The 114,486-nt window shown below is 65.2% G+C and carries 112 protein-coding genes, 1 tRNA gene and 3 pseudogenes (1 of these 116 only partly in view); 57 read left to right on the plus strand and 59 right to left on the minus strand.

Going from position 1 to position 114,486, the window contains the following annotated elements:
• Positions 1–55: 55 nt before the first annotated feature.
• Positions 56–955, minus strand: coding sequence for a succinate--CoA ligase subunit alpha (sucD, locus tag ABQF30_RS22220; protein ID WP_448467826.1), 900 nt, complete (start codon positions 953–955; stop codon positions 56–58).
• A gap of 12 nt (positions 956–967) precedes the next feature.
• Positions 968–2,134: pseudogene (sucC, locus tag ABQF30_RS22225) on the minus strand (ADP-forming succinate--CoA ligase subunit beta); the annotation flags it as partial.
• 278 nt (positions 2,135–2,412) lie between these two features.
• Here sucC and ABQF30_RS22230 point away from each other — a divergent pair.
• The gene (locus tag ABQF30_RS22230; RefSeq protein WP_448467828.1) at positions 2,413–3,486 is read left to right on the plus strand and encodes a M23 family metallopeptidase; all 1,074 of its coding nucleotides are present in this window, start codon (positions 2,413–2,415) and stop codon (positions 3,484–3,486) included.
• A 10-nt stretch (positions 3,487–3,496) separates the two neighbouring features.
• The gene (locus tag ABQF30_RS22235; RefSeq protein ID WP_448467830.1) at positions 3,497–4,204 is read left to right on the plus strand and encodes a hypothetical protein; all 708 of its coding nucleotides are present in this window, start codon (positions 3,497–3,499) and stop codon (positions 4,202–4,204) included.
• A gap of 10 nt (positions 4,205–4,214) precedes the next feature.
• On the opposite strand, the gene ABQF30_RS22240 is transcribed toward ABQF30_RS22235, so the two are convergent.
• Positions 4,215–4,886 (minus strand): DNA alkylation repair protein, encoded by a 672-nt coding sequence (locus tag ABQF30_RS22240; RefSeq protein ID WP_448468335.1) that lies wholly within the window; start codon positions 4,884–4,886, stop codon positions 4,215–4,217.
• Positions 4,887–4,970: 84 nt separating this feature from the next.
• Here ABQF30_RS22240 and ABQF30_RS22245 point away from each other — a divergent pair, with 84 nt between their 5' ends.
• From ABQF30_RS22245 to ABQF30_RS22265, 5 genes are read left to right on the plus strand one after another with little or no spacing between them, the layout of a single operon-like run.
• Positions 4,971–5,930 (plus strand): ABC transporter substrate-binding protein, encoded by a 960-nt coding sequence (locus tag ABQF30_RS22245; protein WP_448467832.1) that lies wholly within the window; start codon positions 4,971–4,973, stop codon positions 5,928–5,930.
• A complete protein-coding gene (locus tag ABQF30_RS22250; RefSeq protein WP_448467833.1) occupies positions 5,927–6,793 on the plus strand; it encodes an ABC transporter permease in 867 nt (288 codons plus the stop codon). Before ABQF30_RS22245 ends, ABQF30_RS22250 begins: the two co-directional genes overlap by 4 nt.
• Positions 6,790–7,527, plus strand: coding sequence for an ABC transporter ATP-binding protein (locus tag ABQF30_RS22255; protein ID WP_448467834.1), 738 nt, complete (start codon positions 6,790–6,792; stop codon positions 7,525–7,527). Before ABQF30_RS22250 ends, ABQF30_RS22255 begins: the two co-directional genes overlap by 4 nt.
• Complete coding sequence (locus ABQF30_RS22260) at positions 7,511–9,088, plus strand: FAD-binding protein (RefSeq protein WP_448467835.1); 1,578 nt, start codon at positions 7,511–7,513, stop codon at positions 9,086–9,088. The genes ABQF30_RS22255 and ABQF30_RS22260 overlap by 17 nt, the downstream gene beginning before the upstream one ends.
• Positions 9,085–9,486 carry a 4Fe-4S binding protein gene (locus tag ABQF30_RS22265; protein ID WP_448467836.1) on the plus strand — a complete coding sequence of 134 codons (402 nt, stop codon included), beginning with the start codon at positions 9,085–9,087 and terminating at the stop codon, positions 9,484–9,486. The genes ABQF30_RS22260 and ABQF30_RS22265 overlap by 4 nt, the downstream gene beginning before the upstream one ends.
• Positions 9,487–9,561: 75 nt before the next feature.
• Here ABQF30_RS22265 and pcrA read toward each other — a convergent pair whose 3' ends face one another.
• Positions 9,562–11,889 carry a DNA helicase PcrA gene (gene pcrA / locus ABQF30_RS22270; protein WP_448467837.1) on the minus strand — a complete coding sequence of 776 codons (2,328 nt, stop codon included), beginning with the start codon at positions 11,887–11,889 and terminating at the stop codon, positions 9,562–9,564.
• Positions 11,890–12,076: 187 nt separating this feature from the next.
• Here pcrA and ABQF30_RS22275 point away from each other — a divergent pair, with 187 nt between their 5' ends.
• Complete coding sequence (locus ABQF30_RS22275) at positions 12,077–12,388, plus strand: chorismate mutase (protein WP_448467839.1); 312 nt, start codon at positions 12,077–12,079, stop codon at positions 12,386–12,388.
• Here ABQF30_RS22275 and ABQF30_RS22280 read toward each other — a convergent pair.
• Together ABQF30_RS22280 and ABQF30_RS22285 are read right to left on the minus strand one after the other, a co-directional pair.
• The gene (locus ABQF30_RS22280) at positions 12,385–14,418 is read right to left on the minus strand and encodes an acyltransferase family protein (RefSeq protein ID WP_448467841.1); all 2,034 of its coding nucleotides are present in this window, start codon (positions 14,416–14,418) and stop codon (positions 12,385–12,387) included. The two genes, ABQF30_RS22275 and ABQF30_RS22280, sit on opposite strands and share 4 nt — an antisense overlap.
• Before the next feature lie 113 nt (positions 14,419–14,531).
• Positions 14,532–15,980 (minus strand): NAD-dependent succinate-semialdehyde dehydrogenase, encoded by a 1,449-nt coding sequence (locus tag ABQF30_RS22285; protein WP_448467843.1) that lies wholly within the window; start codon positions 15,978–15,980, stop codon positions 14,532–14,534.
• 50 nt (positions 15,981–16,030) lie between these two features.
• Here ABQF30_RS22285 and pgi point away from each other — a divergent pair, with 50 nt between their 5' ends.
• The gene (gene pgi / locus ABQF30_RS22290; protein ID WP_448467845.1) at positions 16,031–17,680 is read left to right on the plus strand and encodes a glucose-6-phosphate isomerase; all 1,650 of its coding nucleotides are present in this window, start codon (positions 16,031–16,033) and stop codon (positions 17,678–17,680) included.
• Positions 17,681–17,699: 19 nt separating this feature from the next.
• On the opposite strand, the gene ABQF30_RS22295 is transcribed toward pgi, so the two are convergent.
• The 5 genes from ABQF30_RS22295 to ABQF30_RS22315 form a co-directional block, all read right to left on the minus strand.
• Entirely contained in the window at positions 17,700–18,116 is a 417-nt protein-coding gene (locus ABQF30_RS22295) for a hypothetical protein (protein WP_448467847.1), read from the minus strand.
• Positions 18,117–18,199: 83 nt separating this feature from the next.
• Entirely contained in the window at positions 18,200–18,754 is a 555-nt protein-coding gene (locus ABQF30_RS22300) for a hypothetical protein (protein WP_448467849.1), read from the minus strand.
• A complete protein-coding gene (locus ABQF30_RS22305) occupies positions 18,729–19,040 on the minus strand; it encodes a helix-turn-helix transcriptional regulator (protein ID WP_448467851.1) in 312 nt (103 codons plus the stop codon). Before ABQF30_RS22305 ends, ABQF30_RS22300 begins: the two co-directional genes overlap by 26 nt.
• 764 nt (positions 19,041–19,804) lie before the next feature.
• Positions 19,805–20,554, minus strand: a complete 750-nt coding sequence (locus tag ABQF30_RS22310) for an SDR family oxidoreductase (RefSeq protein WP_448467853.1) — start codon at positions 20,552–20,554, stop codon at positions 19,805–19,807.
• Between the two features lie 40 nt (positions 20,555–20,594).
• Positions 20,595–21,449 (minus strand): Fpg/Nei family DNA glycosylase, encoded by an 855-nt coding sequence (locus tag ABQF30_RS22315; RefSeq protein WP_448467855.1) that lies wholly within the window; start codon positions 21,447–21,449, stop codon positions 20,595–20,597.
• 41 nt (positions 21,450–21,490) lie between these two features.
• Here ABQF30_RS22315 and ABQF30_RS22320 point away from each other — a divergent pair, with 41 nt between their 5' ends.
• On the plus strand, positions 21,491–23,233 hold the full coding sequence (locus ABQF30_RS22320) for an FUSC family protein (RefSeq protein ID WP_448467857.1): 1,743 nt from the start codon (positions 21,491–21,493) through the stop codon (positions 23,231–23,233).
• Here the strand turns inward: ABQF30_RS22320 and ABQF30_RS22325 are convergent.
• Both ABQF30_RS22325 and cobF read right to left on the minus strand, forming a co-directional pair.
• A complete protein-coding gene (locus tag ABQF30_RS22325; RefSeq protein ID WP_448467859.1) occupies positions 23,198–23,587 on the minus strand; it encodes a phage holin family protein in 390 nt (129 codons plus the stop codon). The genes ABQF30_RS22320 and ABQF30_RS22325 overlap by 36 nt on opposite strands.
• A 6-nt stretch (positions 23,588–23,593) precedes the next feature.
• Entirely contained in the window at positions 23,594–24,334 is a 741-nt protein-coding gene (gene cobF / locus ABQF30_RS22330) for a precorrin-6A synthase (deacetylating) (protein WP_448467860.1), read from the minus strand.
• A 129-nt stretch (positions 24,335–24,463) separates the two neighbouring features.
• Between cobF and ABQF30_RS22335 the strand changes: the two genes are divergently transcribed.
• On the plus strand, positions 24,464–25,735 hold the full coding sequence (locus ABQF30_RS22335; RefSeq protein ID WP_448467862.1) for a diiron oxygenase: 1,272 nt from the start codon (positions 24,464–24,466) through the stop codon (positions 25,733–25,735).
• Here ABQF30_RS22335 and ABQF30_RS22340 read toward each other — a convergent pair.
• Positions 25,719–26,900: an MFS transporter gene (locus ABQF30_RS22340; protein WP_448467864.1), complete on the minus strand. Its 1,182-nt coding sequence runs from the start codon at positions 26,898–26,900 to the stop codon at positions 25,719–25,721. The genes ABQF30_RS22335 and ABQF30_RS22340 overlap by 17 nt on opposite strands.
• 118 nt (positions 26,901–27,018) lie before the next feature.
• On the opposite strand from ABQF30_RS22340, the gene ABQF30_RS22345 reads away from it, so the two are divergent.
• The gene (locus ABQF30_RS22345) at positions 27,019–27,753 is read left to right on the plus strand and encodes an STAS domain-containing protein (RefSeq protein WP_448468337.1); all 735 of its coding nucleotides are present in this window, start codon (positions 27,019–27,021) and stop codon (positions 27,751–27,753) included.
• A gap of 4 nt (positions 27,754–27,757) precedes the next feature.
• Here ABQF30_RS22345 and ABQF30_RS22350 read toward each other — a convergent pair whose 3' ends face one another.
• Positions 27,758–28,462, minus strand: coding sequence for a GAF and ANTAR domain-containing protein (locus ABQF30_RS22350; RefSeq protein WP_448467866.1), 705 nt, complete (start codon positions 28,460–28,462; stop codon positions 27,758–27,760).
• A gap of 119 nt (positions 28,463–28,581) precedes the next feature.
• On the opposite strand from ABQF30_RS22350, the gene ABQF30_RS22355 reads away from it, so the two are divergent.
• The gene (locus ABQF30_RS22355; protein WP_448467868.1) at positions 28,582–29,445 is read left to right on the plus strand and encodes an LLM class flavin-dependent oxidoreductase; all 864 of its coding nucleotides are present in this window, start codon (positions 28,582–28,584) and stop codon (positions 29,443–29,445) included.
• A 14-nt stretch (positions 29,446–29,459) separates the two neighbouring features.
• On the opposite strand, the gene ABQF30_RS22360 is transcribed toward ABQF30_RS22355, so the two are convergent.
• The gene (locus ABQF30_RS22360) at positions 29,460–30,587 is read right to left on the minus strand and encodes an ROK family protein (RefSeq protein WP_448467870.1); all 1,128 of its coding nucleotides are present in this window, start codon (positions 30,585–30,587) and stop codon (positions 29,460–29,462) included.
• A 146-nt stretch (positions 30,588–30,733) separates the two neighbouring features.
• Between ABQF30_RS22360 and ABQF30_RS22365 the strand changes: the two genes are divergently transcribed.
• Positions 30,734–31,948: an MFS transporter gene (locus ABQF30_RS22365; protein WP_448467872.1), complete on the plus strand. Its 1,215-nt coding sequence runs from the start codon at positions 30,734–30,736 to the stop codon at positions 31,946–31,948.
• Positions 31,949–31,953: 5 nt separating this feature from the next.
• Here the strand turns inward: ABQF30_RS22365 and ABQF30_RS22370 are convergent, their stop codons facing one another.
• From ABQF30_RS22370 to ABQF30_RS22390, 5 genes are all read right to left on the minus strand, one after another.
• Positions 31,954–32,334, minus strand: coding sequence for a DUF5709 domain-containing protein (locus ABQF30_RS22370; protein ID WP_448467874.1), 381 nt, complete (start codon positions 32,332–32,334; stop codon positions 31,954–31,956).
• Positions 32,335–32,504: 170 nt separating this feature from the next.
• Entirely contained in the window at positions 32,505–32,801 is a 297-nt protein-coding gene (locus tag ABQF30_RS22375) for a hypothetical protein (RefSeq protein ID WP_448467876.1), read from the minus strand.
• A 193-nt stretch (positions 32,802–32,994) separates the two neighbouring features.
• Positions 32,995–33,939: a VWA domain-containing protein gene (locus ABQF30_RS22380; protein ID WP_448467878.1), complete on the minus strand. Its 945-nt coding sequence runs from the start codon at positions 33,937–33,939 to the stop codon at positions 32,995–32,997.
• Positions 33,936–34,841 carry a DUF58 domain-containing protein gene (locus ABQF30_RS22385; RefSeq protein ID WP_448467880.1) on the minus strand — a complete coding sequence of 302 codons (906 nt, stop codon included), beginning with the start codon at positions 34,839–34,841 and terminating at the stop codon, positions 33,936–33,938. Before ABQF30_RS22385 ends, ABQF30_RS22380 begins: the two co-directional genes overlap by 4 nt.
• Positions 34,838–35,854 (minus strand): AAA family ATPase, encoded by a 1,017-nt coding sequence (locus ABQF30_RS22390; protein ID WP_448467882.1) that lies wholly within the window; start codon positions 35,852–35,854, stop codon positions 34,838–34,840. The genes ABQF30_RS22385 and ABQF30_RS22390 overlap by 4 nt, the downstream gene beginning before the upstream one ends.
• A 106-nt stretch (positions 35,855–35,960) precedes the next feature.
• Here ABQF30_RS22390 and ABQF30_RS22395 point away from each other — a divergent pair, with 106 nt between their 5' ends.
• Both ABQF30_RS22395 and ABQF30_RS22400 read left to right on the plus strand, forming a co-directional pair.
• Positions 35,961–36,677, plus strand: coding sequence for a response regulator transcription factor (locus ABQF30_RS22395; protein ID WP_448467884.1), 717 nt, complete (start codon positions 35,961–35,963; stop codon positions 36,675–36,677).
• A complete protein-coding gene (locus ABQF30_RS22400) occupies positions 36,674–37,906 on the plus strand; it encodes a sensor histidine kinase (RefSeq protein ID WP_448467886.1) in 1,233 nt (410 codons plus the stop codon). Before ABQF30_RS22395 ends, ABQF30_RS22400 begins: the two co-directional genes overlap by 4 nt.
• A gap of 12 nt (positions 37,907–37,918) precedes the next feature.
• On the opposite strand, the gene ABQF30_RS22405 is transcribed toward ABQF30_RS22400, so the two are convergent.
• Positions 37,919–38,314, minus strand: coding sequence for a hemophore-related protein (locus tag ABQF30_RS22405; RefSeq protein ID WP_448467888.1), 396 nt, complete (start codon positions 38,312–38,314; stop codon positions 37,919–37,921).
• Positions 38,315–38,473: 159 nt separating this feature from the next.
• Here ABQF30_RS22405 and ABQF30_RS22410 point away from each other — a divergent pair, with 159 nt between their 5' ends.
• Genes ABQF30_RS22410 through rnhA form a run of 4 tightly spaced genes read left to right on the plus strand, consistent with a single transcriptional unit; the run spans position 38,474 to position 40,937 of the window.
• On the plus strand, positions 38,474–38,788 hold the full coding sequence (locus ABQF30_RS22410) for a hypothetical protein (RefSeq protein ID WP_448467890.1): 315 nt from the start codon (positions 38,474–38,476) through the stop codon (positions 38,786–38,788).
• Between the two features lie 49 nt (positions 38,789–38,837).
• Positions 38,838–40,232, plus strand: a complete 1,395-nt coding sequence (locus tag ABQF30_RS22415) for an acyl-CoA dehydrogenase family protein (RefSeq protein WP_448467892.1) — start codon at positions 38,838–38,840, stop codon at positions 40,230–40,232.
• Positions 40,233–40,281: 49 nt separating this feature from the next.
• Positions 40,282–40,470: a helix-hairpin-helix domain-containing protein gene (locus ABQF30_RS22420; RefSeq protein WP_448467894.1), complete on the plus strand. Its 189-nt coding sequence runs from the start codon at positions 40,282–40,284 to the stop codon at positions 40,468–40,470.
• Entirely contained in the window at positions 40,470–40,937 is a 468-nt protein-coding gene (rnhA, locus tag ABQF30_RS22425; protein ID WP_448467896.1) for a ribonuclease HI, read from the plus strand. The genes ABQF30_RS22420 and rnhA overlap by 1 nt, the downstream gene beginning before the upstream one ends.
• Before the next feature lie 51 nt (positions 40,938–40,988).
• Here the strand turns inward: rnhA and ABQF30_RS22430 are convergent, their stop codons facing one another.
• A complete protein-coding gene (locus tag ABQF30_RS22430; RefSeq protein ID WP_448467898.1) occupies positions 40,989–42,260 on the minus strand; it encodes an ATP-binding protein in 1,272 nt (423 codons plus the stop codon).
• Positions 42,261–42,358: 98 nt separating this feature from the next.
• On the opposite strand from ABQF30_RS22430, the pseudogene ABQF30_RS22435 reads away from it, so the two are divergent.
• Positions 42,359–42,517 (plus strand): annotated as a pseudogene (locus tag ABQF30_RS22435) (RNase H family protein); the annotation flags it as partial.
• A gap of 3 nt (positions 42,518–42,520) precedes the next feature.
• Here the strand turns inward: ABQF30_RS22435 and ABQF30_RS22440 are convergent.
• The gene (locus ABQF30_RS22440; protein ID WP_448467900.1) at positions 42,521–43,390 is read right to left on the minus strand and encodes a LysR family transcriptional regulator; all 870 of its coding nucleotides are present in this window, start codon (positions 43,388–43,390) and stop codon (positions 42,521–42,523) included.
• A gap of 117 nt (positions 43,391–43,507) precedes the next feature.
• On the opposite strand from ABQF30_RS22440, the gene ABQF30_RS22445 reads away from it, so the two are divergent.
• Positions 43,508–44,554 (plus strand): aldo/keto reductase, encoded by a 1,047-nt coding sequence (locus tag ABQF30_RS22445; protein ID WP_448467902.1) that lies wholly within the window; start codon positions 43,508–43,510, stop codon positions 44,552–44,554.
• 152 nt (positions 44,555–44,706) lie between these two features.
• Here ABQF30_RS22445 and ABQF30_RS22450 read toward each other — a convergent pair.
• Positions 44,707–45,548 (minus strand): annotated as a pseudogene (locus tag ABQF30_RS22450) (alpha/beta fold hydrolase).
• A gap of 28 nt (positions 45,549–45,576) precedes the next feature.
• The gene (locus ABQF30_RS22455; RefSeq protein ID WP_448467904.1) at positions 45,577–46,410 is read right to left on the minus strand and encodes an alpha/beta fold hydrolase; all 834 of its coding nucleotides are present in this window, start codon (positions 46,408–46,410) and stop codon (positions 45,577–45,579) included.
• 109 nt (positions 46,411–46,519) lie between these two features.
• On the opposite strand from ABQF30_RS22455, the gene ABQF30_RS22460 reads away from it, so the two are divergent.
• The gene (locus ABQF30_RS22460) at positions 46,520–47,107 is read left to right on the plus strand and encodes a TetR/AcrR family transcriptional regulator (RefSeq protein WP_448467906.1); all 588 of its coding nucleotides are present in this window, start codon (positions 46,520–46,522) and stop codon (positions 47,105–47,107) included.
• Positions 47,104–48,114: an NADP-dependent oxidoreductase gene (locus ABQF30_RS22465; RefSeq protein ID WP_448467908.1), complete on the plus strand. Its 1,011-nt coding sequence runs from the start codon at positions 47,104–47,106 to the stop codon at positions 48,112–48,114. Before ABQF30_RS22460 ends, ABQF30_RS22465 begins: the two co-directional genes overlap by 4 nt.
• A 38-nt stretch (positions 48,115–48,152) precedes the next feature.
• Here the strand turns inward: ABQF30_RS22465 and ABQF30_RS22470 are convergent, their stop codons facing one another.
• The 9 genes from ABQF30_RS22470 to ABQF30_RS22510 all read right to left on the minus strand — a co-directional run bounded on the left by ABQF30_RS22470 (position 48,153) and on the right by ABQF30_RS22510 (position 58,002).
• Positions 48,153–48,734, minus strand: a complete 582-nt coding sequence (locus tag ABQF30_RS22470) for a TetR/AcrR family transcriptional regulator (RefSeq protein ID WP_448467910.1) — start codon at positions 48,732–48,734, stop codon at positions 48,153–48,155.
• A gap of 8 nt (positions 48,735–48,742) precedes the next feature.
• Positions 48,743–49,240, minus strand: coding sequence for a nuclear transport factor 2 family protein (locus ABQF30_RS22475; protein WP_448467912.1), 498 nt, complete (start codon positions 49,238–49,240; stop codon positions 48,743–48,745).
• A gap of 79 nt (positions 49,241–49,319) precedes the next feature.
• The gene (locus tag ABQF30_RS22480; RefSeq protein WP_448467914.1) at positions 49,320–51,584 is read right to left on the minus strand and encodes an ATP-dependent DNA ligase; all 2,265 of its coding nucleotides are present in this window, start codon (positions 51,582–51,584) and stop codon (positions 49,320–49,322) included.
• A gap of 129 nt (positions 51,585–51,713) precedes the next feature.
• Complete coding sequence (locus ABQF30_RS22485; protein WP_448467916.1) at positions 51,714–52,652, minus strand: type IV toxin-antitoxin system AbiEi family antitoxin domain-containing protein; 939 nt, start codon at positions 52,650–52,652, stop codon at positions 51,714–51,716.
• 136 nt (positions 52,653–52,788) lie between these two features.
• Positions 52,789–53,868: an ABC transporter ATP-binding protein gene (locus tag ABQF30_RS22490; RefSeq protein WP_448467918.1), complete on the minus strand. Its 1,080-nt coding sequence runs from the start codon at positions 53,866–53,868 to the stop codon at positions 52,789–52,791.
• A 10-nt stretch (positions 53,869–53,878) separates the two neighbouring features.
• Positions 53,879–54,736: a carbohydrate ABC transporter permease gene (locus ABQF30_RS22495; protein WP_448467920.1), complete on the minus strand. Its 858-nt coding sequence runs from the start codon at positions 54,734–54,736 to the stop codon at positions 53,879–53,881.
• Positions 54,736–55,698 (minus strand): carbohydrate ABC transporter permease, encoded by a 963-nt coding sequence (locus tag ABQF30_RS22500; RefSeq protein ID WP_448467922.1) that lies wholly within the window; start codon positions 55,696–55,698, stop codon positions 54,736–54,738. The genes ABQF30_RS22495 and ABQF30_RS22500 overlap by 1 nt, the downstream gene beginning before the upstream one ends.
• Complete coding sequence (locus tag ABQF30_RS22505) at positions 55,695–57,041, minus strand: ABC transporter substrate-binding protein (protein WP_448467924.1); 1,347 nt, start codon at positions 57,039–57,041, stop codon at positions 55,695–55,697. The genes ABQF30_RS22500 and ABQF30_RS22505 overlap by 4 nt, the downstream gene beginning before the upstream one ends.
• A 13-nt stretch (positions 57,042–57,054) precedes the next feature.
• The gene (locus tag ABQF30_RS22510) at positions 57,055–58,002 is read right to left on the minus strand and encodes a sugar-binding transcriptional regulator (RefSeq protein ID WP_448467926.1); all 948 of its coding nucleotides are present in this window, start codon (positions 58,000–58,002) and stop codon (positions 57,055–57,057) included.
• A 43-nt stretch (positions 58,003–58,045) separates the two neighbouring features.
• On the opposite strand from ABQF30_RS22510, the gene ABQF30_RS22515 reads away from it, so the two are divergent.
• The 4 genes from ABQF30_RS22515 (at position 58,046) to ku (ending at position 63,612) form a co-directional block, all read left to right on the plus strand.
• Positions 58,046–59,482 (plus strand): mannitol dehydrogenase family protein, encoded by a 1,437-nt coding sequence (locus ABQF30_RS22515; protein WP_448467928.1) that lies wholly within the window; start codon positions 58,046–58,048, stop codon positions 59,480–59,482.
• Positions 59,479–60,429, plus strand: a complete 951-nt coding sequence (locus ABQF30_RS22520) for a carbohydrate kinase family protein (RefSeq protein WP_448467929.1) — start codon at positions 59,479–59,481, stop codon at positions 60,427–60,429. The genes ABQF30_RS22515 and ABQF30_RS22520 overlap by 4 nt, the downstream gene beginning before the upstream one ends.
• A 730-nt stretch (positions 60,430–61,159) precedes the next feature.
• Positions 61,160–62,611, plus strand: a complete 1,452-nt coding sequence (gene gjpA / locus ABQF30_RS22525; RefSeq protein ID WP_448467931.1) for an outer membrane porin GjpA — start codon at positions 61,160–61,162, stop codon at positions 62,609–62,611.
• Between the two features lie 89 nt (positions 62,612–62,700).
• Positions 62,701–63,612: a non-homologous end joining protein Ku gene (gene ku / locus ABQF30_RS22530; protein ID WP_448467933.1), complete on the plus strand. Its 912-nt coding sequence runs from the start codon at positions 62,701–62,703 to the stop codon at positions 63,610–63,612.
• 7 nt (positions 63,613–63,619) lie between these two features.
• Here ku and ABQF30_RS22535 read toward each other — a convergent pair whose 3' ends face one another.
• Positions 63,620–64,087, minus strand: coding sequence for a glucose-6-phosphate dehydrogenase (locus ABQF30_RS22535; protein ID WP_448467935.1), 468 nt, complete (start codon positions 64,085–64,087; stop codon positions 63,620–63,622).
• A 243-nt stretch (positions 64,088–64,330) separates the two neighbouring features.
• Between ABQF30_RS22535 and ABQF30_RS22540 the strand changes: the two genes are divergently transcribed.
• From ABQF30_RS22540 to ABQF30_RS22565, 6 genes are all read left to right on the plus strand, one after another.
• Entirely contained in the window at positions 64,331–65,122 is a 792-nt protein-coding gene (locus tag ABQF30_RS22540) for an SDR family oxidoreductase (RefSeq protein ID WP_448467937.1), read from the plus strand.
• A gap of 7 nt (positions 65,123–65,129) precedes the next feature.
• A complete protein-coding gene (locus ABQF30_RS22545; RefSeq protein WP_448467939.1) occupies positions 65,130–66,206 on the plus strand; it encodes an NAD(P)H-dependent amine dehydrogenase family protein in 1,077 nt (358 codons plus the stop codon).
• A gap of 24 nt (positions 66,207–66,230) precedes the next feature.
• On the plus strand, positions 66,231–66,497 hold the full coding sequence (locus tag ABQF30_RS22550; protein ID WP_448467941.1) for a hypothetical protein: 267 nt from the start codon (positions 66,231–66,233) through the stop codon (positions 66,495–66,497).
• Between the two features lie 262 nt (positions 66,498–66,759).
• Complete coding sequence (locus tag ABQF30_RS22555) at positions 66,760–67,062, plus strand: hypothetical protein (protein ID WP_448467943.1); 303 nt, start codon at positions 66,760–66,762, stop codon at positions 67,060–67,062.
• 76 nt (positions 67,063–67,138) lie between these two features.
• On the plus strand, positions 67,139–68,365 hold the full coding sequence (locus ABQF30_RS22560) for an Nramp family divalent metal transporter (protein WP_448467945.1): 1,227 nt from the start codon (positions 67,139–67,141) through the stop codon (positions 68,363–68,365).
• The gene (locus ABQF30_RS22565) at positions 68,366–69,412 is read left to right on the plus strand and encodes a poly-gamma-glutamate hydrolase family protein (protein WP_448467947.1); all 1,047 of its coding nucleotides are present in this window, start codon (positions 68,366–68,368) and stop codon (positions 69,410–69,412) included.
• On the opposite strand, the gene ABQF30_RS22570 is transcribed toward ABQF30_RS22565, so the two are convergent.
• A complete protein-coding gene (locus tag ABQF30_RS22570) occupies positions 69,409–70,506 on the minus strand; it encodes a glutamate--cysteine ligase 2 (protein ID WP_448467949.1) in 1,098 nt (365 codons plus the stop codon). The two genes, ABQF30_RS22565 and ABQF30_RS22570, sit on opposite strands and share 4 nt — an antisense overlap.
• 61 nt (positions 70,507–70,567) lie before the next feature.
• Here ABQF30_RS22570 and ABQF30_RS22575 point away from each other — a divergent pair, with 61 nt between their 5' ends.
• Positions 70,568–71,383 carry an LLM class F420-dependent oxidoreductase gene (locus ABQF30_RS22575; protein WP_448467951.1) on the plus strand — a complete coding sequence of 272 codons (816 nt, stop codon included), beginning with the start codon at positions 70,568–70,570 and terminating at the stop codon, positions 71,381–71,383.
• Between the two features lie 71 nt (positions 71,384–71,454).
• Here the strand turns inward: ABQF30_RS22575 and ABQF30_RS22580 are convergent, their stop codons facing one another.
• The 5 genes from ABQF30_RS22580 to ABQF30_RS22600 are packed head-to-tail and all read right to left on the minus strand — an operon-like array spanning position 71,455 to position 77,151.
• Positions 71,455–72,372: a hypothetical protein gene (locus ABQF30_RS22580; RefSeq protein ID WP_448467953.1), complete on the minus strand. Its 918-nt coding sequence runs from the start codon at positions 72,370–72,372 to the stop codon at positions 71,455–71,457.
• A complete protein-coding gene (locus ABQF30_RS22585) occupies positions 72,369–73,424 on the minus strand; it encodes an NlpC/P60 family protein (protein ID WP_448467955.1) in 1,056 nt (351 codons plus the stop codon). Before ABQF30_RS22585 ends, ABQF30_RS22580 begins: the two co-directional genes overlap by 4 nt.
• A gap of 23 nt (positions 73,425–73,447) precedes the next feature.
• Complete coding sequence (locus ABQF30_RS22590) at positions 73,448–73,930, minus strand: poly-gamma-glutamate biosynthesis protein PgsC/CapC (RefSeq protein WP_448467957.1); 483 nt, start codon at positions 73,928–73,930, stop codon at positions 73,448–73,450.
• Positions 73,924–75,111 carry a poly-gamma-glutamate synthase PgsB gene (pgsB, locus tag ABQF30_RS22595; protein ID WP_448467959.1) on the minus strand — a complete coding sequence of 396 codons (1,188 nt, stop codon included), beginning with the start codon at positions 75,109–75,111 and terminating at the stop codon, positions 73,924–73,926. Before pgsB ends, ABQF30_RS22590 begins: the two co-directional genes overlap by 7 nt.
• 6 nt (positions 75,112–75,117) lie before the next feature.
• On the minus strand, positions 75,118–77,151 hold the full coding sequence (locus ABQF30_RS22600; protein WP_448467961.1) for a hypothetical protein: 2,034 nt from the start codon (positions 77,149–77,151) through the stop codon (positions 75,118–75,120).
• A gap of 731 nt (positions 77,152–77,882) precedes the next feature.
• Between ABQF30_RS22600 and ABQF30_RS22605 the strand changes: the two genes are divergently transcribed.
• A tRNA-Arg gene (locus ABQF30_RS22605) sits at positions 77,883–77,955 on the plus strand.
• Positions 77,956–78,058: 103 nt separating this feature from the next.
• Here ABQF30_RS22605 and ABQF30_RS22610 read toward each other — a convergent pair.
• Positions 78,059–78,250 carry a hypothetical protein gene (locus ABQF30_RS22610; protein ID WP_448467963.1) on the minus strand — a complete coding sequence of 64 codons (192 nt, stop codon included), beginning with the start codon at positions 78,248–78,250 and terminating at the stop codon, positions 78,059–78,061.
• Between the two features lie 424 nt (positions 78,251–78,674).
• Here ABQF30_RS22610 and ABQF30_RS22615 point away from each other — a divergent pair, with 424 nt between their 5' ends.
• Both ABQF30_RS22615 and ABQF30_RS22620 read left to right on the plus strand, forming a co-directional pair.
• Complete coding sequence (locus ABQF30_RS22615; protein ID WP_448467965.1) at positions 78,675–78,914, plus strand: hypothetical protein; 240 nt, start codon at positions 78,675–78,677, stop codon at positions 78,912–78,914.
• A 394-nt stretch (positions 78,915–79,308) separates the two neighbouring features.
• On the plus strand, positions 79,309–79,758 hold the full coding sequence (locus ABQF30_RS22620) for an Hsp20/alpha crystallin family protein (RefSeq protein ID WP_448467967.1): 450 nt from the start codon (positions 79,309–79,311) through the stop codon (positions 79,756–79,758).
• On the opposite strand, the gene ABQF30_RS22625 is transcribed toward ABQF30_RS22620, so the two are convergent.
• Both ABQF30_RS22625 and ABQF30_RS22630 read right to left on the minus strand, forming a co-directional pair.
• The gene (locus tag ABQF30_RS22625) at positions 79,755–80,360 is read right to left on the minus strand and encodes a GNAT family N-acetyltransferase (protein WP_448467969.1); all 606 of its coding nucleotides are present in this window, start codon (positions 80,358–80,360) and stop codon (positions 79,755–79,757) included. The genes ABQF30_RS22620 and ABQF30_RS22625 overlap by 4 nt on opposite strands.
• Positions 80,357–80,779 carry a hypothetical protein gene (locus ABQF30_RS22630; RefSeq protein WP_448467971.1) on the minus strand — a complete coding sequence of 141 codons (423 nt, stop codon included), beginning with the start codon at positions 80,777–80,779 and terminating at the stop codon, positions 80,357–80,359. Before ABQF30_RS22630 ends, ABQF30_RS22625 begins: the two co-directional genes overlap by 4 nt.
• 19 nt (positions 80,780–80,798) lie before the next feature.
• Here ABQF30_RS22630 and ABQF30_RS22635 point away from each other — a divergent pair, with 19 nt between their 5' ends.
• Positions 80,799–81,245 carry a cupin domain-containing protein gene (locus tag ABQF30_RS22635; RefSeq protein ID WP_448467973.1) on the plus strand — a complete coding sequence of 149 codons (447 nt, stop codon included), beginning with the start codon at positions 80,799–80,801 and terminating at the stop codon, positions 81,243–81,245.
• On the opposite strand, the gene ABQF30_RS22640 is transcribed toward ABQF30_RS22635, so the two are convergent.
• The 13 genes from ABQF30_RS22640 to ABQF30_RS22700 form a co-directional block, all read right to left on the minus strand.
• Positions 81,235–81,960, minus strand: coding sequence for a 3-keto-5-aminohexanoate cleavage protein (locus ABQF30_RS22640; protein ID WP_448467975.1), 726 nt, complete (start codon positions 81,958–81,960; stop codon positions 81,235–81,237). The genes ABQF30_RS22635 and ABQF30_RS22640 overlap by 11 nt on opposite strands.
• 29 nt (positions 81,961–81,989) lie before the next feature.
• Complete coding sequence (locus ABQF30_RS22645; RefSeq protein ID WP_448467977.1) at positions 81,990–82,763, minus strand: VOC family protein; 774 nt, start codon at positions 82,761–82,763, stop codon at positions 81,990–81,992.
• A gap of 63 nt (positions 82,764–82,826) precedes the next feature.
• Complete coding sequence (locus tag ABQF30_RS22650) at positions 82,827–83,858, minus strand: acyl-CoA dehydrogenase family protein (RefSeq protein ID WP_448467980.1); 1,032 nt, start codon at positions 83,856–83,858, stop codon at positions 82,827–82,829.
• A complete protein-coding gene (locus ABQF30_RS22655; RefSeq protein ID WP_448467982.1) occupies positions 83,855–85,003 on the minus strand; it encodes an acyl-CoA dehydrogenase family protein in 1,149 nt (382 codons plus the stop codon). Before ABQF30_RS22655 ends, ABQF30_RS22650 begins: the two co-directional genes overlap by 4 nt.
• Positions 85,000–85,911 (minus strand): acyl-CoA dehydrogenase family protein, encoded by a 912-nt coding sequence (locus ABQF30_RS22660; protein WP_448467984.1) that lies wholly within the window; start codon positions 85,909–85,911, stop codon positions 85,000–85,002. The genes ABQF30_RS22655 and ABQF30_RS22660 overlap by 4 nt, the downstream gene beginning before the upstream one ends.
• Positions 85,908–87,065, minus strand: coding sequence for an acyl-CoA dehydrogenase family protein (locus ABQF30_RS22665; protein WP_448467986.1), 1,158 nt, complete (start codon positions 87,063–87,065; stop codon positions 85,908–85,910). Before ABQF30_RS22665 ends, ABQF30_RS22660 begins: the two co-directional genes overlap by 4 nt.
• An 11-nt stretch (positions 87,066–87,076) precedes the next feature.
• On the minus strand, positions 87,077–88,228 hold the full coding sequence (locus ABQF30_RS22670; protein ID WP_448467988.1) for a CaiB/BaiF CoA transferase family protein: 1,152 nt from the start codon (positions 88,226–88,228) through the stop codon (positions 87,077–87,079).
• On the minus strand, positions 88,221–89,132 hold the full coding sequence (locus tag ABQF30_RS22675; protein ID WP_448468339.1) for an SDR family NAD(P)-dependent oxidoreductase: 912 nt from the start codon (positions 89,130–89,132) through the stop codon (positions 88,221–88,223). Before ABQF30_RS22675 ends, ABQF30_RS22670 begins: the two co-directional genes overlap by 8 nt.
• A 2-nt stretch (positions 89,133–89,134) precedes the next feature.
• Positions 89,135–89,968, minus strand: a complete 834-nt coding sequence (locus ABQF30_RS22680; protein WP_448467990.1) for a TauD/TfdA dioxygenase family protein — start codon at positions 89,966–89,968, stop codon at positions 89,135–89,137.
• Positions 89,965–91,806 carry a flavin-containing monooxygenase gene (locus tag ABQF30_RS22685; protein WP_448467992.1) on the minus strand — a complete coding sequence of 614 codons (1,842 nt, stop codon included), beginning with the start codon at positions 91,804–91,806 and terminating at the stop codon, positions 89,965–89,967. Before ABQF30_RS22685 ends, ABQF30_RS22680 begins: the two co-directional genes overlap by 4 nt.
• Entirely contained in the window at positions 91,803–92,975 is a 1,173-nt protein-coding gene (locus tag ABQF30_RS22690; protein ID WP_448467994.1) for an LLM class flavin-dependent oxidoreductase, read from the minus strand. Before ABQF30_RS22690 ends, ABQF30_RS22685 begins: the two co-directional genes overlap by 4 nt.
• A gap of 65 nt (positions 92,976–93,040) precedes the next feature.
• Entirely contained in the window at positions 93,041–94,387 is a 1,347-nt protein-coding gene (locus ABQF30_RS22695) for an aromatic ring-hydroxylating oxygenase subunit alpha (RefSeq protein ID WP_448467996.1), read from the minus strand.
• Positions 94,388–94,400: 13 nt separating this feature from the next.
• Positions 94,401–95,246, minus strand: a complete 846-nt coding sequence (locus tag ABQF30_RS22700; RefSeq protein WP_448467998.1) for an SDR family NAD(P)-dependent oxidoreductase — start codon at positions 95,244–95,246, stop codon at positions 94,401–94,403.
• Positions 95,247–95,390: 144 nt separating this feature from the next.
• On the opposite strand from ABQF30_RS22700, the gene ABQF30_RS22705 reads away from it, so the two are divergent.
• From ABQF30_RS22705 to ABQF30_RS22725, 5 genes are read left to right on the plus strand one after another with little or no spacing between them, the layout of a single operon-like run.
• Positions 95,391–96,977, plus strand: coding sequence for an SMP-30/gluconolactonase/LRE family protein (locus tag ABQF30_RS22705; RefSeq protein ID WP_448468001.1), 1,587 nt, complete (start codon positions 95,391–95,393; stop codon positions 96,975–96,977).
• On the plus strand, positions 96,974–97,711 hold the full coding sequence (locus ABQF30_RS22710) for a GntR family transcriptional regulator (protein ID WP_448468003.1): 738 nt from the start codon (positions 96,974–96,976) through the stop codon (positions 97,709–97,711). Before ABQF30_RS22705 ends, ABQF30_RS22710 begins: the two co-directional genes overlap by 4 nt.
• Before the next feature lie 4 nt (positions 97,712–97,715).
• Positions 97,716–99,209 (plus strand): AMP-binding protein, encoded by a 1,494-nt coding sequence (locus ABQF30_RS22715; RefSeq protein ID WP_448468005.1) that lies wholly within the window; start codon positions 97,716–97,718, stop codon positions 99,207–99,209.
• Between the two features lies 1 nt (position 99,210).
• Positions 99,211–99,984, plus strand: coding sequence for an SDR family NAD(P)-dependent oxidoreductase (locus tag ABQF30_RS22720; RefSeq protein ID WP_448468007.1), 774 nt, complete (start codon positions 99,211–99,213; stop codon positions 99,982–99,984).
• Complete coding sequence (locus tag ABQF30_RS22725; RefSeq protein WP_448468009.1) at positions 99,981–101,447, plus strand: acyl-CoA synthetase; 1,467 nt, start codon at positions 99,981–99,983, stop codon at positions 101,445–101,447. Before ABQF30_RS22720 ends, ABQF30_RS22725 begins: the two co-directional genes overlap by 4 nt.
• Positions 101,448–101,520: 73 nt before the next feature.
• On the opposite strand, the gene ABQF30_RS22730 is transcribed toward ABQF30_RS22725, so the two are convergent.
• Positions 101,521–102,819 carry a hypothetical protein gene (locus ABQF30_RS22730; RefSeq protein WP_448468011.1) on the minus strand — a complete coding sequence of 433 codons (1,299 nt, stop codon included), beginning with the start codon at positions 102,817–102,819 and terminating at the stop codon, positions 101,521–101,523.
• Positions 102,820–103,428: 609 nt separating this feature from the next.
• On the opposite strand from ABQF30_RS22730, the gene ABQF30_RS22735 reads away from it, so the two are divergent.
• The 13 genes from ABQF30_RS22735 to ABQF30_RS22795 form a co-directional block, all read left to right on the plus strand.
• Positions 103,429–104,289, plus strand: coding sequence for a fumarylacetoacetate hydrolase family protein (locus ABQF30_RS22735; RefSeq protein WP_448468013.1), 861 nt, complete (start codon positions 103,429–103,431; stop codon positions 104,287–104,289).
• Between the two features lie 28 nt (positions 104,290–104,317).
• Positions 104,318–105,298, plus strand: coding sequence for a tripartite tricarboxylate transporter substrate binding protein (locus tag ABQF30_RS22740; protein ID WP_448468015.1), 981 nt, complete (start codon positions 104,318–104,320; stop codon positions 105,296–105,298).
• 33 nt (positions 105,299–105,331) lie between these two features.
• Complete coding sequence (locus ABQF30_RS22745) at positions 105,332–106,834, plus strand: tripartite tricarboxylate transporter permease (protein ID WP_448468017.1); 1,503 nt, start codon at positions 105,332–105,334, stop codon at positions 106,832–106,834.
• 21 nt (positions 106,835–106,855) lie between these two features.
• Positions 106,856–108,019 carry a CaiB/BaiF CoA transferase family protein gene (locus ABQF30_RS22750; protein WP_448468019.1) on the plus strand — a complete coding sequence of 388 codons (1,164 nt, stop codon included), beginning with the start codon at positions 106,856–106,858 and terminating at the stop codon, positions 108,017–108,019.
• A complete protein-coding gene (locus ABQF30_RS22755) occupies positions 108,012–108,791 on the plus strand; it encodes an enoyl-CoA hydratase/isomerase family protein (RefSeq protein ID WP_448468021.1) in 780 nt (259 codons plus the stop codon). Before ABQF30_RS22750 ends, ABQF30_RS22755 begins: the two co-directional genes overlap by 8 nt.
• A 10-nt stretch (positions 108,792–108,801) precedes the next feature.
• Entirely contained in the window at positions 108,802–109,239 is a 438-nt protein-coding gene (locus ABQF30_RS22760; protein ID WP_448468023.1) for a thioesterase family protein, read from the plus strand.
• A gap of 41 nt (positions 109,240–109,280) precedes the next feature.
• A complete protein-coding gene (locus tag ABQF30_RS22765) occupies positions 109,281–109,760 on the plus strand; it encodes a tripartite tricarboxylate transporter TctB family protein (protein ID WP_448468025.1) in 480 nt (159 codons plus the stop codon).
• Positions 109,761–109,849: 89 nt separating this feature from the next.
• Positions 109,850–110,653 carry an IclR family transcriptional regulator gene (locus tag ABQF30_RS22770; protein ID WP_448468027.1) on the plus strand — a complete coding sequence of 268 codons (804 nt, stop codon included), beginning with the start codon at positions 109,850–109,852 and terminating at the stop codon, positions 110,651–110,653.
• Between the two features lie 669 nt (positions 110,654–111,322).
• Positions 111,323–111,550: a hypothetical protein gene (locus ABQF30_RS22775; protein ID WP_448468029.1), complete on the plus strand. Its 228-nt coding sequence runs from the start codon at positions 111,323–111,325 to the stop codon at positions 111,548–111,550.
• Positions 111,547–112,731: a hypothetical protein gene (locus ABQF30_RS22780; RefSeq protein ID WP_448468031.1), complete on the plus strand. Its 1,185-nt coding sequence runs from the start codon at positions 111,547–111,549 to the stop codon at positions 112,729–112,731. The genes ABQF30_RS22775 and ABQF30_RS22780 overlap by 4 nt, the downstream gene beginning before the upstream one ends.
• A 310-nt stretch (positions 112,732–113,041) precedes the next feature.
• Positions 113,042–113,134 carry an acyl-CoA dehydrogenase family protein gene (locus ABQF30_RS22785; RefSeq protein WP_448468340.1) on the plus strand — a complete coding sequence of 31 codons (93 nt, stop codon included), beginning with the start codon at positions 113,042–113,044 and terminating at the stop codon, positions 113,132–113,134.
• A complete protein-coding gene (locus tag ABQF30_RS22790) occupies positions 113,106–113,237 on the plus strand; it encodes an acyl-CoA dehydrogenase family protein (protein WP_448468033.1) in 132 nt (43 codons plus the stop codon). The genes ABQF30_RS22785 and ABQF30_RS22790 overlap by 29 nt, the downstream gene beginning before the upstream one ends.
• A gap of 15 nt (positions 113,238–113,252) precedes the next feature.
• On the plus strand, positions 113,253–114,486 hold the 5' portion of the coding sequence (locus ABQF30_RS22795) for an aldehyde dehydrogenase family protein (protein WP_448468035.1). Its footprint extends 269 nt past the window's final position; the window shows 1,234 of its 1,503 coding nt (coding positions 1–1,234); its start codon is at positions 113,253–113,255; the stop codon falls past the right edge of the window.

Genomic DNA, 114,486 nt, shown 5'->3' on the forward strand with positions numbered 1-114,486 from the left:
AACCCCCCAAAAACCAGAGTTTTTGGGGGGTTTCGCGTCTGCTCGCGCGGAGAGGTTAGCCCTCCAGGATGGCCCGAGCCAGCTTGGCGGTCTCCGACGGGGTCTTGCCGACCTTGACGCCGGCGGCCTCAAGGGCCTCCTTCTTGGCGGCGGCGGTGCCCGACGAGCCCGACACGATGGCGCCGGCGTGGCCCATGGTCTTGCCCTCCGGTGCGGTGAAGCCCGCGACGTAGCCCACGACCGGCTTGGTGACGTTGGCCTTGATGTAGTCGGCGGCACGCTCCTCGGCGTCGCCGCCGATCTCGCCGATCATCACGATGACCTTGGTCTCCGGGTCCTTCTCGAAGGCCTCGATGGCGTCGATGTGGGTGGTGCCGATGACCGGGTCGCCGCCGATGCCGATGGCGGTGGAGAAGCCGAGATCGCGCAGCTCGTACATCATTTGGTAGGTCAGGGTGCCCGACTTCGACACCAGGCCGATCGGGCCCTTGCCGGTGATGTTGTTCGGCGTGATGCCGACCAGCGACTCACCGGGGGTGATGACGCCCGGGCAGTTCGGCCCGATGATGCGGGTCTTCTCCCCCTTGTCGACGTTATAGGCCCACGCATACGCGGTGTCCTGCACCGGGATTCCCTCGGTGATGACCACCAGCAGCGGGATCTCGGCGTCGATGGCCTCGATGATCGCGTCCTTCGAGAAGGCCGGCGGCACGAAGGCGATCGACACGTCAGCGCCGGTCTCCTTCATGGCCTCGGCCACACTGCCGAACACCGGCAGCTCGACACCTTGACCGTTCTTATCGACGTGGGACACCTTGGTCCCGGCCTTGCGCGCGTTCACGCCGCCCACGATCTGAGTGCCCGCCTTGAGCATCAGGGCGGTGTGCTTGGTGCCCTCGCCGCCGGTGATGCCCTGGACGATGACCTTGGAGTCCTTGTTCAGAAATATCGACACTTCAAGTCTCCCTTACTTGTTCGCCAGCTCGGCGGCCTTGTCGGCGCCGGAGTCCATGGTGTCCGCCTGAATCACCAGCGGATGGTTGGCCTCGGCCAGGATGCGACGGCCCTCCTCGACGTTGTTGCCGTCCAGACGCACGACCAGCGGCTTGTTGGCCTCGTCGCCCAGGATCTGCAGCGCCTGCACGATGCCGTTGGCGACAGCGTCACACGCGGTGATGCCGCCGAACACGTTGACGAACACGCTCTTGACCTGTGAGTCGTTCAGAATGACGTCCAGGCCGGCGGCCATGACCTCGGCAGAGGCGCCGCCGCCGATGTCGAGGAAGTTGGCCGGCTTCACGCCGTCGTGCTTCTCGCCCGCGTAGGCGACCACGTCCAAAGTCGACATGACCAGACCCGCACCGTTGCCGATGATGCCGACCTCGCCGTCGAGCTTGACGTAGTTGAGGTCGTTCTCCTTGGCCTTCAGCTCTAGCGGATCGGTGGCGTCCTTGTCCTCGAACTCAGCGTGCCCGGGCTGACGGAAGTCGGCGTTGGCGTCCAGCGTGACTTTGCCGTCCAGCGCCAGGATCTGATCGTCGGGCGTGCGCACCAGCGGGTTGACCTCCACCAGGGTGGCGTCCTCCTTGACGAACACCTCCCACAGCTTGGCGATGGTCACCGCAGCGGCGTCGAGCACCTCGGCGGGCAGATGACCCTGCTCGGCGATCGAGCGGGCGGTCGCCTCGTCGACACCCTTGACCGCGTCGACCGGCACCTTGGCCAGCCGCTCGGGCTTGGTGGCGGCGACTTCCTCGATCTCCATGCCGCCCTCGACCGAGCACATCGCGAGGTAAGTGCGGTTCGCGCGGTCCAGCAGGAAGGAGATGTAGTACTCCTCGGCGATGTCGCTCGCCTCGGCCACCAGCAACTTTTTGACGACGTGACCCTTGATGTCGAGACCGAGGATGTTTCCGGCGTGCGTGAGCGCGTCGTCGGGGGTGGCTGCGTACTTGACGCCGCCGGCCTTGCCACGGCCGCCGACCTTGACTTGTGCCTTCACCATGACGGGTCGGCCGATTTCCTCGGCGATCGCCTTGGCGTCCTCTGCGGAGTCGGTTACCCGGCCGGGAGTCGTGGGGACGTTGTGCTTGGCGAACAGCTCTTTCGCCTGGTATTCGAAGAGATCCATTTGCTTCCTAGATAGGCGTTGTCTGTCTGCTTGGCCTCGAACGCGCTTCGAAGCTGCCCGGTCCGGTACCTTCGTGACGGGCCCGGAGGAACTTTATCCATCGCCGAGTGAGGCTTAGGCACCGCCTACCGCTCATGTGGCAGATCTCACCGATCGCAAACCGTGATACAGCTCACATTCTGGCGCGGAATAGCCACATAAGTTGCCACCATCATTGGGATTTGGTTAACGTGCCTCTGGTCCAGATAACGGTCAGGTCACGACGAAAAGGATCTTTTAGGTTGCCGCAGCATCGTTCGTCCTTGTCTCCCAAGGGAGCAGCGACGAGCGCACGGGAGCGGAAGGTCCTTTCACCCGACGAGCTCGACGCCACCGAAGTCACGGACATCATTCCGTTCAACGAGTTCGGCAAGCTGGCCGATCTGGAGTTCCACAACTCCGGTGCATTCGACCGGGAAGCCCGCGTCATCCAAGCGCCCGAGCTGGACGACCTGCACGACACCGACGACCTCGTCCCGGTCCGGTTGGTCGTGCCGTCGCGGTTCCGACCCGATGCCGGTGACGAGCGCAGTTCTCGCTACGCATACCGCGACAGCCACACCGACGTCAGCGACGGTGTGGCCGCGACAGACATCATCGACATGGCCGGTCGCCGCGGTGCGCACCGCAAGGAGACCGCCGGGCCCGTCAAGAGCCGCCTGATGATCGCGGCCATGGCCGCGGGCGCCACCGCCGCCGGTGCGTACTCAATGGGCGCAGGCACCGAGGCCCAGGCCGCCGACGACACCGTGCTGGCCTCCGGGTCGACCATGGTGAACGGCGCTGCCGTCACCGGCTCCGTGGATGGCATGCAGATCGTCTCCGTGGCCTCCAACACCAACTCGTCGGTGCACGCCGAGGAGATCACCAAAGCGGCCGCCTTCGCCCAGGAGCGCGCCGAACGCGAGGCCCGGCTGTCCCGTCCGCTGTTCGTGATGCCGACCAAGGGCGTGTGGACATCCGGCTTCGGCTACCGCTGGGGCGTGCTGCACGGCGGCATCGACATCGCCGGCCCCATCGGCACGCCGATCTACGCGGCGTCCGACGGTGTCGTGATCGACGTCGGGCCAACCGCCGGTTACGGCGCCTGGGTGAAGCTGCGCCACTCCGACGGCACCGTGACGCTGTACGGACACATCAACACGTGGCTGGTCAGTGTCGGCGAGCGCGTCATGGCCGGCGATCAGATCGCCACCATGGGCAACCGAGGCAACTCCACCGGGCCCCACCTGCATTTCGAAGTCATGCCCAACGGGTCAAGCCGCATCGATCCGACCGGTTGGCTGGCCAAACGCGGGCTCAGCCCCGGCGGCTAATGTTGGCGCAGTGAGCGACGAGGACGACAACACTCGCATCCTCCGTCGGCAGCCCGAGGCCGCCCAGTCCCGTCCGGTGCCGACTCCGGTGCCCAACACCGACGAACCCAAGACCAGCATCATTCGGCGTCACCCCACCGGTGCCATCCCGACCGTGGGCGACGCGGAGCCCAAGACCAGCCTGATCCCCGGGAGCTCCGGCACCGACGCGCAGACGGGCCTCATCCCGGGCACCGCGGGAACCACGGCCGAGACCGGGCTCATCGGCAGCCCGGCAGACGACACGCGGACGAGTTACATCCCGCAGGCCCGTCCTGTCGCCATTCCCCGCACCGCTGCCAACATCAATCCCCGGTCCGCAGTGGCGACCGCGGTGCTGAGCATTCTCAGCGGCTGGGCGACAGGCGTCATCGCGACCGACCTGATCGCCGGCTGGTGGCGCACCGACCAATTGTTCTGCGTGGCCATCGGATTCTTGGCAGCGATATCGGCCGCAGCAACCATCGGCGGCCTCATCGCATTGTTGCTGCGCCGCCGGATGGGCCGGCTGTTGATCGTCGTCGGATCGACCATCGGGCTGCTGATCTTCGGCAGCCTGTTCATCGCAGGCGCCAAATTCCATCCCGTCGTGTACGCGATGCCGGCGCTACCGGTGGCCAGCATCCTGTTCACGCTTTTGCCCTCCACCGCGCGCTGGAGCGCGGGCGCGCGGAGTTAGTACGTGTGCCCTACTTATCCTGCTGCCGACGCACCATCTCGGTGATCCAGGCGGGCGCGAACGGCGATGTGCAGTTCGGCGGAGTCGGGTAGTCCTTGAGCACCTCCAGACGTTCACCGATGTCGATCGCCCGGGCGCGGTGCTCGGGGTGTTCGATGCCGATCTGGGCCAGACAGTGATTCATTGCCCACTGCAATCGATCCGGGGCGTCTCTCATCTCGGCCTCGATCACGTCGAGCAGTCCGGATAGGTCGAGCCCCTCGGGCTTCTTGGCCACGCGGTCGGTGGTCAGCGCCCAGCCGGCACTCGCCACCACTGGATCGGGATCGGCGAACCAGGCCACGCGCAGCTCTTCGGCGTGCGGATTCTTCTTCACCACATAGTTCACCAGCCAGTCGTGCACCTTCGGCGCGCGCGCCTCGCGCAACATGGTGTCCAGCTCATCGCGCTCGAACGCCTTCGGGCGGCTGATCAGGACCGCCAGGAGCCTGGCCGCGCTGTCGTTGGTCTGCCAGAGTTCGCGCGCGAGGTCCTGCTGCGTTTTCAGCCGCTTCGCGACCGCGCGCAGCTTGCTGAGGTTGACCCCGTGATCGTCACCGTGCTTCTCGTTGACCGCGCGCATCTTCGGGTCCTCGAGCTCAGCCAGCTCGGCCATCACCTCGCCCGCCGTCGTCTCTGCCATCTCAGCCTCCTTCCCCTCAGCATTCTTCCAGTCACCCTGATCCAAACAGTCGCTCTGAACCCCGAACCGACGTCTACTAACCGCATGTTCAGCCGCTTATTGCGCATGGTCTTTGTATGGTCAATCGCCGCAACGGCGGTCGCCTGCTCGAGTAACGACAACAGTTCTGGCGGCTACACGCTGCGTATCGGTGCGACGTCGGTGACGGGGACGCCGGCCGGCTCACTGGGCTGGGGCGACCGCCAGGGCATCCTTGCCGAACAACTCAAGGCGGCCGGTGTGAACAAGATCGAGTACGCGTTCTTCCAGTCGGGCAGCGATGTCGCCTCGGCGCTGTTCGCCGGCGCGATCGACGTCGCGGCAGTCGGCGACAACTCCGGCTTGCGGGCTCGCAGCAAAGATTCGAAAGTGGTTCTGCTGGCGCTTGATTCGGTCAATGGCGATCATCAGCTCATCGGGGCCAAGGGCGGGCCCACCGATATTCGCGGCCTGGTGGGCAAGACCATCACCGCCCCACAGGGCACCATTCGCGACCGCGTCGCGCGCCAACTCATCGACGCCGCAGGCCTCACCGATCAGATCCGGGTTCGCGATGTGCCCACGCCCGAATCCATCGCGGGGCTGAGTTCTGGCCAGATCGACGCGACGATCGTTGGCGGTGCCAGCGCAGTCGAGCTGCAGGAGAAGGGTTTTCCGGTGATCGACAGCCTGTCCCGCCACGGCTTCGGCAGCACCGGAACCAACATCGCTCTGACGTCGTTCACCGGCCAGCACCCCGAGTTCGTCGGCGCCTGGCAGCAGGCGGTCACCGCGGTGAACCGTGACATCAACGCGAACTTCGACGACTATCTGAAATGGGTCGCCGAGACCGACGGCGCGAAACTCGAACACGTCCAAAAGTCGACGCGCGTCGACGAATTCAACACCGAGGCCTTTCCCGCGGTCGGTGTAAACCAACTTGAGGCTGCCTACAACTTCCTCCGCGCTGACGGCTCACTCGAAAACGAGTACTCCGTACGGGAATGGGCCGGGGCCACATCATGACCGTGACCGCGGAAGCTGTCGCCGAGGCCGCCGGACCGGAACTCGTCGAGGTCATCTCACAACGCGGCCGACGCACGAGCCTGTGGTCGCGCATTCCACGCCCACTGCGCCGGTTGATGGGCCCGCTGCTGATCCTGGCGGCGTGGACCATCGGCTCGGCTACCGAGCTGCTCGACCCGGACCTGTTCCCACCGCCCACCCACGTCGCGGCCACTGCCTGGCGGCTCCTCGGCGACGGCCAACTGGCCACCCACGTCGGCGCTTCGGCGACGCGGGTGCTGACCGGTACGGTCCTGGGCATCCTCATCGGCGTGCTGCTGGCGGTCCTCGCGGGGCTCACCCGCACCGGCGAGGACCTGCTCGACTGGACCATGCAGATCCTCAAAGCGGTACCGAATTTCGCGCTCACCCCGCTGCTCATCATCTGGATGGGCATCGGCGAAGGCCCGAAGATCGTGCTCATCACCACCGGCGTCGCGATCGCGATTTACATCAACACCTACTCCGGAATCCGTGGTGTCGACCGCCAACTCGTCGAGATGGCCCAGACCTTAGAGGCCCGGCGGGGCCAGCTCATCACCCAGGTGATCCTGCCGGGGGCGATGCCGAACTTCCTTGTGGGCCTGCGGCTTGGACTGTCCAGCGCATGGCTGAGCCTGATCTTCGCGGAGATGATCAACACCACCGAGGGCATCGGGTTCCTGATGTCCCGCGCGCAGACGAATCTGCAGTTCGACGTCTCGCTGCTGGTGATCGTCATCTACGCCGTGGCAGGCCTGCTGTCCTACACATTGGTGCGGGTGCTCGAGCGGGTGCTGCTGTCCTGGCGCAATGGTTTCGACGGCTTCGAGGGCCCGGCATGAGTTCCGCCGTGGTCACGGTCCGCGGGCTGCGGCGCGCATTCGGGGCGCAGCAGGTTCTCGACGATCTCGAATTGCGCATCGACGACGGCGAATTCGTGGCCATGCTGGGCCGCTCCGGATCAGGCAAGAGCACCCTGTTGCGGATCCTGGCCGGCCTTGACGATCAGGTCACCGGGTCGGTGGTGGTTCCCCGGTCCCGGGCCGTGGTGTTCCAGAACCCGCGGCTGCTGCCGTGGCGACGGGCCCTGGCCAACGTCACCTTCGCGTTGCGCGACGCCGGGCCCGATACACCCAGTCGCACCGCCCGTGCGCAGGCCGCCCTGGCCGAGGTCGGTCTGACCGACAAGGCTCGCTCCTGGCCGCTGTCCTTGTCCGGCGGTGAAGCACAACGAGTTTCACTGGCGCGAGCGCTGGTACGCGAACCGGACCTGCTACTGCTCGACGAACCGTTCGGCGCACTCGACGCCCTCACCCGACTCAAGATGTACCGACTGCTGCACGAGCTGTGGGCGCGCAGGCACATGGCGGTGCTGCACGTCACCCACGACGTCGACGAGGCGATTCTGCTCGCCGACCGGGTGGTGGTGCTTTCGGGCGGCAGGGTGTCGCTGGATCTCCGCGTCGAACTGCCGTTTCCGCGCAGCCGCGGTGATGACGGTTTCGACGAGCTGCGCCGCATTCTGCTGTCGGAGCTCGGGGTCATCGAGGAGGTGGGCCATGACCGAACCAGATGACGACACCGATGTGCTGGTGATCGGCGGCGGCCCGGCCGCCACCTGGGCGGCGATCTCCGCGGCCGAGAGTGGTAGCCGAGTCACTCTGGTGGACAAGGGATATTGCGGTACCAGCGGCGCCACCGCAGCCGGCGGCAACAATCTGTGGCTCATCCCACCCGGGCCTCGCCGTGAGGAGTCGATCCGCGAACGCGAACTGGCCGCGGGCCGGATCACCGACTCCGACTGGATGTTCCGGGTACTTGCCACCTCGTGGAGCCGCGTCGAACAGTTGGCCCAGTGGGGCTATCCGTTTCCGGTGGGCGCTGACGGCAAGCCGATGCGCAGCAGCCTGCAGGGGCCGGAGTACATGCGGCGCATGCGCCGCAAGGCCCACCGCAGCGGGGTCCGCATCCTCGATCACCATCCGGCCCTCGAGCTGACCGTCGACGACGACGGTGTCGTCAACGGCGCCAACGGCATTGCCCGGCAGGACGGTGGTCGCCCGTGGCGGATCGGCGCCGGCGCGGTCGTCGTCGCCACCGGCGGCACCGCGTTCCTGTCCGGAACCTTCGGCACCAACGTCAACACCGGCGACGGGCTGCTGATGGCCGCCGAACACGGCGCCGAGCTGTCCGGCATGGAGTTCTGCACCGCGTACGCGCTCGCACCCGAGTGGGGTACCCACACCAAGGGCCGGATGCTGCAGTGGGGCAGCTTCTACGACGAGCACGGCCGGCCGTTCCCCAGCCAACTCGGGCTGGGCGGGCGCCAGGATGCGCAGCTCGCGCTGGCCCAGGGCAGGCGCGTGTTCGCCCGGTTGGATCGCGCACCCGAACACATCCGGCAGACAATGCGCGACGCCCAACCGAACTACTTCCTGCCACTCGACAAAGCCGGCATCGACCCGTTCACCACCGCATACCCGATCAGGATGGTCTACGAGGGATCCGTCCGCGGCACCGGCGGGCTGCGCCTCACCGGGCCAGATTGTGCGACAACAGTTCCCGGACTCTATGCGGCCGGCGACGCGGCGACCCGCGAGCTCATCACGGGATCACTGTCCGGCGGCGGCAGCCGCAACGGTTCATGGGCGATCGCGTCGGGCACGTTCGCCGGGCGCGGGGCCGCGGAGTTCAGCCGGTGCCGCCCAGTCGGGGCGACCGTCTCCATCCCGTCGCGGCCGGCACGTCGCGGCGGGGCAACGGTCGAGGACGTGGTGCGAGCAGTTCAGTCGCACATCCTGCCGCCGCAGCGCAGCTATCTGAAGTCTTCCGATCGCCTCCGGGAATCCGCCGCCGCGCTGGAAACGGTGTGGCGGGATATCGCCGACGGGTTCGCACCGGTGGCGCCGCGAGATTCGTACAAACCGCGCCAGGCCGTCGCGATGGCGGCGGCCGCACGGTGGATCACCGCGGCATCGATGGCCCGAGCGGAGAGTCGCGGTCTGCACCGGCGTGAGGACCTCCCCGGCAGTGACCAGCGGTTCGATCACCGGATCCTCGTCGGGGGTTTGGACGCCGTCTGGACCGCACCCGACCCTGTTGCACCACAGCTCATCTCATCGGAGGCAGTAGCGTGATCGAGGTCGTCAGTGCATCGGCGTGCGTCGCATGCGACGTCTGCGTGAAGGTCTGCCCCACCGATGTGTTCGATCGCGGCGCCGACGGTATTCCGGTCATCGCCCGGCAGTCGGATTGCCAGACCTGCTTCATGTGCGAGGCGTACTGCCCCGTCGACGCGCTGTACGTCTCACCGGTTTCGGCACCCGTGGCGGCGGGCAGCCCGCACGCCTCCGAAGACGCGGTCAGGCGGGCCGGACTGTTCGGCGGCTACCGCGCAGTGATCGGCTGGGGCTCCGGACGCACGGCGGGCTCCCGTCGCGATCAGAATCCGATACTGAAGTCAGTTCCGCCGCTGCCGGAATCACAACTGCCGGTGCCCGCGGTGGTGATCGACCAGCCGTGGAACCACGGCTGAGGACGGCCGTCCAGTTCACTCTGCGTGCGGGGTGCGAAAGTGCGAGAAACCCACGCCCTCACCGCAGGATCAACGTTAAATCTTCTGGATCGGCGCGTGGTTGTGCATCAGCTTGACGCGCCCCGCGCTGCCGAAGTCGATCAGCGACATCGCCGTCTCGCCGATGCCGGACACTTCCTCGACGCGCCCGAGCCCGTACTTGTCGTGGGTCACCCGGTCGCCGGGTTCCAGCGTGATCGTCGCCCGGTTGCGCGCTGCAGCGGGGCGCGACGGTGACGGCCGGGGTGTGCCGTAGCGCCCGGCGTTGCCGACCGGCCCGCTCCTCAGCGAGGGGGCCTCCTCGACGCGCCGCCAATCGATAAGCTCCTGCGGAATCTCCCGCAGGAAACGCGATTCCGGGTTGAGCATGGGCTGCCCCCACGACGAGCGCACCTTGGCCCGGCTGAGGTAGAGCCGCTGACGGGCCCGGGTGATGCCGACGTAGGCCAGCCGCCGTTCCTCGGACAGTTCGGTCGGATCCCCCAGTGCCCGCATGTGCGGGAACATGCCGTCCTCCCAGCCGGTGACGAACACCGCGGGGAACTCCAGCCCCTTGGCGGTGTGCAGCGTCATCAACGTCACGACCCCGGCGCCCTCCTCGGGGATCTCATCGGCGTCGGCGACCAGCGACACCCGCTCCAGGAATTGCGCCAGCACACCGGTGTCGGGGATGTCCTCGTCGACGGGCTCCCCTTCGCCCTCTTCGGCAAGCGCTTTCGCGTTGGCCAGGTCGATGCTGAATTCGTGTGCGACGCTGACCAATTCGTTGAGGTTGTCGAGCCGGGCAAGATCCTGCGGATCGCTAGAGGCCTCCAGCTCGCGCCTATAGCCGGTGCGTTCGAGAACTGCCTCGACCAGATCGCCGAGCTCGTCGTCAAGCTTTGCCCGTAACCCGTCGAGCATCTGCACAAACGATGCGATCGCCTTCTCAGAGCGGGTGTTGAGCATCGGCACCCGACCCTCGGCCGCAGCCTGCAGCGCGTCGTTGAAGCTCGCGCCGGTGTTCTCGGCATAGACCGCCACACACGCCTCGGCCCGGTCCCCGATGCCGCGCCGCGGGGTGTTCAGGATGCGACGCATGCTCACCGAGTCACCGGGATTGTCCAGCACCCGCAGGTAGGCGACGATGTCCCGGATCTCCCGGCGCTCGTAAAACCGCACGCCGCCAACGACTTTGTACGGAATGCCGGCGCGGATGAACACCTCTTCCAGCGCACGCGACGAGTTGTTGGTGCGGTAGAACACCGCGACGTCGTTATAGCTGTACCCGTGCCGGTCGGTCAGGGAGTCGATCTCCTGGGCGACGAACCGGGCCTCGTCGTGCTCGTTGTCGGCGACGTAACCGACGATCAGCTCACCCTCGCCTTCGTCGGTCCACAACCGCTTCTCGCGACGGCCGGCGTTGCGGGCGATGACCGAGTTGGCCGCGTTGAGGATGGTCTGGGTGGAGCGGTAATTCTGTTCCAGCAGAATGGTTGTCGCGTCGGGATAGTCGCGCTCGAAGTCCTCGATGTTGCGGATCGTCGCACCGCGGAACGCGTAGATGGACTGGTCGGCGTCACCCACCACGCACAGTTCGGCAGGCGGCACCCCGTCGTTCTCGTCGAGGTGGTGCCCGACCAGTTCACGCACCAGCACGTACTGCGCATGGTTGGTGTCCTGATACTCGTCGACCAGGATGTGCCGGAACCGCCGGCGGTAGTACTGGGCGATCTGCGGGAAGGCCTGCAGCACCGCGACCGTTTCGCCGATCAGGTCGTCGAAGTCCAGTGCGTTGGCCGCGCGCAGCCGCCGCTGGTACTCGGCGTAGACCTGGGCGACGATGCTCGCCATCTCCTCGGCGGCCTCCGACGCCTCGGCGGCGGCCTGGGCCGGGCCGATCAGCTCGTTCTTCAGGTTGGAGATGCCGTTGGCCAGCAGCCGCGGCGAGTACCGCTTGGTGTCCAGCCCCATGTCCTTGCCGATCATCATCAGCAGGCGCCGCGAATCGTCGGAGTCATAGATCGAGAAGTTCGAATTCAGCCCGGGCAGCAGCGAGGCCTGGTTGCGCAGGATCCGCACACACGTGGAGTGGAACGTCGACACCCACATCGCGCGGGCCCGCGGGCCCACCAACTGCACCACCCGCTCGCGCATCTCGGCGGCGGCCTTGTTGGTGAAGGTGATGGCCAGCACCTGACCGACGCCGACGTCGCGCGCCGCCAGCAGGTAGGCGATCCGGCGAGTCAGCACCGCAGTCTTGCCCGAACCGGCGCCTGCGACGATCAGCAGCGGCGAACCCTCATGCAGCACAGCGAGGCGCTGTTGCGGGTTGAGGCCGTCAAGGAGCTGGTCCGTTTCGGTGGCCGTAGAAAGGGAGGTCATATTGCCCTCAAACTTACCGCTGGGCAGGGACAACCTTTGCGTCGACGCGAGGCTTGGTGGCAGACTCGAACGCGTGCTCAACGAGCAGCAGCGATTTTTCTACGGGTACCGGCCAGCGGTGCCCGTGGTTTAGCTGCATCCCTTCCAGCCCCGCGGTCCGCATCCGGATCCGGGGCTTGTTTCTTGTGTGAGGCCCGAATCCGGTTTGCGACCCCCACACAACGAGGAGTCCACCATGACTGAGACCATCGACACCGTGCCTGAGATCGATGACCTGCGTCGCGAGATCGATGAACTCGACGCCACCATCCTGGCCGCCATCCAGCGGCGTACCGAGGTTTCCAAGGAGATCGGTAAAGCCCGTATGGCCTCCGGCGGCACCCGACTGGTGCACAGCCGGGAGATGAAGGTCATCGAGCGCTACAGCGTGCTGGGCCCCGAGGGCAAAGACCTGGCCATGCTGCTGCTGCGGATGGGCCGCGGGCGCCTCGGCCACTAAGGCTTATTCAGCGAATCCACCAACCACGGCGTCAACCACTTGACCGCCTCGGCCGTGGGGTGCACGCCGTCGCTGCGCATCCTGATCCCGTCGACCCGCGAGGTGTACTCGCCGTCCGGGTTGAGCTTGGCGTTGAAGTCCAGGACCGAGACGTTCGGCCGCTTGCCGACGACCTCGCGCAGCAGCTTGTTCCACGCCTCGACGCGCGCCGGCCGATCCTCCGGGTACAGGCTCCCGTCGGCCCGCTCGCCGCGCCGGTTGTACGGCGCCGTCGTCACCACCACGCGTGACCCGGTCGAGCTGAGAATGTCGAGCGCCCGTTGGAGCTCGCTACGCAGGTATTTGTCGAACGCCGAATCCCCGATGTGCGTCCACTCGCCGCCCCGCATCCGGTCGACGATCTCCCAGCGGCCGATCATCAGCAGCACCGTGTCGGGGCGGTCGTGGTGAATCCGCAGGTTCCAGCGTTCGGGCCAGGTGTCGCATTCGGGTTTCTGGTTGAGGGTCTCCCCTGACGACCGGTAGGGCCCGCCGCGCGCGATCCCGCAGCCGATCGTCGTGTAGTCACTGAAACTCAAGCCCGGGGTCTTCGGCAGGTACCGCATCAACGTCCACGCGACCGAGTCACCGAACACCGCGACCGCCTGGGTGCCGGGCGCCCGGCGCTGCGGGGACGATCCGACCGCAACCGGCACTTCGGCCCCCACGTCGGGCCCGATCAGACCCGCCGACATGATGTCGGGTCCCGTGGGTTCGGCGGGCTTGGTGGTGACGGGTAGGACGGTCATGGTGACGACGGCCGCGGTGGCCACCGTGGCGGCGGCCAGGGGCAGCATCGGCACATGCTGTGGACGCCAGCGTCGCACGGGCTGCTCGATCAGCCACCACGACAGCCACGACACCGCGATCGTCACCGCACACCGCAGTGCCAGCAGCGACCAACCGGACCAGCCGGTGCGTTCGCCGTTGAGGATCAGGAAGATCGGCCAGTGCCACAGATAGACGCCGTAGGAGATGGCGCCGAGCGCGACCAGCGGCCGCCATGCCAGCGCCCGGGCCACATATCCGTCCTGGTCGAGCGCGACGGGCGCGACGACCAGGACCGCACCTACCGCAACCACGATCAGCAGGCCGTGCCGGAAGTCGTCGGCACTGCCCGTCGCCAGATGCGCGGCCACCGCCAACACCCCGAGCCCGAGCACCGGCAACAGCCAGGCGATCCAGCGCCGCCAGCGGGTGCGAAGCAGCGTGCCTGACGCCTTGAGCGCCGACCAGTCCCGTACCAGCAGCGCCGACGCCGCGGCCCCGATCAGCAGCGCCTGCACGCGGGTGTCGGTGCCGAAGTACACCCGGTTGAGGGAGTCCTCGTTGACCAGCAGGATGGCCGCGGCGGCCGAGGCAGCCGCGCCCGTCGCGGCGAGTGTGAAGACCGTGAGCCGCACAGTGCGCATCGACCGACGACGCACCACCAGCGCCGCGGCCAGCACCAGCACCGGCCACAGGAAGTAGAACTGCTCTTCGACCGCGAGCGACCAGGTGTGCTGCAACGGCGACGGAGTGGCGCCCTGTGAGAAGTAGTCGGCTTGCTGAACGACGAAGATCCAGTTGGCAATCCAGAAGAACGCAGCGACCGCGTCGTCGCGCAGCGATGCCACCGCCTCAAGCGGGAACAGATCACGCACCGCGACCACCGCGAGCGTCATCACCACCATCGCGGGCAGCAGCCTGCGGGCCCGACGGACCCAGAACCCTTTGAGGTCGATGCGCTCATTGCGGGCGAACTCGTCGAGCAGCAGCGAGGTGATCAGGAAACCGCTGAGCACGAAGAAGACGTCGACGCCGATAAAGCCCCCGGCCACTCCCGGGACACCCCCGTGGCCGGCCAGCACAAGCAGTACGGCGATGGCTCGGATGCCGTCGAGTGCGGGGATTGCGGCGCGCGCGGGCGCGCGAAAACCGCTGGAGCGCGGGGGGACGGTTCGGCTTCGGCGAGCGGCAAGACCGGCAGCACGGACTGGCGGCGCAGTCACGTCATGCCCTCCCGTCTGGCGTCGAAGCACAAGACTATCCCTGGCGAGCAGACACAAAAGTCCCCCGACACCGGCGTGTCGGGGGGACTTTTCTGACTGCTCTCGAAGAGTGGTTACTTTGTCAGCGCAATGTATTTCGTGTCGAGGTACTCCTCGATGCCCTCGGTGCCGCCCTCACGGCCGAACCCGGATTGCTTGACGCCGCCGAACGGTGCCGCCGGATCCGAGATCACTCCGCGGTTGATGCCGACCATGCCCGACTCGATGCCCTCGGCCACCCGCAGCGCGCGGTCCAGCGATTGCGTGTAAACGTAGGCAGCCAGGCCGTAATCGGTATTGTTGGCTGCCGCGACACCTTCGTCCTCAGTGTCGAATCCGATGATCGGCGCGACGGGCCCGAACACCTCCTCCTTGAGGATGCGGGCGTCATCGGGCACGTCGGCAAGCACGGTGGCCGGGTAGAAGTTGCCCGGTCCGCTGGGGGCGACGCCGCCGACCGCGACGGTCGCGCCTTTGGACACCGCGTCGGAGACGAGCTCGGTGACCGTGGCGACCTGCTTGGAATTGATCAGCGGGCCCAACGTCGATGACGGGTCGAGACCCTTGCCGAGGGTGTATTCGCTCATCCGCTTGACCAGCTTCTCGGTGAACTCCTCGCGGACCGAGTTGGCGACATGGAAGCGGTTGGCCGCGGTGCACGCCTCACCGCCGTTGCGCATCTTGGCCAGCAGCGCCCCTTCCACCGCGGCGTCGACGTCGGCATCGTCGAACACGATGAACGGCGCATTGCCGCCCAGCTCCATCGACGTCCGCAACAGCTTGTCCGCCGACTGCTTGACCAGGGCCTTACCCACGCCCGTCGAGCCGGTGAACGTCAGCTTGCGCAGCCGGCCGTCGTCGACGAGCGCGGTGGTGACCGTGCCCGGGTCGCTGGTGGGCAGGACAGACAGCACACCCTTGGGCAGGCCGGCCTCGTCCATGAGCTTGGCCAGCAGCAGCATGGTCAACGGGGTTTCCTGCGCGGGTTTGACGATCATGGTGCAGCCCGCGGCAAAGGCCGGGCCCATCTTGCGGGTGCCCATCGCCAGCGGGAAGTTCCACGGCGTGATGGCGTAACAGGGGCCGACGGCCTGTTTGGTGACGATGATCCGGCCAGTGCCCGCCGGAGACGAGGTGTAGCGGCCGTCGATACGTACGGCCTCCTCGGCGAACCAGCGGAAGAACTCGCCGCCGTACTTCACCTCACCCTTGCTCTCGGCGAGCACCTTGCCCATTTCGAGCGTCATGAGCGCGGCGATGTCGTCGGCGCGTTCGTTGATCTTCTCGAACACCGAGCGCAGGATCTCGCCCCGCTCTCTGGGCGCGGTCGCGGCCCACTCCCCCTGCACGGCGCAGGCGGCGTCGAGTGCGGCGATCGCGTCTTCGGCGGTGGCATCGGCCACGGAGGTGATCACCTGGTCGTCACTTGGATCGAGCACGTTGAACGTCGACGACGCCTTCCGTTCCTCGCCGCCGATCCACAGTCCGGTTGGTACGGATGCAATCAGGTCTTCAGTGCGCATACATCCATCATGTACACCTTCAAACCGAGCGCCGCATTAAGGTCGACACAATGAGTGCCGACATCACGTCAACCCCCAGCTGGCAGGCATTGGCGAGCCACTTCGACGACATCCGCGACAAGCATCTGACGGAGTTGTTCGCCGAGGATCCCTCGCGCGGATCTGACCTGGTACTGACCGTCGGCGACCTCTACATCGACTACAGCAAGCACCGCATCACCCGCCGAACCGTGGAGTTGTTGGTCGACCTGGCCCGCACCGCCGAGCTGGAAGCGCGCCGCGACGCGATGTTCGCCGGCGAACACATCAACACCTCGGAGGACCGCGCGGTGCTGCACACCGCGCTTCGACTGCCTGTTGACGCTTCGTTGACGGTTGACGGGCAGGACGTGGTCGCCGACGTACACGCTGTGCTGGATCGCATGGGCGCGTTCACCGACCGGTTGCGCAGCGGCGAGTGGACCGGCGCGACGGGCGAGCGCATCAAGACCGTCGTCAACATCGGCATCGGCGGTTCGGATCTGGGCCCGGTGATGGTGTACGACGCGCTGCGCCACTACGCCGACGCCGGGATCTCGGCGCGTTTCGTCTCGAACGTCGACCCGGCCGATCTGGTGGCAACCCTTGCCGACTTGGATCCGGCCACAACGCTTTTCATCGTTGCTTCGAAGACATTCTCGACGCTGGAGACGCTGACCAACGCCACCGCCGCGCGCCGCTGGCTGGTCGACGCACTCGGCGATGAGGCGGTGTCGCGGCATTTCGTGGCGGTGTCGACGAATGAGAAGTTGGTCGACGAGTTCGGTATCGACACCGAGAACATGTTCGGCTTCTGGGACTGGGTCGGCGGGCGGTACTCGGTGGATTCGGCGATCGGCCTGTCGGTGATGGCTGTGATCGGACGCGAGCGATTCGACGAGTTCCTGGCCGGATTCCACCTCGTCGACGAACATTTTCGCACCGCGCCGCTGGCGTCCAACGCGCCGGCACTGCTCGGATTGATCGGGCTGTGGTACTCGAATTTCTTTGGCGCCCAATCCCGTGCGGTGCTGCCCTACTCCAACGACCTGTCGCGGTTCGCGGCGTATCTGCAGCAGCTGACCATGGAATCCAACGGCAAGTCGGTACGCGCCGATGGCACACCCGTGACGACCGACACCGGTGAAATCTATTGGGGCGAACCGGGAACCAACGGCCAGCATGCCTTCTACCAGTTGCTGCACCAGGGCACGCGGCTGGTTCCGGCGGACTTCATCGGGTTCTCCCAGCCCACTGACGACCTACCCACCGCTGATGGCACCGGCAGTATGCATGACCTTCTGATGAGCAATTTCTTCGCCCAGACCCAGGTGCTGGCGTTCGGCAAATCCGCCGAAGCGATTGCCGCAGAGGGAACTCCGGCCGAGGTCGTGCCACACAAGGTGATGCCGGGCAACCGACCGACGACGTCAATCCTGGCTACCAGGTTGACGCCGTCTGTCGTCGGCCAGCTGATCGCGCTCTACGAGCATCAGGTGTTCACCGAAGGTGTGATCTGGGGTATCGACTCGTTCGATCAGTGGGGCGTTGAACTCGGCAAGACCCAGGCAAAGGCACTGCTGCCGGTGATCACCGCGGAGGCGTCACCGGCCGAGCAGTCCGATGGCTCCACCGATGCCCTGGTGCGCCGTTATCGGGTTGAGCGCGGGCGTTCGGTCTAGCCGAACATCACCTAGGGGCTTACGGGGCCGGAATGGTCGCGCAGCCCACGTTCGGGATGCAGCCCGTGGCGCCCTCAGGTCCGGCTGTGCCGCCGGGGCCACCCGGGATCGAGCCGGTTGCGCCACCCGGGCCGGCTGTACCGCCCGGGCCGCCCGGAATCACGCCGGTAGCGCCCTCAGGCCCTGCCGCACCGCCGGGACCACCGGGAATGGCACCACTGGCGCCACCCGGGCCGGCTGTGCCGCCGGGACCCCCGGGGATTTGGCCGGTGGCTCCGCCGGGACCGGCAGTCCCGAGGTCCGCGCACGGCGTGCCGTCGGCGTTGACGCACGGCGGCGGTGGCGGAGGCGGCTCAGCCATCGAAACCGGGGCGAGTGCAATCGAGGTCGCCGCGGCGCCTGCAAAGAACATTGGGGTAAACAGTTTTGCCATCATGCAGTTCGTCTACCCACGCTCGGCGGGTGTCAAAACAACCTATCGAACCTGTTCGTTGCGACACACGCCACATGAATCCACGTTTACGCGGTTTCGACGTCCGGGTCGGTGCGGGTCCAGCCCAGAATCATCGCGGGTGTGCAACCACCGATGAGCAACACGGTCAGCGCCATGAGGCCACCGGCGTAGGCCATGTCCTGGTCAGTCCCGCCGGTGAGCACCGCACCGAAGATCAGATAGAAGATCGGAACCATCATCAGGTTCTGCGTCACGGTCAGCCCGATCGAGCGGGCGCTGTTCCGCTGCGCGATCTCGTATTCGTCCAGTGCCGCCTGCGGCGCGTCGCCACGGCGTCCGGACACGATCTGCAGTGCGATCCACGTCGGGAAGAATGCCACGCACGCCGGGAGCCACAGCAGCGGAGCCCATTTCACGCCGAACGCGCACAGCACAGCCACCGCGAACATGAACGTGAACGTCGCAGCCAGCCAAGCCACAAGGATTCGGCGCCGACGCTGATTTCTCCAGCTCGGCAACGAATTCGCATATGTGCTTTCGCGTTTGAGGAACCGCCGGGTGCGGTAGTCCTGATATCGATCGAGCAGGGTCGGTTCAACCTGCATCTTGGGTCGAGACATCTCCATCATTTCCTTCCGCTCGTGCCCTTTGTCCGTAGACCTCGGCGGACAGTGGGGTGAATGGTTCACGCGAGAAGACGGCTTCGACGGGGAGGCCGAAGACATCGCAGATCCGGAACGCCAGATCGAGGCTGGGGCAATGGTCGCCCCGTTCCAAGGCGCCCACGGTCTGCGGGTTCACGTTGATCAGCGTCGCAAGCTCGGCCCGCGTCATCCTCCGCTCGGCGCGCAGCACGCCGATGCGGTTGTGAATCGGGAGGTTGTCCCCACGTCTCACCGGACTCATACAACTTATTGTTGGGAAAACCTAACAATAAATCAAGGTGGCAGTCCGGGCCACGCATATTGCAGAAGCGACCGCACATCTTCCGGGAGCGACCGAACATGCCGTTCCGCCCGCCTGTTAGCGACAAAGTCGCGGAAAACGCCTCACTAGCCCCACTGGAACCCTCGACCCCTCTGGTGAAACCACGTGGCACCCGCCAACCTCAGCAGCCCCTTGAGCGTCAGTGGTTACGTGCCCGCCTATTAGCGACAAAGTCGCGGGCCGGTTGCGAGCCGGCTGCAATTTGTCCGGAGCGTGCGTAGCGGTACGGCGGTCCCGGGCGCGAAATCCCGCCACAGCGCTACCAACGCGGGGCGGCACAGACCTAACCAACGGGCGCATGCGGCCGCGACACCGATCGCTCCCGCATGGACACCAATCGTCCTGTCACATGAATGCCGTTGGGGCTCAGTAATATCCATGCCCACCTCGGTGAGCGACAATGTCGCTGTAATGCGGGCAACCCGAAATACGATGCTGGTGTGGCCGGCGATGCCAGAGATACCAGCGTGATTTGCGACGTGGTGCTGACGTGACAAGTGTTGCCCCCGAGGCGATTTCAGCGACTTTGTCGCTAATAGGCGGGCAAAGCGACTATGTGCTGGGGAGGCGTGCCGGGGACGCGCGCCCGGCAGCGAACGCCCGGAACGCCCGAGCGGACTGAAAGCCGAGCGGACCGGGCCAGCAGCAGGCGCACCCAGCAGCCGGGGCACCAGTGTCCGAAACTACGCGAACCGCTTCGTGAATTTGGGCGGCAGCAGGCGCATGACCTGGGTCAACGGCGCCCACGGCCAGCGCGGCACCACTGCACGGCCCTTCTCCTTCTCGATGGCCTCGACCATCGCGCGCACGCCGGTCTCGTTGTCGACCATGAGCATGGTGGTCGCAGACTTGGCCGTCATCTCCGACTCGATGTAGCCCGGCTCGATGACTGTGACCCGGATCGGCCCCTTGTCGTACTCGGCACGCAGCGACTCGCCCAACGATGTCATCCCGGCCTTCGAAGCGCAGTAGGCGGCCTTGCCGCCGGGCACACCCGTGTTGCCGAGCACTGATGAGATCAGCACCAGGTGGCCGCTGCCGGATTTCTTGAACATCTCCAGCGCGGTCTCGATCTGCACCAGCCCGGCGATCAGGTTGGTTTCGATGGTCGCCTTGTTGGCCCACGGCTTGCCCTCGCCGAGCGGCCAGCCCTTGCCGATGCCCGCATTCACGATCACCCGGTCGATACCGCCGAGCTCCTCAGACAACGAGCCGAACACCCGCGGCACTGCCTCGTGATCGTTGACGTCCAGCGCCGCGACCGCCACCTTGATGTAGGGATGCCGGTCGGCGAGTTCGGCCTTCAGCTCGTCGAGCCGCTCGGTCCGACGCGCACACAACGCCAGGTCACGGCCCTTTGCCGCGAATTGACGGGCCATGCCGGCGCCCAGGCCGGAGCTGGCACCGGTGATGAGGATCTTCTGACGGGTCACCGCTGCAGGATAACCTGGTTAAACACCTGTCAAGAAACCGCTACTTGAGCAGCCGGGACATCCGCCGGTCGGCGAGCACCTTGCCACCGGTCTGACACGTCGGGCAGTACTGGAAAGACTTGTCCGCGAACGACACCTCCCGCACGGTGTCACCGCAGACCGGGCACGGCAGTCCGGTGCGGGCGTGCACCCGAAGCCCCGACCGCTTCTCGCCTTTGAGCGTGGCGGCCTGCTGCCCCACCGATCGCGACACCGCATCGGTGAGCACCGAGATCATCGCGTCGTGCAAATCGGCTAGTTGGGCGTCGGTCAGCTTGCCCGCGGTGGCGAACGGCGAAAGCTTGGCGACGTGCAGGATCTCGTCGCTGTAGGCGTTGCCGATCCCGGCGATCACCTTCTGATCGGTGATGACGGTTTTGATGCGTCCGCCCTGCCCGGCAAGCAGTCCGGCCAGCCCCGCCAAATCCAGCGACAGCGCGTCCGGGCCGAGAGCAGCGATCTGCGGTACCTGCAGCGGATCGGAGACCATCCACACCGCCAGCCGCTTCTGCGTGCCTGCCTCGGTGAGGTCGAAACCCACCGCATCACCCAAGTGCACGCGCAACGCTATCGGGCCCTTCCCCGGTTTGAGCGGCGTCGACGCCAACTTGTCCGACCAGCGCAGCCAACCGGCCCGGGACAGGTGCGTGATGAGGAACAGCCCACCGGCCTGCAGGCCCAGGTATTTTCCCCACCGGGCAGCGTCGGTGACGGTCTGCCCGTGCAGGGCGGTGATCGGCGGGTCGAACGTCTTGAGTACCGAAAACGCTGACACGTCGACGCGGGTCACCACCCGCCCGACCGCGTTGCGGCGCAAATGGTCGGCCAACGCCTCGACCTCGGGCAGTTCGGGCATGCCTTCCAGTGTGTCAGCCGGACGCCGAGCATGCTGTAACCATGGCGGAACGCCCGGCGCCCAAACCGGTTGGCAACCCGCTGCGCCACATCTTGGTGATGAACAAGGTGCAGCGTCGCTGGCCGCACGCGTTGCGGGCCGGGATCTGCATGGCAGTACCGGTTCTGGTGGGCTGGGCCGCGGGCGATACCGCAGCCGGCCTGATCGCCACCATCGGCGGGTTCACATCGCTCTACGGCAGCGGGCGCCCGTATCTCAATCGCGGCGTGTACCTCGCCGTTGTCGCGGTGTCCTTCGCCGGCGCGGTTGCCGTTGGCGACTGGGCAGCCCAGGTGCCATGGCTCGGGATCGTCACGGTCACGGTGATCGCGATGGTGGCGACGCTCGTATGTCATGCCCTGGCCATCGGGCCGCCCGGCGCGTACATGTTCGTGCTGGCCTGCGCCGCGGGTACGGGCGCGCAGGCGACCGGTCATCTGAGCCCCGGCCAGGTGGCGGCGCTGGTGCTCGCCGGCGGCGCCTTCGCCTGGTGTGTCCACATGTCGGGCGCACTGGCGCGCCCGCGCGGTCCCGAGAAAGCGGCGGTGGCGGCGGCCGCCGCGGCCGTCGCCCAGTACATCGACAGCATCGGCGGCGACGCGGGCGAACAAGCAGATGCGCGACACCGGGCCGCGACGCTACTGCACGCCGCGTGGGTCACGCTGGTGACGTTCCAGCCGGTGCAGCCCAAACCCGACCACGCGCTGTATCGGCTGCGGGTGGTGAGCCGACGACTGCACGTGCTGTTCGCCGACGCGATGCGAGCCGCTGACACAGGTACACCGGCTCCGAAGGACGGCGCCGCACTGGCGCGGCAGCTGGCGACTGTCCCCGCCGACGCGATCCCCGACGAGCATGGCGCCGAGGGAGTTCCGCTCGGCAGGCCCAGCGCGGTCAAGCTGCTGCGACGGGCCCTGACCCCCGGCTCGATCTCGCTTCAGCTCGCCGTCCGGGTGGGCATCGCGGTGGCGATCTCGGGCGCGATCGCGTCTGCACTCACGCTGCACCACGCGTACTGGGCGATGGCCGCCGCGGTTCTCATGCTGCATCAGGGGTTCGACTGGCTGCGGACCGTGGCACGCGGAATAGAACGCGCACTGGGCACTTGGCTCGGTCTGGGCGTGGCCGGGGCGATCCTGGCGCTGCACCCGCAGGGGCTCTGGTTGGCTTTGACGATCGGTGCACTGCAGTTCCTCATCGAGATGTACGTGGTGCGCAACTACACGCTGGCCGTCGTGTTCATCACCCCCGCGGCACTGACGATCGCCTCGGGTGGCGCGCCGGTCGCCGACTTAGGCGAGATCCTGCTGGCCCGCGGCGCCGACACCCTGATCGGTTGTGCGGTGGCACTTCTCGTGTATTGGGCGACGCAGCGCCTTCGCACCCCGACCAGGCTGGCCGCAGGCATCGCGGCGACCCTCGACGCGGTCATCGCGACACTGCCGCACCTCGCGGCGGGCGACAGCGCCTCCCCGAGCGCCCGCACCGACCGTCGCGATCTACAGTTGCGCGCGATGGCGCTCCTGCCTGCCTATGACGCCGCGGTCGGCGGATCGTCCTCGCAACGCCTTGCGGCCGAACGCATGTGGCCGACCGTGGTGGCCACGGAGCAACTCGCCTACCGCACGCTGACGGCCTGCTGGGCGCTGGAACACGACAGCGACACCGAGGCGGCCGGCGATACTGCCGCAGCACTGACGGAGCAGACCTCAGCTCTGCGCAGCGCGGTGGACGAAGGACAGTAGCCAGCTCACGACCGACAGCACGATCGCCGCCCAGACTGCGGTCCACCAGAATTCGTCGATCTGCAGGCCCCAGTGCGTGGTGTTCTCGGTGATCCACGACGTGATCCAGAGCATCAACGCATTGATGACGATGTGGATGAGGCCGAGGGTGAGGATGTAGAGCGGGATCGACAGGATCTGCACGATCGGCTTGATGACCGCGTTGACCAGACCGAAGATCACCGCGACGACGAAGATGATGCCGACCCGCGTCAAGGTCGTATCACCGCCGACGAAGCTCATCCCCGGCACGATGAGAGTGACAACCCAGAGTGCGAAACCAGTAATCGCTGCGCGCAGCAGAAATGAGCCCATGGGTGGTCAGTCTGCCGAGCGCAGCAGGTAGGTGTCCATGATCCAGCCGTGGCGTGTTCTGGCTTCGGCGCGCAAGCCCGCGATTTCATCACCGACCTCGCCGACGGTGCCGGCGACCAGCAACTCGTCGGCGGTGCCCAGATACGCGCCCCACCAGATGCGGGTCTGCGGCGGGCAGGACTGGAACGAACACTCGGCGTCGAGCATCACCACCGCGCTGCCCGACAGCCCGTGCTCGCGCAATTGGCGGCCGGTGGTGATCAGCACGGGCTCGCCGACGTCGTTGAGCGGGATGCGGTGGCGCGCCGTGAGGGCCTGGATCGCGGTGACACCTGGGATGACGTCGTATTGGATGTCGACGCAGTCGGCCACTTTTTCCAGGATTCGCAGGGTGCTGTCGTAGAGCGACGGATCACCCCAGGCCAGAAATGCTCCGGTGCCGTCGGGACCGAGTTCGGTTTCGATGGCCTGCGCCCAGATCCGGGCCCGCTCGGCATGCCAGTCCGCGACGATCTGGCGGTACTCGCCCTCTTTCGCCCGCTTCGGGTCGGCCAACTCCACGAACCGGTAGCCGGGCTCGCGAATGAACCGCTCACAGATGAGCCGGCGCAACGCGACCAATTCGTCTTTCGAGTCGCCCTTGTCCATCGCGAAGAACACCTGCGTGTCGTTGAGCGCGGAAACGGCCTGTGCGGTGACGTAGTCCGGATCACCGGCTCCGATTCCGATGACGTGGATGCGACGCACATGCGAAGGTTAGCGGCCGCCCGGGAGCACACCAACCGTACCCAAAGTATCCGGTACCCGGGGTATTGACATCTTGTGGCTCGGGTACTTACGTTCAAGGGACGAAACGTCAACGAAGGGACGTCAACGGTGACAGCTTCGGTCCGAGCGGTCAGATCCGCCAACGCCGCGACGCGTGAAGAGTTCTCCGAGCGCCTGCTCAAGGGCTCGGTCAAGAAGTCCTACGCGCCCGTCGTCGACATCGACTGGGATGCCCCGCTGGATCCGGACAAGTTCTTCCTGCCGCCCAAGGTGGTGTCACTGTACGGAACGCCGTTGTGGGACAGCATGTCCCGCGAACAGCAGATCGAGCTGTCCCGTCAGGAGCTGGTCAACACGCTCTCGGCAGGCATCTGGTTCGAGAACATCCTCAACCAGGCGCTGCTGCGCAAGATGATGCACCAGGATCCGACCGCGATGGCCACCCACTACGAGCTGACCGAACTGGGCGACGAAACCCGGCACATGGTGATGTTCGGCAAGGCCATCGCGAAGCTCGACGCCAAGCCGGTACGGCCACGCCTCTACCAGCGCATGATCATCAACTCGCTGCCGTTCGCGTTCCAGGGTTCGGTGCTGTGGGTGGCCGCGTTGATCGGCGAGGAGATCTTCGACTCGCTGCAGCGCCAGATGATGGACGATCCGGACCTGCAGCCAATGGTGCAGCGCCTCATGCGCATCCATGTCACCGAGGAAGCCCGCCACATCCAGTTCGCGCGCGACGGCCTGCGCAAACGCACCCCGACCATGCCGTGGATCACCCGGGCGTGGGTGAGCAATCTGAACGGGGCGGGCGGCCTTTTCTTCCGGTACCTGTTCACCAACAAAGTGCAGTATCAGCGCGTCGGCCTGGACGGCCGCGCCGCGCGGCGGATGGCCCGCGCCAGCGCACATCGCCACGAGGTGCAGATCGCCGGATTCGCACCGCTCGCAGCGTTTCTGGAGGAGGTCGGCCTGATGGGCCGCATCGGCCGGCGGGTGTGGCGGCGCACCGGGTTCCTGCCGCAGAACCAGCCCCACTTGCGGTGGCGCCGCAGCAAGCCGTTGGCATCCGGGCCGGATCCGGCCATCGCCGATGACGTGTATGACGGGCAGGCGGTGCTCAACACCGGCGAACACGACCATTCGGTCCGCGTGCGGCTGACCGGGCATCTGGATCCGATCGACGGTCGGTATCACTGGCAGGGCACGATTCTCGACGGCACCGCGATCACCGGCGCAGGCCAGGTTCGGCTGACCATCGGCATGCGCACCGTCGACGCTCGCATCACCGAACGCACGGCGCAGGGCACCTACTCGATCGTCGGCGTCGGCGAACCCCCGTTCGCCCTGGAGGACGTGGAGGTCACGCTGCCCGGCTGAGTCGTACCCGGCCGACCACAGCAGCGCCCAGCAGTCCGACGGCGAACACCCCACCGGCGATCCCGGAGATCAGCAACGGTAGTTCTCCGTCGGCACCCCAGAGCAGGCCTGCCCACACCCCGGCGCCGAGTACGGCAAAACCGCTGAGGCCCTGGAAAACTCCCTGTGCACTCCCCTGCAGGTCCGAGCCCACCAGCGACGAGATCCACGCCTTGCTGACTCCGTCGGTGCATCCGGTGAACAGACCGTAGGCCCCGATCAGCAGCCAGGACAACACCGGATCACTGGTCAGGCCCAGACCGGTGTAGCCGACAGCGAAGAACACCAGCCCGATGCCGAACACCGGAATCCGGCCGATCCGGTCGGCCAGCAGACCGGCCGGAAAACTCGCGAGGGCGTACACCGCGTTGTACGTCACGTAAGCCAGGATGACCTCGACGACCGAGAAGCCGATCTCGTTGAGCCGCAACAGAAGCAGCGCGTCCGGGAAGTTCACCAGGCCGAACGCCACCAGCACTGCCGTCACCCGCCAGTACCGGCCGGGCAGGTCCCGCACCCGGGCGAACACCGGTTGGTGCACCCCGCGCGGCGAAGCCGAGCGCCGCTTTTCGGACACCAGGAACACCAGGGCGACGCTGAGCACCGCGGGCACGATAGCCACCCACAGCAGCGGTGCGATCTGGTGGTCGAGCAATTCGTAACCGAGCAGGCCCAACAGCGGTCCGATGACCGCGCCGAAGGTGTCCATCGCGCGGTGGAATCCGAACACCCTGCCGCGGGCCGCCACGTCGATATCGACGACCAGCAGGGCGTCGCGCGGCGCACCCCGGATGCCCTTGCCGAGACGGTCTACGACGCGGCCCGCCAGCACGCCCGGCCAGCCTGCCGCCGCTGCCACGATGACCTTGCCCAGCGCGGCCATGCCATAGCCGGTGGCGATCAGCGGGCGCTTCGCGAACCGGTCGCCGAGTGGGCCTGCGGCCAGTTTGGTCATCGCCGCCGCGCCTTCGGCCGCGCCCTCGACGGCACCGACCACGGCCGGCGGCGCCCCGAGCACCGTCGTCAGATAGATCGGCAGTAGCGGATAGAGCAGTTCGCTTGCCACGTCCTGCAACAGCGACACCGCAGAGAGCACCCGGACGTTGCGGGTCAGCCAGGTGCGCACCAGAAACATGATGCCGTGCAATGGTGTCGATCAGGACATAGCCGGGTACACGACATCTGCCGCGTCTCACTCGAGACGGATCGGAGGATCAGTGGCTGGACCGCAAAGTCCGATGGTGATGTCGGCGCACACGTTGGACAGCACGAGCGTCGTCATGGTCGACGGAGTGCTTGACAGCACGACCTACCGGCCGTTACGCGACACCATCATCGAGATGGCCCTGAACGAGCCTCGCGCCGTCATCATCGACATCACCGACCTGCAGGTCCCTGACGAGTCGGCGTTGGCGGTCTTCACCAGCGCCCGATGGCACGTCAGTGTGTGGCCGGATGTCCCCCTGGTTCTGGTCTGCCGGCACGGCAACGGCCGCGCGGCAATCGCGCGCAACGGAATCGCCAAGTACGTGCCGGTGTATCCGACCATCGAGGACGCCCGTGACTGGGTCGCCGCGCTGGGCATCGCGACGCCGCGCCTGCGGGCCCAGGTGCAGTTGCCGCCGGTTCACTCCAGCCTGCACCGAGCGCGGGAGTTGGCCGCCGAATGGTTGTTGGCGTGGTGGCAGCCCGAATCGATCGCGGTCACCTCGATAGTCGTCGATGTGCTGGTGGAGAACGTGCTGGAACACACGCAGAGTGCGCCTGGCCTCCTGATCGAGACGAGAGGTGACGTCGTGACGATCGCAGTGGAGGACCACAGCCGCCTACCCGCTGTTCGGCACGAAGACCCCCATCAGGGGGCCGATACGGTGTCGGGACTCGCGGTCGTGGCGGCGGTGACGCGCGCCTGGGGCAGTACACCGACTTCGACGGGCAAGACGGTGTGGGCGGTCATCGGCCCGGAGAACTGCCTGTGAGCGATTAGCAGTCCGAGGCAGGCCCGGAGATGACGATGTCGCGCGCGATGTCGGCGAGGGGCACGTTGGAGCTCTGCGACAGTCGCTTGAGGACCTCGAAGGCTTGCACGGAGTCGATCTTGAAACGCTCCATGATCATCCCCTTGGCCTGGCCGATGATGTCCCGAGAGGCCAGCGCGCTGCGGAACTGTTCATCTCGCCGCAGCAGATTCCAGGCCAGCGCGGTATGGGTCGCCACGATCAGCCCAGCCTCGATCGCCTCGGCATCGAAGGCGTACGGCTGTTCGGCGTAGAAGTTCAGCGCCCCCATGGTCTGCTGGTCGGCGTACAGCTGGAACGCCATGATCGACCGGATCGGCGTCTCGTCGCGGGCGTCCTTGCAGTAGGCGGGCCAACGCTGTTCGGTTTCGACGTCGTCGATCTTGGTGATGTGTTGTTCCCACGCCGCGGTCAGGCATGGCCCCTCCGCGCATCGCTGCTGGATCTTGTCGAGGAGAACCGCGTAATCGCTCGTGGCGGCCGCGGTGTGCAGCTTGCCGTCACGCGTGGCGATCGTGATGCCGCCGTGCTGGGCGGTCGGGATATAGCTGACTCCGCTCTCGGCGAGTTCGCTGAGGACCGCGTCCACGTCGGTTGTCGGGCGTTGCTGAATATCGCGAATCAACTCGCTGATCTGCAGAGCAATGACCCTGTGAGGGCTGTCTGACATCGCTTCACTCCAATCCCCGCACGACTACCGAATGTCGCAGAAGGTGACCAGTAAAGCGTAGCCGTTCGATCCCCGCCAATCTCCCGCATCAGTTCTAGAACACGTTCTAGTGTGGTGGCATGCGGTTCACCTATGCGGAAGCCATGACCGATCCGACCTACTACATTCCGCTGGCCCAGGCGGCCGAAGCGGCCGGATACCACGCGATGACCATTCCGGACAGCATCGCCTACCCGTTCGAATCGGACGCGAAGTACCCGTACACGCCCGACGGCAACCGGGAATTCCTGGAAGGTAAGCCGTTCATCGAGGCGTTCGTCCTGGCCTCGGCATTGTGCGCGGCGACCACCACCCTCAAGTTCAACTTCTTCGTGCTCAAACTGCCGATCCGGCCGCCGGCCCTGGTGGCCAAGCAGGCCGGCTCCCTCAATGCGCTGTTCGACAACCGACTCGGGCTCGGCGTCGGCACCAGCCCGTGGCCCGAGGACTATGAGCTGATGAACGTGCCGTTCGCCCGTCGCGGCAAGCGGATGGACGAGTGCATCGACATCATCCGCGGGCTCACCAGTGGCGACTACTTCGAATACCACGGCGAGTTCTACGACATCCCGAAGACCAAGATGACTCCGGCACCATCGAAGCCGGTGCCCATCCTGGTCGGCGGGCATGCCGATGCCGCACTGCGCCGCGCCGCGCGCTGCGACGGCTGGATGCACGGTGGCGGGACCGACGATCTCGACGTACTTCTCAAGCGGCTCAACCAGATTCGCCAGGAAGAAGGTCACACCGGCCCCTTTGAGGTTCACGTCATCTCAGTGGACGCCTTCACTGTCGACGGCATCAAACGGCTGGAGGACCAGGGTGTCACCGATGTGATCGTCGGTTTCCGGCTGCCCTACACCAAGGGCGAGGACACCGAGCCGCTGGACCGCAAGATTCGGAACCTGGAGAAGTTCGCCGAACACGTGATCTCAAAGGTGTAGCGGGTCAGGCCCGGTCAGAACACCTCGTCGAGAACCATTGCCGCGCAGCCGATCACCCCGGACTCTTCACCGTGGATCGACGGCGCAACGGTCAGCGACCGGGTGGCCAGCGCAGTGGCATTGCCGTACAACGTCTCTCGCAGACCTGCAACGAAAATGTCGTAGGCGCCCGACATGTCTCCGGCCACCACCAGTACCCCGGGGTTCAGCAGGTTGACAGCGGCGGCGAGCACCTCGCCGACATGGCGACCGCTGTCCCGGATCAAGCGGCGGGCTTCGGCATCGCCGCCGTGAGCCAAGGCGACCACGTCCCGTAGGTGGTTGACGGCGCGGCCGTCCTGGCGAAGGGCGGCCACCAACGCCCAACCGCCGGCGACTGCCTCCAGACACCCGATGTCACCGCACCGGCACGGTAGCCCCGCCGCGGCCGCAGTCTTGTTGTGGCCCAACTCGCCGGCCGCCTGGGTGGCGCCGCGCTGCAGTACGCCGCCGGCGATGATGCCCGCGCCGATGCCGGTAGAGGCCTTGAGCACCAGCATGTCGTCGACCGCGCGGTCGTTCCCGGCGCGTTCGGCCAGTGCGATGACGTTGACGTCGTTGTCGACCACCACCGGCGCGTCGGTCAGCGCCCGCAGATACGTCCGCACCTCGACCCCACCCCAGCCTGGCAGAATCGGCGAGTCCACACCGGCGCCGCGCTGACGGTCCACGGTGCCCGGCAGGCTGGCGCCGACCCCGTACACCCGGGCGCCGCGGTGGCCGTCGAGCAACGCGTCGAGGCGTTTGACCACGTCAGGCATCAGATCGTCAGGGCCGAGGTCGGGCTGTTGGTCGATATCGGCGAGGTCGAGCACGTCGCCGGCGAGGTCGCACACCGCCAGCCGGGTGCGACTGCGGCCGATCGCGGCCGACAACACCACACCGGCGGCGGCATTGAATGACAGCAGTGTCGGAGGTCGTCCGCCCGTCGACGGAGCCTGCTCGCTCTCGACGACCAGCCCCTGCTCGGTGAGAGCTGCTACGCGGGCTGACACCGCTGTGCGGGAGAGCCCGGTCAGTTGGCCGATCTCGGCGCGGGTGACGGCGCGGCGTTCCCTGATCAGGGCAAGGACCTCACCAACGGTCGAGCCGACGCTCGTCATACCAGCACCGTAACCTCCATCACTTTGGCATTCAAAATACAAAAGTAAGTTGCTGGGACATCAGAAGTCCGGTTAGCGTTGCAGAAGCCGTTCTCGCCAACGCTGTCCGAGAGCTCAATCCCAACGCCATCGGAAAGCCGCAACGTATGACGACTTCCCTCGAACGCCCGACGCGCCCTTCTTCGGTGGTCGCAACCGATCCCACCGTCCGGTGGCTCGCAGTGCTCGCCCTCGCCCTCGGTGGCTTCGGCATCGGCACCACCGAGTTCGTCGCGATGGGTCTGCTGCCCGATATCGCGACGGGCTTCGGCATCAGTGAACCCACTGCCGGTCACGTCATCTCCGCGTACGCACTGGGCGTGGTGGTCGGGGCACCGGTGATCGCTTCCTTGACCGCTCGACTTCCGCGCAAGGCGCTGCTGCTGGGCCTGATGGCGGTCTTCACTCTCGGCAACGTGGCCAGCATGGTGGCACCGTCGTACCCGACGCTCGTCGTCGCGCGATTCGTTGCCGGCCTGCCGCACGGCGCCTTCTTCGGCATCGCCGCGCTGGCCGCCGCACACCTGATGGGCCCGCAGAACCGGGCGAGGGCCGTCGCGCACGTGATGTCCGGACTCACGATCGCGACGGTGCTCGGCGTGCCGATGGCCTCCTGGCTCGGCCAGGCGCTGGGCTGGCGCAGTGCGTTCGGCCTCGTGGTCGTCATCGGCATGCTCACCCTGACCGCGCTGTGGTTCTGGCTCCCCGACCAGCTGCGGTCGATGCACTCGTCGAGCCCGCTCACCGAACTCGGTGCGCTGCGCCGGCCGCAGGTGCTGCTCGCCGTTCTGGTCGGCATGGTCGGCTTCGGCGGGATGTTCGCCGTCTACAGCTACATCAGCACCACGATGACCGACGTCGCCGGGCTGTCCCGGGCACTGGTTCCCGTGGCGCTCATGGTGTTCGGCCTCGGCATGGTCGTCGGCAACCTCGTCGGCGGACGGCTTGCCGATGCATCGGTGATCCGCGCGCTGTATCTGTCGATGGGCACACTGGGTGTCCTGCTGGCGATCTTCGTGCCGGCTTCCCACAACCCGTGGGCCGCCCTGCTCCTGTTGTTCGGCATCGGCGCCGCCGGTTCCGCGGTCGGGCCGGCGCTGCAGACCCGACTGATGGATGTCGCCCACGACGCGCAGACGCTCGCCGCGGCGCTCAACCACTCAGCGCTCAACATCGGCAACGCGACAGGCGCGTGGGTCGGTGGGCTGGTGATCGCGGCCGGCTACGGGTACAGCGCCCCGGCTGCCGCCGGCGCCATGCTCGCGGTCGGCGGGCTGCTGGTGCTCACGGTGTCCGTGGCCGTGCAGCGCCGCACTGCCTGAGCTGGTTACTCGTCTTCCTCGTCGATGATGTGGACGGCGGCCTCTTCCGCAGAGGCCGCACCACCGGCGACGCCGACATCACTGCCGAGTAGCTCAGCTTCGTCGTCCTCTCCGAAACCTTCGTCGGGTGCGGCCAGTCTTCCGGCGCGCGCACTGCCGACCTCGTCGTCACCGGCCTGCTCGTCGGGCTCGTCGAGTTGCATCGCACGGTCGGGCACTTCGTCGGCCAACTGCTCGTCGAGGCTCTCGTGCTCGCGCGGTTCCCGCCATCTGTCCGGCGGTGAGTACCCCTCATCGAGGAGGTCGTCGACGCCGCGCTCGACGAGGGTGTCCTCCTTGGGCAGTTGGTCTTCGTCATCGGCGCTGTAGGTGTCGTCGGGTCCCATCAATCAACGATGTCACCGCAGGCGGCCGGCTGCCACCCTATCGCCGCGCGCAGCCCACAAAAACAATCGGCCGCACGATATGTGCGGCCGATTGCAGGCGCAATTAATTGCGAACCGCAATTCACGGTTCGAACGCCTCAAACAAATTAATGGTGCGGTTTATTCCCCGGTCAGCAGGCCACGTCGACGTAGGCGGTCTGCGAAATGACGGTGGTGTTGATGGAGCCGCCACCCCGGGAGTCTTTCGTGGAGTGAATCGGCCCCTGACGGACGCCGACCACCGAGCAGCTGGCCAGCGGTGCCGCGCCGGTGCGGTTCACGATGACGTGATATCCGCTCGTCTCAAGGCTTTTCACGGTCTGTTCCACCGACTGCTCTGTCGGCGCGGCGGCAGCGGTGCCACCCATGATGATCGCAGTCGAGGCCAATGCGCCCGCACCGAGCGCCGCCAACGCATACTTCTTCATTTCCCAACCCTTCGTCTTTGACGACCCGCAAGTCCCACAACTTCCGGTTGCCGCCTATAAACTCCAATTTCCGATCACGCTGAAAAATTCCAGATATTCTCAGCCAATACTCAGTCGTTCACGATGATCTGCCTGCCACCTCCATCACGCGGTCGACGGGCACCGCGAACCCGATCCCGGTCATCTCCTCTCCTCACACCAATCGGGAAAACCAGCGCAGCGAAAGTCCCGCCGCGACGACTCCGAACACCAGGGCGAACGCGGCGACATACGGCGTCACCTCGCGCCACTCGGTACGCCAACCGATCGACGAGCTGATGTCGCGGTAGACGTCGGCCAGCTCGTCGCTGCTCGACGCGGCATACGCCACGCCGCCGGTCGCATCCGCCAGTTCGGCCAGCGTTTCGGCGTCGACCGGCACCGGAGTCGAGTAGCCGTAGCTCTCCATGACGCCGCCCTCGGTGCCGTAGGCGATGGTCGAGACCGGCACGCCCGCGGCAGCCGCAGCCCGTGCCGCGGCGGTGGGGCTGCGCCCGCTTGTGTTCGAGCCGTCGGACAGCAGCACGACGTGTGCGGGCAGATCGGTTCCGTCATCGCCGGTCACTGTCCGAATCTGGTTCAGTGCCGCGAAAACCCCTTCGCCGATCGCGGTGCGCGATGACATGCCGATCGACCGAAGGCTGGCCTTCGCGCCGGCATGGTCGGTGTCGGGCGAATGCTCCACCACCGTCGAACCGGCGAACGAGATCACGCCGACGTTGAAGGCCGGCGGCAGCTGGTCGATGAAGTCACCGGCCGCGGCGATCGCCGCCGTCAACCTGTCGGGTTCGACGTCACGCGCCTGCATCGACTCCGACGCGTCGATCGCGACGATGATCGTGGCCCGCTCGTAGGGCACCCGGACCGGCATCTCCGGCCGAGCCGCCGCGAGCGCGACCAACCCGAGCGTGATGAGCAAAAGGGCCGCAGGAACATGCCGTCGCCACTGCGGACGCTCGGGAATCACCTTGTCCAACAAGGGCAGTGCCGCATACCGAACCGCGTAGCGCTGTCTGCGCCGCAGTGCGACGAGGTAGCCGATCGCGAGCAGCGCCACCGGCACGAGCAGCATCAGAGCGGCGGGGAACAGGAACGTCATCGCCGGCGCCTTCCCCGGTGTCGCTTGCGGGCACCGATGAACCGCGCGAGGTCGCGCACCCAGTCACGCCCGGTGCTGACGGGCAGATGCTCGGCACCGCTGGCACGGATGGCCGCAGCCACTGACGCGCGGTAGGTCGCGGCGGCCTCCTCGTACCGGCGGCGCACCGCGCGGTCGGACGTCCACACCTGCCGCTGCCGACCCGACTCCGGATCCACCAGCAGCACCGAACCCACGTCGGGCAGCGCCATCTCGCGCGGGTCGACGATCTCGACCGCGATGACGTCATGGCGTGCGGCCAGCCGGCGCAGTGGCCGGTACCAGTCGAACGGTGGATCGAAACCTGCCTCGGCGTCGAGGAAATCCGACACGACGATCCGCAGCCCCTGGCGATGACGACGCCGGCCGAACGCGTCGATGGCCGCCGCCAGTGTGGTTCCGGGCCCGGTGCGCTGATCGTCGTCGGCCAGTTCGTGGGTGATGCGGTGAGCGGCCAGCCGCGAGGAGTCCGGGCGACGCCAACGCACACCATCGGTGCCGAAGGTGGCCACTCCCAGCCGGTTGCCGGGGGCGTCGGTCAGCAGTCCGATCGCAGCGACGATCTTGGCGGCCAGTTCGCGTTTCTCGTCGACGACCGTGCCGAACGCCATGCTCGCCGTGGTGTCGAGCAATACCCAGGTGTCGAGCTGGTTGTCCGCGCGGGGCCGCCAGACATGCAGATCGGTGCTGCGGGCGGTGATGTTCCAGTCGATCCGGCGTACGTCGTCACCGGGCTGGTATCGGACCACCTCTTCGCGTTCGCTGCCGACACCGAGCCTGCTGCCTTCGTGGTCGCCGGGCACCAGGCCGTCGATGCGGCGCAACACGTCGAGATCCAGTGCCCGCCAGGGATGTGCGCTCATGACGCCATCTCGTCCAACTCGGCGTGGCGTGGGGCGATCTGCGGGGTCGGCACCCTCTCGAGCACCTCGGCGATCACCTGACGCGGATCCACGCCGTCGGCGACCGCGTCGAACGTGAGCACCAGGCGGTGTGCCAGCACGTCGGGTGCAATCTCGGCGACGTCACCCGGCAGGACATAGTCACGCCCCCGCAGCAGCGCCAGTGCCCGACTCGCGGACAACAGCCCGAGCGAACCCCGCGGGCTCACACCGTATTCCAGCAATCCGGCGATGCCCCCGACACCGTAGGAGACGGGATCACGGGTGGCCATCACCAGCCGCACGATGTAGTGGGCGACCGCGTGGTGGACGAACACGCCTTCGGTCGAGCGCTGCATGGCGACCACGTCGTCGGGGCTCATCAGCGTGCGAGGCTGCGGCGGCTGCGACCCCATCCGGGCCAGGATCGCCATCTCCTCGAGTTCGGTGGGGTGCGTGAGGTCGACCTTGAGCAGGAAGCGATCACGCTGCGCCTCCGGAAGTTGGTACACCCCGTCGGTCTCGATCGGGTTCTGCGTGGCCAGAACGAGGAACGGCGTGGGCAGCGCAAAAGTGCGGCCGCCGATGCTGACCTGTCGCTCCGCCATCGCCTCGAGCAGTGCCGACTGCACCTTGGCCGGCGCGCGGTTGATCTCGTCGGCCAGGATCATGTTGCCGAAAATGGGGCCGAGTTCGATCTCGAACGTCTCGCTGGACGGCCGCCACACCCGCGTGCCCACGATGTCGGCGGGCATCAGATCGGGCGTGAACTGCAGGCGGTGGAATACGCCGCCGACGACAGTGGCGACCGTCCGAACCGCCAGAGTTTTGGCGATGCCCGGAACGCCCTCCAGCAGGATGTGCCCGTTGGCCAGCAGGCCGACGAGAAGCCGCTCCAGCATCCGATCCTGGCCCACGACAACGTGTTTCATCTCGAACAGCGCACGCTCGACGACGGCGCTGACGTCCACTGGTGCGGTTTCAGCTGTGGTCATGGCCGTCAGTTCACCAGGGCCCCACGAAAACCAGCGCAAGGTGAAACGAAAGCCGACCGAAAGCCTTGTGGGCACAGACCCGGTTAGGTGGCTATCCTCGGCGCTCATGCGGGTGTTGATCGTGGAGGACGAGGAGGGCCTGGTCAGCGCGCTGCGAGTCGGGCTGCAACGCGAGGGCTACGCGGTGGACGCCGCCTTGTGCTACGCCGAAGCCGAAGAGCGTCTCGGCGTCAACGAGTACGACATCGCGCTCGTCGACGTGACACTCCCCGACGGCAACGGCTTGCACCTGGCGCACCGGATCCGCACCGGCGACCTGGACTGCCGATCGGGCCGCGACTTACGCATCGTGATGCTCACCGCACACGGCACGCTGCCCGACCGGGTGCGTGGGCTCGACGCCGGTGCCGACGACTACATCGTCAAACCTTTCGCGCTGGCCGAGTTGACGGCCCGGCTGCGCGCGGTGCTGCGCCGCGAGGTCCGGGGCGAATCCTCGCAACTGCGGGTCGGTGACATCGTCCTCGACGGCGCGCGTCAGGTGGTGCACCGCGGGCCGCGTGAGGTCGACCTCACCCTCAAGGAGTTCGCGGTGCTCCGCTTCCTCATGAGCCGACCGGGCCATGTCGTATCCGCCGAACAGATCCTCGAACACGTGTGGGACGAGAACGCCGACCCGTTCACCCAGACGGTCCGGGTCACGGTCGGTACGCTGCGCCGCAAACTCACCGTCGACGGTGAGGAGCAGGTGCTGCATACCCTGGTCGGCCGCGGCTACCGATTGAAAGAGGCTGTCGCGCAACCCTTCATGAGCGCTACGTGAGGCTGCCGGCGTGGGCGCGGACCATCCGGGCACGCATGGCGATCACCACCTCGGCGTGGCTGTTCGCGCTGTCGGCACTGATCCTGTTCGGCGTGTACCTCGCGCTGTCCCGGACCGTCGACGCGGAGCCGCTCGATTCGGTGACGGTCAAGAAGTTCGAGCGCAAGCCCGACGGGACCATGGTCTACCGGCCCGGGGAGAATTTCGAAGCCGCCGATCTGCGTAGCGTCCAACAGGCCGTCAACCAGTCCACGCTCGACCTGTTGCGCAACTATTCCCTGATCGCCTTGGCCGTGATCTTCGTGATCTGCCTGCTGGTCGGATGGGTCGTGGCCGGCCGACTGCTGCGCCCCATCGGACAAATCACTGCTACCGCCAACCGGTTACGCGCCACCGACCTCTCGCAGCGCATCGGTGCCACCGGACCCCGCGATGAACTGCGCGCACTCGCCGACACGCTGGACGGCATGCTGGACCGCCTCGACACGGCGTTCCGCACCGAGCGCGCACTGGTCGAGGACGTGTCACACGAACTGCGCAATCCGGTCGCGGTGGTGCAGGCCAATGTCGAGGCCGTGCTGACCAATCCGGACGCCACCGCGGCCGAGCGTGACCATGCGCTCGTTGTCATCTCCCGTGCCACCGCACGGATGTCGCGGCTGCTCGAAGACCTGCTCGCGACCGCGCGCCGACGCTCCGGAAGCTTCGCCGACCGCAATGTCGACCTGCACGGGTTCATCGGCGACGTCGTCGACGAACATGGTCTGCTCGCTGCCGAACGGCCACTCGACATCGTCGCTCGCAGCTCCCCCGGACCGGTCGTGTACGCCGACCCCGAATCGCTGGGCCGGGCAGTGGCGAATCTGCTCTCCAACGCGATCCGGTTGGCACCGACCGGATCGACCGTGACAGTTGCGGGTGGCAGCAGCAGGGGGTGGGCCTGGATCGCCGTGCAGGACGACGGGCCAGGAATCGCCGATGATGAACAGCCGCACGTCTTCGACCGCTTCAAGCGGGCCTCCAACGGCGACAACGGTTCTCGCCGCGGCTCCGGTCTCGGCCTGGCCATCGCCCGCCAGATTGTCGAGAGTCACGAGGGTCGGGTAACGCTGTTCAGCCGGCTCGGCGAGGGCAGCACGTTCGTGATCTGGCTGCCCGACCGTGCCGTTGCCGACGGGCCCGAGCGTGACGCAGCGCCACCGTCCGAGTGTCCGTTGCCGCGACGCTAGGGTGTGCGGGCCTTATGACGCCATCGCGTCGAAAAGCCTGGCGATTTGGGCGGGTGCGACATCCACGTCGCACTGTTGGCGCAGATCTCGCAGCGGCTGCGCGATGCGTTGCAGTTCCGTCCACTCCTGAGGATGTGCGACGAAGTATGCCCGGATCGCGTTCTCACCTTCTCCCGGCGGGAGCGCACCGGATTCGGTGATGACGTCGTTCGCGCCAGGATGTGCGGCAAGGAAGCCGCCCGTCTGGCTGGACACCGTGCCGAGGGCATTGCTGAGGCCGGCTGCAGTGCATTGCGGCTGGGCGGAGGCTGTCGGCATCGCGACCGTACCGGCCACTAAACCCGCGACCGCACCCGCAGAAAGTAAGCCGAGCGCACCGCGGCGCCGCGTGCTCGTGGACGTCTGCATGTTCCGCTCCTTCGATCGATCCCCGACAGCTACGGAATCGATCTACCCGGCCCTGATGAATCTAAAACCAATCAGCTTTGCTGGAGTCGTTTCGCTTGCGAAGACTGCCGCCCGGCCGATATCCCCGGCTTGTCGGAGCATCGGCGTAGCGTTCCGAACATGAGTTCGATATTGGTATCCGAACGGGACGTCCTCGGTGATGCTCTCGAACATCTGGCCACCGCCTGCAAAGAGATCGACGCGCTGTCGGTACACGCATTGACACGGTCCGACCTCCAGGAGGTGCTGAGCCGCCTCTACGCCGGCGAGAAACGCCTGGCAACGGTTCAGCAACGGTTGCTCGGGCGGATGGTCGCCACTGCCACCGCCTCGCCGCCCCGGTTCGATCCCGCCGAGGTGCTGGCTCGGAGGCTGCGCATCTCACTCGGGGAAGCGCGGCGGCGGATCGCGGAGGCCGGTCCGCCTTCCGCTTGAGCTGCACGGGGAAGTTCGGCGCCGGTCACAGTGGGTATCCGACTGGTCGATGGCATTCGATATCACTCCCACCGCGGCCCAGCACGACCTCGCGCGCCGGACACACGAGTTCGCCGAACAGGTCATCCGCCCAGTCGCGGCCGGCTACGACCAACGGCAGGAGTTCCCATGGTCGGTGTTGGAGGAAGCGGCCACTCAGGGCTTCTATGGCCCACTCTTCTATCGCGACCTGATCGGCGACCCGACAGGACTGTCTCTACCGATGTTCATGGAAGAGCTGTTCTGGGGCTGTGCAGGTATCGGCTTGGCCATCGTCATGCCCGCCCTGGCGCTGTCAGCGATCGGCCAGGCTGCCTCGCCGGAACAGATGCTGCACTGGGCGCCCGAATGCTTCGGGACTCCGGGCGACCTCAAGCTGGCTGCACTGGCGATCTCCGAACCCGAGGGCGGAAGCGATGTCCGCAACCTCCGCACCCGGGCCGTTCGCGATGGATCCGGACCAGACGCCGACTGGATCATCAACGGCCACAAGATGTGGATCGGCAACGGCGGCATCGCCAATGTGCACGTGGTCAACGCGGTAGTCGACGAGGAACTCGGCCACAAGGGGCAGGCCCTGTTCATCGTGGAAGGCGGCACACCGGGGCTTGTGACGGCCCGCAAACTCGACAAGCTCGGCTGCCGCGCCTCGCATACCGCGGAGCTGAAATTCAACGATGTCCGGGTTCCCGCCGGGAATCTGCTCGGCGGCGCGGAGAAGCTCGAGCGGAAGCTGGCCCGGGCTCGTGAAGCGATCGAGGGCGCCAGGCCTTCCGGCTCGGCGACGCTGGGCACCTTCGAGCAGACCCGGCCAATGGTCGCCGCGCAAGCGCTCGGAATTGCCAGGGCGGCATTGGAATACGCCACCGAGTACGCCAATCGCCGAGAAGCGTTCGGCGCGCCGATCATCGACAATCAGGGCATCGCATTTCCGCTCGCGGACCTGGCCACGCAGATCGACGCCGCCCGCCTGCTCACGTGGCGCGCGTCCTGGATGGCAGCGACGGGAGTCCCATTCGACCGTGGCGAGGGTTCGATGTCCAAACTGGCGGCCAGCGAGGTGGCCGTCAGAACCACTGAGCGGGCCATCCAGACGATGGGCGGCTGGGGTTACATCACGGACCACCCGGTGGAGAAGTGGTACCGGGACGCCAAGCTGTACACCATCTTTGAGGGCACCAGTGAAATTCAGCGCATCGTGATCGCCCACGCACTCGGCGCAGCCGATGGAAAGCCGCCGCTGCACGTCGATCTGGAGCCGTCTGGTGGGCCGTTGAACCGATGGTTCGGTCGAGGCACGCCGCTGCGGACCCGAGCCGCGAGTGCAGCACTGTCCGCGAAGGACAGCGTGCCGGAACCGGTAATGCGATTGGCGATGAAAGTCTTACGTCCGCCTCGCAGGTGAATGTGTGTCGGGGCGCCGGCTGGTCGACGCTGTTGCCTATCCTCTGCTCATGACCGACCCCGCGGACCGAGGCCCACTGTTCGACAGCATCAGGATCGGCAGGCCCGCCACCGGCGCCCTCATCGACGCCGGCTACCGGACGCTCGCAGACCTGCCCGCGGATCTCGACGAGCTTCTCGCTCTGCACGGCGTCGGCCCGAGGGCCGTCCGTCTGCTACGTCAGGCGCAGGAGAAGTGATGGGCACCGACGTCGTCGTCGTCCACACCGACGGCGGATGCCGACCGAATCCCGGCCCGGGCGGCTGGGGTGCAGTGCTGCGCCACCGTGAGCACGTCCGCGAGATGTGCGGTGGGGACCCCGGGATCACCAGCAACAACCGGATGGAGCTGACGGCACCCATCATGGCGCTCGAGGCGCTCACCCGGCCTGTGGTCGTGCACCTCTACACGGACAGCACCTATGTCCGCAACGGCATCACCAAATGGGTACTCGGCTGGGAACGCAACGGCTGGTTGACCGCCGCGAAGCTGCCCGTGAAGAACGTCGATCTCTGGCAGCGACTTCAGGCCGCCTGCGCTCAGCACCAGGTCGAGTGGTTCTGGGTGAAGGGCCACTCAGGTGTCGCCGACAACGAATTGGCCGACGTACTGGCGACACGGGGCATGCGGGAAGCGCTCGAGGGTGCCGCGTCGAGCGTGCGGTGAGATCGCGTTTCAGCGAAAAATCGCGATCTGTATGCACTCTCGGCGTGGACATCAGGGTCCCAGCATCGCTAAGGGCACGACAGCGACACCGTCCGGTCTGCGGTAGGCGAACTCTCCGGTCGTCACGACCACGCTGTCGGCGAGGCGATCTCCGAGCTGGCCGCGGAGCCAGTGGAGATGCCGTACGTCGCGGTCGGTGACAGTCGCCGCCAATTTGATCTCGATCGCCACGACCCGGCGATCATCACCCTCCACGATCAGATCGATCTCGCGCTCGGTGTTCTTCGTTCGCAGGTGCCCGATCTGGGCGTTGGAAGCACTCGCGTAAACCCGGACGCTCTGGGTGACAAGTGATTCGAACAGGGCACCGAGCCAGGTTCCCGTCGCTTGGGAGACTCTCACACCGTCGCCCTGTAGCAACCCGGCCTTGCCGACGCCGACGAGGCGAGCTGCGATCGCGGGGTCAATGAGATGGTGCTTGGGGGTCTGCGTGAGCCGTTTGAGAGGACTAAACGTAGGCACCCAGGCCGGCACCGGGTCGAGGACGAACAGGCGTTGCAGATGGTTGCGGTAGCTGTCGATGGTTTGTCGGGCGGGCTTGTCGGACTCCCCGGCTGTCGCAGCGTCGAGAATCGCTGTGAAGGAGGCATCCGTGCTGGTTGCAGCCCCGTAGGCGGAGAGCCAGGACATGAGTGTGGCCGGTCTCCGCACCGCGTAGCCGTTCTCGGGAAGCTCACGGTCGACAATCCGGGCCACATAGCTGTCTAGCTGGATCTGGCGTGCTCGCTCGGGCAGGTCCCGGATACCGGGGAAACCTGAACGGAGAATCTCGTCGGTGTACGTCGGAAGGGCGACGGCGGATCGGCCGACGATGTCAGGGTGCTCGCCCGAAAGGAGCCCTCGCAGCGAAACGGTCGGATCGGCCATGCCGCGTTCGACGAGCGCCATCGGCCGCATCTGCAAACTGACGATGCGGCCCGCGCCGGAATGGATTCGGACGCCGGGAGCGACGGCCGCTGATCCAGCAAGCAGAAATCGTCCACCCGACGGATCGTCGTCAACCGCCCGCCGGACTCTGTCCCAGATCGACGGCGCCAGCTGCCATTCGTCGATCAATACCGGACGAGGCGTTCGGACGACATAGTCCGGATCGGCTGTGACGACTTCGTGCTGGCGGGGATCGTCGAGGGAGAGGACGGTCTTGGCACGCTGGCTCGCAGTGGCGGTCTTCCCGACAGCCTTGGCGCCTTCGAGGGCGACGGCAGGTAGGTCGGAAAACAGGTCGTCGAGGAGCTCGTCTACGATGCGCCGACGGTAGGCCACCAGCCCAATCTAACAGATGGACGAGGTTCTATTTAACAATTGGACGGGTTTCTATCATGCAAACAGACGAGGGTCAAAGTGTGTCGCGAACGGTGTAGGACCTCTGGCAGCGACTTCAGGCCGCCTGCGCGCGACACCAGGTCGAGTGGTTCTGGGTCAAAGGCCACTCGGGTGTCGCCGACAACGAATTGGCCGACGAGCTGGCAACCCGCGGGATGCGGGAAGCGCTCGACGCGTCTCGCGATCTGATTCACTGACCATCACAGCGACCTCGCCGTCGCTGCAACCGCTTCGACCGCCCTCCCGGCGCCTGGTCTCCACACCATGACCAGCTCCGCCGGAGGCAGATCGTCGAGGATCGTCAGGCACGTCAACCCCGCCGGCAGTGAGCGGCTGATCGAGACGGGTAGCACGTTGAAACCGCCGGCATGGAGATCGCCGAAATGACGCAGGCCCGGTAGCGGGTTCTCCCAGATCGTGAACTCCACACCCGTGCCAAGCACCGCACCCAAGACCGCGTCGTAGTACGCCGCTGCGAACCGTCGCGGCAGGAATCGAAAGGTGTCGCCAGACAGCTCGCACAACGTCACGGCAGCTCGATCGGCGAGTGGGTGGTCGTCAGCGACAACGACCACGTACGGTTCGCGACGCAAAATCTGCCGGGCGAGCTCAGCGCCGACCGACAGATGCCATCCAATCGCGATATCGGCCTCGCCACTCACAAGCGCGGAAGACAGTGCGGTATCCCATAACTCGTTCACCTCGACAACGACTCCCGGGTGCTTGGCCGCGACGGCGTGCACCAGTCTCGGAATGTCAGTCGAACCCGACATCGGCCCACAACCCACCCGTACTACACCCGCCGCGGCACCCCCGGCCGCTCGAGTCTCGGCGACCGTCCGCTCGACGTCGGCCAGCACCGCGCGAGCATGCTTGACAAAAACATGTCCCTCGGCCGTCAAACGAGTGGGCCGGCGATGAAACAGCGCGACACCGAGTTCGCGTTCGAGTTCCCGGATCTGGCGACTGAGAGGCGGCTGCGCCATGTGCAGTTGTTCGGCCGCACGCTGAAAGCCGCCGGCCTCGGCAATGGCGATCACGTAGCGCATGGTGCGCAGTTCGATCGACATACTTCAAAGGTACTGCCGCGTACTTAATCGGTCCGTGTGTTCAGGCGGGTTTACGCCGATCCTGAAAGCATGTGGCAGCCAACACGACGGCAAGTACTACAGATTGGTGGACTCGGCGTGGCCGCGACCGCTGTGGGCGGTGGGGTGCTGGCAGCAGTGGCCGACGGCGGATCGGATCATCCGCCGGTGTCGACGGTCGGCACGCAAATCCGAACGAACATCCCTGGTTCCGACATCTCCCTTCCCGCAGTTGGGCTGGGCACGTTCCAGACCTTCGACGCGTTGCCTGAGGATGCTCGCGTGCAGCGGGCGGAGGTGCTGCGACGGTTCTGGGATGCCGGTGGCCGGGTCGTCGACGTGTCGCCTCTGTACGGAACTTCAGAAGAGAACATCGCCCGCTATGCGGTGCCGGCGGGAATCCATAACGACATCTTCCTGACCAACAAGATCTGGTCGACGGGTGAGAATCTCTGGGACGAATCGCATGCGCTGGAGAGTCTCAACACCTCGATGCAACGCCTGTCCCGCACCAAACCGATCGACGTCATGCAGTGTCATTCCTTGATCAACGTCGAGACGATCGTGCCGATCCTGCACGCCTGGAAGGCAGAAGGCAGGATCAGCCGGATCGGCGTGACACACCACGATCCCGCCTATTTCGGGCAATTGGCCAACTGGGTACGCACCGGCGACGTCGACTTCGTCCAAACCCGGTACTCGATCGCCGAGCGCAGCGCCGAAGAGCAAGTATTTCCCGTCGCAACGGACCGCGGGGTGACTGTCATGGTCAACATGCCATTGGAGAAGGGACGACTGCATCAGCTGGTCGGAGACCGCCCGCTCCCGGATTTCGTTGCCGAGCTTGGTATTCGAAGTTGGTCGCAGTACCTCCTCAAGTGGGTCATCTCGCACCCCGCCGTCGCGGTGGCGCTCCCGGCGACCTCAATACCCGATCACGTCGTCGACAACATGGAGGCCGCGCGTGGCCCGATGCCGGACGCCGATATGCGCGCCAGGATGCTCGAACACCTGCAGGCCATTCCAGGCTTCGACAAGGTCACTGAACAGCCGTGGTATCCCGGAAAGCAGTACCCCGGAAGCGTAAACCGTGACATGAGAGCGATTCAGGCACGCAGCTCCTGGCGGCCGGCCGGATGGGTCTAGCCGACGCTCCTGCGTCGCCGAGCGTGCAGTGAGATCGCGTTTCTGCGACAAAGCGCGATCTGTGTGCACTCTCGGCACAAGAACTATTCCCGTAACCGGCGCAGCTGACCGCGCAGGAACGACAACCACGCTCTGGGCCGCCGAACGTGCAGTTAGCTGTCCAGGAATTCAATTGCGGTAGAGACAAATTCGCGGTGGTACTGGAAGATCGCCCGTGGCCGGAGTTCGGGTAGATGGTCAGTTGCGAGCCGGTGATCCGCCGATGCATGTAATCGGACAGCGCAGTCGGGACCATACGGTCGTTGTCGCCGTTGACGATCAGTGTCGGCTGGGTGATCAGTGACAGATCGGCGGGCGTGGCGCGTCCCCATCGTTTGATCGCGTTGAGTTGAGTTCGGAACGCCTTCACTTTGATGGGCGCGTCTCGATCTTCGGTCCGTTCGCCGAGGCGCTCGACGAATGCGCGTGCGGCGCGTTTGCCGACGCCGTCGCGGTTGAAGAACAGGAACTCCTTGGGGTCCTTGCGGGTGAGGGCGGCACGCACCATGTCGTAATAGGTTGTGCCGGCGACTTTGTCGATTCCCGCTCCGCCCGCAGGTCCGGTTCCGGTGAGGATCAATTTGCGGACGAGGTCGGGATGTTTGATCGCCAGAACTTGGGCGATCATCCCGCCGAGGGAGAACGACAGGATGTCGACGGTGTTGAAACCGAGTGCGGTGATGAAGGTGTAGGCGTCGTCGGCCATCGATTCGACGGTGTCCGGGACGGCTCCGGTGGATGCTCCGACGCCGCGGTTGTCGAACGCGATGACATGGTGACGTTCGGCGATCGGGTCGATGACCCGGGGATCCCAGTTGTCCAGCGTGGCAGCGAGGTGAACGACGAAGATGACGGGAACCCCGCCCTTGGGTCCGAGTTCGCGATAGCTGTACGTCACGCCACCGGCGGTAAGGGTGCGCGAAGGTGCGTGCTTGTAAGACGTGATCGTGTTCATGACTATGTCCTGAAGTTCTCTGATGCGGTTAGTTGGCGAGGAATCGCAGTGCATCGGGCACGAAGGTTTGGTGGTGCTGGAACACTCCGCCGTGCCCGGAGTCGGGGTAGATCTTCAGCTGCGCATCGGGCAGTCGACGTGCCATGTCGGCTGAGTGACTGCTGTCCACCATGAGGTCGTGATCGCCGTTGGCGACCAGCACGGGGTGGGTGATGACGGAGAGGTCGTCGGGTGCGCTCTTGCCGGCGAGGCGGATGGCCTTGATCTGAGCGATGCCCGCCCGCAACGAAATTGCCTTGTCGCGGTTCTGTGTCCGTTCTTTGAGTCGGCCGAGGTACTGCGATGCGGCATGTTTGCCTTCGAGGGTGCGAGGAAAGAACAAGAAGTTCCTGGGGTCGCTGCGCGTGAGCGCGGCTTTGAGATAGGCGCCGCCGACGATGGTGGCCATCTTGTCGATGCCACCGCCGCCGCGGGGGCCGGTGCCAGCCAGGATCATGCGTCGGACGAGTTCTGGTGCCTGCAGCGCCACCATTTGGGCGACGCCACCGCCGAGTGAGAATCCGAAGAGGTCGACCTGTTCGAGGCCCATGGCGCGGATGAACGCGATCGCGTCAGTGCCCATCTGCTCGACGGTGGTTGGCACCGAACCGCCGGTCGCGCCGACACCGCGATTGTCGAAGGCGATCACGCGGTGGTGCGCGGCGATGCCGTCGACGATGCGCGGATCCCAGTCGTCGAGGACGGCGGTCAGGTGGTGCAGGAACACCACTGGAATGCCTGAGCCATTGCCGAGCTCGCGGTAGGCGAACGTCACTCCGTCGACGTCGATGCTGCGGTTTGGTGCGTCTTTCCAGGTGGTCATCAAGGCCTTCCCCACTCGTTGTCGACATCTTACGACCGTAATATTACGATCGTAAGCTCCCGTGCTAGTATTCGCAAGAACGACATCTCACGAAGACGGGGAGCTAGCCATGGCGCCATCGGCCGCCGAACGCAAAGCCGCGACTCGACGCCGGATCATCGAGACGGCCAGCGAGCGCTTCAAGAGAGACGGCATCGACGGCTCCGGCATCGCCACCCTCATGGCCGACGCCGGCCTGACCAACGGCGCGTTCTACGCGCACTTTTCGTCCAAGGACGATCTCGTGGCCAACGTCGTAGCCGATCAGCTACGGGCACAACACGACAACTTGAGCGCACTCCCCCCTGGGAAAGCGGCGCTGGAAGGATTCGTGCGCGACTACCTCTCGCCACATCATCGCGACCATCCGGGCACCGGCTGCCCCAACGCTGCCTTGCTCGACGAGATCGGCCGTTGCGATGACGCTGTCCGGGATGCTTACACCGAGGGAATGCAGTCGATCGTCGACGTCATCGCCGCGCACTTGTCCCCACGCGACCCCTCCGCCGCACGCTCAACGGCGGTGGGGCTGTTCACCGTTCTCGTCGCCACCTTGCAGTTGGCACGCGCGGTCACTGACCGGAAGCTGTCCGACGACATCCTCGCCTCCGGCACTCTCAATGCGCGGCTGCTCCTCGACAATAGGAAGACCACATGAAGGCATTCGTCGTAAATCGATACGGCAAGAACGACTTTCGCGCTGCCGACGCGCCCGAGCCAACGGTCGGCAACGGCGATGTTCTGGTCAAGGTGAATGCGGCCGGCGTCAACCCGCTGGACATCATGGTCCGCAACGGTGAGTTCAAGCAGCTCTTGAAATACAAGCCGCCCTTCGCGCTCGGCCACGACGTAGCCGGTGTGGTCACCCAGGTCGGCGCGGATGTCCGCGGCTTCAGCGCCGGCGACGAGGTGTATGCCCGCCCCCGTGACCTTCGCATCGGGACCTTCGCCGAGTACATCGCGATCGACCACAATGACGTCGCGCTCAAACCGGCCACGCTGTCCATGCACGAGGCGGCCGCGGTCCCATTGGTCTCGCTGGCCGCTTGGCAGATCCTGGTCGAAAAGGCGCACGTCAAGCCCGGGCAGAAAGTTCTCGTCCACGCCGGTGCCGGAGGGCTAGGTTCCACCGTCATCCAACTTGCCAAGCATCTCGGCGCACACGTGGCGACCACCGCCAACGGCGCCAGAGCGGAACTCGTCCGAAGCCTCGGAGCCGACGTCGTCATCGACTACACCACAGAGGATTTCGCCCAAATCCTCACCGACTATGACCTGGTGGTGGATTCGGTCGGCGGGGAGAACCTGATGAAGTCGCTCGCCGTGCTCAAACCCGGAGGCCTGGCGATCGGCGTCACCGGCCCACCCGACGCCGGATTCGCCAAACGACTCGGCGCACCCAAACCGTTCGAGTTCGTGCTGTCGTTCATGAGCCGCAAGGTTCGCAAAGCCGCCAAGAAACTCGGCGTGCGCTACTCGTTCTTCTTCATGCACGCCAGCGGCACACAGCTTTCCGAGCTCGCCGCGCTGTACGACGCGGGTCGTCTGCGCCCAGTCATCGACTCCACCTTCCCGTTCGACCAAACCGTTGAGGCTCTCGCCTACGTCGAGAACGGCAAAGCCAAAGCCGGCAAGGTCGTCATCACGCTCGACGGGCGCGGCTGATCGCGGCCGCTTGGGCCTGAATGCTCGCACTCGCCAGATCACCGACGACGCCGAGGGTTTGCGGCCATTGCGATCAGGCTGTCGATGAGCTCATCGGCTGTGGTGTGCCACTTGTCAGTGCTGAGCAGACCACTGGTTTCCAGGCCCGCTGCGCCGTGGGCAGCCGTGAGCAGAATGGCCGCATAGCGGCCCGCGTCCTCCGCGCCGAAGGCGGCGGAGACGATGTCCAGGAAGGAGTCGCACGTCCGTTGCGCCGCACGCACGATTGCCTCGGGATCGCTGAGCGGAGGACGGAACATCAACTGATACAGATGGGGCCGCTCGCGGCTGACAGTGAGGACGACGAGTAACGCAGCGCGCAGCGCCTGGTCGGGCGAGAGTCGGGGGTCGTCGTGCAGCTCGCGAACCTTATGACCGATGTGCTCCCATCCCTCGGCGGCGACCGCCGTTAACAAATGTTCCTTATCAGTGAAATGGCCATATGGCGCACCCCGGCTCACGCCCGCTCGTGCGCCCACCTCGCGCAGTGTCACCGCGCCGAAACCGCCGGCATCCAACAGGGCCGCCGCCTCGTCAAGCAGAGCCCGGCGGGTGGCAGCAGCCCTCTCGGTGCGAGTCATAGATTGCGTCACTTCATGGCCGGAAGCGCGCCGAACACCCCGGGGTTGCCGGTCTGAATCCGAGAAGTGAGCTTCACCTTTGAGATTCGCCAGCCTTCGACGGTCCGCACGAACGCGTTCGTGTAATAGCCGTATACGGTCTGCTCGGTGCCACCGTCGGCCGCGGCGTTGTAGTGGATGGCGCGGACGTACGCAACGACGGTCGCGTGGTCCGAATCCTTGAAGGTGACCGCAAGATTCGTGATCATGTGCTGCGTTGCGGTGAGCGCGCTCATTACCGGCGCGATCATCGCCACGAACTCATCGGCACTGAGGCGGGCAGGAGGGGTGCCGAACACGGAGCTGTAGTCCCCCTCGATCTCGTCCGCGAAGCAGCTTCGAAACAGTTTCCAATCGCGCGAGTCGACTCCGGTGGCGTATCGCAGTTGTACGTCGGCGATCTCAGCATGATCGAACAGACGCTCGAGACGGTCGCCAGCAGATCCCACGCCATGTGACATTGTCATATGGCCACTCTGCACCAACGATATGACAGTGTCAACTGAAAAATCCCGACATGCCACCCAAGGGGATCTCATACGATCGCTACTCCCACACCACCTCTGCGGGAGTCTTGTCCGGTCTGAGCCCCCGCCAACTCGGTTGGCGCAACCGGTCGTCGGAGGTGCGTTCGCTGTAGCGCACCTCCCCCACCAGTTCCGGCCGCACGAACGTGACGCCCCGTGCGTCGATCTTCGGAAGCGGTTTGTCGAAGGGTGACTCGTCGGCATGCAGAGGCTCGAGCATCTTTTTGAGCTTGGTCAATTCCTTCTGAGTGAAGCCGGTGCCGACGCGACCGACGAACTGCAGACCGTCGGGCCCTGGTATGCCGAGCATGAGTGCGCCGATGCCGCTTGAGCGACCACCCTCGCCTTGGCGCCAGCCGCCGATCACCACTTCCTGGGTGTTCCAGATCTTGTCCTTGATCCACGACGCCGACCGCCGGCCGGGCTGATAGGTGGAGTCGCGCTTCTTGGCGACGACGCCCTCGAAACGCTTCTTGCGCACCTGCTCCATGGCCTCGGGCCCATCTCCCGAAAGCAGTTCCGGCACGATGAGCCCGCCTCCAGCGGACAGTGTCTCCAGGATCCGGCGCCTGTCAGAATACTTGGCGCGCAACAGCGATCGGCCATCGAGCCACAGGATGTCGAACGCCCAGAACTCGACCCGGGTGGAGCGGGCACGGTTCTGCATTTCACCGAAGCTCGGCACCCCTTTCTCGTCGAGAGCCACCGCTTCGCCGTCGAGTATCACGTGATGGTCGGCGAGGTCGGCGGCCAGCGCCTCGAATTGCGGGTACTCCCCTGTGACGTCGCGTCCGCGGCGGGAACGTAGCTGCAGCCGGCCATGATTGGCGTCGACCAGCACCCGGTAGCCGTCCCACTTGCCTTCGAACGCCCACTGCGTTGCCTTGAGCTTGGCCACCGAACCTTCGGTGGCCAGCATGGGCGCGAAATCCTTTGGGTCGGCGTAGTTCTGGTCCTTCATCCGATGCGCCAGCCAGTTCTTGCCATCGGTCTGGATCAGCGCATACCGGCCGTCGATCTTCTCGCCGCGCAGAGTGAAGATCACCTCGCCGCCCTTTTCAGGGCCGTCGGGCGAATTGTCGTTGAACTTCTCGGCCTCGTACGTCCCGGTGTCCCAGATGATCATCTCGCCCCCGCCGTACTCCCCTTTGGGGATGGTGCCGTGGAAGGTCAGGTACTCGATCGGATGGTCCTCGGTATGCACGGCAAGGTGGTTCACCGACGTGGTGTCCGGCAGATTCTTGGGCACGGCCCAGCTCACCAGCACACCGTCGCGCTCCAGGCGCAGATCGTAATGCAGTCTGCGGGCGTGATGCTCCTGGATCACGAACCGATCGTTGTTGCCCGTACTGGGAACGACTTTGGGGACCGGTTCGGGTGTCTTCGCCGGGTCTCGCATGGTGCGGTAGGTGGTGAGCTTGTCCGCGACGGGTGCATCCGCGTCGAGTTCGGCCAGCAAGTCTCCGTTCTCGGAAACCCGTTGCAGCACTTCGTCGAAACGCAGGTGACGCAGCTTAGGATCGGAGATCTCATCCCAGCTGCGCGGCGCGGCGACGGTCGGATTCTCGCGCCCGCGCAACGAATACGGGGCGATCGTCGTCTTGGCGGAGTTGTTCTGGCTCCAGTCCAGGAACACCTTGCCGGCCCGCAGGCTCTTGGTCATGGTGGCGGTGACCAGTTTGGGCATGGCCTGCTCCAGCTGCTGGGCCACCCGCCGCGCCAGCACGGAGGCACCCTTCGAGCTGATCGGTTCGGCCAGCGGCACATACAGGTGCAGGCCCTTGCTGCCGCTGGTGAGCGGATAGGTGTCGAGCCCGATGTCGGACATCAGTTCGCGGACCGCTTGCGCCACCTCGCACAGCTGGCGCATCGTCACACCCTCGCCTGGGTCGAGGTCGAATACGATCCTGGTCGCCGGGCCTTGAGTCCCGTCAGAGTCGAACCGCCATTGCGGGACGTGCACCTCCAGCGAGGCCTGCTGACCGATCCACGCCAGGCCCTCGCGTGTGTTGACGATCGGGTACGTCGTCGTCCCGGATTTGTGCACGATGGTGCCGCGCTCCAGCCAGTCCGGCGCCGACGACGCGAGCTGCTTCTCGAAGAACGACGACTCAGCCACCCCGTTCGGCCAGCGTTTGCGGGTCACCGGCCGCCCGGCAATGTGCGGGACCATCACCTCGGCGATGCTCAGGTAATAGTCGAACACCTCGGCTTTGGTGGTGCCGGTAGCGGGATAGAGCACCTTGTCGGGATTCGTGAGGCGAACCCGTTCGTAGCGCTCCATAACGTCAACGTATACCCACTTTGCGGGACACTGGCCTGCCCTTATGTGGGCATGGGCGGGCGGCGCTCTATGCCGGGGATTGCGGTCAATATTCGGCTGCCATCCTAGGCATTGATGTTTGGCATTCGCTCAGGCGGCGCGGTCGAGCATTGTGAACTCGCAGCCCGGCCCACACATGCGGCCATTCACCGCGATCCCGTGGCGCCACAACACGTGAGCCACTTTCGCGGCTGTCCTACATGGTCGGTCGAAAACCTGCCGGTACGAGAGCCTTACGGTCGATCTGCCGTCGACTGCAGCGTCGAGGTCACGCTCGAAATCCGCGTCCCGCTTGGTCGCAGAGTCGTGGAACATCCGGCCGTCCAATTCGACCACGAGCCGTCCGCCGTACTCGGTATCGCGGTAGCAGACGCCCGTAGATGTGGTGGAACGTTGTTGCCGCGTGGCGCGGGGCAGCCCATGCGGCCGCTCCACGCGATTGAGGTACCCGTGCTCGAGGACTGAGCAGGTTCCGTCGGCGATGTCGACGAGGACCGCCCGCAGCCAGCGGCGACCGCGAACACGCTTGCGCGCATCGATAGCTCGCAGCAGGTGTCCTGCGGTGGTGCGCCGAGACTGACACGCGTCGGCCAACACCGCGATAGCGTCGAGTTCATTGGTCGCCCGGCACGCGACGTCAAGCGCGGCTTCGTCGTAACGCATCCTCGGCGGACCGACGTTCCATAGCACCCGCCCCTCGAGGTACGCCAGATGGTGAATGCTGACACCCGCGGGCTCGACCAACATGGCTCTGCGCCGACAGACGGCGACATGGATTGGGGAACCTTCATCACGCAAGGCCGATTCGAAGCACAGTGCCGCAGGAGCCGCGTAAAGCACAGCGGCCCAAGCCCGTTGCAACCAGGTCAGAGGCCCGGTGTGATCGACGTACACGCCGTCGTGGACCCGCGCCCACTCGTTGCGCCTGATCATTCGCCTGATGTCATGCTGCTGAACACCCAGATCCATTGCCTGTCGACGCGAGATGACCCCGGCCTGCTGACGCACGATGTGGGCTGTGATTTCCACAGCTTCGATGATCGTATGCGCGCGCCGCGTCCACCAGAGCTCGATGACGATCTGTGGATAACACGCTACGTCGAGGATTACGGCCAGTACTCGGCCACAATCCGAGGCATTGACGCGTGCGCACGCTCGGCGCGGGCTACAAGCGCTCCCCTGTCTCCGGGTGGAACATGTGCACGACGCCTTCGGGTGTCTTGCGCAGTTCGATGGAGTCGGCCAGCTTGACCGGACCGCGGGACAACGCACGCGCGACGACCTGCACGTCAGGTCCGGCGTGGGTGTAGAGGTAGATCTCGCTGCCCAGGTCCTCGATCAGGTCGACCACCACATCCATGCCGCCGTCATCGGAGACCTGGAGGTGTTCGGGCCGAACGCCGACGGTGACGGTGTCCAGGCCCGCTTCGTGCAGCAAGGTCAGCTGGTCGCGTTCCAGTTTCAGCATCGCGTCATCGCCGATCCGCACCCCTTCTGAGAGGATCGGCCCGGTCACCAGATTCATCGCCGGCGACCCGATGAACCCGGCCACGAAAACGTTGGCCGGCTTGGCATACAAGTCGGTGGGCGAGGCGAACTGCTGCAGTTTGCCGTTGCGTAGCACCGCCACTCGATCGCCCATTGTCATGGCCTCGACCTGGTCGTGGGTGACGTAGACGGTGGTGGTGCCCAGTCGGCGTTGCAGCGCGGCGATCTGGGTGCGGGTCTGCACGCGCAGTTTGGCGTCGAGATTCGACAGAGGCTCGTCCATGCAGAACACCCGCGGCTCACGCACGATCGCCCGCCCCATCGCCACGCGCTGCCGCTGCCCACCGGACAGTTTGGCCGGCTTACGGTCCAGGAAGTCCGTGAGGTCAAGGAGTTTGGCGGCTTCCTCGACCTTGCGCCGCCGCTCGTCGCGCGAAACCCCGCGCAGCTTCAGCGCGAAACCCATGTTCTCGGCAACCGTTTTGGTCGGATAGAGCGCGTAGTTCTGGAACACCATTGCGATGTCGCGGTCCTTGGACGGCACGCCGGTCATGTCCTTGCCGCCGATCTCGATGGCGCCGTCGTCGATGTCCTCCAGGCCGGCCAGCATCCGCAGCGCGGTGCTCTTGCCGGATCCTGACGGGCCGACCAGCACCACGAACTCGCCGTCGGCGATTTCGAGGTTCAGCGAGTCGACCGCGAGTTTGTCCGACCCCTCGTAGATGCATGAGGCGTTGCGGTAAGTGATTGCAGCCATTGGTATCCCCTTACTTGATCGCGCCGAAGGACAGTCCACGAACCAGCTTGTTCTGGGCGATCCAGCCCGCCAGAACCACCGGAAGCGCGGCCATCGTCGCCGCCGCGCACAGCTTGGCCCAGTACAGGCCCTCTCCCGCGATGAAGCCGACCAGGAACACCGGCATCGTCTGGGCTTGCACCGCAGTGAGATTCACTGCGAAGAAGAATTCGTTCCACGCGAAGATCACACAAATCAGTGCAGTGGCCGCGATGCCAGGCGACACCAGGGGCAGGATCACCTCGCGCACCGAGCGCCACGTGCTGGCACCGTCAAGGCTGGCCGCCTCCAGCAGCTCGCCGGGAACCTCGAGGAAGAACGACCGCATCATCCACACCGCGACCGGCAGATTCATCGCCGTATACAGGATGATCAGTGCCCAGATGTTGTCCAGCAGGCCGATGTTCGACACGATCACGTACAGCGGGATGATCGCGGCGACGATCGGCAGCATCTTGGTGCTCATGAAGAAGAACAGCGCGTCCTTCGTTTTGCGGACCGGCCGCAGCGACAACGCGAACGCGGCCGGAACGCCGAGAAGGAGAACCAGAATCGTCGACACCGTGGTGGCGAACAGCGAATTCAACAGCGACGTGCCGACACCCTGGTCGAACACCGCCCGGAATTCGTCCAAGGTCGGCGCAAAGAACAGCTTTGGTGTGGTGGTGTAGGCGTCGACCTCTTGCTTGAAGGCAGTCAGTACCATCCAGAACACCGGGAAGAAGAAGCCCAGTCCGACGATCCAGGCCACCGCACCCCATGGATCGAACTTGCGGCGCTTGACCTTCGGGGTTTGGGGTTCCGCCTTGCTCACAGCGACAGTACTCATCAGGCCGCCTCTTCCTTGCCGGTGAACGATTTGAAGATCAACCGCAGTGCGAAGCTGGCGATGATCATGGTGAAGACCACGACGATCACGCCCATCGCGGCGGCCTGGCCGATATCGAAGCCCAGGAACGCACGCTGGTAGATGTAGAACGGCAGGTTCGCACTGGCCGTGCCCGGGCCGCCCTGCGTCATCATGTAGATCTGGTCGAACGTGTTGACCAGGTAGATCGCGCCCAACACGGTGCCCAGTTCGATGAACCGTCGCAGGTGAGGGAGCGTCAGCTCACGGAACAGCTGAAACGCCCCCGCACCGTCGACTCGGCCGGCCTCAAGGATGTCTTTCGGCATCGACTGGAGACCGGCGAGGATCAGCAGCATCATGAACGGGGTCCACTGCCAGACCAGGGCCAGGATGATCGAGGGCAGGGGGAAGCTGCTCACCCAGTCGACGCCCTCGCCGGGCAGCACCCAGTTCACGATGCCGAAAACCGGATCGAGCATCGCTGTCTTCCACATGAGTGCCCCGGCTACCGGCGTTACCAAGAACGGTGTGATCAGCAGAGTGCGAACCACCCCGCGCCCCAGGAAAACCCGGTCCAGCAGCAGCGCCAGGAGCAGCCCGAGCACCACCGAGATCAGCACGGTGGCAACGATGATGACGACGGTGTTGATCGCCACCTGCCAGAAGGTGCTGTCCCCGATGACGTCGAAATAGTTTTGCAGCCCGATGAATTCGCGGGATCCGGGCCGCACCAGGTTCCACGACAGCGTCGAGTAGTACAGCGTGAACAGGAACGGGATCTGGGTGACGACGATCATGAAGATCAGCGCCGGCAACAGCGGCCCGCGTCGCCGCCATCCTTCGGCCCGCGAAACGCCGGGATCCTGCTTCTGTTTGATCCGTGCGACGTGTTCAGCCGCCGCAGCAGCCTGCGCCTCGGCCGTCGCCTCTGTGGTTGTCATGGCTTCTCCTGATAGGTGCGGCCGACGACCTCTGCATACTGCTGGGATTGCTCCAACGCCTCGCCGACGGACTTTTGTCCGGCTATCGCGGCGCTGATCTGCTGGCTGACCCGGGTTCCGAGATCCTGGAATTCGGGAATCGCCAGGAACTGCACACCGGTGTAGGGCACCGGCTGCACAGTGGGCTCGGCGGGGTTGGCGCCTTCGATCGAGTCGAGGGTGACCTGGCCGAATGCCTTTGACGCCTCTTTGTATTCGGGAATCTGGTAGGTCGACAGCCGACTGCCCGGTGGCACCCGGGCCCAGCCCAGTTCCTCACCGACGAGCTTGATGTAGTTCTTGTCGGTCATCCAGGAAATGAACTTCCATGCCGCGTCGGGCTTCTCGCTGCTCTTCGGGATTCCCAGCGCCCAGGTGTAGAGCCAGCCGGAGTTGTCCTTCTCAACAGTTGGGGCCATCGCATAACCGACCTTGCCGACCACGTTGGACGATTCCGGGTCTTCCAACACCGACACGGCTGAGGTGGCGTCGTACCACATCGCGGTGCGGCCTTGCGCGAACTGCGTCGCGCATTCACCGAATCCGCTTGTCGCCGCGCCGGGCTCACCATGGGTGCGGACGAGATTGACGTAGAAGTCGACGGCCTTCTTGACCTCCGGGCTGGTGAGCTGGGCGTTCCAGTCCATGTCGAACCAGCGCCCGCCGAACGTGTTGATCACGGTGTCCAGCGGCGCCAGCACCTCGCCCCAGCCGGGCTTGCCGCGCAGGCAGATCCCGACCATCTCGCCGGGCTTGTCCAGCTTGGCGGCCGCGTCGGCGACCTGCGGCCAGGTCGGGTTGCGGGGCATCTCGATGCCGGCCTGCTCGAACAGGTCCGTGCGGTACATCAGGAAGGAGGATTCGCCGTAGAACGGGACCGCATACATGTTGCCCTCGTACGACAACGAGTCCTTCAACGACGGGATGAAGTCGTCTTCGTCGTATCCGGGAGTCTTGCGGGCGTAGTCGGAAAGGTTGACCAGCCAACCGTTCTCGGCCCACTGTGGGGTTTCGTAGTTGCTGATCATCACCACGTCGAACTCGCCACCGCCCATCGCCGTCGACGCGGTGATCTTGGCGCGGGCCTGGTTCTCCGAGAGCGTGACGAAACGCAGCTTGATGTCGGGATTGGCCGCTTCGAACCGGTCCGCAAGCGAGCGGGCATCGGTCATCTGCGAGTTCGACACCATCGCGATGGTCACGGTCTGGTCGGTCGCCCCGAGTGTGCCGGCGCCGGCGCAACCGGCCGTCGTCAACAACCCCGCGGCTGCGACGCAGGCCGCCAGTCTTCTCAACCGTTTCACCTGTACTCACCTCTCATTGAGTCAACAGCCAACGGGCGCAGTCGATATCGCACACCAGCAACTGTGCGAGCTTGCCGCGCAGGGCGCCGAGAATGGCCTGGTATTTGCCCTCACCGCCGGATACCAGGATGGTTTTCTCGCAGGTGCGGATGTCCTCCAACGGAACCGACATCGCCCGCTGCTGCAGTTCGTTGTGCACCGGCTCGCCGTGGGCGTTGAAGAATCGGCCGCCGATCTCGCCGACCGCGCCCATGGCGACCAACTCGTCGAGCATCCGGATGTCCAGGAAACTGCCCTCGAACAGCGTCGTGGACGTGGATACCGCGCCGACCCCGAACACCATGACGTCGGCGCGCCTGCCCGCATCCAGAGTTCGGGAGATCACGGAGTCTTCACGCATGGAGACCACGGTTGCCGGGTCGGCGTACAGCGGGGCGGGCAGCCGGAAAGTCTCGGCACGCAGCGTGTCCGCGCAGCGGGTGAGAATCTGCTCAGCGCCGGTTTGATAGGCGGCCGTCGACATCGCCCCGTCGAGCTGCACCACCGCACGGCAGCTCGCCACCCCGGGAACCAACGCGGTGGCCACCCCGACCTGCTCGGGCCCCCAGGTGAAGCCGACCACATCGCCGGGTCCGACCCGCCGCATCAGCAGAGCGGCGCCCGCGCGGCCGGCGTTGGTCGCCACGACGGCCTCGGTCAGCCCGAACCGCCGTTCCAGTTCGCGCTCCTCGTCGGCGTGCAAATCGTCTTGGATGTCGGGTGGCACCACCACCTCGATACGCACCAGGCCATTGGCTTTGGCCTTGGCGACCAGCCGGCCTGCCGTCGGGCGGGAGACGCCGAGCCGCGACGCGATCTCGGCTTGCGTGTGGCCGTCGAGGTAGTACAGCGTCGCCGCGCGCAATGCGAGTCGCAGATCCTCGGGCGTCGGTCCGGGCAAGATCACCACTTCCCTATCCATGAGCAAATGCTCACGGGTGCGTGTAGATGCTCATCAAGCTAACATGATGAATGTGACCTACACAACACCTCCGGTGAAGCTCGCCGCATCGACGTTGACGGAGCTACCGGTGCCCGGGCCCAGCTACGACCGCAATGAAATACAGGTTGGAATCGTGCATTTCGGCGTCGGCGGTTTCCACCGGGCGCATCAGGCGATGTATATCGACCGGCTGCTGGAGAACGGGCTGGCCACCGAGTGGGGCATCTGCGGGGTGGGCGTGCTGCCGTCGGACCGCAGGATGGCCGATGTCATGGCCGACCAGGACGGCCTGTACACGCTGCTGCTCGAGCACCCCGACGGCCGGCGCGAGGCCCGCGTCATCGGCTCGATCGTCGACTACCGCTATGCACCCGACGATCCCGAGGGCGTCGTCGAACTCCTCGCCGCGCCGTCCACCCGGATCATCTCGCTGACCATCACAGAGGGCGGCTACGACACCCATGAGGTTGGTGAGCCAAATGTGTTCGGCCTGGTGACCGAGGCCCTTGCCCGGCGGCGCGACCGTGGCATCGACTCGCCGACGATCGTGTCCTGCGACAACATCGAGGGCAACGGCGAGGTCGCCCAGCACGCGTTCACGACGTACGCCGAGCGACTGCACCCCGGGCTGGGTGCGTGGATCACCGAGAACACCCGGTTCCCCAACTCGATGGTGGACCGGATCACGCCCGCCACCACCCCGGAGGTCATCGCCACGGTGGAAGGCGAGTTCGGCGTCACCGACCAGTGGCCCGTCGTCGCCGAACCCTTCACCTCGTGGGTGCTGGAGGATTCCTTCTCGGCCGGGCGGCCACCATACGAGGAGGCCGGTGTCCTGCTGGTCGACGACGTCACGCCGTACGAGTTGATGAAGCTGCGCCTGCTCAACGCCGGCCATCAAGCGCTGTGCTACTTCGGCTATCTGGCGGGCTACCGGTTGGTGCACGATGCGGCCAGCGACCCCCTGTTCGCCGAATTCCTGCTGGACTACATGGATTCGGAGGGCACACCGACGCTGCTGCCGGTGCCTGGCATCGATCTCGCCGACTATAAGCGCACACTCATCGAAAGATTCGCCAACCCCGGCGTGCGCGACACCATCGTCCGGCTGTGCTTCGGCTCCTCGGATCGCATTCCGAAATGGCTGTTGCCCGTCATCCGGGAAAATCTCAAGACCGGCGCGCCGGTCCGGCTGTCCGCCGCCGTGGTGGCGAGCTGGGCACGCTACGCCGAGGGGGTCGACGAGCAGGGTGAGCCGATCGACGTGCAGGATCAGCTCGCCGGCACGCTGGTGCCGCTGGCTCGTTCCCAGCGTGAGCATCCGACGGCGTTCATCGAAAACACCGAGCTGTTCGGTGATCTCGGGTCGGCCCCGCGGTTCGTCGAGGATTATCTTTGGGCACTGGATTCGCTACACCGCCACGGTGCGCGAGCCACCCTGGAATCATTGCGGTCATGAGCCGAGCTCTTGTCATCGGTGAGGCATTGATCGACGTCGTGGAGCGAGTTCACGAGCGACCATCCAGTACAGCGCAGGACGACCGCACCGAGCACGTCGGCGGCAGCCCGCTCAACGTCGCCGTCGGCCTGGCCAGGCTGGGCCGCGAGGTCGACTTCCTCACCCACATCGCCGACGACGCCCGGGGCAAGCGCATCGTCGAGTATGTCAAAGCTTCTGGAGCGCAACTGGTTCCAGGGAGCATGACGGCCGAACGGACTCCGACCGCGTTGGCCAAACTCGACGCTTCCGGACAGGCCCGCTACACCTTCGACATCGACTGGCAGCTGGCCGGTACCACCGAGGTGGCGCCGCCGCTCGTAGCGCACACCGGCTCCATCGCCACCGTGCTGGAGCCGGGCTGCCGGGCGACCGCGGCACTGATGGACACCTATCACCTGTCGGCGACCCTCACCTTCGATCCCAATGTGCGGCCGGTATTGATCACCGATGACGAAGCCGCTCGCCGTCGTATTGAACGCCTGGTCGAACGCTGCGATGTGGTGAAAGTCAGCGACGAGGACCTGCGCTGGCTCGATCCCCGTCGCTCCCCCGAACAGATCGCCCAGGCGTGGCTGAACATGGGACCCGCGATCATCGCGGTCACCATGGGTGAGCGTGGCGCGTTCGCGATCTGCCGTGCCGGGCAGGTCCAGGTGCCGGCCCGGCCTGTGCAGGTGATCGACACCGTGGGCGCCGGTGACGCATTCATGAGTGGGTTGATCGACGCACTGTGGTCGCGCGGGCTGCTCGGTGCCGAGCGGCGTCGCGACCTGGCCGGGATCAGTTCTGACGCGTTGGAAGAAGTGCTGTCGACGGCTGCGCTGGCCTCGGCGCTCACCGTGGCCCGGGCAGGTGCGGACTTACCTGACCGGGTGACGTTGGACGACACGGCAGCCCAAGCCTGACGCTCGGAGGCCGATCAATGCCTGCCTCTGATTGGCCTACGGCCGGGCGCTGGCCGACCGTCTCAAGGAAGCCGAAGCGACGAGCAAGCGCATCGTGGACATGTGCAAGTGAGCGTCGCGCGCTATGGCGGGACGTGTGTCGACGGCGGTACTGGTGTCGGCTCTAACCGTCGCGTCGGCGGGCGCTGACCTGGAAAAATCGTGCCGTCTAGAGGCATATCTGAAAAGTGGAACGTGTTCATTTCCGCCGCTTTCCTGCGCGTTGGCAGTTTGCTGACTACCGCGGTGGGTCAGTCATCTTCGACAGATCGCCGACCAGTCGGTTGAGAGCTGTGCAGATCCGACGACCGTGCCGCACTCCGTCTGAGGCGAACTCGAGAATGCCCTTTTGGGTCACGACGATGAGTAACGGCGATGGATAGTTAGCAAAAGCAATGGAAGTGAAACGTGCTGTTGGGTCGGTCGCCTAGAGCGCCCTACACACTTCAGCAATGCATGGAACGTGTTGCAAAGTTGCGTCACCCTGTAGCGATCGCAACAGCCAGCAAAAGGCTCCCCGGGATGCTGCCGCAAGCAGCACCTTTACGTGACATGGCCAAGATGCAACATCCGGCGACCAGACGCATACAGCGGGACAACTGCCGTCAATTAATTTGCGCGTTTCGAACTACTCAGGTTCTTCTCAGGCTACGTTTCAGGCGTCAAAGACCTCAACGTGAGGAGTCGTTCAATGCTTCAATCCCTACGCCTATTCGCCACCGCCGGTGTGGCGCTAACAGCGGCTGGTGCCATCGCGGCGGCACCAGCCATCGCGCCAACACCACCCGACATACAGGTCCCGAGGATCGCGGCAGCCCAGGTCGCGCTGGCGGCCGAAACCGATTTCTTCGGCCGATGGGTCGAAGTGTTCAACACCACTTCCGAGAACGCGACCAAGGTCTCTCAGTTCTCCTTCGAAGCCCCCGGCGCGGCACTGCAGCAGGCGATTGTCAACCAGGCCGGCTACTTCGGGGATGTGCTCAACGACCCGGCCAGCATCGGTATCGTCTTCCAGACATTTGGCGAGAACATGCAGAAGGCCTTCAACATCGCCACGATGCAGGGCCTGCCCGAAGACATCAACCAAGCGATCCCGATCCTCGCTCTGAGTAATGACCCAGCCCATGCGATCGTCGTGGGGTTTGTGCCGGGGTTCCTGCCGGAGGGGACGCCGGAGGTCGTCATACCGTTGGTGCATTTCCTGGCATCACCGATCACCGGTGTCATGATCGGTTTCGCGGGACCGCTGATCAGCCCGGCCGTGGCAGCCCTCAACAGCATCATGGCCGGGGATCTGCTCAACCTTCCCGCCAACGTCGTCGACGGCTTCTTCAACGGGGCCACCCTCAACCTCGACGCGCTGTTGCCGGCAATCAATGGAGCGGGCGTGCTGCCGGAAGGCACCACGGTCAACAGACTGGGGATCGCGTTCGGCGGGTTGTTCAGCCCTGGGGGCACAGGAAAAACCGTCGGCGGCCCAATAGGCGTAGGGTCCGTCGGCGGCTCGATCTTCAACTCCGTTGACGTGTCGATCACAAGTGAGCTCGCCCCCGGCTTCCCCATAACCCTGGACGCTCCAGGTGTGGGGATCGGCCCCTTAGGGGCGATGGCGAACCTGTCACAGATGATCGCGGGCGCGATCGGCTGGGACGGCGACGGTAACCCGTTGACCAAGCTGACCTTCCCGGGAATTGAGACCGAGCCCTCCGGCGGCGCGCCGAGCGTTCTGTCGGCGATTGATGTCGACGACAGTCCGGCGGTGCTGGCTTCTAAGGGGTCATTGGATACCGATACTGAACCAGCCGCCGCCGAGGAACCTGCCGCGGAGCCTGCCGCCGAAGAAGGCACGGATGAAAGCGGTGACGCGCAGGTGGTCAAGGCCTCCACCGGTGCTACCGACCTGTCCGACGGCAACAAGGCCGAGCCGGGCAAGGCCGGGACCACCTCATCTCGCCCGGGCGAGAAGTTGCGCACGGCGGTCAAGGAGTTCCGCAGCGACGTCCGCAGCACCGTCAAGGACGTCCGCAGCGGTATCCGCGCGGCCGTCAAGAATGTCAGCGGAGGCGCCGACAAGACCGGGGCCGACGACGCCGGCAGCGGAGCTGAGTCCGCTAATGCCGGAGGCGACGACAGCAGCAGCTGAGGCCCGAGTCAGTTGGCCCCCGTCCGCCACGGGCGGGGGCCAACTGCAAGGCGACGCCATGGGCGAACCTGGTACGCCATACTGGCCTTATGCGATCCATCTGGAAGGGTTCGATCGCCTTCGGCCTGGTGAACGTGCCGGTCAAGGTCTACAGCGCGACCGAGGACCACGACATCAAGTTCCATCAGGTCCACGCCAAGGACAACGGGCGCATCCGCTACAAGCGGGTCTGCGAGGTCTGCGGCGAGGTCGTCGAATACCGCGACATCAACAAAGCCTTCGAATCCGACGATGGGCAGATGGTGGTGATCACCGACGAGGACATCGCCACCCTGCCCGAGGAACGCAGCCGTGAGATCGAGGTGGTCGAGTTCGTCCCGGCCGAACAACTCGATCCGATGTTGTACGACAAGAGCTACTTCCTTGAGCCGGACTCGAAGTCGTCCAAGTCGTATGTCCTGCTGGCCAAGACCCTTGCGGAGACCGACCGCATCGCCATCGTGCACTTCTCGCTGCGCAACAAGACCCGGCTGGCGGCGTTGCGGGTCAAGGACTTTTCCAAGCGCGACGTGATGATGATCCACACCCTGCTGTGGCCCGATGAGATCCGCGACCCCGATTTCCCGGTCCTGGACAAAGAAGTGCAGATCAAGCCGGCTGAGCTGAAGATGGCCGGTCAGGTGGTGGAGTCGATGACCGACGACTTCAAGCCCGACGAGTTCCGCGACGACTACCAGGAGCAGCTGCACGAATTGGTCCAGGCGAAACTCGAAGGCGGCGAGGCATTCTCCGTCGAAGAGCAGCAACCCGCCGAACTTGACGAGACCGAGGACGTATCAGATCTGCTGGCCAGGCTGGAAGCGAGCGTCAAGGCCCGAAGCGGGGGCGGCGCGGACAAAGACGGCGAAAAGGGCGACTCCAAACCCGCCAAGAAAGCGCCTGCCAAAAAGGCGGCCGCGAAGAAGGCGCCGGCCAAGAAGGCCGCGGCCAAGAAGTCGTGAGCAAGGGTTAGACGGTCACGTTGACGCGTAGCGCCTGGTGCTCGTCGAGGATCCGGCGCAGCGCCGCATCCATCGGGTGCGCGGCGGCGAGGTCATGGCTGCATCGCCTGTCCACCGCGACGACTTCTCCCGGATGCAGCGCAACGTGTTCGACCTGGTCGACGAACCCGTCGAACACGGCAGCCGGGGTCGCCAGATAGTGCAGCGCATGGTGCGAATCCCTGAAGCTGGCGGCGTACATCAACCCGAATTGGGTGATCACGAACAGCTCCGAAGCGATGCCGGGGTGGAGTGCCTCGGCCCTGCTCCACACCATTGCGGCGTGCCGAGCCTCCGACAATCGATCCTGGACGTCGTCGGTCGAGGTCATCAGCCGATGGACAAGCGATCTGCCGGTCTGCGGATACTCGTCGATCGCTGGTCTGAAGTACCGCTGGAAGATCTCGCCGAAGACGTCGTGCGCCTGATCGTTCATCGCGGCTCCCCACGTTGATGCGGATAACCTCAATTGTGCTCCCTCACCGGCTTGAGGTAGCGCCGATCGATCAACAACCCACAGAGATTGCAACCAGGGACAGAATCGGCGCGGGATTTGTCCCTGGTTTCAATCTCGGTGCTGTCGTAGGGTTCAGCCTCGAATTAGAACGTGTTTCAGAAAGTCCCCCAACGCCCCGCCGCCGACTGCTACCGTGACGCCCGTCAAGCGAACGGAGCGCACGTGATTCTGGACAGATTCCGCCTCGACGACAACGTCGCAATCGTCACCGGCGCAGGCCGCGGACTGGGTGCCGCGATGGCCTTGGCTTTCGCCGAAGCCGGTGCGGACGTGGTCATCGCGGCCCGCACCCAATCCCAACTCGAGGAAGTCGCCGAGCAGATCACGGCGACCGGCCGCAAAGCCCACATCGTCGTCGCCGACCTCGCCCACCCGGAGGACACCGCCAAGCTCGCGGCCGAGGCCGTCGGTGCTTTCGGCAGACTAGACATCGTCGTCAACAACGTCGGCGGCACGATGCCGAACGCACTCCTGGGCACCTCGACCAAAGACCTCAGAGACGCGTTCACGTTCAACGTGTCCACCGCGCATGCGCTGACGAGCGCGGCCGCGCCACTGATGTTGGAGCACTCCGGCGGCGGCAGCATCATCAACATCACCTCGACCATGGGCCGACTCGCCGGACGCGGATTCGCCGCATACGGCACCGCCAAGGCCGCGCTGGCGCACTACACCCGACTGTCCGCTCTGGACCTGTGTCCGCGCATCCGCGTCAACGCCATCGCGCCGGGCTCGATCCTGACCTCGGCGCTGGACATCGTGGCCTCCAACGACGAATTGCGCGAACCGATGGAGAAGGCGACACCTATGCGCCGCCTGGGTGATCCACAAGATATCGCCGCTGCCGCAGTCTATTTAGCCTCGCCTGCGGGCAGCTACCTGACCGGCAAGACGCTCGAGGTCGACGGCGGCCTCACCTTCCCCAATCTCGACCTGCCCATCCCGGACCTGTGAGGAACTTATGACCATCAAAGTCGCCGCCATCGGCACCGGCAACGTCGGCCGCCACGCGCTCAAACAACTCATCACCAACCCGGCCTACGAGCTCACCGCGGTGTGGGTGTCCTCGTCCGACAAAGCCGGTAAGGACGCGGGAGAGCTTGCCGGGCTGGATGTTTCGACGGGCATCCAGGCCAGCACCGATCTCGATGAATTGTTGGCGACGAATCCCGAATGCGTGGTTTACACCGCGATGGCCGACAACAGGCTGCCCGAGGCGCTTGAGGATTACCGTCGCATCCTGGCCGCGGGCATCAACGTGGTGGGCAGCGCCGCGGTGTTCCTGCAGTACCCGTGGCAGGTGTTGCCGGCAGAACTCGTCGGGCCCATCGAAGAAGCCGCACAACAAGGAAAGTCGAGCCTGTTCGTGAACGGCATCGACCCCGGCTTCGCCAATGACCTTCTCCCCCTTGCCCTTGCGGGCACCTGCCAGAGTATCGAGCAACTCCGCTGCATGGAGATCATCAACTACGACACCTATGACAGCGCGACGGTGATGTTCGACGTCATGGGGTTCGGCAAGTCACTCGACGAAACGCCGATGCTGCTGCAGCCCGGCGTGCTCAGCCTGGCGTGGGGTTCGGTGGTGCGGCAGCTCGCAGCGGGCCTGGGGATCGAACTCGACGAGGTCACCGAGGAACACACCCGGGTGCCTGCGCCGGAGGATTTCGAGATCGCGGCCGGGCATATCGCCAAAGGCACCACCGCCGCGTTGCGTTTCGAGGTGCGCGGTATGCACGACGGGAAAGTTGCGGTGGTGCTTGAACACGTGACTCGGCTGCGGGATGACCTGTGCCCGGAGTGGCCGCAGCCCGCGCAAGAGGGCGGTTCGTACCGGATCGAGCTGACCGGTGAACCGTCCTACGCCCTGGACCTGTGCCTGAGCAGCCCCAACGGCGATCACAATCACGCCGGTCTGGTGGCCACGGCAGCGCGCGTCGTCAATGCGATTCCCGCGGTGGTTGCCGCAGCCCCGGGCATCAGAACAACTCTCGACTTGCCACTGATCACTGGCAACGGGCTGTACGCTGCGGGGTAGTCACCTGTCTGAAGGGACACTCTGATGACGTTCCGGTTCACCACGCTTGTCGGATGTTTACTCGCGGGCGGCGCGTCGGCAGCAATCGCCATGGCACCGTTGGCCGCAGCCGAGCCCGTCGACCCCAAAGCCCCACACCTGCTGCCCCAGTGTGAAGTGACCGGCGGCAGTTCGGTGGAGGGCGGCCAGACCACCGAATGCGCGACGGAAGGCAACGTGGAGATCGACTCGACGCCGCCCCAGCCGGGCTACGGCATGTTCCCTTGGGACGACGAGTACTTCATCCTCTGACGGACGTAGACTTGCTCTAGCGATCGGAGCAGGTCATGACAAATAAATCCCGGCATCTCACCGCAGTATTCGCCGCCTTCGGCATAGCGCTACTGGCGGCACCGGTCGCCTCGGCAGCACCGCAGTGCACCAACACCGGCCCGACCACCACGCAATGCGAAACTAACGGCAGCACCCAAATTGTCACGTCGCCGCCGGCGACGAACTTCGGACCCTGGTACGGCTGGGGATGGGGAGGGATAGTCATCGGATGGTGAAGATCGTGAAGATCCTCGCAAAGACAGCCGGCGCAACGGTATTGGTCGGCGCATTCACAATGCTCGGCACACCGTCGGCCGGAGCGCAGCCTGAGTGCGTGGACGTCGGTGGGGCCACTCGCTGTTCGAACCCCGGAAACGTGCAGATCAACGCCACGCCGACGCAGACCGGCCCGTACCTTCCGTACGGCTGCGTCGCCGCGTATTCGGCGCTCTGCTACGAGGGGTTGCCCGGTATCCACATCGATACCAGCGACCACAACGGTGGCGGTGGCGGTGGTGGCGGACGCCATCCCCACCACCGCTGACCCGCCCTAGCCCCAACAGCAGGTTTCGGCTAACCTAACTTTCCTATTCGCCTATCCGGATAGGAAGCTGGGTTCGTTGTTGGAAGACACAAAGGTGCATGCGAGGCCGAGCTGGCTGCTGCTCGGGCCGGCCTTCGTCGCCGCGATCGCCTACGTCGACCCCGGAAATGTCGCCGCGAATGTCAGCGCGGGCGCGCAGTTCGGTTTCCTGCTGGTCTGGGTGATCGTCGCGGCGAATGTCATGGCCGGGCTGGTGCAGTACCTTTCGGCGAAACTGGGCCTCGTCACCGGCCGGTCGCTGCCCGAGGCCGTTGCCGACCACACCCGCACCCCGAGCCGCATCGCGTACTGGCTGCAGGCCGAATTGGTCGCCATGGCAACCGATCTAGCCGAAGTGGTGGGCGGTGCCATCGCGCTGTACCTGTTGTTCGACCTGCCGCTGCTGGTCGGCGGGGTCATCACCGGCGCGGTGTCGCTGGTGCTGCTGGCCGTGCAGAACCGCCGCGGGCAGCAGATGTTCGAGCGGGTGATCAGCGGCCTGCTGTTGGTCATCGCCATCGGCTTTCTGACCAGCCTGTTCGTCGAGACCCCGCCTGCCAGCGCGGTCGCCGAAGGGCTGATCCCCCGGTTCGAGGGCGCCGAGAGCATCTTGTTGGCCACCGCAATGCTGGGTGCGACGGTGATGCCGCACGCGGTTTACCTGCACTCCGGCCTGGCTCGCGACCGCCACGGCCATCCCGAACCCGGACCGCGGCGCCGCATGCTGCTGCGGGTCACGCGGTTGGACGTCGGCCTGGCCATGCTCGTCGCCGGTGCGGTGAACCTGGCCATGCTGCTGGTGGCCGCGACCAACCTGCAGGGCCGCGACGACACCGACTCGATCGAGGGCGCCCACGCTGCCGTCCGCGACACCCTCGGCCCGACCGTCGCGCTGCTGTTCGCCATCGGGCTGCTGGCCTCGGGCCTGGCCTCGACCTCTGTCGGCGCATATGCCGGCGCGATGATCATGCAGGGCCTGCTGAAGCGGTACTACCCGCTGCTGCTGCGCCGACTGGTCACCTTGATCCCGGCACTGGTCATCTTGGCGATCGGCGTCGATCCCAGCCGTGCCCTGGTGCTCTCCCAGGTGGTGCTCTCGTTCGGCATACCGTTCGCACTCATTCCGCTCATCCGGCTGACCAGCAACAAAGCCCTGATGGGAGCCGACGCCAACCACCGGGTGACCACGGCACTTGGCTGGCTGGTGGCCGGACTTATTACTGTGCTCAACGTGGTGCTGATTTATCTGACCGTCACGGGCTGAATGCTTCACACGTACTTCGCCTACGGCTCGAATCTGTGCGTGACACAGATGGCTCACCGCTGCCCGGGCGCCATCGACCCCATGCCGGCCCGGCTGGACGGTCACGACTGGCTGATCAACCAACGCGGCGTCGCCACCGTCGAACCATTCGACGGTTCACACGTGCACGGCGTGCTGTGGCGGGTCACCGACCATGATCTGGACGCGCTGGACAGTGCCGAAGGAGTGCCGGTCCGGTACCGCCGCGACCGGCTGACCGTGCACACCGTCAACGGCCCGACGGATGCCTGGGTCTACATCGATCACCGCGTCGACCCGGGCCCGCCGCGACCGGGCTACCTGGAACGCATCCTGGCCGCCGCCGTGCATCACGAGCTGCCGCACCGCTGGATCGAGTTTCTGCGCCGCTGGGATCCGGTCCACTGGCCACAGCGCGGCGCCGCTTCGAATAGCCCGGCACCCCAATCGCTTTCGGATCTGCTCACCGAGCCGGGCATCGTCGAATCCAGCACGCTGCGCTCGCGGTTCGGCTTCATGGCGATTCACGGCGGCGGGCTGGAGCAGATGACCGACGTGATCGCCGAGCGCGCCGCCGACGCGTCGGGGGCATCGGCGTACGTGGTGCGCCACCCCGACCACTATCCGCACCATCTGCCGTCGGCCCACTATCTGGCACCCGAATCCGAACGGCTGTCGGCCTTCCTCGATCACGTCGACGTGGTGGTGTCGCTGCACGGATATGGCCGCATCGGTCGCAGCACGCAGTTGCTGGCCGGCGGCCGCAACCGGGCCCTTGCCGAACACCTCGCCCGCCACGTCGCCATACCCGGCTATCGCGTGGTCACGGATCTGGGCGCCATCCCCCGCGAACTGCGCGGGCAGCACCCCGACAACCCGGTCAACCGGGTCGACGGCGTACAGCTGGAGTTGCCCGCACGCGTGCGGGGGCTGAGCCCGCGAAGCCCGGTTCCCGGCCACGACGGGCTGTCCCCGGTGACGACGGCACTGGTCGACGGGCTGGCCTCGGCAGCACGCAGTTGGACCTAGGTAGTCGTCGTCGCGGCCGCCAGTTCGGCGATGACGTCGGCGACTTCACCGCGCCGCCGCCATGCCTGCCGCTGCCGCATCGCCCCGTTGCCCTGCTCGGCGATGCGCGCCAACTCGTCACGGGCCATGTCGTAATCGCCGAGCGCTTCCAGTGCGGGCCGCACCCGCTCGATGAGACCCTCCACCAAGGCCCTGGTCGGCGCCGTCGCGTGGCTTTCCATCAAATCGATCGCCTCACCGGCAAGGCCGTCGTGAGCAGACTTCCAATACGCCGCCCGCAGCACATAATCCGTCATCGGCGGTGTTGGTTCGCCGTTCTCGTGGGCGTCGAGCGCCGTCATGACGCTTGCTCTGATCAGGGTCGCGAGCAACACCGTCTCGGCCACCGTGGCAGGCACGTCGGACACCCGCACTTCCACCGTCGGGAAATTGGCGGACGGTCGTACATCCCAATAGATCATTCCGTCGTCCAGCACCGCACCGGCCTGGTGCAGCATTTCGACAGTGGCGTCGAACTGTTCGACCGAGTCGAAGTACGGTGGCGGGCCCGCGCTCGGCCACCGCGTCCACACCATGCTGCGGAAGCTCGCGTAGCCGCTGTCGGTGTTGCGGTAGATCGCGGAGTTGGCGGTCAGGGCCAGAAACAGGTGCAGCCACGGGCGGATCCGGTTGCTGACGTGCAGGGCGGCCTCGCGGCTGGGCACGGCCACGTGCACGTGGCAGCCGCAGATGCCCTGCTCATGGGCGATCATTCCGAACTGTTCACCGATCCTGCGGTAGCGCGGCGTGGGGGTGATCGGAAACTTGTGCGGCACTGTCGGTGGCAAGGCGACCGCCAACAACCGTGCCCCGTTCGCTTCCGCCGCCTCGGTCGCGATCCGCCGTAGCCGGCCTAGTTCGGTACGCAACTCGCCGCTGCTACTCATCACGTCGGTGGTGGTTTCGACCTGACAGCTGGTCAACTCGAGCTGCAACTCGACGCCATGGTTTTTGGCGTAGCCGGCGACGGCCTTGTTGCGGGCGACGGGTTCGCCGTGTTGCGGGTCGACGAGTAGGAACTCCTCTTCGACGCCGATGGTGGGGTGGCTGCTCACGGCTGAGGATTGCCCGGTGCACGGTTTACCAAACATTGGGTGCCGCACCTAGGATCGGGTGATGCCCAACGATTTCCGCTTCGGCGTCAGCCTGCGCGCAGCCGAGTCACAAGCACAGCTGGCCGACGCGGCGGGCCAGGCCGAAGATCTCGGATTCGACGTGCTGAACGTGCCGGATCACCTCGGTGCCCCCGCACCCTTCCCCACCCTGATGACAGCGGCGAACGCCACCAGCACCCTGCGGATCGGGACGTTCGTGCTCAACGCCTGCTTCTACAAGCCGGCGCTGCTGGCCCGCGATGTGCAGGCGCTGCGGGATCTGTCCGGCGGACGGTTGGACCTCGGACTGGGCGCCGGATATGTGCGGGAAGAGTTCGAGGCGGCCGAACTGCCGTTCCCGAGCGCGCGCGAACGCATCGAATACCTGCGGCATGTGACCGAGCACATCAGCGAGCACCTGCCCGACGTGCCGATCTTCATCGCGGGCAACGGAGACAGGCTGCTGACGGTGGCCGCCGAGACAGCCGACATCGTCGGGTTCACCGGCGGGGATCACGTCGACGGAGATCCGCTGGCGGAACGAATTGCCTTCCTGCGCAAGGCAGCCGGCGACCGCTTCCCGAGCCTGGAACTCAACATCGCGATCACTGCGATGCCCCGAGCCGACTCGGAGATGCCCAATCTGTCGATCCCCCGGCACTTTCTGCCCGGGCTCACCGACGAGCAGTTGCTGCGGCATCCGGGCGTACTGTCGGGCTCGATCGGGGCGATGGCCGACCGACTGCGAGAACTCCGCGAGGTGTACGGGATCAGCTATTTCATCGTCCAGGCAGCGCACACCGAGACCTTCGCGAAGGTGATCGCCGAACTGCGGTGACAGTTCCCGCACCGGCTCCCCCGCGCCGACCACGCCGATCTTCGCCGAGTTGCCCCTGACGTAACTCCTGGTCAGTCGACGTCGATCAACGCACCGGCGAGAGCGGCCACGACGGCACTGCGTCTCGTCGGATCCATCCGCGTTGTGTTGTTGAGCTCGAGATGTACAAACGGTTGACCGCGGCGGGCCGCGGCTTTGCCCTGCACATTCCGCCGCCCTTCCAACTCGGGGCACCTTTGCTTCCACGCACGGCACACCTCAAGGTCGGCGTCGTCGAGCGCCGCGGCGAGTCTCTTACTGCGTGCGCCCACGTCCGCGGCGCCGGTGGAGATCACCGCATCCTTGCCACGCAGGCTGTCGTCGGCGAACCCGTGCAGTTGCAATTGGAACGATCCACGCTCGGCCAAAGTGTCGGCGAGTGCGCCGAACAGTGAATCTCGCTGGTGCGCAACATCAGCGGCACCTCCCGCTGCCCTCCGATGCGCCCCCGCTATCAGCAACGCCGACCCTGGTACGGCACGGAACACCGCGAGACCGATCTGTTCGGTGTCGCGGTCCGCGCGGGGATGCGGGACCTCGATCAATACGTCTGGTGGGCCGGTCCCCGGCGCGATGATCAACAGGCCCCACGCGCGGTCGGTGTCCATTTCTGCGGCCGCCAGGATGCAGTCACGACGCGAGGGTTCATCGTGGATTCGTTCGAGGGTGAAACCCAGCTTGCCGAAATCGGTTCCGGCGGCGCCCACGTCACCGCTCATCAGATGCTCGACGGCGGTGATCCCCTGGCGGACTTCCGTTTCCGTCACACCACGGTAACGCTGACCGGGGTGCAGGCGCTGGGCCAATGCGGTCACGTACTCGTCAAGCGACTCCGGGGGGTGCGTATTCGGTGTCGTCCCGCAGGCCGCGAGTGCCCCGACCGAGGTGGCTCCAGCGAGCGCGCCGAGAAATCGGCGGCGGTCGAGGTCCAGCGAATAGGGTGATCTCACAAACGTTTCACGCTCCGAAAAGCTGCAGCGTAATCTCCACCGCCGTCGAGTACCGCCGCTCCTCCCGTGTCGCCCATGGTGGGGCCGTCGGCAGACCTCCTGCTGGAAATGAATCGGTGGTGATCACCGTCGTCTACGCCCAGATAGATGCCGACGTGATCGACCCGCCGGTCCGGGTCGGTGTTGAAGAAAACCAGATCACCGGGTTGCAGCAGTCCGAAGTCACTCACCGGCAGGCCACGGTCCGGCACGACGACGGTGCCCGGTGATTCCGCGGCGATGTCGCCGGTGCCGCGCGGTATGCCGCCTGCGGCTCCGTCGTCGCTGCCGGCGGCACGCAGTGGCATTGCCGACCGATATCCGAACACCAACCGGACGAACCCAGAATCGTCGACCGCACCGCTGCGCGCCGGGTCGGGCAGTCCGACGCCCCCGTCCGGAAACGTCCAGGGCAACCCGAGGTAATCGTAGAAGTCGGACCGCTCGACCCTGCCGTCGACGTTGACGTCCAGCTTCCCGTACCGCGCATCGCCGCAGTAGCGGTGTCCTTGTGCGTCAACATGTTCAGGGCTTCCCGGCAGATACTGCGAAGCCGCGGCGAGAACGTCTGGACTCCGGTCGTGAAGTGCCGTGTCGAGCCAAGGCCGAAACCACGGTTCCTGTTCGGCACCGTGCATCCACGCGTGCGGCAGGATCCGCACCCAGGACTGTGTGGTGACTGACGCCGACGTCGTCGACGGCTCTGCGAACCTGCGGGTCGGACCCACCACGTTCGCCGTTCGGGCTCCGTCCGTCAGCATCGCGACGACTCGGCCGGCGCGATCGGTCACGACAGTTCGGGGCGGGTTCGCCAAACGCTGATACTGGACATCGCCCGAAAACGCGGCAGCTTTGTGAATCATCGGTGCGGCGACCGGCCCTTGCGCCGGCACTTCCCCCGGTCCGCCCCCGGCGTGATCGCGGAGCATTCCCGTCGTGATGCCTGCGACACCGAGAAGAATGCCGGTGGCGGTGAACGCAATTCGCTTGACGGTGTTGCGGTGAAGGTTCATCAGCGTGTCTCCTCGTCACAGATTCAAGCGGTAGGGACCAGTCCGAGCAGGATTCCGCTCGCCAGCACGCCGTACGCGGCGAGACTGACCGCCGTGGTACACGCGATCGTGGCGGCGCGCGGCTGTCGGACCAGTTGGTACCCGATCAGCCCCGGAATGATGAACCCCAGCGTCTGATGCACGAACAACAACGGAAAGTCGTTGTGCACCAGCAGAAAAAGGCCGGTCGAGAACACCACACTGACCATGATCACGGAGGCGAACAGCCGCTTGCCGTAGAGAATAACCACGCGTTGGAGAATCAGTGTCGATAGATAGGTGAGCACCGTGATGCCGGCGATGAGGGCGACCTTGCGAGGGTCTTCGGTCACCGTTACGGCGAGCCAGCCAGGCGTGATCATTCCGCCCGGGGACAGATTGGTGGTGAGGTAACAGACGAACGCGAACATGAGTCCGATGGCCAGGGCAATGGTCGCGACTTCCGGCGCAAGTGTCCCCGTCAGCATGCGTTCTCCAGGGCGGCAGGGAGCCGTTCGACGTACTCGAGGAGCACTTCACCCTGCCCATGGATGTTGCCGATGGTGACGACAGACCCGGCGCCATCCTCCGTCGCGAAGGCGTCGACGACCTCGTCATACTTCGGCCGGCTACCGAAATCGGCGATCCTGTCTGTGATCTCGCGTGGGACGGTGACCCGAGCCGAGCGGGTCGGATCGCCGATCAGGATGATCTTGTCGGGCTGCAGCTCTCCCGTCAGCTCGCCCATCTGGCCGTTTCGTTCGATCCGGTCAGGACGGCAGTTGATCACGATATTGAGTGGCCGGGCGATGAGTCCTCGCTCGGTCAACTGCCGGATGTTCATCAACGTGGAGGCCGGATCATTCGCGGCGAACAAGTTGGCGAAGGACAACCGCCGGCCGTTCACTGCGTAGTCATGGACGGCGACAGTACCCGGATCCGGCGGTGACGTGATCATTCCGCGCAATGCCGATTCGCCGTCTAATCCGCATAATTCGGCAACCTTCAACGCGATGGCTATGTTCTCCTTGAACGTGATGAAGGGGAAACTGCCGACGACGTCGTCGCCGATCTCGTCTGGATCGACCTGGATGAGTCGGCAACCGCGCCGGGCCGCCTCGGCACGCAGCACTTCGATCTGATCCTGTTCGGCCGTGATACAAACGCCTCCTTTGGGCATCGATCGTGACAACGATCGCGCGATGTCCTCCAACGTGGGCCCCATCTCGGCCAGATGGTCTTCGCGGACATTGCAGATGACGCAGATCGTCGAATGGATCAGCTTGCGCTCGTTGATCTCCTGCAGGTCCGGCAGCACCGCCATGCATTCGATGACCAGTGCATCGGGACGGTAGGCGGCAGCTTGACGCACGATGCCTACCTGTTCGATCACGTTGGCGAGACCGAACTTCCGATAGATCGTCGTGTCCACCCCGTCGGGTGGGATGAAGCGGGCCGCGGTGCCGGTCGTCTTGGCAACCGTGACAATCCCACCGCCTCGTAGCGCACCGGCACACAACCGCGTTATCGAGCTCTTTCCGCGAATTCCGTTGATCACTATCCGATTCGGAATGCTGTGCAAGTTCCGGTAATGCCTGCGTTGCTCGATGATCCCGCCCACGAGCAGGACCAAGCAGCCGGACAGATACACCACAAACAGGAACGTCAACGCCGCTCACTTCCGCTTCAGACAGTGGTTCAACCCGGCCATCACCGCACCCACCTCGTCGAGTCGTCGGGGTGGCGGGCAGTTCCCGAGAACGCGGTCGGTCGACGCCGATGCGTTCGACGCGAGCCAGTCGGCAAGCCGTTGCAGCGGCTGAATCGTCGTCACGTAACCCCAGGCCAGCAGACCCAGGCAGGCGAGTGCGGTGATGCCGACGATCACCGTGGTAGCGCGACCGACAGGGTCAACGGTGTAGCGCGCGGTGGCCACTTCCCGGTGCTGCAGCACCACCCAGCCGAGTTTGGCAGTGGCATCGGTCTGGCCGATGCGTTGGGTGGCGACGAGTTCTTCTGCTCCGCTGGTCCTTTCGATCTCGGTCAGGGGCGCCACCGTCGCGTCTACCGCGGCTTGGCGCAAGACTGGGTCATCCAAGGTGCTGAACGAGACGTATCCATCAGAGCCGAGGACGGTGCGGATACCCCCGTCGAATACTCGCGTCGGGCGATCTGCATGCCGCAGCATGGTATTCAGCGTGCGCGGATCGAGTTCCGCGATCACGGTGAACCGTCCGTCGTGGGTGGGTGCCGCCGCGGTGACGATCGGTTCCGACCCCGACTGATTTAGCTGTGCCAGCGGAGTCGCCGGAACGGTTTCGGCGCGTGGATATTCGCCCGCCACGGCGACGATGTTGGTGGCGGCATCCCGGACATACACCGAGCGGAACGCAGGACGTGATGCGTGCATGGCGCTGACCTCTGCCGCCCAGTCGGACCGGGCCTCGCCAACCGTCGGTGAGGCCGACGCCTGGACTGCCGCAAGCCCTTCGGTCAGCGTGCGTTCAAGACGTTCGGCAGTGTCCTCCACCGTGGCTCGGCTGCGCTCCACCAGTACGTCGGTCCGTGCCGCTTGCTGCGTGTGTACCGCCGCGAATCCACCAGCCAGCGCCGCGATCACGACCGACCCGACCACCGCAAGGACGGCAACGCCGCCGAGTGTCAAGCGAGGTACCACTGAGGGAGCCAGATCGCGGGTGCCTGCCGCGGTGAGCGGCAAACGCGCCGCAAATCGTGCGATGAGATCTACTTGACGCAACCGCGATCGGCGGATCCAACTGCGGGCCTCGTGACCCGCGTCGACGTCGGTGACGAGCCGGTCGACGTCGTCGCGCAGTCGCCGAATCGGCCGGACGAACAGCGCGGCCAGCATCAGAAATCCCAGAACACCGCCGGCCGCGACGGCGACAGCCGCCATTCCCCCTGGATCTGTCGTTGCGCCCGGCGCAAGTGTCACCGCACGGACCACCAGCGCCGCAAGACCACTGGTCCCGGCAACGCCGTTCACAGGCGCCCCACCAACCGCGGCAACGCGTTCGGGTGGTGGGGCTGCTGCAGAGCCAGGAATCGCGAACACGTCCGCTGCGGACTGCGGCGGTACCAATTGCGAATTGTCGACCGCAAAACCCGCCTGGCCGCGCGCGACGCCCGCCGCGGCAGCCTGCACCACAGTTGTCGGAGCGTCGGGAGCGCCGGCCGACTGGGCGACGATCCCGCCGTCCGGACGCGCCAGCAGCACCCGCTGGTCGGGCGGCGCACCAGGGATGCGGGGTGCACTCAACCGCAGTGAGCCGATCAGCACCCGTTCGGGGGATATCGGTACCGAAACGATCAGTTGGTCATCGGCAAGGGTTGACTGCGGACGGTCGGGCAGAGCCGACAGAGGCGATGGAAGCGGAACGTCGTCGCCGCGGTCCCTGAGCACCTTGCCCGTGACGCGGTCGACGAGCGCGAGACCGTTGATGTTGTCGTTTGCCCGAGTCATCTCACGGAGGGACTTCCGCCCGGAACCGGCGGCCAGCGCATCGCGCTGAAGCTCGGCCGACTGAACAAACAGGTCAACCGGCGCGGCGAACGCGGCGGCTGCGTCGCTCGCCGCCACACGCAGTTCCTCAGACGCCGAAGCCGGTACCTCCGGGATGGCCGGGCTCCGCAGAAACACGAGAGCGGCCGAGGCGACAAGCATGACGGCAAGCAAGAAGACGGGCACGGTCGTTACCGATGCCGGGAAGCGCGGCGCCGGAAATCGGTGCGCGTTGACAGGGTGCGCGTTGACAGGGTCTGCGTCCTGCGATGTAGGGGCAGGCCCATCCAGGTCGACGTTCACCACTGCGGATCCGCCGGAAAATCGCGACGAGCAGGCACAACAGCGACACGTCGACGCACAGCCCGTAAGCCTCCCAAATGCCTTTGAGCACAACCGGATTTCAACGATGTTGCGCCACGATAAACACGAATGCACCGTCCTTTTCAAGACCGGTGTGGGTCAGCTCACCGTGAACATTCGGCAGCGGGGCGCCCAACCCTCCCTTAACCCGCCAAAGGAACGCCGATGCAATCCGCCGCGAAAGTGCCGGTGCAGCACCATAATCACCGTGCACATCGCCATGCTGCGCCAAACGACGCCTGACGTTGGCCGACGCGTTGTGTATGGTCGGATTCAAGATGGCCGCGGATCGAGGCGGCCAGACCTGACATCGGTGGATGTTGTTATCCGACAGGCGATTACACTCACGCTACCGCGAAATATCTTGCGCTGCAACGGAATGATTTACTTTTGGCAAAACATGGCGAGCACCCGGCGGCGCTCTGAACTCGCCACCTGCCACGCGACACCATTCATCGCAAACAATGGTCACGCCGCGATAGACGCCCACCGCATGGGAGCGATAACTCGGTGTTCAGGCATACAGTGGCTTCGGTAAGCTTCCAAGGTCCCTGGCCCCCGTAGCTCAGGGGATAGAGCACGGCTCTCCTAAAGCCGGTGTCGCAGGTTCGAATCCTGCCGGGGGCACAGCACAGCCCGCACCTCGAGCGCTCTAGCGGGCCTCACCCACCGCCACGCGAGTGAACTTCGGGGCGCTGATGCTCCTATCAGCCCAGACCGTTGGACAAGATCATGGAGCCACCGATTTCACGAGCGCGACCACGCCTGCCTTGGCCGCCGCATAGTGCCCGGAGTTGGTGGCCCCGGTCCCGGCGACGATCGAGGAAGTCGCCACGATGTGGGCCGCGATATCGCACACGACGAAGTCGGCGCCTTCCCGCGCCAGCGCCGTCGCATGCCCGGCCCTGACCACGAGCACCACCGGTGATCAGCGCAACCTTGCCGTCGAGCGCACCCCTACACACACCTCTCCTCAAGTCCGTCCTCAAGCAACCGACGGTTGAGACCACCGGAATGCGGCGAAACTCATCGAGCGTCGGCCGCCGGGCCGGTTGGACGACACATTCCGGCCAGCTAACGACGCGACCGGTAGCGGGGTATCCGGCAGACCAGGCCGTCGAAGTCCACCGGCACCCCGACGCCGGCAGGACACGAGGACGTCTCATTTTGATTAGATTCGACCCGCAAACGCGCGCAATCGGTCTGACATGTACAACCGCTATGAGAGCAAAGTGATTGCAGCGCTTCAGCTCAGCCCCTTCACAGGAATATCGTGAGGTGTACTAAGGTTAATTTCAGACGGGGGTTTAGAGCTCGTACTAGGCAAACAACCCGGAGGTGGGGAAATGATCCGTTCGAAACTGAAGCGGGCCGCTGTTATCGGGCTCGGCGCGCTGGCTGTGCCGGCAGGTGTGGCAGTCGCTGCTGCGGCTCCGGCGGCGGCAGGTCCCGAGATCTGCGCGACCGGGCCGTACGGCTTCGTAAGCGCTTGCGTGGAGGGCCCCGGTTGGGTTCGCCCGTGGTACGACGACGGCCCACGCTGGCACGGTCGTGGTCACGGCCACGGTCACGGTCACGACGACTGAGTCCGTTCAGCTAGATCACACGTAACGCCGCGGCGGCGATCCGGAAGGATCACCGCCGCGGCGTTGTGCGTGGTGCGGTTGCTGTGGACTCATCGCCACCTCTCGGCCAACGGCCGAAACGTGCCGGTGCGACCCACGTCCCACGGGAACCGCCGTGCCCAAGCCCGGCCGCCGTTAGACAGGCTCCCAATTGAACACAACGCCAGTTCCGGCGACCCGACAGACGGCCGCCACCAATGCCTTTGCGACCAGGGCTTTGATCGCATTCAGTGGAGCAGAAACACCCAAAAACGTTCTAGCACTCTCCCATCGAGAGTGCTAATATCGGCGTTGCACAGTGATTGGCTGCCCGCCAGGGTGGCGGGCTCTTAGTCGACACAGGAGGTGAATTACTGTGCTTCGTTTTGATCCGTTCAGTGATCTCGATGCGTTGACCAGGAGTTTGCTGTCAGGCGATGCCGGGTCTACACGCACACCCAGGTTCATGCCGATGGACCTGTGCAAGATCGACGACCACTATGTCCTGACGGCGGACCTGCCCGGCGTCGATCCGGGTTCGGTCGACGTCAGCGTCGACAACGGCACTCTGACCATTGCGGCGCAACGGACCGCCCGCACGGAAGAATCGGTGCAGTGGCTCGCCACCGAGCGCTTCTTCGGCAGCTATCGGCGCCAGATGACCCTGGGCGACGGTATCGATACGTCCGGAATCTCCGCCACCTACGAAAACGGCGTGCTGACCGTCACCATCCCGGTGGCCGAACGCGCCCGGCCGCGCAAGATCGAAGTGGCTCGTGGCGATAGCCGAAGGTCCATCGAAACCAACACCGTCGATGCCGACTAGGTAGTCAAACCGCGGCGGTCCAGCCTGAACTTCAGGTTGGACCGCGCCGCGGCCCACTCGATGTCGAGGATCGAGTAAACGACAGTGTCGCGACGGGTGCCGTCGGCGGCGATCTGGTGGCTGCGCAGCACCCCGTCCAGTTTGGCGCCCAACCGTTCGATCGCCGCGCGACTGGCGAAGTTGAAGAAGTGGGTGCGGAATTCAACTGCGACACAGTTCAACTCATCGAACGCATGGCCAAGCATCAGTAGCTTGGTTTCGGCGTTGACGCCGGTTTTGCGGACGTCGGCGACATACCAGGTGTGCCCGATCTCCAACCTGCGATTGGCGTCGTCCACGTTCAGGTAACTGGTCGAGCCCACCAGCCTGCCGTCGAGGCTGCGCACCACGAAGCTGAGGCCGTCATCGGCTGCCCGTAGTTCGAGCATGCGCTCGACCCATGGTTCGGCCGCGCCGGGCTTCGGCGTCATCGTGTACCACAACGTGCCCAGCTCACCGTCCAGTGCGGCCGCGTCGATCTCCGGGATGTGTTCGCGGGTCAACGGTTCCAGCGTCACCCACCGCTGCCCGGTCAGCATCACGGGTTTGACGAACTCGCTCATGACCGCCTTCCAAAGGTGGACAGCAGGGCCCATATCGAGCAGACCGCGGCAACCACCGCCAGGCCGCCACCGACGTAGAGCCCGTAGCCCGCGCCCACCGGCGGTTTGACGTTGAGGGTGTAGTACCACACCGTCAGCACCACCAGCAGTAGCGAAATGAGTAGTCCCACAGCGGCTGCGACCCTTTCCGACAAGCCCTGCCCCGCCATGGCGCCCGCCACGATCAGGCTCGAGCCGAGCAACACGATGAGCTGGCCCGCCCCGAACCCCGGCGGCAAGACGATGCTGCCGACCGCGCCGCCGATCGCGTTGGCCCGGCCACCGCCGTCGGCACTAGTGGTCAGCCACGGCAGCCATGCGGTGATCACCAGGACAGCCGCACACAGTGCCACCAGCCAGCCTGGACGCAGACGAACCATACCGACGAGACTATCGGGTGTGACCGAACTACCCGACTGGGCCAGGCGGCTCGACCTCGCCCCGCATCCCGAAGGCGGCTGGTACCGGGAAACCTGGCGCAGCGAGTTGGCCATGAGTCAGTCCTCGCTGCCATCGGGCTACACCGGGCCGCGTAGCGCCGGCACCGCGATCCTGTTCCTGCTCATGCCGGGGCAGCAATCGGCATGGCACACGGTGCGTAGTGCCGAGCTGTGGTTCCACCATCGTGGCAGCCCACTGATTCTGGAGATCGGCGCAGAACAACACAGCGCGGCAACACATGTGCTGGGTCCCGACATCTCCGCCCGGCAGCAACCGCAACTGGTGGTGCCGCCGGGGCACTGGCAACGAGCCCGGCCCCGCGACGACGAGCCGGCCCTGGTCAGTTGCGTGGTGATACCTGGTTTCGACTTCGCCGACTTCGCGCTGGGCGCGACTACCGACTGAGCAGCGCCACCGCCGCTGCCACGAGCGCTGCGTTGTCCGGTGCGGCGGCACCGCCCGGTAGCAGCAGAGTGTCCTCCAGCCCGATGCGGGCTTGCACACCCTTTGCGCCGGCGTGTTCCAGTAACGGCCAACAGCTTTCGTCCGTACCGTGCAACAACACCGGGGCCGGCGACCCGGCGACCATCACCTGGCCGAGCATTTCGTCGGCAAGTTCGGTGTCACCGTCGGGCGGCAGTTCGATCATCACGCGCATGCAGTGCTCGGCGAGATCGGAGCTAGCCCACGATGCCGCCGCCTCGGGGTCGAAAAGTCCGGCTTCGACACCGATGCCCTTGTCCAGGAGCAGCCGGGCCAACTCCTCGGCACCCGGTTCGTGCCAGTTGACCGACGCGAAATCTGGCAGCGCATCCCAGCCCTCAACGGCCTGCAGCCGGGCCTGCGGATCGGGAAGCGCCCAGTAGCCCGTCGTCACGCCCAGCGGCAGGCCCGGGACAGCGTGGCGTACGGCCGCGACGGCCGCCCCCACCACCTCAGGCGTCAGCGAATCCACACCGCCGGCGGACTTGGGATGCAGGTGTACCGCGACCGCCCCGGCGCGATGGGCCGCGACGGCCGCATCGGCCAGCTGGCCGGGTGTCACCGGGAGGGCGGGGTGCTGATCCGGGGTGCGCGCGCCGTTGATGCATGCTTTCAGGTAGATCGCGTGACCAGGCATGCTTCATCTTTACCCCGGACGGCACGAACTCAGTCCTGCAGGGACGACAGGTTGAACCCTGCTCCGGTCGGGTCGGTCACCGCGGCCAGCCGACCGTAGGGCGTGTCCTCGGCCGCACGCACCACCGTGCCGCCGTTTTCGACGACCAGCTCGACGGTCTTGTCGACATCCTCGGCGCCCAGAAAGACGGTCCAGGTACTCGGGACGCCTTCCGGCAGGAACTCGCTGCCGTCCATCACGCCAAGCAGTTCCTCGCCGTCGAATACTGCTGTGCTGTAACGGAACTCGTCAGTGTCCGACACGGTCTGGGTGGTCCAGCCGAACACCTTGCGGTAGAAATCCAGCGATCCCGCATAGTCGCGCGTGGTGAGCTGGAAATAGAGCGGTGCGCCGGTCTCATTGAACGCCTGATAGCCGGGATGCCCGGTCGGCTGCCACAGCCCGAAGAACCCACCGCTCGGGTCCGTCATCATCGCCATCCGTCCCTTCTCGGGTACGTCCATGACCCCGCCGCAGTTGCTGCCGCCGGCTTCAGCGGCCGCCGCGACGGTCGCGTCGGCGTCGGCGGTGTGCAGGTAGGTGGTCCACATGTCCGGCGAGTTCCACTGCGGGTCGTTGCGCATGATGCCCGCCACCACGCGGCCGTCGAGCAGTGCGCTGGTGTAGCCGCCGTACTCGTCGCCGCCGGTTTCAAACGTCCAGCCGAACACCGCACCGTAGAACTGCTTGGCGCGCTCGACGTCGGAAGTGGTCAGGTCGAACCAGTTGGGCGCGCCCAGCGGCGTGCTCTGACGGGTAACCACGATGGTGTCTCCTTCACGGGTTTTCGGTAGGTCATGGGTACCGACTGGTGCCGTGAAGAAAACTCATCGATAGCGCTTCGCGAGGCTGGCGCGGTGTGCCGACGGTGAGCCGAACAACGAGCGGTTGAGCGCGGCCCGTTTGAGGTAGACGTGGACGCCGCTCTCCCAGGTGTAGCCGATGCCACCGTGCAGCTGCATGGCCTTGCCTGCGACGTCGACGGCAGTCTCGCAGGCATAGGACTTTGCCATTGACGTTGCAGTGGTATTCGGAGAGTTGACGGCAGCTGTCACCAGCTGGCGGGCCACCGATATCTGCACGAGCATGTCCGCGCAGGCGTGCTTGACGGCCTGGAACGAGCCGATCGGGCGGCCGAACTGCTGCCGAACCCCGGTGTAGGACACCGTCGCGTCGAGCATCGCCTGCGCGACGCCCAAGCTGTCGCACGCGACTGCCAGCGCGGCCCGCTCCCCCAGCCCGCGCAACTGTGTGTCCGGATCGCCGTCGAACCGCCACACCGCAGCGTCGTCGACCTCCACACCCTGCGCGGTCACCGTCGCGAGCCTGCGGGTCTCGTCGAGCACCGGCTGCTCGGTGACCGACAGCCCGACGGCGGCAGCTTCCACGTCGACGATGACGAAAGTCCCGTCGGGATCGCGCGCCGGCAACAGCACCCGCTGGGCGCCGGCAGCGTCGAGGACGAAGGCCGCACGACCATCGATGCGCCAACCGAGCCGGGTGTTCGCCAACTCGAACGGGGCGTCGACGGAATCTGCGGACAACGCGAGCGCGATCCGGGTCTGTCCTACCACCGTGTCAGCAAGCAGGGCATCGCGAGAACCGCTGGGCCGCAAGGCACGCAAGGCACCGATGCCCAGTACGGCGCCTCCGAAATATCCGGTGGCGGCGGCCGCCCGACCGAGCTCCTCGCAGATCACCGCCACTTCGGCGAACGTGGCACCCGCGCCGCCCAGCGCTTCCGGGACATCGAGTCCGATCCAGCCCGCTTGCACCAGCAGCGGCCAGTCCAGGGTGTCCTTGGCGAGTAGATCGACTGCCACCGAACGCAGTTCGTCATGGATGTCACTGAAGTTCATCGCGGCAACCCCAATCCGCGCTCACCGATGATGGTCCGTTGGATCTCGCTGGCCCCACCGGGGATGGTCCATTCCCACGAGCCGATGAAGTCGAGCATCCAGGAACCCGATTCCCAGCCGCTCGACGCGGGCTTGGTCAGCACGGTATGCGCGGCCAGGCCGCCGATCTCTGCGCCGAATCCCGTCATCCGCTGCAGAAGCTCGCTGTAGTAGAGCTTGACGATCGACGCGTCGGCCGGACCTGCCTGACCCGCTTCGGTGCGCTCGACCAGATCGCGGCACATCCCGCGTAGTCCGGTCAGCTCGATCTCGAACTGCGCCAACCGATCTGCGATCAGCGGATCGTCTGTCGGGCTTGCTTCCACCAGCCACCGGAACCCGGCATTGCCCAGGCGCTCCGCGAGCTCCAGCATGGTCATGCCGCGTTCGGTGCCGAGAGTGGCCTGAGCGACCTGCCAGCCCTTGTTCACCGGCCCGACCAGGTTGGCTGCCGGGACGACGACGTCGTTGAGGAAGATCTCGCAGAAGTGCGAATCGCCGACGGCGTTGCGGATCGGCCGCACGTCGATGCCGGGGCTGGTCATGTCCATCAGGAAATACGAAATGCCATGCCGTTTCGGGGTATCCGGGTCGGTGCGGGCCAGCAGCAGGCACCAGTCGGCATGCATCGCGCCGCTGGCCCACAACTTCTGGCCGTTGACGACGAAGTTCTCGCCGTCGGGGCGTGCGGTGGTGCGCAATGCGGCGAGATCCGACCCGGCCTCGGGTTCGGAGAAGCCCTGGACCCAGATCTCACCGTCAAGGATTGCCGGCAGGTGCTTTTGCCGCTGCGCGTCGGTGCCTGCCGCCAACAGTGTCGAGGCGGCGTGGTGGATCCCTACGAACGCCAGCACGAGCCGCGGTGCGTCGTGGGCGGCGAGTTCTTGGTAGAGGATGATCTGCTCGGGCACCGACATGCCCCCGCCCCATTCGACAGGCCAATGCGGTACGGCGTAACCGGCGCTGCGCAGTTCGGCGAACCAGGATTTCTGGAAGGCCACGAATTCCTCGTCGCTGACACCGGTTTGGGCGGCACGCCAGTCTTTGGGGACGTGCGTATCGCACCAGTCGCGTACGGTGGCCCGGAAGTCGTCGAGGTCCGTCACGAGAACAGTCCGGTCAAACCGCGCCGGCCCAGCCGGGCGGTCAGGGTGTCGCGGGTCTGTGACAGGCCGAACGGCAAGCGGCGCAACGGCTGGCTGTAGCGCGACAGCCACGACAGCGTGGTCTCGTCGCAGAAACCGACGGCACCGTGCAACTGATGGCAGATCCGGAACACCACCTCGGCGGCCTCGACTGCGGCCAGCCGCAAGGCCAGCGCATCGTTCACCTCGTCCGCGGTGCCCAAGCTCCATAACGCGTACTTCGCCAGAATGTCGACGCCGCTGCGCTCCACCTCGGCCTCGGTCAACTGGAACTGCACGCCCTGGAACGAGGACAACGTCTGGCCGAATTGCTTGCGCAAGCGGACATGCGCGGTGGTCAGATCGATTGCGCGATCGAGCATGCCCAGCAGCGTCCAGCATGGCAGGACCAGGCCGAGCGCCACGTCGGCGGCGCCGTCGCTGTCGACCGCGGTCAACTCCAGGGCTGTGGTGAACGCTGCTCCCGTCGCGGCTGTACGGGTTGCGGTGCTGCGCCGGCCGTCCAATGTGACGGTGGCCCACCGATTGTCCAGGCCTTCGAGGACACCCTCGGGTGCGGTGTCGGAGACGACGATCAACCCGTCCACGTCCAGATCGGTCGGCCGGGCCAGCCGCTCGGCCAGCGGATAGGGCAACGCCCAGTACCCGGCGCTGCGGCACAGCGCCGCCGCGGCCTCCAGCGAGTCGCGGTCGGTGCGCGGGTCCAGTTCGCCGACTCCCAGGCCGTCGACTATCGGGGACACCACGGCCGCACGGGTTTCGGGTTTGGCTTCGGCCTGCTGTAACAGTTGGTCGCCGCCGGCGGCTTCGATCGCGCGAAGTGCCTGGTGTCCGAACTCTTTGGCGTCGTCGCTGAGATCTAGAATCACGCCCGCGCCTCCGCCAGCATCGTGCGGGACAGCAGGATTCGCTGCATCTCGATGCTGCCCGAGGACACCGTGGAGGCCTGCGAGTACCGCCAATGGTCCTCGACCTCCGCGCGGAAGTACTCGGTGCGAGCATCGCCGTCGCGCGGCAGGGCCGCGACCATCTCCATCAGCACCTCTGCGCTTTCCTGATCCAGTCTGGTCACCGCTATCCGATACGCCGCAGCGTCACCGGGTTTCACCCGGCCGGTCGCCTGCATCGACACCACCCGGTACGCCATCAACCGGGCTCGGCGGCAGTGGGTGAGCATGCGCGTCCACCGGCCGCGCAGCTCGGCGGGCAACTCGTCCCACACATCACCGAGCACGTCCGGTGCGGACTGCAGCAGGCGTTCGCAGCGGGCATACCGGGCGATGCCGACCCGCTCGAACGACACCACGTCCTGCACGATCGACCAGCCCTGGTCGACAGTGCCCAGCACGTCGCCCTCGGTGACCTTCAGTTCGTCGAAGAACACCTCGTTGAGATGGTGTGGGCCCATCATGGTGCGGATGGGCCGCACTGTGATCGCGGGATCGGACATCGGCACCAGGAAGATGGTCATGCCCTGCTGTTTCTTTTCACCTTTCGAGGTGCGCGCCAGCAGGAAACACCATTGCGCCATGGTGGCGTAGGACGTCCAGATCTTCTGGCCGTTGATGCGCCATCCGTCGCCTTCCCGGCGGGCCGAGGTGCGCAGGGAAGCCAGGTCGGAGCCGGCCTCGGGCTCGGAAAAGCCCTGGCACCAGATGACTTCGCCGTTGGCGATGGGCGGCAGATGCCTGCGCTGCTGCTCGGCTGTGCCGTGGCGCATGATGATCGGCCCAACCCAGTTGACCCCCATGTACTGGGCGCCGCGTGGTTCGTGATGCGCCCACATCTCCTCGCGCACGACGGTCTGCTCCCACACCGATGCATCGCCGCCACCGAACTCCTTGGGCCAGGACATGCACAGCAGCTGACGCTGCGCCAGCATGCGGCAGAACTGCTGGGCCACCGCGAGATCCGCGGGATCGTCGGTGAACGCGCCCATGAAGTCAGCGGGCACCTGCTCGCCGATCAGCTCGCGTAGCTCACCGCGCAGTGTGTTGGCCGCCGCACCAAGATCGAAATCCACTGTGTTGTTTCCTATCCCGCTTTGTCCTTGGCGCCGAGTTCGGCGAGCACCTCGGCAGTGTCCGCCCCGAGCTCCGGCGCGAATCCCGCGACACGGCCCGGGGTGCGCGAAAACCAGGTCGGCACTCCAGGAAAACGCACCGGACCGTGCGGGGTGTCGACGGTTTCGAACAGCCCGACCGCGTTGAGGTGCGCATTGTCGAACAGCGCGTCCGGGCTGTTGATAGGCGCTGCCGGAATCTCCAGATGCCGGAAGAGGTCCAGCCACTCGTCGGTGGTGCGCTCCTTCAGCGTCTGCGCCACCAAGCCGTACACGGTGTCGATCTGCCTTGCCCGCTGTTCCAGCGTGGCGTACTCCGCGCAGTTCCAGACGGGCTGCACCGCGTCGATGAAGGCGTTCCAGTGCTTGTCGTTGTAGATCAGCGCCGCAATGTGACCGTCCTTGGTCTCATACGGCTTGCGGTTGGGCGCCACCGTACGTGGATAGACGGCGGGGCCGAGCGGGGGGCTGAACATCGCACCATTGGCATGTTCGACGAGCATGAACGAGGCCATCGTCTCGAACATGCTGACCTCGACCTCCTGGCCCTCGCCCGTGCGTTCCCGGTGGAACAACGCCATCATCGTGGCGTAGAGCGCGGTCAGGCCGGCCACCTTGTCGGCCATGATCGTGCCGACGTAGGTGGCTTCACCGGTCAATTGCTCTTGTACCGCGGGTAATCCGCATTCGGCCTGGATGGTGTCGTCGTAGGCCGGTCGGTCCGCATCAGGCCCGCGCCTGCCGTAGCCGTAGCAGTTGGTGTAGACGATCCGCGGGTTGAGCGCGACGACGTCGTCGTACCCGAAGCCGAGTTTGGCGACGGCCTTGGCGCGCATCGAGTGGATGAACACATCGGCGCCGGCGATCAGATCGCGCAGATCGGCCTTACCGGCCTCGGTCGCCAGGTCCAGGACCACGCTGCGCTTGCCGCGGTTCACGTTGACGAACACTCCGCTCATGCCCGGCACCGGGCCGACCGAGATGTAGCGCGTGTTATCCCCTTGTGGTGGCTCGACTTTGATGACGTCGGCGCCCATATCGGCCATGATCTGCGTGCAGTACGGGCCCATCACCATCGCGGTGAGATCGACCACGCGCACCCCGCGCAGCGGGCCGCTAGACATGGCTGGCCATTCCGAAGCTGTAGCGGATGTGATCAGCGTGCCCGTCGGGAACCACCGGAAAGATCACCGAATCCGCGAGATCGCCGACGGCGTCGATGTTCTCGGCGACGTCCTCGATCGTCCACGCCGGCTGGTACACCCCACGGGTTTCCGCGATCACGGCCTTAGCCACCCGCCCACCGATCGCGATCAGCATCTCGCCGGTGACCGAACAGGATTCATGGGCGAGCCAGCCCACGGTCGGGGCCACCAGTTCGGGCCCCATCGGTGGATACGCCGAGGTGTCAATGCCTTCCGCCATTCTGGTGACGGCACTGGGGACGATCACATTGCATTTCACGCCTTCGGCAGCGCCTTCGAGCGCGACCACGTTGGACAGCCCGATCAGACCGGCTTTCGCGACGCCGTAGTTGGCGACGTTGTGGTTGCCGTACAGCCCACCGATCGACGAGGTCAGCACCACCCTGCCGTATCCGGCAGCGCACATGACCGGAAATGCGGGGCGCACAACGTGAAACGCACCACGTAAGTGCACATCGAGCACCGCTTCGAAGTCCTCGTAGCTTAGTTCCTTGAGCGAGCCACGCCGCACCGTGCCGGCGTTGTGGATGAGGATGTCGAGGCGACCGTAGTGCTCGATCGCGGTGTCGATGATCGCCTGGCCGCCCTCGGGCGTCGCCACCGAATCCGTGGATGCGACGGCAGTGCCTCCCGCCGCGACGATTTCGCGGACCACGTCCTGCGCGGGTGCGGAATCGGACCCGTCCCCGGTCAAGCTGCCGCCTGGATCATTGACGACGACCTTCGCGCCCTTCGACGCCAACAACAGGGCGTACTCGCGGCCCAACCCCCGGCCGGCGCCGGTGATGACGGCGACCCGATCGTCGAACCGCAGTTCCTGGATGCTCAAGCGAACGGTTCCTCGCCCTCGAGCTTGGTGCGCTGCAATAACCGGCCAGAGGTCGGGTCGTACGGCGTCGCGCGATGCATCGTGCCGGTGTTGTCCCAGATCACCAGGTCACCGACGGTCCACTTGTGCCGGTAGGTGAACTGTGGCTGGGTTGCCCAATCACGAAGGCGCACCAGCAGTTCAATGCTCTTGCGGTAGTCGATGTCGACGATGTGACGGGCTGTGGCACCGAGCACCAGCGACTTGCGACCGTTCTTGTGAGTCCACACCAGCGGCAATTCGCGGTCACCGATCGCCATCATCTGGCGCAGAGTTTTCGTGTCCGGCTCGGGGTCGTAGTAAAACAGCGTGTTCCACGCCGAGTGCATCACACGAAGGTCGGCGATCTCGGTCTTGTCCGCGTCCGAGAGATCGTCGTAGGCGGCGTAGGTGTTGCAGAACTCGGTGTCACCCTCATCGGGATTGCCCAGTGCCACACTCTGCAGGAGCGAGGCCAAGATCGGCACCTCGTTCATGGTGCCGTCCAAATGCCAGTACAGCGAACCCTTGAGGTAATCGGCCTGCTTGTTCACGTCGGTGTCCAGCGACACCTTGTAGAGCTTTTCACCGCCGTGTTCGGCGGCAAAGGTGCCGAGCGTCTCGGTGAAGGCGATCTGCTCGTCGTCGCTGAACCCGATCTGCGGGAACACCAGGACACCACGCTGCTCCAGCAGTTCCCGGATCCGGCCGGCATGTTCGCCGGACAGCAGGGCAGCCTTGTCAGCGAGGATCTCACTTCCGATGCGGGGCTTGATCTCCCGCGTCTCAAGCGTCGTGGTCGGAGTCGTCACTTGGTCTCCAGTCCGTCGAAGTCACCCTTGTCGCGCCACTCCTTCAGCAGATCGCCGAAGGCGTAGAAACCGGGACCGTAGGGCTCGCCGAGGTGGCTGCGGATGCCTTCCCCGCCACCGCCGCCCTCGTTGTTGTAATAACCCGGCGAGCATTCGGCGTCGAACGCCGAGGTGTCGACGAAGTTTTCCTTGATCGTCTGGCACCAACCGTCCTGCGCCTCTTGGCTGGGCTCGAGCGTGCTGATCCCTCGGTTCAGCGCCTCGGCGATCACGTAAGCGATGTGCTCGCCCTGCAATTCGTAGTTCGCCGCGATGTTGGCGGAGATGCCGACCTGAGTGAACCCGGTGAAGAACTGATTCGGGAAGCCGCGGCTGGTCATGCCGTGCAGGGTCTTGTAGCCGTCGCCCCAATGGTCATACAGGGACCGCCCGTCCCGACCCTTGATCGCGTCGATCGAGTAACGGCGGTGGATTTCGGTGGTGATCTCGAAACCGCTGGCGAAGATGATGCAGTCGACCTCGAATTCCTGCCCGTTCGCCACCAGCCCGGTCTCGGTGATCCGTTCCACGCCTTTGGATTCCGACACGTCGACCAGCGTGACATTGGGGCGGTTGAACGTGGGCAGGTAGTCGTCGTTGGAGCACGGCCGCTTGCATAGGAACCGGTAGTACGGCTTGAGCGCCTCGGCGGTGTCCGGGTCTTCGACCAGGGCTTCGACACGGCGCCGCAGCCGCTCCATGACCTTGTAGTCCTCTTCCTCGCGCAGCCCCATGAACTGTTCAGGCGTCATGGTCGCAGGATCCGGCAACGCCAGCACCCGCGCGGCGGTGTTGCGCCCGAGCTCGGTCCAGAAGTCGCACACGTAGTCCGGCTGGCCCAGTGCCATGCCCTCGAACGTCCAGGCGTGGAAGTTGCGTTGCCGCTCCTTCTGCCACCCGGGCTGCAGCGTCTTGGCCCACTCCGGATCGGTCGGGGTGTTGTTGCGGGCGTCCACCGTGGACGGGGTGCGCTGAAACACGTACAGGTGCTGGGCATCAGCGCCCAGGAACGGAACCAGCTGCACACCGGTGGCGCCGGTGCCGATCAACGCAACCTTTTTGTCGGCCAGCTTGTGCAGGCCGCCCGAGCTGTCTCCGCCCGTGTAGTCGTAGTCCCAGCGCGACGAATGGAAGATGTGGCCCTTGAAGTCTTTGATGCCGGGGATGCCGGGAAGTTTGGGCCGGTTGAACGAACCGGACGCCATCACCACGAACCTGGCCCGGATGTCGTCGCCGCGGTTGGTGCTGATGCGCCAGCGCTGGATGTCCTCCTCCCATGTCAGGTCCTTGACCTGGGTGGAGAAGATGGCCCCGTCGTACAGGCCGTAATGCTTGCCGATGTTGCGGCAGTGCTGGAAGATCTCGGCGCCGTCGGCGAACTTCTTGCTGGGCATGAAGTCGAGTTCTTCGAGCAGCGGGATGTAGCAATAGGATTCGTTGTCGCACTGGATGCCCGGGTACCGGTTCCAGTACCACACCCCGCCGAAGTCGCCGCCCATCTCGATGATGTGCACGTCCTCGACGCCGGCCTTCTTGAGGTACGCCCCGGTCAGCAGGCCGGCGAAGCCGCCGCCCAGCACGGCGACGTCGATGTCGGTGTCGATCGAATCGCGTTCCACGTACGGGGTGTGGGGATCGACCTCGCCGAACTCCGCGAAGCGCTCCTGAGTCTCCACGTACTGCTTGGAGCCCTCCTTCCGCAGCCGCTTTTCCCGCTCCACGCGGTACTTTTCGCGCAGCGCCGGGATGTCGACGTCGGTCGGGGTCTCGGTGGGTCCGCAGGGGTTCGGCTGGCTCATACGGTTGCCCCCTCCGGCAGAGCGGCGGCGTGCAGCGGCGCTGCCATGTCGTGCACCGCGGGCAACACTTCGGCGGCGAACAGCTTGACGCTGTCCATGGCCTTCTCGTAGGGCATGGTGCCGAACTGCGGCACGATCGTCACCTCGGAGAACGAGCAGGCCTCCTGCGCTGCCTTGAGCTTTTCGAACACTGTCTCCGGCGTGCCGATCAGCAGGTTGGAGGCGTGGTATCCGGGCGGGCCGCCCTTCTTCTGGTTGCCGACTTCCGAGGCCAGCACGGCAGTGGCACTGGCTTCACGCGCGGCATAGGCCTCATATCCCTTGACGCCCTTGAAGTTCGACGCGTCGGCAAAGCCGTAGTGCACGTTGACGTCCCGGTTGGCGGTCCAGATCCACTCTTCTGTATCGGACGCCTCGGCCTCGGAGCCCACGCAGTACATGAACATCACGTTCTTGGGCTGACACGGCGGCAAGCCCTCCTCGGCGCGGAAGGTGTTGACCTTGCGCACCTCTTCGCCGGCATCGGTGATCGGCTTGTTGCCCACGAACAGCGGCACCATGCCACGGCGAGACAGGATTTCCAGCGACTCCGCGGTCGATGACGAGCTGTAGATCCGGTCGTACAGGTCGGTGCTGATCGGCTCGGGCCGCAGCGACATCTCGGGGAACGAGAAGATCTTGCCGTCATAGGAGAACCGCTCACCCGAGAACGCGAGCTTGAGGATGTCGAGAGTTTCGTTGAACCGGTCCCGGCTCTCCTCGCGCGGCACGCCCACGGCGGCGAACTCACCCTTGGACACCCCGCGGCCCAGACCGATCGTGGTGTATCGGCCGCCCGAGACGATGTCGAGGTAGGCGATCTGGGTGGCCAACCGGATCGGGTTCCACCACGGCACGACCGCGACGAAGGTGCCGAGGCTCACCCGCTCGGTGCGGCCCGCGAAATAGGTCAGGGCCTGAATCGGGTTGGGTGTCATGCCATATGGCGTGCCGTGGTGCTCGGGAAACCAGATCCCGTCAAAACCCAGCGGTTCGGCGAGGTCGCCGAGCGCCAGCGCGGCCTGCACGCACTTGTAGTCCGGCGTGGCGGGCGGGGTGCTGAAGTCACCGGCCAGCACCCGCTCCCAGTCCTGGGAGTTCTGCGCTCCCGTACCCAGATTGACCTTCATGTTCTCTCCTTATCGGGCGATTTGTGTGCATTTAGCGGCGGTGACCGCCGGTGGATGCACCCAAATCACTGGATGTCTTGGGGCTCGCCGACGCCCATGTACTTCGACAGTTGGTAGTGCAGGTTGACGGTGCTGCGTTCGCGGTATGGATTCGGTTTGGTGCCGGAGAAACCCATCGACTTCATGCCCTGCTGCACCGCGGCCATGTTCGAGAAGTCCTGTGGCAGCACCGAGAGCCAGTTCGGGCTGTCTGCCGGGGTGTACTGCCATTCCGTCTGCGGCTCTCCACCTTTGGGATACAGCTCGAACACCGCCACCTCGAAGATGCACTTGTCCGGGTTGTAGCTCGGATCCGGGCGGGCGCTGTAGCACAGCGCGCTGGTCAACCCCTGGCCGATCTGGAAGTTCGGGAAGATCTGCCAGGCGGTGCCGCTCTGTCCGAGGATGTCGGCCGGGATGGTCGGCCAAATCACCCCGCGGGCTTCGTCATCGCGACGCGCCGAGCTCAGCCAGTGTTCGAGCACCTTGTCCGCCGGGGTGCCCTCCGGCAGTTCGTCGACAAGACGCTTGGCCGCGTTGACCAGCGTCTCCGTGGTGGTCGCGTTGGTCTGCTCCCAGGTGTACATCTGCATCTCTGCGGTAGAGACGCGCGGGTCGTCGCCCGTGCCCAGCCGGATCTTGGACTTGGTGGCTTCCATGTCCTTTGGCGCGTCGTAGCCGATGTTGCTGTGCTTACCCTGCGCCTTGGCCCAACCCTTGAACTCACCGAACTTGTTGAACTCCGGGTGCGTGGTGAACACGTGGTAGGTCTCGTTGAAGGCCTCCATCGCGACTTTCCAGTTGCAGTCGAAGTACAACCACTTGCGCCACTTGTAGCGCATGTTCTCCAGACCGAACGGGTCGAGAATCTTGGCGGCAGGAAAAAGGAAGTCGGCCAACGGTTCCGGGTCGGAGTCCATGTTGATGAACAACCAGCCGCCCCAGGTGTCGACCGTGACCTTGGCCAGGTGGGTGTTCTCCGGTGTCAGTGCGCCTTTCCAGTCGTCCTGCTCACGGATATGGGTGCAGGCGCCGTCCAGGTCATAGGTCCAGCCGTGGAATCCGCACACGAACGACTTCCGGGTGCGCGCGCAGGCGTTCTTGGCGGCGTTGGGGGTATCGACCAGGCGGCGACCTCGGTGCATGCAGACGTTGTGGTGGGCGGCAAACTCATTCGGACCGGTGCGGACCACGATGATCGAATCGTCGAGGATGTCGTAGGTCAGGTAGCTGCCGACTTCGGGGATGTCCTCGACCCGGCCGACCTGCTGCCACACCTTGCGCCACAGTCGGTCCCGCTCGGCCCGCGCATACTCCGGCGAGGTGTAGGCGTCCACCCCGATGGTGGTGGGGTCAGCGAGTTCTTCGGTCATGAATTCTCCTCCTCTATGGCCGCGTGATGGCCGCGCGGAAGTCGTCGTCCTTGAGGAACAGCGAGGTGTTGTCGCCCCCGAGGTGGGTCCAGCGCAGGTTCAGGCCGCCGTCGACGAGCAGGGTCTGTCCGGTGATGTAGCTCGACAGATCCGACAGCAGGAACAGGATGGCGCCGGCCTGCTCCTCGGGTGTGCCGCGGCGGCCCATGGCGATCGCCTGCCGGTCGCGGTCCGGATCGGCGTCGACATAGGTGGCCGACGCCGCGGTTTCGGTCACGCCTGGGGCGACCGCGTTGACCCGGATTCCGTCGGCGGCGAGTTCCACGGCCATCGTGCGGGTGGCAGCCACGATCGCAGCCTTCGCGGTGCCGTATGCGACGTGATACGGCGCGGTGTTCATTCCGCTGATCGACGACACCGACACGATCGAGCCCGGGGTGCCCTGCGCTTTGATCTCGGCCGCGACCGCCTGGCTCATGAAGAACATGGTTTCGAGGTTGGCGGTGAACAGGTCGCGCCAGTCCGCACGGGACACCCGGGTGGCCGGCATCCACGTCGACGGCGCCGCCCCGCCGGCGATGTTCACCAGGCCGTACAGGCTCGCATCTGTGCGACGCACGGCGTCGAGCACCGTGGCGATCCCCTCGTCGGTGGACGCGTCGGCCGCGACCGACACCACCGCCAAGCCCTTGTCGGCCAGCGGCGCGACATGGGTGTCGAGGTTGTCCTGCGAGCGGCTCACCGCGACGACCGTCGCGCCGGCCTCGGCGGCCAGCCGGGTGACCGTTGTGCCGATGCCACCGCCACCGGCACCCGACACCACCACGAGGCGGCCGGCCAAGTTCAGGGGATTCTCCATGCCGACCCTAATTGTCCGGACAACATATGATGTTCTTCATATTGCAGAACACTATTCCCCAGCGTTTATTCGTCCGTCAAGGCCGCTCGTTCACCTTCTGGCGGCTATTGTCTGGACTACGGGAGCTTGCTAACGTCCGACGTCATGAGTGCGCTGTCAGTACAGGACGCGAGGTACACCGCAAACCCCACGGCGGCCGAGGGCTGGCAACTGCGGCAGGTCACCGCGCCGAGCGGGCTGTTCGGTGCGAACGGCCTGCGCACCGGCCCGGACGGCCGCATCTACGTGGCGCAGGTGACCGGCAGCCAGATCAGTGCGCTGGACATCGACACCGGCCGGTTGGAGACCGTCAGCGCCAAGGGCGGCGACATCGTCGCTCCCGACGACGTTGCGTTCGACCCACGAGGCAACCTTTATGCGACCGAGGTGATGGACGGCCGCGTCAGCGTGCGCGAAACCGATGGCACCACCCGCGTCCTGCATGGTGACGTGCCTTCCGCCAACGGCATCACGTTTCACCAGGGCCGGCTGTTCATCGGAGAGTGTCGCGAGGGCGGCCGGTTGATGGAATTCGACCTGGGCGGCGGTGCACCGCGCGTGCTCCTGGAAAACGTGCCGTCACCGAACGCGATGGAAGTCGGACCGGATGGGCTCCTCTACTTCCCGGTGATGGGCGCCAACCAGATCTGGCGCATCAATCCCGACGGTGGTGAGGTTCAGGTGGTCGCCGGGGATCTCGGCGTGCCCGACGCGGTCAAGTTCGATTCCGCAGGCTTCATCGTCTCCACCCAGGTGGCCAGCGGCCAGGTGCTGCGCATCGATCCGCGCAACGGTGAGCAGACCGTGCTGGCCCAGCTCACCCCCGGCCTGGACAACCTCACGTTCGTCGGCGATCGGCTCTTCGTCTCCAACTTCACCGGTGCGATCACAGAGATCCTCGACGGCTCGACGCGGACCCTGCTGAGCGGTGGACTGAACTGGCCGTTGGACCTCGCGGTCGCCGACGGCGAACTCTATGTCGCCGACGGCACCTACTTCTATCGCGTAGATGCCGACGGCGGTCTGGTGACCGTGGGCATGCTGTTCTCGCCGGGCTATCCGGGCTTCATGCGCGGGCTCATCGCCTCCGGCGCAGGAGAATTCGTGGTGACCACTTCGGGCGGGCAGGTCGCGAGGTATCGCCCGGGTGCAGGCGAAACCGATTACCTGGCAGATGGTTTGGACCAGCTCTACGGCGTGACGCTGTTGGCCGACGGCACGCCGGTGGTCGTCGAGCAGGGCACCGGGAGGGTACTCGCGATCCGTGCCACCGGGAGCGAGGTACTGGCCAGTGGGCTCGACACCCCCGTAGGAGTGACGTTAGGGCCCGACGGCACCCTGCTGGTGTCGGTGGCGGGCGCGGTTGTCCGGGTGGCTGGCTCCGGCGTCGAGCCGTTGGTGGACGGATTGGGCACGCCGCAGGGCATTCTCGTGCGCGACGGCGTGCTCTACATCGTCGACGCGGGCAGCAAGGAACTGATCGCCTACGACTTGGACAGCGGGGCGCGCAGCACTATCGCCGGCGGGCTGCCGGTCGGCCCTCCGCCCGGTGTGCAACCCAAACCACTCAAGGGCATGCCGCCGTTCTCGGGCCCGCAGGGGCCGTTTGCCGGGATCTCCGCGGGTCCCGATGGGACGCTGTATGTTTCAGCCGACGGCGACGGCAGCGTGCTGGCGCTGCGCCGAGCATGACGATAAGTCCGACCGAACACCGCTACCTGCAGGTGGCGCGCGCGTTGCGCAAGGACATCGTGGACGGCGTGTACCCGGTCGGATCTCAGTTGCCCACCGAACACGAACTGTGCGAACGCTTCGAGGTCAGCCGCTACACCATCCGCGAAGCGCTGCGCCGATTACGCGACGACAACCTGGTGGCGTCGCGCCCCCGGGCCGGGACCCTGGTGGTCCCCCGCGCTGCGACGAGTTCCTATGCCCAGGACGTCATGTCGATCAACGATCTGTTGGCGTTCGCCACTGGCGCCCAGTTCACGATCGAATCCAACGCCATGGTCACCATCGACGCCGAGCTGGCCGATCGCACCGGGCTGCCCCTGGGTGAACAGTGGCTGGCGGTGCGCGGCTACCGACAGGCTGAGGGTGACGAGCCCCCGGTCTGCCGCACCGAGTACTACATCAACCGGTCGTTCGCGGCCGTCGGTCGGCTGCTGCAACGCCACACCGGCCCGATCTTCCCGCTCATCGAGGACCTGTTCGGGGTCAGCATCGTCGAGGTCCACCAAGAGATTTCGGCGATCGTTGCCTCCCCCGACCTGGCAGACCTGCTCAAGGTCGCCCCGGGTAGCGCCGCGCTGCAGATGCAACGCACCTATACGACCTCCGACGGTGAGATCGCGCAGGTGACCGTCAACATTCACCCGTCTGACCGGTTCCGGCACGCCATGACCATGCGCCGGGTCAAGGGCTGAGCCTGTGTCCACAACACTGGCCGATGCTCTGGCCGATGCCGCGCGCGACACCCCCGACCGCGTGCTGCTGGTCGACGATGGGATCGCGCTGACCTGCCGTGAGTTGCACACCCGGGCAACGGTGTTGGCGCGCGCCATGATGCAACGCATGCCTGCCGGCAGTGTCGTCTCGTTCATGCTGCCGAACTGGCATGAAGCCGCGGTCATCTATCTGGGTGCGACGCTCGCCGGCATGGTGATCAATCCGATCCTGCCCTCACTGCGGGACCGCGAGCTTGAGTTCATCCTTGGTGACGCGCACAGCCGGATGATCTTCATACCGGAGCAGTTCGGCAACCACGACTACGCGGCGATGCTGACGCGGGTATGCGCGGAAATGTCCACGCCACCAGATGTGGTGGTGGTGCGCGGTGCTTCTCACCTCCCGTTCGACGCGCTGGGCGGTTCACCCGATGCCGAGTTGCCCATGCTCGACCCCGATGCCGTCCGGATGATCCTGTACACGTCGGGCACCACCGGCCGTCCCAAAGGCGTTTTGCACAGCCATAACTCGATCAATGCTTTGATCGGCCAGCTGCGTGATCACTGGATGATCGAGCCGGGTGACACGTTCCTGGTGCCCTCCCCCATCGCCCACATCGGCGGGTCCATCTACGCCTTCGAATGTCCACTGCTGCTCGGTACCACCGCGGTACTGATGCAGCGGTGGAACGCCGACGACGGCGTCGCCCTGATGGCCCAGCACCACTGCACCCACATGGCCGGAGCGACACCGTTTCTGGAGCAGCTGCTGGCTGCCGCCGAACGGGCCGGCACGCGGTTGCCCGACCTGAAGGTGTTCATCTGTGGTGGCGCGTCGGTGCCGCCTTCCCTGATCCGGCGGGCGTCCGGGTATTTCGACCGCGCCGTGGTCAGCCGGGTATACGGCTCGACCGAAGTGCCCGTCACCACCGTCGGCTCACTGGGCGATGTCGACCACGCCGCGGAGACCGACGGCCGAGCCGGCATCGCCGAGATCCGGTTGGTCTCCGGTGAGATCCGGGCCCGTGGTCCGCAGATGCTGTTGGGCTACCTGCATCCCGAGGACGAGGCCGAATCCTTCGACGGAGATGGGTTTTTTCGGACCGGTGATCTTGGTGCCTGGGTGGACGGCGACTACCTCACCGTCACTGGCCGGGCCAAGGATCTCATCATCCGCAACGGCGAGAACATCTCCCCGAAAGAGGTTGAGGACATTCTGGTGGGCGAGTTGGGGATCGCCGAGATCGCGGTCGTCGGCTTGCCCGACGGTCGCACCGGTGAGCGGGCCTGCGCGGTCATCGTGCCCGCTGACGACCGGCGGCCCGACGTGGCCGCCTTAGGTGAACTGTTGGCCAAGGCCGGGGTAGCCAGGTTCAAAACACCCGAACAGGTGGAGATCTGGGACGCCCTGCCCAAGAACGACGCGGGCAAGGTGTTGAAGCATCGGATCCGAGCGACCCTAGTAGAGGCGGACTAACATGCAGGTAGCCATCGTCACCGGCGCGAGCAGCGGAATCGGCCTCGGATGCGCGGTCAAGCTCGCGGAGGCGGGCATGGCGGTGCTGGGAGCCGGGCGCGACGAAGAACGGCTCGCCGAGTTGGAACGCGCGATTGGTGATCCTGAGCGAGTACAGACCGTCGCGGCCGATTTGACTGCCGACGACGGCCCGAGTCGGGTGGTCGATGCCGCCGTACAACGTTGGGGTCATGTCGACTTCCTGATCAACAATGCCGGTATCGGCAGCCCCAAGCCGCTGCATGAGACCGACGACGAGACCCTGGATTACTTTCTCGGGATCATGCTGCGCGCACCTTTCCGGTTGGCGCGAGATGTTCTGCCGCAAATGGGCCCTGGCTCGGCGATCATCAACGTCACCTCCACGTTTGCAGTCGTCGGCGGGCTGCGCGGCGGTGCGTACTCGGCGGCCAAGGGCGGTTTGACGGCTCTGACCACGCACATCGCCTGTCAGTACGGGGCTCAGGGCATCCGCTGCAACGCCGTGGCCCCGGGTGTCACGGTGACGCCGATGGTCGAGCACCGGCTGCAGAACGAAGGATTCCGCAAGATGCAGACCGAGATGACGCCGCACACCCGGCTGGGCCGCGTCGAGGACATCGCCTCCACGGTGGCGTTCCTGTGCAGCGACGGCGGCAGCTTCATCAATGGGCAGACCATCGTCGTCGACGGCGGCTGGAGCTCGACTAAGTATCTGTCGGATTTCGCGCTCACCTCGGAATGGGTTGAGCGGTGAATCTTTTCGCGGTGCTGGATCAGGCGGCCGCGCGCTTCGGTGATCGTGGTGCGGTGTTCTTGGGTGAGCAGCAGTTATGCACGTGGTCGGGTTTGCGCGAGCGTGTGCTACAGCTGGCGACGTCCATCCAGAAGCTCGGCGACCGCGGTACCCGCATCGCCGTCGCGAGCGAGAACCGCCCCGAGATCGTGGAACTCATGTTCGCGATCTGGGCGGCCGAATGCGTGTTCGTACCGATCAACTACAAGCTGCATCCACGCGAGGTGGCGGACATCGTCGCCGACTCCGGTGCAGCCCAGGTATTCGCGTCGACCAAGATCGCTGCCGAGCTGTCACTGAACGTCCCTGTGGAAGTCATTGGCGCGGACGACTATTCGGCGCGGTTCGAGGCCGAGCCCGCAACGCCGCCCACCACCGACCCGGCCACCCTGGCCTGGCTGTTCTACACCAGCGGCACCACCGGGAAATCCAAGGGCGCCATGCTCTCCCATCGCAATCTCATGGCGATGACGGTGTCCCACCTCGCCGATTTCGACTCGCCAGACGAGAACTGCAGCCTGATCCACGGCGCACCGATGTCGCACGGTTCCGGCTTGTATATCCCGCCGTATGTGCTGCGCGGGGCCCGCCAGGTGGTGCCGGGATCCGCCGCGTTCGAACCCGACGAGTTTCTCGATCTGTGTGAACATCATCCCGGCTGCAGCGCATTCCTCGCGCCGACCATGGTGGCGCGCCTGATACAGACCGGCCGGCCACGCCCCGCCAACCTGAAAACCGTTGTGTACGGCGGCGGTCCGATGTACGTCGATAGCCTCAAGAAGGCCATGGCGGCCTACGGACCGGTCTTTGTACAGCTCTACGGCCAGGGCGAAGCGCCGATGACCATCACCGGGTTGCGGCGTGCCGACCATGTGGACGCCTCTGATGCAGTTCTCGGTTCCGTCGGATATCCACGGTCCGGAGTCGACGTCGCAGTGCTGCGCGAGGACGGGACCCCGGCTGACATCGACGAGATCGGCGAGATCGTCTGCCGCGGTGACGTAGTCATGTCCGGCTACTGGAACAATCCGGCCGCAACGGCGTCCACCCTCAAGGATGGCTGGCTGCACACCGGCGATATGGGCTCGTTCGATGCCCGCGGATACCTCACCCTGCGCGACCGGTCCAAGGACGTGGTGATCAGCGGCGGCAGCAACATCTATCCGCGCGAAGTGGAGGAAGTGCTGCTCGAGCATCCCGGTGTGGTCGAGGCCGGAGTCGTCGGTGCCCCGGATGAGGAGTGGGGTGAGATCGTAGTCGCGTTCGTCGTCGGCGACGTGGACGCGACCGAACTCGACGCGCATCTGCTGGAACGCATCGCCCGGTTCAAACGGCCCAAGCGCTACGAGTTCATCGACGCGCTACCGAAGAACAGCTACGGCAAGGTACTCAAGCGGGACTTGCGGGACCGGCTGAGGCGGTGAGCGAACCGCCCCGGTGAGTCCGCAGACTTCATCTCTAGCTCCAATGGGTCGACTGGTTTAACCACCGCCGTATCTACGAATACCGCGATGCGGGGCTAGCGAACGACCTCGACCAGTTCTCCCTTGATCGCCCATCGTGAATCGACGGGTTCAGCGGCGAGCAGTTCTCCGGCAACGCAGAGGTGATCAGCGGGATCCCACTTGACGCCTTTCCCGTAGGGCGAGACGAGCCTGGGAACATCGCCGAGCACAGCCCGGCTTTTTCGAGCAGGAATCGCTCGATCTCACCCGGAACTGCCGGAAGAACTCTCGAGAGCCGATCCGCGACTTCACCGAGGATGTCCTGGTCGGTGTGGGTGTGGAACGCACAGATCACTCCGTCGAAGAGCCCCTTCACCAGTCCACCCCACACTAGCGGCGGTCCAAATGGCGGGCGGACGTGAACTCTGACAGCGAACGTGGTCCCAGGTGTCGCTGACGCGTGGGCCGCTGCCTTTCCGCGGGCGAGCGCCAGCCATACCTGTGCCAGCTTCTTCTCACCTAAGAACGTGCCCAAGTCGGCCCAGTCGAACGAGGCCAGGGTGGCGCCCGGCTGCCAGTGCGTGAACGTGCCCGACAGCGGTGCGAGCGCATAGCCATAACCGAACGGGTACTGGGTACCATCCGGAGCCGTAGGCACATTGGCACCGTATTCGAAGCGAATTCCGTTGCGGCCAGCGGTTCTGAACGTGTCGATGTTGTATAGCAGAAGGTTCTCGACGTCGGCGTTGGCGAGCTTGGTACCGAAGAACGTTGCGTGCAACACCTGCTCGTGCGACGGCTCGAGTTGCCGACAGCGACTGCGAATCTGACTCCGCAGTTCGTCTTGCCACGAGGGACACTTCTCGAAGCGGATGTAGCCATCTGCCCACGCACCAACAGCCGGTCCGTTTATCTCCCAACGTTCTTCTGGTGTTCGGAGAGCCACTGGCTTGGTCGGCCCTGTGGCCGTGGGCGGTTCGCCGTCAACGTCGGGCCGGCACGTCCTGCAGGCCTGAACCGGCTGACCTACCTCGTCGGTTGCCCACTGCTCGAGCTCGTTCAAATGATCCGCGCAGACCTTGACGTACTGCCCGGTTAACAAACCTCCGACCGCGTTCTGACCGGTGATCGTCCGGCAACTCGCGCGGTGTACACGCGCTGTCTTCACGCCGTAGCCGCGCGGGATGTTGATCAAGTAGCCATCGACGTGTGCGGCGGGCCAGGCCAGATAGCCGGCGTCGTCATTGCGGAATTCATACGCTCCAGGTCCGGAATCTACATCAGCCGAAAGCATTTCAAGCCCCAGCCTCCGCAGTTCCTCGGAGAGGACCTGGGTGAAGTGCGCCTGCACCGAGGTTTCAATCTCCGTTGGGTTGACCTCAAACCTGTCGGCCCAGGCGGCAACGTCGACGTCGACGACCAGTTCAATGGGAATCTTCATCGGTTAGCGCACCCCAGATTCATTCGTTCCGATTTCCCACGTCATTCCCAAACGAAGCGGGCATAGCTCGACGCGACGTAATCACTCTCCAGAAGGCCTGCGGCGCTGAACTTCTGGTCTCGGTCAAGCACCTGAGGGCTCAGCGGGCGTCCTCGAACAGTGCCAGCTCGCTTGCCAAACTGAAACCCTCCCCATGCCCGAGACGCACCTCAACATCGGGCACTGACAAGTTTGCCTGATGGAGGGTGGAGCGGCGGCCCGCTAGTCGCGGGCCAGCGTCGAGGCGGCGACCCCATCGAGTAGCGAGCTCAATTCATCCGTTCGAGGATCTCCCCACAAAAGTCACCGTCGGGCCTCTGGTCAGCCGTCATCCACCGATCATGCGCACTCCGGGCGCGCCCCCCGCTGGTGTGATCCATATCCCATCTTCTTGCCGATGAGGTTGCACTCACACCGCCATGCGTTTACAGTGCATTTGCCAGATGAATATTTTGTTCATCAGATGAACGGAGACGACGAATGGCCCTGTGGAAGGTGCACTGCTACAGCGAGCACCGTTGGGCTGTAGGGCCGGTCGCCGAGGGCCCCCAAAAGCTGTTACCTCCCGATGTCTCCCTCGACTCGCTCCTGTCGCGGCCGGAAGCCGACCTGAAAGCCCTCACTCGCGAGGCCACCGGCGATACGGTGCCCGGTTCCGCACGAGTCGTCGCCCCGATCGACAGCCAGGAAGTGTGGGCTGCCGGAGTCACCTACGACCGCAGCCGCCAGGCCCGCGAGGAAGAGTCCGGCGACCAGGTCCATTACCGGAACGTGTACGTCGCCGAGCGGCCCGAGCTCTTCTTCAAGGCGACACCCTCCAGAGTCCGCGGGCCGCACGAGCCGATTGCTGTGCGTGCCGATTCGCATTGGAACGTCCCAGAGCCCGAACTCGGTGTGGTCGTGAACTGCGCAGGCCATGTCGTCGCCTATCTGATCGGCAATGACGTCTCTTCGCGCAGCATCGAGGGGGAAAACCCCCTGTACCTACCCCAGGCCAAGATCTACGACGGCAGCTGCGCGCTCGGTCCGTGCCTCGTTCCAGTCGGCGAAGCGCCGCCCCTTGCCGACATGAAGATCACTCTGCGAGTTGAACGCGCTGGCTCATCCGTGGTGAACGACAGCGTCCCAGTCTCGAACCTGCGCCGTCTCCCTGAGGACCTCAGCAAGTGGCTCATGTACGCCCAGGAGTTTCCCGTCGGAGCGATCTTGCTGACCGGGACCGGACTGATTCCTGACAACGACTTCACTCTTTCCAGCGCCGACGTCGTGACGATCGGCGTCACCGGGCTGGGCGAGTTGACAAACAAAGTAATCGCTGTCGGTGAAGCGACACACCAGTGAAAGAGGAACAAAGATGACAAGGAAGTCATTGACAATCGCCGTAATCGTCGCCTTCACGGCCGCGGTGGGCCTGTCTGCGTGCTCCCAATCGAACACGAGCAACAGCACAGGCGAGGGCTGGTCGCCCTCAGAGACCGTGCGCGTGATTGTGCCTTACGACGCGGGCGGTGGCACAGACATCGCCTTCCGGCAGCTGACGGAGATCATCAACTCAGATAAGCTTTCTGACGTCCGCTGGGTTGTGGAGAACAAGGAAGGCGGAAGCGGCACTACAGGCATGCGGTACGTCGCCTCCCAGGGCGGAAACGAAAGCGTGCTGATGGCGACAACGCCGGGCCACATCTCAATTCCCATCCTGCAGAACCTCGACGTGTCCATCAAAGACCTGACGCCGGTTGCCAACACGATCATCGACCCGCAGGTCCTGTTCGCCTATGAGGGATCTGGACTGACAAGCGCCGAACAGATCGTCACGAAGCTGACGGATGCGCCCGAGTCGCTCTCCATCGCCGGTGCCCCGATCGGTCAAGACGACCACTTGTCCACGTTGGTGTTCGAGGGCGCCACAAACACGACCTTCAACTACGTTCCATTCAGCGGCGGTGACGAGGTGAAGACCAACATCCTCGGCGGCCAGGTGGATGTCGCGTGGCTGAACCCCGGCGAGGCTGAAGGGCAGCGCGTCGACCAGGGCGGCCCCCTCGTGCCGATAGCAGTTGCACTGGAAGATCGCCTCGAAGGCTCCCTCGACGGCGTGCCCACATTTGTCGAGGGCGGGTACGACGTCGTCTACGAAATGTTCTTCCGCGGAGTGACGGCTCCCCCGGATGTCTCCGAGGCTTCTGTCGATTACTACGCCGACGTCATCAAGAAGGCGACAGAGACCGAAGATTGGCAGGAGTTCGTGGCGCAAGCGCAGGCGAAGCCGTTCTACCTTTCTCCCCCGGAGTTTGCCGAGTCGCTTGCTGCATGGACCGACACCGTCAACTCGCTCATTGCCGAGCAGTAGCGGCGTGAGAGCTACGCAGAGCAGGCGACCAGCGTGCTAGACAATCTTCTGTTGGGGTTCAGCGTTGCCCTGACGATGCAGAACATCCTCTACGTCCTTGCCGGCGTCATAGTCGGGATGCTGTTCGGAGCGTTCCCTGGACTCGGAGCTCCCACCGCCATCGCACTGTTGCTGCCACTGACGTTCAGTGTCGATCCGGCCAGCGCGATCATCATGCTTGCCGGCATCTATTACGGGACGATGTACGGAAGCACGATCACGTCGGTTCTCATCAACGTCCCCGGCGAGTCGGCATCAGTCGTGACGAGCTGGGACGGGCATGCGATGGCCCGGAAAGGACGCGCCGGGCAAGCACTAACCATCGCGGCGGTCGGTTCCTTCGTCGCCGGGACCATCGCGATTGTGCTGTTCATGTTTCTCGCGCCGGCACTTGCCGAGTTCGCCCTCGACTTCGGGCCTGCGGAGTACTTCGCCCTTGTCGCGTTCGCCTTGGCGACAATCCCGATTCTCGCCGGCGGCGCGCGGGGCAAAGTCCTCGTCTCGGTTCTCCTCGGACTGCTGTTCGCGACGATCGGCATCGACGACTTCACGGGCGAGTCTCGCTTCACCTTCGGCAGTGCCGAGTTCCTCGATGGTTTCAGTTTCATTCCGGCGGTGATCGGCCTCTTCGGAATCGCCGATGTGCTCTACATGGCACGACACCCGCACACGGTGACACCGGCATCGCAACAGATGCTTTCGCTGCGGGCCATGTGGCCGTCCAGGTCGGACTGGGCGCGGGTCCGCATGCCGATTGTCCGTGGCTCGTTCCTGGGGTTTGGCGTCGGGGTGTTGCCCGGTGCCGGCGCCACCGTGGCCAGCTTCTTGTCTTACGGTCTTGAGAAGGCCGTGTCGAAGCGGCCCGAGGAGTTCGGCAAGGGGGCACCCGAAGGGGTCGCCGGGCCTGAGTCGGCGAACAATTCGGCCGCAATCAGTGCGTTCATCCCGACACTCACCCTCGGCGTGCCCGGATCTGGCACGACGGCGGTCCTTCTTGGGGGGTTCCTCATCTGGGGCCTGACACCTGGGCCGCAGCTGTTCCAGGATGCACCGGACTTCGCGTGGGGCCTCGTCGCCAGCATGTACGTGGGCAATGCCATGCTTCTGATTCTGTCGATCCTGCTGCTGCCGATCTTTGCGCAGGCACTGCGCACTCCGGCATCCATCCTTGGTCCGATGATCGTGGTGTTCTGCACCGTGGGCGCAGTGACGGTCAGCGGTTCGATGTTCGACGTGTGGACCATGTTCTTCTTCGGCGCCCTCGGCTACCTCTTGCGCTGTCTGAATGTGCCGACGGCTCCACTGGTGATGGCGCTTGTTCTCGGCCCGATCCTGGAATCCTCGCTCCGCCAGGCGTTGAGCCTGTCTCAGGGCAGCCTCGACATCTTTGTGAAGAGCCCCATTGCCGTAGCGCTCGGCATCGCCACAGTTCTGCTGTTCAGCCTGCCGCTTCTACGGCGGCGTCTGAGCCGTGATCGCACCATCCGCACACACTGAAAGAAGAAGGGAACACCGTATATGAGCTACGGCGCACTCGGAGGCATCAAGGTAATCGACTTCAGTCACGCCCGGGCCGGCCCACAGTGCACGATGCTGCTGGGTGACATGGGAGCTGAGGTCATCAAGGTCGAAAAGCTTGTCGGAGACGGCAGTAGACAGTGGGGCCCCCGCTACAAAGGCGAGTCCATCGATTACCTGAGCCTGAACCGAAATAAGGAGGGACTCGCCGTCGATCTGAACGATCCCGAGCAACTCGACCGCGTCAAGGAGTTGGTGGCCGACGCCGATGTCCTGGTGCAGAATTTCCGCCCCAATGTGATGAAGAAGTTCGGTCTCGACGCCGATACGTTACTCGAATTGCACCCAAAGCTGGTGTACTGCACCATCTCCGGCTACGGCAACAAGGGACCGCTGTCGCAGAAGCGGTGCTACGACCAAGTCATCCAGGGCTTTTCCGGGTTCATGAGCGTGACGGGCACCGATGAATTGGAGCCGGTGCGCGCGGGCATCCCGATTGCCGACCTGCTCGGCGGCGTCTTCTCCGCCCTGGGCATCTGTGCGGCACTGCGGGAACGCGAAGTGTCCGGGCGAGGCCAGCACGTGGAAACCTCGCTGCTTCAGGGATTGGTGAGCCTGATGAGTTTTCACGCCCAGGACTACCTGCTCACCGGTCGGGTGCCGGGAGTCGCGGGCAATCACCACCCGATCATCGCGCCTACCGGCACGTTCCGCGCCGCAGACGGTTCGCTGACGGTGGCCGTCGCCAACGATGAGATGTGGCAGCGGATGTGCGCTGCGATGGACCGACCCGAGCTGGCAGTCGATCCACGTTTCGTCTCGAATCAGGATCGTCTCGCGCACCGGACGGAACTCATCAGCGCGATCGAGTCCGCCCTCGCTACTCGCACCAAGGCGGAATGGGTCGAGACATTCACTGCCTCGGGAGTGCCATCCGGACCGGTCCACACGATAGGTGAGGCGCTCGAGCATGAGCAGACTCGGGCAAACGACTTGGTGGTGTCCGCAGAGCACGTAACGGTCGGCCCCATCGAGATGATCGGTTTCCCGCTCCAACTCTCTCGCACACCGCTCGCGGTCCGGCTACCACCGCCGTACCTCGGACAACACAACAAGGAATACGGCTTGGAAGCCGCGATCGGAGAGGCGGGTAGCGTTGACTAGCGATTCGGTCCTGTTGAGCCAGGCCAACGGAATCGGCACGATCACGATCAACCGTCCGGCGCAGCGCAATGCGCTGAACGATGATGTGCGCGGACGCATAGTCGAGGGCGTGCAGGCGTACGCGGACGACGAGAATATCCGCGTCGTCGTTCTCCGCGGTTCCGGCACCACCGCATTCGCCTCCGGCGCCGATTTGCGTGAACTGGGCGAGTACGACTTCGATGGCGCAAAGGCGCACTTCGCGGAGTTCAACGTTCGGCTCACCCAGATCGAGGCTGCACCGATCCCGGTCATCGCCATGATCAGCGGATACGCGCTCGGTGGAGCTTGCGAACTCGCGGCTGCTTGTGACCTGCGGGTGGCTGCGGACAGTGCGCGTTTTGGCATGCCGATCGGTCGCATCGGCCATTCGATCGACAAGGGCAACATCAGGCGCCTGCTGCGGCTCATCTCACCAGCAGAACTCAAGGCGCTGATCATGACCGATGATCTGATCAGCGCGCAGCACGCCCTGCGGATCGGTCTCCTGAACTGGGTCGTTCCGGGGAATGCACTCGAGGTGTTCACGTACGACCTCGCCGCACGAGTCGCCGCCAAGGCCCCGCTTGGAATGCAGGCGGCAAAAAAGCTGGTCAACGCGGTATGCGAGGAACGTACCTTGCCGGGAGAAGACGATGCGGTGGTGGCCGCCGAGCTGTTCACCACGGCCGACTTTGCCGAGGGTGTGGCGGCGTTCCTGGACAAGCGGTCACCGAAGTTCACCGGACGATGAGGACGGTGCGATGACCGAGAGCAAGGCGTCGTTGTCTCTCATCGTGACTGACGAGCTCACTGCGGCAGCGTCCGGCAATCCCGGTGTGGTCGTCTTCTCGACGCCACAGTTGATCCTGCTGCTCGAGAACGCTTGCGTGGCGGCGGTCCAAGACCGTCTTGCGCCGGGTCAGGTGACACTCGGTATCAACCTCGACGTGGCGCACCTGGCGGCGAGTCCCGTCGGGTCCCGGATCACTGCCGAGGCCACCCTGGTCCATGAGTCGGAGAAGATCTTGGATTTCGAAGTTGCGGCCTTCGACGACCTGGACGAGGTGGCCAAGGGAACTCACCGACGAGCCATCGTCAGCCGAGATCGGTTCCTGCACCGAGTACGTGAGAAGGCCGTGCGCGTGTCCGAACTTCCTGACGCCGAACGCCGTGCAGAGCATAGGTTCCAGCAACGATGAGAACGATGGTGAAGGCGCGAGTGAACAGAACCAAGGTTGACTTGAACGCCACGTTTGCGTGGGTGCTGGTACCCGTGGCGATCTACGCCATGTATCAGGGGGTGGCCGTCGGCTTGACGGCCGACCGCATCCTGGGGCCCGGGTTCTTCCCATTCTGCATCGGAGCGTTGCTCCTCGTCGGCGCGGGGATGCTTGTCCTCGAGCAGCGTCGAGCGACACCCTCAGCTGCTGAACAGGCGAATGACGAGCCGTCGGATCACGAACAGCCCGATGAACAGCAGTCAACTAGCCGGCGGCCGTTCCTCCTACACGTGGCTGCCATGGCAATGTTGATCCTGACCATCGTTCCGCTCGGGCTGGTAACGGCAATCTCGCTGTATCTGGTCGGCACCTTGAAATTCATCGCCCACCGCAGCTGGCTGACAACAGTCGCCGTCACGGCCGGCGCCATCATCATCGTGTGGGTTGGCATGGGCGAGTTGTTGGGCGTCACGCTGATCACCGGCCCGCTCGGGTTCTAGGGGCGAACCATGACCGCTGGCAATCCCGGTGGGGATGTGTACTCAAGCCGTATCATCACCCGAATCGGTGGGACCCAGGAGGGCGACGAGTGAGTGAAGCCGGAAACTCGGACGGGTCCAAGAGCGATTTTCGCCCCACTCGCACACTGCTACGTGGCCTGGCGGTGCTCGAGTTCATCGCCGAACACCGCTCTCGTGCCGTCAGTACCACCGAGATCGCCGAAGGCATCGGACTCGATCGAGCCACCACGATAAGACTGGTGTCCACCCTGCGTGAAGCCGGTTATTTGGTTCAGGACAGAGCGGCGAAGGGCTACCAGGTATCGAGCAAGCTGATACGTCTGGCCGAACGCGCCGGTATCGACGTAGATGTCAAGGTGGTCGCGCGGCCCGCGCTGATGAGGCTTCGCGACATGTACGACGAGTCGGTTCATCTCGGGGTGCTCGAGGAGGACCACGTCGTATACGTCGACAAGCAGGAGTCAGGTCAGTCCATTCGGCTGGTATCAGCGATCGGCCAGCAGATGCCGTTGACTACCACGTCGTTGGGCAAGGCGATTCTGTCCTCGGTCGACGCCGAGACCAGAGACGTAATCCTCGATCGACTCGAGTACGTCAAGCGCACCCCCCAGTCGATCACTGATCGGACGGCCTTCCTGCATGAGCTGAGGCTGACAACCGAACGCGGATTCGCGATCGAATCAGCGGAGAACGAGGATGGTGTGACCTGCGTTGGGGCCGCGATCAAGCTCGCAAACGGTGACGTCGTCGCGGCGATCAGCGTCTCGGGTCCCACCTTCCGGATGGAGCCGAAGCTCGCACGTGTCGGCGAGGATTGCCGGCGTATCGCTGAGGAGATCGCCATGTCGGTTGCGGCCATCGCGCCGGCGTGACGATATTCGTTCGGCACAACGGCGGCTCCGCGCTGCCGAGCTGGACGCACCATCGCAATCAAGCAATCCCGCCCGAAGGAAAGGTGGCACCGTGGCTGCTAGCCTAGCGGCGCGCGAGACTGCGACGCGCCAGGTACGAGCGGTGGCCCACGCCGGCCGGATATTAAGGTGCACCACCCCATCTCCCCGTCCGCTGGCCGCTTCCGAGATCACAGCACGCGGGGGCTTGAGCCGCACGTCTGTCTCCACCTGTTGCGCTCCTCGGAAGATGAGAGGTTCGTCGCGCGGGACCAACGTCATTCTGCCGCAAGAATTGGAAAGTGTTCGCGCGCAGGGGGTTCGCGGTCATCTTGCAGTAATACGAGGTCGGCATCGAAAGCATCGCTGCGTCTACCTTCGGCGACGGCTAGGTGTGTGCTGCGCTCGCTCTGGTGAGACATGCCGGAACCGAGCGCAGGAATTCGATGTAGAGCGTTCACGCGGTGATTGAGCACGCGGCAGAGGCCACATGTGGACTTCGGCGACCCAGCAGGGTGCGTCGGAGCTCACCCTGGGCGGTGCGACGCCTCGACGGTCGATGGCCGTGGTGCCACTGTCGGTCACGACCGTTGAACTATCAAGTTTGTCGTATTCAGATCCTCTGTTGCGCAACACAGCTGAGGGAGGATGGTGACCGTCATCAGTACCGAATCGGTGCTGCTTCGCCCGGCCGGACTCCTCGACGGCCTCCGCGTGGTGGCCTTCAACCATTGGCTGCAGGGACCGGTAGCCGTGCGCAGTTCGCCACCTGGTGTCGGCGAACATACGGCCGATGTTCTGTCCAGCGCTGGATTCAGTGCCAGTGAGATCAGCGCCCTCATCGAGCAGGGCATCGTGCGTCAAGGAGAAGGTGGATGAATCAGCTAGACCAATCGCCGGCCATCGGAACGCTGCGGCTCCCAGAGTTCTTGGCGAAGGCCGAGGCACGAGTCATGGACGCGCTGTCCCTGGCACCGGTGCGTACAGGCCACTATGTCGAGAACGGCGCTTGGAAACAGGTTCCTGTGTCGCAGCCCAGCTTCTGGACGGACGACAGCTATGACCACGGAAACTGGACGAGCGGCTTTTGGGCCGGATCACTGCTGTACCTCAGCGATCTCGGCGCGCAGGCCGCCGACGAGCTGGCGTTCGCGGTGGCTGGAGCAACCGCGGCGCGAGTCTTCGACGAGACAACACACGACATCGGGTTCATGTTCTGGCCTTCCGCGGCACTCATGTCTGACCGCGCGCGCGCCGCCGGCGATGAGGCCGGCGCCCAGCGCTGGGCGCAGGTAGCGCTCACCGCGGCTGAGACGCTGGCCAAACGATTCCGTCCGGCGGGCGGATATCTCCAGGCATTCGGCGCGCTCGAGGACCCCAGGGGGCAGCAAACCTCCACCATCGACACGATGATGAATCTGCCGCTCCTGTGGTGGGCGGCCGAGCAATTCGATCGACAAGACCTGTACGAAATTGCACTCGCTCACGTCTACAGCACCCTGCGAGACCTGGTGCGCAGCGATGGAGCCACCTACCACATCGTGCATCGCTCATCCGACGGAAAACTCTTGAGCGCGGGTACCTTTCAGGGCGCAGCGGACGAGAGCTGTTGGACACGTGGGCATGCCTGGGCCATCCATGGGTTCGTTTCCGCCTACCTCGCGACGCGAGACGCGCGCTTTGCCGAAGCCGCCTCGACGTCCCTGGAGTACTGGGTTTCGCACGCGCGTTTGGGCGTCCTGCCACCCTACGATCTGAAGAACGAGACCGGTCTCGTTGATGCCAGTGCCAGCTCTATCCTGGCGTCAGCCCTCGCTGAGGCGCGTGAAGACGAGGCACTCGACCGCGAGCTGCAGGCGTCGGAGCGGCTCGACCAGGTAATGACCGCCCTTGGCACAGATGCCCTGTTCGCCGGTGACGCGGGCATCATAGGGAGATCGACCTACTCGGCACCGCACGGATGGGGTGTCAACGGGGCACTGCCGTATGGCGACTTCTTCTACCTCCGAGCGCTCCGCGCGATAGCCATGCGTCAACACAAGTTGCCCGTCACGCGTTGAGCGCCAGCAGTTCTTGGCGGTACCGTCGAGAGGTTGCTGGCAAATCCGCCAGCGAGGATCGACCTGCAACGCCGAGAAGTTTGCGTAACGGTCCTCGTCAGCCGACGTCGCATGTCTGAGCCCGCCCGATTCGTTTCTGCCATTGCGGACGGCTCCGCTTTGAGAGTTCGTCTTACGAAAGGGTCTACCCCCATGAGTTGCGAGTCGACCTGTTCAGTGATCGCAAAAGAGGATCACCACGTGGCACTGCGCGAGAGGTGCGTAGTTTTGCCGAAACGAAGGTGTTGTCGACTGCGCGATGGCGGCGTCGATGGCCAAGTTCTACACATCCGACGTCGCGAACAGCGTCGCGTCGAACGCGGTACAGATCCACGGTGGGTACGGGCTACACAAAGGATGCTGAGGTCGAGCGAATCTTCCGCGACGCAAAGCTGACTCAGATCTACGGGGGAACCAACCAGATTCAACGAATGATCCTCGCCCGAGGCTTGATCAACGACTTCTAACAAGGCGGTAGTGACGTGACTGTGGTGACGACGACGAATCCGGCAACAAACACAACCAAAGCGACCGATTTGCGGGAGGCGACCGGCGAGGATGTCGCCCGCGCATGCCGCGCCGCATCAGATGCGGCACTTCAGGGACTCGGAACTCGCGAGGAGCGGGCGCAGCTTCTTCGAATGATGGCTGACGCGTTCGAGATCGGCGGCCAGCGGGTTGCGGCAACAGCGATTGACGAGACTGCGCTGAGTTCAGACCGCCTGAACGGTGAAATGCGCAGAGTCTGTTATCAATTGAGGGCGTTCGCGGATGCCGTGGCTGAGGGCGGTTACCTCGAGGCAACGATTGACCTACCCTGCCAGACTGACATGGGACCGCGCCCGGACCTCAGAAGGATGCTCGTCCCGATCGGGCCGGTCGCGGTCTTCGGCGCCAGCAATTTCCCGTTGGCCTTCTCGATGCCTGGCGGTGACACGGTCGCGGCATTGGCTGCCGGATGCCCCGTTGTCGTCAAAGCGCACCCGGCTCATCCGCTGACGTCTCAAGCGTGCTACGAGATAATGAGCGAAAGTGTCGCCGCCGCCGGTTTCGACCAAGGGATACTTCAGATAGTTCATGGCTTCGACGCTGGCCGCGCGCTGGTCCTGGACCCGCACATAAGGGCTGTTGCGTTCACCGGGTCTGCGCTGGGCGGTCAGGCGTTGACAGAACTCATTGCAGAGCGTCGCGAACCGATCCCTTTTTACGGCGAGCTAAGCGGTATCAACCCGGCCATAGTGACGCTAGGGGCGGCGACGGAACGGCCACAGGAGATTGCTGATGGGCTGGCGGGCGCTGTGACCGGCAGCGGAGGACAGCTGTGTACGAAGCCCGGGGTGATTCTCGTTCCCGATGGGGATGCGGGTGACAATCTCGTGTCCCGCTTACGGCAAGCTGTCGGCGAGGTCTCAGTCGCGTTGCTGTCCAGACAGATCGCGCAGTCCTATCGCCGGAGCCTGGTGAGTCGCGGAGCCGGTGGCCTCATCGGAGAGCCGGACGGTGATCGACCCTGCCACGTACGTCCGGCCCTCGTCGAACTTCCCCGTCGCGACAGTCATGAAGCCGTCTGGGAGGAGATCTTTGGCCCGTCGGCTACGGTGATTCGGTACGGCGACGTCTATGACCTGAAGAATATCTTGGCATCAGTTCCCGGCACGCTCGCCGTCAGTATCCACCACGGCAGCGATGAAGCAGATCTTGTTGTTGCTCTGAGCC

This window comes from Mycolicibacterium sp. XJ870, from assembly GCF_053483975.1.

Bases quoted from the DNA above. Each gene is read 5' to 3' on its own strand.
- ABQF30_RS22490 (WP_448467918.1), bottom strand. From the start codon at position 53,868: ATGGCTGCAATCACTTACCGCAACGCCTCATGCATCTACGAGGGGTCG.
- ABQF30_RS22545 (WP_448467939.1), top strand. From the start codon at position 65,130: ATGACCATCAAAGTCGCCGCCATCGGCACCGGCAACGTCGGCCGCCAC.
- ABQF30_RS22395 (WP_448467884.1), top strand. From the start codon at position 35,961: ATGCGGGTGTTGATCGTGGAGGACGAGGAGGGCCTGGTCAGCGCGCTG.
- ABQF30_RS22285 (WP_448467843.1), bottom strand. From the start codon at position 15,980: ATGCGCACTGAAGACCTGATTGCATCCGTACCAACCGGACTGTGGATC.
- ABQF30_RS22370 (WP_448467874.1), bottom strand. From the start codon at position 32,334: ATGGGACCCGACGACACCTACAGCGCCGATGACGAAGACCAACTGCCC.
- ABQF30_RS22760 (WP_448468023.1), top strand. From the start codon at position 108,802: ATGACCGAGAGCAAGGCGTCGTTGTCTCTCATCGTGACTGACGAGCTC.
- ABQF30_RS22585 (WP_448467955.1), bottom strand. From the start codon at position 73,424: ATGAACCTTCACCGCAACACCGTCAAGCGAATTGCGTTCACCGCCACC.
- ABQF30_RS22515 (WP_448467928.1), top strand. From the start codon at position 58,046: ATGATGAATGTGACCTACACAACACCTCCGGTGAAGCTCGCCGCATCG.
- ABQF30_RS22345 (WP_448468337.1), top strand. From the start codon at position 27,019: ATGTCGGCGCACACGTTGGACAGCACGAGCGTCGTCATGGTCGACGGA.
- ABQF30_RS22455 (WP_448467904.1), bottom strand. From the start codon at position 46,410: ATGACCACCTGGAAAGACGCACCAAACCGCAGCATCGACGTCGACGGA.
- ABQF30_RS22735 (WP_448468013.1), top strand. From the start codon at position 103,429: ATGGCCCTGTGGAAGGTGCACTGCTACAGCGAGCACCGTTGGGCTGTA.
- ABQF30_RS22710 (WP_448468003.1), top strand. From the start codon at position 96,974: ATGACGATAAGTCCGACCGAACACCGCTACCTGCAGGTGGCGCGCGCG.
- ABQF30_RS22650 (WP_448467980.1), bottom strand. From the start codon at position 83,858: ATGAACTTCAGTGACATCCATGACGAACTGCGTTCGGTGGCAGTCGAT.
- ABQF30_RS22785 (WP_448468340.1), top strand. From the start codon at position 113,042: ATGGCCAAGTTCTACACATCCGACGTCGCGAACAGCGTCGCGTCGAAC.
- ABQF30_RS22780 (WP_448468031.1), top strand. From the start codon at position 111,547: ATGAATCAGCTAGACCAATCGCCGGCCATCGGAACGCTGCGGCTCCCA.
- pcrA (WP_448467837.1), bottom strand. From the start codon at position 11,889: ATGACCTCCCTTTCTACGGCCACCGAAACGGACCAGCTCCTTGACGGC.
- ABQF30_RS22315 (WP_448467855.1), bottom strand. From the start codon at position 21,449: ATGCCCGAACTGCCCGAGGTCGAGGCGTTGGCCGACCATTTGCGCCGC.
- ABQF30_RS22390 (WP_448467882.1), bottom strand. From the start codon at position 35,854: ATGACCACAGCTGAAACCGCACCAGTGGACGTCAGCGCCGTCGTCGAG.
- ABQF30_RS22685 (WP_448467992.1), bottom strand. From the start codon at position 91,806: ATGAGCCAGCCGAACCCCTGCGGACCCACCGAGACCCCGACCGACGTC.
- ABQF30_RS22460 (WP_448467906.1), top strand. From the start codon at position 46,520: ATGGCGCCATCGGCCGCCGAACGCAAAGCCGCGACTCGACGCCGGATC.
- ABQF30_RS22520 (WP_448467929.1), top strand. From the start codon at position 59,479: ATGAGCCGAGCTCTTGTCATCGGTGAGGCATTGATCGACGTCGTGGAG.
- ABQF30_RS22245 (WP_448467832.1), top strand. From the start codon at position 4,971: ATGTTCAGCCGCTTATTGCGCATGGTCTTTGTATGGTCAATCGCCGCA.
- ABQF30_RS22590 (WP_448467957.1), bottom strand. From the start codon at position 73,930: ATGCTGACGGGGACACTTGCGCCGGAAGTCGCGACCATTGCCCTGGCC.
- ABQF30_RS22305 (WP_448467851.1), bottom strand. From the start codon at position 19,040: ATGAGTCCGGTGAGACGTGGGGACAACCTCCCGATTCACAACCGCATC.
- ABQF30_RS22750 (WP_448468019.1), top strand. From the start codon at position 106,856: ATGAGCTACGGCGCACTCGGAGGCATCAAGGTAATCGACTTCAGTCAC.
- ABQF30_RS22440 (WP_448467900.1), bottom strand. From the start codon at position 43,390: ATGTCGATCGAACTGCGCACCATGCGCTACGTGATCGCCATTGCCGAG.
- ABQF30_RS22690 (WP_448467994.1), bottom strand. From the start codon at position 92,975: ATGAAGGTCAATCTGGGTACGGGAGCGCAGAACTCCCAGGACTGGGAG.
- rnhA (WP_448467896.1), top strand. From the start codon at position 40,470: ATGGGCACCGACGTCGTCGTCGTCCACACCGACGGCGGATGCCGACCG.
- ABQF30_RS22535 (WP_448467935.1), bottom strand. From the start codon at position 64,087: ATGAACGATCAGGCGCACGACGTCTTCGGCGAGATCTTCCAGCGGTAC.
- ABQF30_RS22510 (WP_448467926.1), bottom strand. From the start codon at position 58,002: ATGGATAGGGAAGTGGTGATCTTGCCCGGACCGACGCCCGAGGATCTG.
- ABQF30_RS22405 (WP_448467888.1), bottom strand. From the start codon at position 38,314: ATGCAGACGTCCACGAGCACGCGGCGCCGCGGTGCGCTCGGCTTACTT.
- ABQF30_RS22615 (WP_448467965.1), top strand. From the start codon at position 78,675: ATGATCCGTTCGAAACTGAAGCGGGCCGCTGTTATCGGGCTCGGCGCG.
- ABQF30_RS22325 (WP_448467859.1), bottom strand. From the start codon at position 23,587: ATGGGCTCATTTCTGCTGCGCGCAGCGATTACTGGTTTCGCACTCTGG.
- ABQF30_RS22670 (WP_448467988.1), bottom strand. From the start codon at position 88,228: ATGTCTAGCGGCCCGCTGCGCGGGGTGCGCGTGGTCGATCTCACCGCG.
- ABQF30_RS22380 (WP_448467878.1), bottom strand. From the start codon at position 33,939: ATGACGTTCCTGTTCCCCGCCGCTCTGATGCTGCTCGTGCCGGTGGCG.
- gjpA (WP_448467931.1), top strand. From the start codon at position 61,160: ATGCTTCAATCCCTACGCCTATTCGCCACCGCCGGTGTGGCGCTAACA.
- ABQF30_RS22720 (WP_448468007.1), top strand. From the start codon at position 99,211: ATGCAGGTAGCCATCGTCACCGGCGCGAGCAGCGGAATCGGCCTCGGA.
- ABQF30_RS22385 (WP_448467880.1), bottom strand. From the start codon at position 34,841: ATGAGCGCACATCCCTGGCGGGCACTGGATCTCGACGTGTTGCGCCGC.
- ABQF30_RS22640 (WP_448467975.1), bottom strand. From the start codon at position 81,960: ATGCCTGGTCACGCGATCTACCTGAAAGCATGCATCAACGGCGCGCGC.
- ABQF30_RS22365 (WP_448467872.1), top strand. From the start codon at position 30,734: ATGACGACTTCCCTCGAACGCCCGACGCGCCCTTCTTCGGTGGTCGCA.
- ABQF30_RS22695 (WP_448467996.1), bottom strand. From the start codon at position 94,387: ATGACCGAAGAACTCGCTGACCCCACCACCATCGGGGTGGACGCCTAC.
- ABQF30_RS22300 (WP_448467849.1), bottom strand. From the start codon at position 18,754: ATGTCTCGACCCAAGATGCAGGTTGAACCGACCCTGCTCGATCGATAT.
- ABQF30_RS22500 (WP_448467922.1), bottom strand. From the start codon at position 55,698: ATGACAACCACAGAGGCGACGGCCGAGGCGCAGGCTGCTGCGGCGGCT.
- ABQF30_RS22410 (WP_448467890.1), top strand. From the start codon at position 38,474: ATGAGTTCGATATTGGTATCCGAACGGGACGTCCTCGGTGATGCTCTC.
- ABQF30_RS22250 (WP_448467833.1), top strand. From the start codon at position 5,927: ATGACCGTGACCGCGGAAGCTGTCGCCGAGGCCGCCGGACCGGAACTC.
- ABQF30_RS22260 (WP_448467835.1), top strand. From the start codon at position 7,511: ATGACCGAACCAGATGACGACACCGATGTGCTGGTGATCGGCGGCGGC.
- ABQF30_RS22470 (WP_448467910.1), bottom strand. From the start codon at position 48,734: ATGACTCGCACCGAGAGGGCTGCTGCCACCCGCCGGGCTCTGCTTGAC.
- ABQF30_RS22415 (WP_448467892.1), top strand. From the start codon at position 38,838: ATGGCATTCGATATCACTCCCACCGCGGCCCAGCACGACCTCGCGCGC.
- ABQF30_RS22320 (WP_448467857.1), top strand. From the start codon at position 21,491: ATGGCGGAACGCCCGGCGCCCAAACCGGTTGGCAACCCGCTGCGCCAC.
- ABQF30_RS22350 (WP_448467866.1), bottom strand. From the start codon at position 28,462: ATGTCAGACAGCCCTCACAGGGTCATTGCTCTGCAGATCAGCGAGTTG.
- ABQF30_RS22295 (WP_448467847.1), bottom strand. From the start codon at position 18,116: ATGATGGCAAAACTGTTTACCCCAATGTTCTTTGCAGGCGCCGCGGCG.
- ABQF30_RS22420 (WP_448467894.1), top strand. From the start codon at position 40,282: ATGACCGACCCCGCGGACCGAGGCCCACTGTTCGACAGCATCAGGATC.
- ABQF30_RS22465 (WP_448467908.1), top strand. From the start codon at position 47,104: ATGAAGGCATTCGTCGTAAATCGATACGGCAAGAACGACTTTCGCGCT.
- ABQF30_RS22375 (WP_448467876.1), bottom strand. From the start codon at position 32,801: ATGAAGAAGTATGCGTTGGCGGCGCTCGGTGCGGGCGCATTGGCCTCG.
- ABQF30_RS22550 (WP_448467941.1), top strand. From the start codon at position 66,231: ATGACGTTCCGGTTCACCACGCTTGTCGGATGTTTACTCGCGGGCGGC.
- ABQF30_RS22625 (WP_448467969.1), bottom strand. From the start codon at position 80,360: ATGAGCGAGTTCGTCAAACCCGTGATGCTGACCGGGCAGCGGTGGGTG.
- ABQF30_RS22565 (WP_448467947.1), top strand. From the start codon at position 68,366: ATGCTTCACACGTACTTCGCCTACGGCTCGAATCTGTGCGTGACACAG.
- ABQF30_RS22630 (WP_448467971.1), bottom strand. From the start codon at position 80,779: ATGGTTCGTCTGCGTCCAGGCTGGCTGGTGGCACTGTGTGCGGCTGTC.
- ABQF30_RS22255 (WP_448467834.1), top strand. From the start codon at position 6,790: ATGAGTTCCGCCGTGGTCACGGTCCGCGGGCTGCGGCGCGCATTCGGG.
- ABQF30_RS22360 (WP_448467870.1), bottom strand. From the start codon at position 30,587: ATGACGAGCGTCGGCTCGACCGTTGGTGAGGTCCTTGCCCTGATCAGG.
- ABQF30_RS22705 (WP_448468001.1), top strand. From the start codon at position 95,391: ATGAGTGCGCTGTCAGTACAGGACGCGAGGTACACCGCAAACCCCACG.
- ABQF30_RS22700 (WP_448467998.1), bottom strand. From the start codon at position 95,246: ATGGAGAATCCCCTGAACTTGGCCGGCCGCCTCGTGGTGGTGTCGGGT.
- ABQF30_RS22240 (WP_448468335.1), bottom strand. From the start codon at position 4,886: ATGGCAGAGACGACGGCGGGCGAGGTGATGGCCGAGCTGGCTGAGCTC.
- ABQF30_RS22575 (WP_448467951.1), top strand. From the start codon at position 70,568: ATGCCCAACGATTTCCGCTTCGGCGTCAGCCTGCGCGCAGCCGAGTCA.
- ABQF30_RS22355 (WP_448467868.1), top strand. From the start codon at position 28,582: ATGCGGTTCACCTATGCGGAAGCCATGACCGATCCGACCTACTACATT.
- ku (WP_448467933.1), top strand. From the start codon at position 62,701: ATGCGATCCATCTGGAAGGGTTCGATCGCCTTCGGCCTGGTGAACGTG.
- pgi (WP_448467845.1), top strand. From the start codon at position 16,031: ATGAGTGCCGACATCACGTCAACCCCCAGCTGGCAGGCATTGGCGAGC.
- ABQF30_RS22480 (WP_448467914.1), bottom strand. From the start codon at position 51,584: ATGGAGCGCTACGAACGGGTTCGCCTCACGAATCCCGACAAGGTGCTC.
- ABQF30_RS22475 (WP_448467912.1), bottom strand. From the start codon at position 49,240: ATGACAATGTCACATGGCGTGGGATCTGCTGGCGACCGTCTCGAGCGT.
- ABQF30_RS22495 (WP_448467920.1), bottom strand. From the start codon at position 54,736: ATGAGTACTGTCGCTGTGAGCAAGGCGGAACCCCAAACCCCGAAGGTC.